At 68.6% G+C, this 115,343-nt stretch carries 91 protein-coding genes and 1 tRNA gene (1 of these 92 running past the window's edge); 36 read left to right on the top strand and 56 right to left on the bottom strand.

The window, feature by feature from the left end; translation table 11 throughout:
- The 3 genes from DXK32_RS02465 to DXK32_RS31975 form a co-directional block, all read right to left on the bottom strand.
- A protein-coding gene (locus DXK32_RS02465; protein ID WP_114857063.1) for an RNA polymerase sigma factor crosses the window boundary here: on the bottom strand, positions 1–51 show its 5' end (the start). Its footprint begins 696 nt before the window's first position; only the first 51 of its 747 coding nucleotides appear in the window; it begins with the start codon at positions 49–51; the stop codon falls past the left edge of the window.
- A 481-nt stretch (positions 52–532) separates the two neighbouring features.
- Positions 533–608: transfer RNA gene (locus DXK32_RS02460), tRNA-Trp, on the bottom strand.
- Positions 609–785: 177 nt separating this feature from the next.
- The gene (locus DXK32_RS31975; RefSeq protein WP_162801040.1) at positions 786–1,010 is read right to left on the bottom strand and encodes a hypothetical protein; all 225 of its coding nucleotides are present in this window, start codon (positions 1,008–1,010) and stop codon (positions 786–788) included.
- Between the two features lie 71 nt (positions 1,011–1,081).
- Here DXK32_RS31975 and DXK32_RS02455 point away from each other — a divergent pair, with 71 nt between their 5' ends.
- Positions 1,082–1,738 carry a nitrogen fixation protein NifQ gene (locus tag DXK32_RS02455; RefSeq protein ID WP_162801039.1) on the top strand — a complete coding sequence of 219 codons (657 nt, stop codon included), beginning with the start codon at positions 1,082–1,084 and terminating at the stop codon, positions 1,736–1,738.
- A 57-nt stretch (positions 1,739–1,795) separates the two neighbouring features.
- Here the strand turns inward: DXK32_RS02455 and DXK32_RS02450 are convergent, their stop codons facing one another.
- Genes DXK32_RS02450 through hypA form a run of 3 tightly spaced genes read right to left on the bottom strand, consistent with a single transcriptional unit; the run spans position 1,796 to position 3,052 of the window.
- Positions 1,796–2,362 carry a HupE/UreJ family protein gene (locus tag DXK32_RS02450; RefSeq protein WP_114857061.1) on the bottom strand — a complete coding sequence of 189 codons (567 nt, stop codon included), beginning with the start codon at positions 2,360–2,362 and terminating at the stop codon, positions 1,796–1,798.
- 43 nt (positions 2,363–2,405) lie between these two features.
- On the bottom strand, positions 2,406–2,687 hold the full coding sequence (locus DXK32_RS02445; protein ID WP_114857060.1) for a HypC/HybG/HupF family hydrogenase formation chaperone: 282 nt from the start codon (positions 2,685–2,687) through the stop codon (positions 2,406–2,408).
- Between the two features lie 23 nt (positions 2,688–2,710).
- Positions 2,711–3,052 (bottom strand): hydrogenase maturation nickel metallochaperone HypA, encoded by a 342-nt coding sequence (gene hypA, locus DXK32_RS02440; RefSeq protein WP_040137113.1) that lies wholly within the window; start codon positions 3,050–3,052, stop codon positions 2,711–2,713.
- A 406-nt stretch (positions 3,053–3,458) separates the two neighbouring features.
- On the opposite strand from hypA, the gene fdhD reads away from it, so the two are divergent.
- Complete coding sequence (fdhD, locus tag DXK32_RS02435) at positions 3,459–4,325, top strand: formate dehydrogenase accessory sulfurtransferase FdhD (protein ID WP_114857106.1); 867 nt, start codon at positions 3,459–3,461, stop codon at positions 4,323–4,325.
- Between the two features lie 61 nt (positions 4,326–4,386).
- Here fdhD and DXK32_RS02430 read toward each other — a convergent pair whose 3' ends face one another.
- Genes DXK32_RS02430 through DXK32_RS02375 form a run of 12 tightly spaced genes read right to left on the bottom strand, consistent with a single transcriptional unit; the run spans position 4,387 to position 16,750 of the window.
- Entirely contained in the window at positions 4,387–5,295 is a 909-nt protein-coding gene (locus DXK32_RS02430; protein ID WP_114857059.1) for a formate/nitrite transporter family protein, read from the bottom strand.
- Positions 5,296–5,338: 43 nt separating this feature from the next.
- Positions 5,339–5,797 carry a hydrogenase maturation peptidase HycI gene (gene hycI / locus DXK32_RS02425; protein WP_114857058.1) on the bottom strand — a complete coding sequence of 153 codons (459 nt, stop codon included), beginning with the start codon at positions 5,795–5,797 and terminating at the stop codon, positions 5,339–5,341.
- Positions 5,794–6,261, bottom strand: a complete 468-nt coding sequence (locus DXK32_RS02420) for a formate hydrogenlyase maturation HycH family protein (protein WP_114857057.1) — start codon at positions 6,259–6,261, stop codon at positions 5,794–5,796. Before DXK32_RS02420 ends, hycI begins: the two co-directional genes overlap by 4 nt.
- Positions 6,258–7,061: an NADH-quinone oxidoreductase subunit B family protein gene (locus DXK32_RS02415; protein ID WP_114857056.1), complete on the bottom strand. Its 804-nt coding sequence runs from the start codon at positions 7,059–7,061 to the stop codon at positions 6,258–6,260. The genes DXK32_RS02420 and DXK32_RS02415 overlap by 4 nt, the downstream gene beginning before the upstream one ends.
- Positions 7,058–7,663 carry a formate hydrogenlyase complex iron-sulfur subunit gene (locus DXK32_RS02410; protein WP_114857055.1) on the bottom strand — a complete coding sequence of 202 codons (606 nt, stop codon included), beginning with the start codon at positions 7,661–7,663 and terminating at the stop codon, positions 7,058–7,060. The genes DXK32_RS02415 and DXK32_RS02410 overlap by 4 nt, the downstream gene beginning before the upstream one ends.
- A gap of 12 nt (positions 7,664–7,675) precedes the next feature.
- Entirely contained in the window at positions 7,676–9,391 is a 1,716-nt protein-coding gene (locus DXK32_RS02405) for an NADH-quinone oxidoreductase subunit C (protein WP_114857054.1), read from the bottom strand.
- The gene (locus tag DXK32_RS02400) at positions 9,388–11,013 is read right to left on the bottom strand and encodes a hydrogenase 4 subunit F (RefSeq protein ID WP_247876935.1); all 1,626 of its coding nucleotides are present in this window, start codon (positions 11,011–11,013) and stop codon (positions 9,388–9,390) included. Before DXK32_RS02400 ends, DXK32_RS02405 begins: the two co-directional genes overlap by 4 nt.
- Before the next feature lie 5 nt (positions 11,014–11,018).
- The gene (gene hyfE, locus DXK32_RS02395) at positions 11,019–11,672 is read right to left on the bottom strand and encodes a hydrogenase 4 membrane subunit (protein ID WP_114857052.1); all 654 of its coding nucleotides are present in this window, start codon (positions 11,670–11,672) and stop codon (positions 11,019–11,021) included.
- A gap of 14 nt (positions 11,673–11,686) precedes the next feature.
- Entirely contained in the window at positions 11,687–13,150 is a 1,464-nt protein-coding gene (locus DXK32_RS02390; RefSeq protein WP_114857051.1) for a hydrogenase 4 subunit D, read from the bottom strand.
- A gap of 19 nt (positions 13,151–13,169) precedes the next feature.
- Entirely contained in the window at positions 13,170–14,108 is a 939-nt protein-coding gene (locus tag DXK32_RS02385; protein WP_114857050.1) for a respiratory chain complex I subunit 1 family protein, read from the bottom strand.
- 12 nt (positions 14,109–14,120) lie between these two features.
- Positions 14,121–16,148 carry a hydrogenase 4 subunit B gene (hyfB, locus tag DXK32_RS02380; RefSeq protein WP_114857049.1) on the bottom strand — a complete coding sequence of 676 codons (2,028 nt, stop codon included), beginning with the start codon at positions 16,146–16,148 and terminating at the stop codon, positions 14,121–14,123.
- Positions 16,145–16,750: a 4Fe-4S dicluster domain-containing protein gene (locus DXK32_RS02375; RefSeq protein WP_114857048.1), complete on the bottom strand. Its 606-nt coding sequence runs from the start codon at positions 16,748–16,750 to the stop codon at positions 16,145–16,147. The genes hyfB and DXK32_RS02375 overlap by 4 nt, the downstream gene beginning before the upstream one ends.
- A gap of 550 nt (positions 16,751–17,300) precedes the next feature.
- Between DXK32_RS02375 and DXK32_RS02370 the strand changes: the two genes are divergently transcribed.
- From DXK32_RS02370 to DXK32_RS02340, 7 genes are all read left to right on the top strand, one after another.
- Entirely contained in the window at positions 17,301–17,843 is a 543-nt protein-coding gene (locus tag DXK32_RS02370) for a 4Fe-4S dicluster domain-containing protein (protein WP_114857047.1), read from the top strand.
- A 70-nt stretch (positions 17,844–17,913) separates the two neighbouring features.
- Positions 17,914–20,085, top strand: coding sequence for a formate dehydrogenase subunit alpha (gene fdhF / locus DXK32_RS02365; RefSeq protein ID WP_114857046.1), 2,172 nt, complete (start codon positions 17,914–17,916; stop codon positions 20,083–20,085).
- 76 nt (positions 20,086–20,161) lie between these two features.
- Entirely contained in the window at positions 20,162–20,404 is a 243-nt protein-coding gene (locus tag DXK32_RS02360; RefSeq protein WP_114857045.1) for a hydrogenase maturation nickel metallochaperone HypA, read from the top strand.
- A 198-nt stretch (positions 20,405–20,602) separates the two neighbouring features.
- On the top strand, positions 20,603–21,502 hold the full coding sequence (locus DXK32_RS02355) for a LysR family transcriptional regulator (protein ID WP_114857044.1): 900 nt from the start codon (positions 20,603–20,605) through the stop codon (positions 21,500–21,502).
- Positions 21,503–22,098: 596 nt separating this feature from the next.
- Positions 22,099–23,658: a ShlB/FhaC/HecB family hemolysin secretion/activation protein gene (locus tag DXK32_RS02350; protein WP_247876934.1), complete on the top strand. Its 1,560-nt coding sequence runs from the start codon at positions 22,099–22,101 to the stop codon at positions 23,656–23,658.
- Positions 23,659–23,679: 21 nt separating this feature from the next.
- Positions 23,680–41,598: a filamentous hemagglutinin N-terminal domain-containing protein gene (locus DXK32_RS02345; RefSeq protein WP_114857042.1), complete on the top strand. Its 17,919-nt coding sequence runs from the start codon at positions 23,680–23,682 to the stop codon at positions 41,596–41,598.
- 44 nt (positions 41,599–41,642) lie between these two features.
- Complete coding sequence (locus DXK32_RS02340; protein WP_114857041.1) at positions 41,643–42,368, top strand: SapC family protein; 726 nt, start codon at positions 41,643–41,645, stop codon at positions 42,366–42,368.
- 83 nt (positions 42,369–42,451) lie between these two features.
- On the opposite strand, the gene DXK32_RS02335 is transcribed toward DXK32_RS02340, so the two are convergent.
- Positions 42,452–43,168 (bottom strand): hypothetical protein, encoded by a 717-nt coding sequence (locus DXK32_RS02335; RefSeq protein WP_114857040.1) that lies wholly within the window; start codon positions 43,166–43,168, stop codon positions 42,452–42,454.
- Between the two features lie 171 nt (positions 43,169–43,339).
- Complete coding sequence (locus DXK32_RS02330; RefSeq protein WP_114857039.1) at positions 43,340–43,711, bottom strand: hypothetical protein; 372 nt, start codon at positions 43,709–43,711, stop codon at positions 43,340–43,342.
- A 332-nt stretch (positions 43,712–44,043) separates the two neighbouring features.
- Here DXK32_RS02330 and DXK32_RS02325 point away from each other — a divergent pair, with 332 nt between their 5' ends.
- Positions 44,044–45,498: a TrkH family potassium uptake protein gene (locus DXK32_RS02325; protein WP_114857038.1), complete on the top strand. Its 1,455-nt coding sequence runs from the start codon at positions 44,044–44,046 to the stop codon at positions 45,496–45,498.
- Here DXK32_RS02325 and DXK32_RS02320 read toward each other — a convergent pair.
- Positions 45,473–47,110 (bottom strand): lysylphosphatidylglycerol synthase domain-containing protein, encoded by a 1,638-nt coding sequence (locus DXK32_RS02320; protein WP_114857037.1) that lies wholly within the window; start codon positions 47,108–47,110, stop codon positions 45,473–45,475. The two genes, DXK32_RS02325 and DXK32_RS02320, sit on opposite strands and share 26 nt — an antisense overlap.
- 107 nt (positions 47,111–47,217) lie before the next feature.
- Between DXK32_RS02320 and DXK32_RS02315 the strand changes: the two genes are divergently transcribed.
- The 6 genes from DXK32_RS02315 to DXK32_RS02290 all read left to right on the top strand — a co-directional run bounded on the left by DXK32_RS02315 (position 47,218) and on the right by DXK32_RS02290 (position 53,673).
- Positions 47,218–47,457 (top strand): hypothetical protein, encoded by a 240-nt coding sequence (locus tag DXK32_RS02315; RefSeq protein ID WP_114857036.1) that lies wholly within the window; start codon positions 47,218–47,220, stop codon positions 47,455–47,457.
- Positions 47,458–47,589: 132 nt separating this feature from the next.
- Positions 47,590–49,578 (top strand): BCCT family transporter, encoded by a 1,989-nt coding sequence (locus DXK32_RS02310; RefSeq protein ID WP_114857035.1) that lies wholly within the window; start codon positions 47,590–47,592, stop codon positions 49,576–49,578.
- Positions 49,579–49,777: 199 nt separating this feature from the next.
- A complete protein-coding gene (locus DXK32_RS02305) occupies positions 49,778–51,418 on the top strand; it encodes a sensor domain-containing diguanylate cyclase (RefSeq protein WP_247876933.1) in 1,641 nt (546 codons plus the stop codon).
- A gap of 84 nt (positions 51,419–51,502) precedes the next feature.
- A complete protein-coding gene (locus DXK32_RS02300) occupies positions 51,503–51,892 on the top strand; it encodes a hypothetical protein (RefSeq protein WP_114857033.1) in 390 nt (129 codons plus the stop codon).
- A gap of 83 nt (positions 51,893–51,975) precedes the next feature.
- Positions 51,976–52,740 (top strand): histidine phosphatase family protein, encoded by a 765-nt coding sequence (locus tag DXK32_RS02295; RefSeq protein ID WP_114857032.1) that lies wholly within the window; start codon positions 51,976–51,978, stop codon positions 52,738–52,740.
- Between the two features lie 24 nt (positions 52,741–52,764).
- The gene (locus tag DXK32_RS02290; protein WP_205215622.1) at positions 52,765–53,673 is read left to right on the top strand and encodes an NAD(P)H-hydrate dehydratase; all 909 of its coding nucleotides are present in this window, start codon (positions 52,765–52,767) and stop codon (positions 53,671–53,673) included.
- Positions 53,674–53,698: 25 nt separating this feature from the next.
- Here the strand turns inward: DXK32_RS02290 and DXK32_RS32535 are convergent, their stop codons facing one another.
- Positions 53,699–53,866, bottom strand: a complete 168-nt coding sequence (locus DXK32_RS32535) for a hypothetical protein (protein ID WP_205215621.1) — start codon at positions 53,864–53,866, stop codon at positions 53,699–53,701.
- Positions 53,867–54,107: 241 nt separating this feature from the next.
- On the opposite strand from DXK32_RS32535, the gene DXK32_RS02285 reads away from it, so the two are divergent.
- A complete protein-coding gene (locus tag DXK32_RS02285) occupies positions 54,108–54,359 on the top strand; it encodes a type II toxin-antitoxin system ParD family antitoxin (RefSeq protein WP_114857031.1) in 252 nt (83 codons plus the stop codon).
- A 3-nt stretch (positions 54,360–54,362) separates the two neighbouring features.
- Entirely contained in the window at positions 54,363–54,710 is a 348-nt protein-coding gene (locus tag DXK32_RS02280) for a type II toxin-antitoxin system RelE/ParE family toxin (protein ID WP_114857030.1), read from the top strand.
- A 30-nt stretch (positions 54,711–54,740) separates the two neighbouring features.
- Here DXK32_RS02280 and DXK32_RS02275 read toward each other — a convergent pair whose 3' ends face one another.
- Positions 54,741–56,048, bottom strand: coding sequence for an MFS transporter (locus tag DXK32_RS02275; protein ID WP_114857029.1), 1,308 nt, complete (start codon positions 56,046–56,048; stop codon positions 54,741–54,743).
- Between the two features lie 210 nt (positions 56,049–56,258).
- On the opposite strand from DXK32_RS02275, the gene cyoA reads away from it, so the two are divergent.
- From cyoA to DXK32_RS02215, 11 genes are all read left to right on the top strand, one after another.
- A complete protein-coding gene (cyoA, locus tag DXK32_RS02270; RefSeq protein ID WP_114857028.1) occupies positions 56,259–57,434 on the top strand; it encodes a ubiquinol oxidase subunit II in 1,176 nt (391 codons plus the stop codon).
- 13 nt (positions 57,435–57,447) lie between these two features.
- Positions 57,448–59,454, top strand: coding sequence for a cytochrome o ubiquinol oxidase subunit I (gene cyoB / locus DXK32_RS02265; RefSeq protein WP_114857027.1), 2,007 nt, complete (start codon positions 57,448–57,450; stop codon positions 59,452–59,454).
- Positions 59,455–59,457: 3 nt separating this feature from the next.
- Positions 59,458–60,093, top strand: coding sequence for a cytochrome o ubiquinol oxidase subunit III (gene cyoC / locus DXK32_RS02260; RefSeq protein ID WP_114857026.1), 636 nt, complete (start codon positions 59,458–59,460; stop codon positions 60,091–60,093).
- Positions 60,090–60,506 (top strand): cytochrome o ubiquinol oxidase subunit IV, encoded by a 417-nt coding sequence (cyoD, locus tag DXK32_RS02255; RefSeq protein ID WP_114857025.1) that lies wholly within the window; start codon positions 60,090–60,092, stop codon positions 60,504–60,506. The genes cyoC and cyoD overlap by 4 nt, the downstream gene beginning before the upstream one ends.
- Positions 60,503–61,237, top strand: a complete 735-nt coding sequence (locus DXK32_RS02250) for an SURF1 family protein (RefSeq protein WP_205215620.1) — start codon at positions 60,503–60,505, stop codon at positions 61,235–61,237. The genes cyoD and DXK32_RS02250 overlap by 4 nt, the downstream gene beginning before the upstream one ends.
- Positions 61,238–61,421: 184 nt before the next feature.
- Positions 61,422–62,696: an ATP-binding protein gene (locus tag DXK32_RS02245; protein WP_114857024.1), complete on the top strand. Its 1,275-nt coding sequence runs from the start codon at positions 61,422–61,424 to the stop codon at positions 62,694–62,696.
- Positions 62,686–63,219, top strand: a complete 534-nt coding sequence (locus DXK32_RS02240) for a response regulator transcription factor (protein WP_114857023.1) — start codon at positions 62,686–62,688, stop codon at positions 63,217–63,219. Before DXK32_RS02245 ends, DXK32_RS02240 begins: the two co-directional genes overlap by 11 nt.
- Before the next feature lie 138 nt (positions 63,220–63,357).
- Positions 63,358–63,711: a hypothetical protein gene (locus tag DXK32_RS02235; protein WP_094307207.1), complete on the top strand. Its 354-nt coding sequence runs from the start codon at positions 63,358–63,360 to the stop codon at positions 63,709–63,711.
- A gap of 218 nt (positions 63,712–63,929) precedes the next feature.
- Entirely contained in the window at positions 63,930–64,214 is a 285-nt protein-coding gene (locus DXK32_RS02230) for an HU family DNA-binding protein (protein WP_014241890.1), read from the top strand.
- Between the two features lie 987 nt (positions 64,215–65,201).
- On the top strand, positions 65,202–66,530 hold the full coding sequence (oxlT, locus tag DXK32_RS02220; RefSeq protein ID WP_114857022.1) for an oxalate/formate MFS antiporter: 1,329 nt from the start codon (positions 65,202–65,204) through the stop codon (positions 66,528–66,530).
- Positions 66,531–66,671: 141 nt separating this feature from the next.
- Positions 66,672–67,148 (top strand): hypothetical protein, encoded by a 477-nt coding sequence (locus DXK32_RS02215; protein ID WP_114857021.1) that lies wholly within the window; start codon positions 66,672–66,674, stop codon positions 67,146–67,148.
- Positions 67,149–67,219: 71 nt separating this feature from the next.
- Here DXK32_RS02215 and DXK32_RS02210 read toward each other — a convergent pair whose 3' ends face one another.
- From DXK32_RS02210 to DXK32_RS02200, 3 genes are read right to left on the bottom strand one after another with little or no spacing between them, the layout of a single operon-like run.
- Entirely contained in the window at positions 67,220–67,942 is a 723-nt protein-coding gene (locus DXK32_RS02210) for a Bax inhibitor-1/YccA family protein (protein WP_040136137.1), read from the bottom strand.
- A 60-nt stretch (positions 67,943–68,002) separates the two neighbouring features.
- A complete protein-coding gene (locus tag DXK32_RS02205) occupies positions 68,003–68,884 on the bottom strand; it encodes an anti-sigma factor family protein (RefSeq protein WP_114857020.1) in 882 nt (293 codons plus the stop codon).
- Positions 68,885–68,886: 2 nt separating this feature from the next.
- Positions 68,887–69,435, bottom strand: a complete 549-nt coding sequence (locus tag DXK32_RS02200; protein WP_035683374.1) for a sigma-70 family RNA polymerase sigma factor — start codon at positions 69,433–69,435, stop codon at positions 68,887–68,889.
- 177 nt (positions 69,436–69,612) lie between these two features.
- Between DXK32_RS02200 and DXK32_RS02195 the strand changes: the two genes are divergently transcribed.
- Positions 69,613–69,897 carry an HU family DNA-binding protein gene (locus DXK32_RS02195; protein WP_014241890.1) on the top strand — a complete coding sequence of 95 codons (285 nt, stop codon included), beginning with the start codon at positions 69,613–69,615 and terminating at the stop codon, positions 69,895–69,897.
- A gap of 85 nt (positions 69,898–69,982) precedes the next feature.
- Entirely contained in the window at positions 69,983–70,171 is a 189-nt protein-coding gene (locus DXK32_RS02190; protein ID WP_114857019.1) for a hypothetical protein, read from the top strand.
- 15 nt (positions 70,172–70,186) lie between these two features.
- On the opposite strand, the gene DXK32_RS02185 is transcribed toward DXK32_RS02190, so the two are convergent.
- The 7 genes from DXK32_RS02185 to DXK32_RS02155 all read right to left on the bottom strand — a co-directional run bounded on the left by DXK32_RS02185 (position 70,187) and on the right by DXK32_RS02155 (position 77,745).
- The gene (locus DXK32_RS02185) at positions 70,187–70,561 is read right to left on the bottom strand and encodes a response regulator (RefSeq protein WP_114857018.1); all 375 of its coding nucleotides are present in this window, start codon (positions 70,559–70,561) and stop codon (positions 70,187–70,189) included.
- Positions 70,562–70,660: 99 nt separating this feature from the next.
- Positions 70,661–71,392 carry a helix-turn-helix domain-containing protein gene (locus DXK32_RS02180; protein ID WP_114857017.1) on the bottom strand — a complete coding sequence of 244 codons (732 nt, stop codon included), beginning with the start codon at positions 71,390–71,392 and terminating at the stop codon, positions 70,661–70,663.
- A 180-nt stretch (positions 71,393–71,572) separates the two neighbouring features.
- Positions 71,573–72,889: a four-carbon acid sugar kinase family protein gene (locus DXK32_RS02175; protein ID WP_114857016.1), complete on the bottom strand. Its 1,317-nt coding sequence runs from the start codon at positions 72,887–72,889 to the stop codon at positions 71,573–71,575.
- On the bottom strand, positions 72,886–74,157 hold the full coding sequence (locus DXK32_RS02170) for a ribulose-bisphosphate carboxylase large subunit family protein (protein WP_114857015.1): 1,272 nt from the start codon (positions 74,155–74,157) through the stop codon (positions 72,886–72,888). The genes DXK32_RS02175 and DXK32_RS02170 overlap by 4 nt, the downstream gene beginning before the upstream one ends.
- A gap of 8 nt (positions 74,158–74,165) precedes the next feature.
- Positions 74,166–74,705, bottom strand: a complete 540-nt coding sequence (locus DXK32_RS02165; protein ID WP_114857014.1) for a VOC family protein — start codon at positions 74,703–74,705, stop codon at positions 74,166–74,168.
- 44 nt (positions 74,706–74,749) lie between these two features.
- Positions 74,750–76,639: a TRAP transporter large permease subunit gene (locus DXK32_RS02160; RefSeq protein WP_247876932.1), complete on the bottom strand. Its 1,890-nt coding sequence runs from the start codon at positions 76,637–76,639 to the stop codon at positions 74,750–74,752.
- A gap of 50 nt (positions 76,640–76,689) precedes the next feature.
- Positions 76,690–77,745: a TRAP transporter substrate-binding protein gene (locus DXK32_RS02155; protein WP_114857013.1), complete on the bottom strand. Its 1,056-nt coding sequence runs from the start codon at positions 77,743–77,745 to the stop codon at positions 76,690–76,692.
- Between the two features lie 134 nt (positions 77,746–77,879).
- On the opposite strand from DXK32_RS02155, the gene DXK32_RS02150 reads away from it, so the two are divergent.
- Positions 77,880–78,977 carry a LacI family DNA-binding transcriptional regulator gene (locus tag DXK32_RS02150; protein ID WP_205215628.1) on the top strand — a complete coding sequence of 366 codons (1,098 nt, stop codon included), beginning with the start codon at positions 77,880–77,882 and terminating at the stop codon, positions 78,975–78,977.
- Here DXK32_RS02150 and DXK32_RS02145 read toward each other — a convergent pair.
- The 11 genes from DXK32_RS02145 to DXK32_RS02085 all read right to left on the bottom strand — a co-directional run bounded on the left by DXK32_RS02145 (position 78,943) and on the right by DXK32_RS02085 (position 92,759).
- Entirely contained in the window at positions 78,943–79,881 is a 939-nt protein-coding gene (locus tag DXK32_RS02145; RefSeq protein ID WP_114857012.1) for a DMT family transporter, read from the bottom strand. The genes DXK32_RS02150 and DXK32_RS02145 overlap by 35 nt on opposite strands.
- Positions 79,882–80,120: 239 nt before the next feature.
- The gene (locus DXK32_RS02135) at positions 80,121–81,065 is read right to left on the bottom strand and encodes a 3-keto-5-aminohexanoate cleavage protein (protein ID WP_114857011.1); all 945 of its coding nucleotides are present in this window, start codon (positions 81,063–81,065) and stop codon (positions 80,121–80,123) included.
- A gap of 60 nt (positions 81,066–81,125) precedes the next feature.
- The gene (locus DXK32_RS02130; RefSeq protein ID WP_114857010.1) at positions 81,126–82,688 is read right to left on the bottom strand and encodes an acetolactate synthase large subunit; all 1,563 of its coding nucleotides are present in this window, start codon (positions 82,686–82,688) and stop codon (positions 81,126–81,128) included.
- On the bottom strand, positions 82,685–83,746 hold the full coding sequence (locus DXK32_RS02125) for a histone deacetylase family protein (RefSeq protein ID WP_114857009.1): 1,062 nt from the start codon (positions 83,744–83,746) through the stop codon (positions 82,685–82,687). The genes DXK32_RS02130 and DXK32_RS02125 overlap by 4 nt, the downstream gene beginning before the upstream one ends.
- 204 nt (positions 83,747–83,950) lie before the next feature.
- Positions 83,951–85,180, bottom strand: a complete 1,230-nt coding sequence (locus DXK32_RS02115; RefSeq protein ID WP_114857008.1) for a Zn-dependent hydrolase — start codon at positions 85,178–85,180, stop codon at positions 83,951–83,953.
- A gap of 27 nt (positions 85,181–85,207) precedes the next feature.
- Positions 85,208–86,158 carry a ketopantoate reductase family protein gene (locus tag DXK32_RS02110; RefSeq protein ID WP_114857007.1) on the bottom strand — a complete coding sequence of 317 codons (951 nt, stop codon included), beginning with the start codon at positions 86,156–86,158 and terminating at the stop codon, positions 85,208–85,210.
- A gap of 10 nt (positions 86,159–86,168) precedes the next feature.
- Positions 86,169–87,833 carry an ABC transporter ATP-binding protein gene (locus tag DXK32_RS02105; RefSeq protein WP_114857006.1) on the bottom strand — a complete coding sequence of 555 codons (1,665 nt, stop codon included), beginning with the start codon at positions 87,831–87,833 and terminating at the stop codon, positions 86,169–86,171.
- A complete protein-coding gene (locus DXK32_RS02100) occupies positions 87,833–88,705 on the bottom strand; it encodes an ABC transporter permease (RefSeq protein WP_114857005.1) in 873 nt (290 codons plus the stop codon). The genes DXK32_RS02105 and DXK32_RS02100 overlap by 1 nt, the downstream gene beginning before the upstream one ends.
- Positions 88,702–89,682: an ABC transporter permease gene (locus DXK32_RS02095; protein WP_114857004.1), complete on the bottom strand. Its 981-nt coding sequence runs from the start codon at positions 89,680–89,682 to the stop codon at positions 88,702–88,704. The genes DXK32_RS02100 and DXK32_RS02095 overlap by 4 nt, the downstream gene beginning before the upstream one ends.
- Before the next feature lie 150 nt (positions 89,683–89,832).
- The gene (locus tag DXK32_RS02090; RefSeq protein WP_114857003.1) at positions 89,833–91,443 is read right to left on the bottom strand and encodes an ABC transporter substrate-binding protein; all 1,611 of its coding nucleotides are present in this window, start codon (positions 91,441–91,443) and stop codon (positions 89,833–89,835) included.
- 41 nt (positions 91,444–91,484) lie between these two features.
- Complete coding sequence (locus DXK32_RS02085; protein ID WP_114857002.1) at positions 91,485–92,759, bottom strand: M20 family metallopeptidase; 1,275 nt, start codon at positions 92,757–92,759, stop codon at positions 91,485–91,487.
- A gap of 275 nt (positions 92,760–93,034) precedes the next feature.
- On the opposite strand from DXK32_RS02085, the gene DXK32_RS02080 reads away from it, so the two are divergent.
- Complete coding sequence (locus DXK32_RS02080; RefSeq protein ID WP_114857001.1) at positions 93,035–94,033, top strand: LysR family transcriptional regulator; 999 nt, start codon at positions 93,035–93,037, stop codon at positions 94,031–94,033.
- Between the two features lie 315 nt (positions 94,034–94,348).
- Entirely contained in the window at positions 94,349–97,183 is a 2,835-nt protein-coding gene (locus tag DXK32_RS02075) for a carbohydrate-binding domain-containing protein (RefSeq protein WP_114857000.1), read from the top strand.
- A 166-nt stretch (positions 97,184–97,349) separates the two neighbouring features.
- Here DXK32_RS02075 and DXK32_RS02070 read toward each other — a convergent pair whose 3' ends face one another.
- A complete protein-coding gene (locus DXK32_RS02070) occupies positions 97,350–98,378 on the bottom strand; it encodes an AbrB family transcriptional regulator (RefSeq protein WP_114856999.1) in 1,029 nt (342 codons plus the stop codon).
- 213 nt (positions 98,379–98,591) lie between these two features.
- Between DXK32_RS02070 and otnI the strand changes: the two genes are divergently transcribed.
- Together otnI and DXK32_RS02060 are read left to right on the top strand one after the other, a co-directional pair.
- A complete protein-coding gene (gene otnI / locus DXK32_RS02065) occupies positions 98,592–99,380 on the top strand; it encodes a 2-oxo-tetronate isomerase (RefSeq protein ID WP_114856998.1) in 789 nt (262 codons plus the stop codon).
- 2 nt (positions 99,381–99,382) lie between these two features.
- A complete protein-coding gene (locus tag DXK32_RS02060) occupies positions 99,383–100,273 on the top strand; it encodes an AEC family transporter (protein WP_114856997.1) in 891 nt (296 codons plus the stop codon).
- Positions 100,274–100,404: 131 nt separating this feature from the next.
- On the opposite strand, the gene DXK32_RS02055 is transcribed toward DXK32_RS02060, so the two are convergent.
- From DXK32_RS02055 to DXK32_RS02000, 11 genes are all read right to left on the bottom strand, one after another.
- The gene (locus DXK32_RS02055) at positions 100,405–101,376 is read right to left on the bottom strand and encodes a glycosyltransferase family 2 protein (RefSeq protein WP_114856996.1); all 972 of its coding nucleotides are present in this window, start codon (positions 101,374–101,376) and stop codon (positions 100,405–100,407) included.
- A complete protein-coding gene (locus DXK32_RS02050; RefSeq protein WP_114856995.1) occupies positions 101,373–102,296 on the bottom strand; it encodes a glycosyltransferase family 2 protein in 924 nt (307 codons plus the stop codon). Before DXK32_RS02050 ends, DXK32_RS02055 begins: the two co-directional genes overlap by 4 nt.
- A gap of 35 nt (positions 102,297–102,331) precedes the next feature.
- Positions 102,332–103,765, bottom strand: a complete 1,434-nt coding sequence (locus DXK32_RS02045) for a lipopolysaccharide biosynthesis protein (protein WP_114856994.1) — start codon at positions 103,763–103,765, stop codon at positions 102,332–102,334.
- On the bottom strand, positions 103,762–105,192 hold the full coding sequence (locus DXK32_RS02040) for an O-antigen ligase family protein (protein WP_114856993.1): 1,431 nt from the start codon (positions 105,190–105,192) through the stop codon (positions 103,762–103,764). Before DXK32_RS02040 ends, DXK32_RS02045 begins: the two co-directional genes overlap by 4 nt.
- Before the next feature lie 228 nt (positions 105,193–105,420).
- On the bottom strand, positions 105,421–107,673 hold the full coding sequence (locus tag DXK32_RS02030) for a GumC family protein (protein ID WP_114856992.1): 2,253 nt from the start codon (positions 107,671–107,673) through the stop codon (positions 105,421–105,423).
- 43 nt (positions 107,674–107,716) lie between these two features.
- Positions 107,717–109,111, bottom strand: a complete 1,395-nt coding sequence (locus DXK32_RS02025; protein WP_114856991.1) for a nucleotide sugar dehydrogenase — start codon at positions 109,109–109,111, stop codon at positions 107,717–107,719.
- 404 nt (positions 109,112–109,515) lie between these two features.
- On the bottom strand, positions 109,516–110,694 hold the full coding sequence (locus DXK32_RS02020) for a GNAT family N-acetyltransferase (RefSeq protein WP_114856990.1): 1,179 nt from the start codon (positions 110,692–110,694) through the stop codon (positions 109,516–109,518).
- Between the two features lie 71 nt (positions 110,695–110,765).
- On the bottom strand, positions 110,766–111,977 hold the full coding sequence (locus DXK32_RS02015; RefSeq protein ID WP_114856989.1) for a right-handed parallel beta-helix repeat-containing protein: 1,212 nt from the start codon (positions 111,975–111,977) through the stop codon (positions 110,766–110,768).
- 19 nt (positions 111,978–111,996) lie between these two features.
- Positions 111,997–112,200 (bottom strand): hypothetical protein, encoded by a 204-nt coding sequence (locus DXK32_RS02010; protein WP_114857102.1) that lies wholly within the window; start codon positions 112,198–112,200, stop codon positions 111,997–111,999.
- Positions 112,201–112,479: 279 nt separating this feature from the next.
- Positions 112,480–113,520: a polysaccharide deacetylase family protein gene (locus DXK32_RS02005; protein WP_114856988.1), complete on the bottom strand. Its 1,041-nt coding sequence runs from the start codon at positions 113,518–113,520 to the stop codon at positions 112,480–112,482.
- A 42-nt stretch (positions 113,521–113,562) separates the two neighbouring features.
- Positions 113,563–114,444 (bottom strand): glycosyltransferase, encoded by an 882-nt coding sequence (locus DXK32_RS02000; protein ID WP_114856987.1) that lies wholly within the window; start codon positions 114,442–114,444, stop codon positions 113,563–113,565.
- Positions 114,445–115,343 lie beyond the last annotated feature (899 nt).

Here is a 115,343-nt window from a genome sequence, read left to right as displayed (position 1 = left end):
CTCGTGGAGATTTTCCCCCGTATGGGAGTGAAGCCGGGGTGATCCAGCCATGGACAGGGAAGGCCAGGAGCGTTTCGGTTCCCGCCGCCGGTCCAACGCCGATCCGGTGGGGGCGCCCCCCAGAGGTTGCATTCTTTGCTGCATATGACGTCCCTTGCGCGTTTAGCTCAAGGGACGCTCGCCAAGTTCTATGCGTGAACGAAATGGATATACTTTTTTTCGAAATACCTATGTATTTCGTACGATCTTATCTAAAAAATGGCCGATCAAAACGCAACCGCACTATGTCTTGATAATCAAGCCATGGCTATACGCGCGCATACAGGCGCGTCGGTTCTATCGGTTGGTGTCGAAGGATGGCGAAGCGGCTAGTAACGCCGTGCGGCAGCGGGCCGTTTAGAAGAGTGAGGATGAAGATTTATTAACCAAAAGAACACAATCCTCGGCTCCGATGCCGATGAGTGTTTCGAAAATTCCACATTTCAGGAAATTGGCGCTGCCACGCGCGGGGCCATTCGAATTCTGTGTCGAATGGCAGGAGTGGAGGGGCTCGAACCCCCAACCCCCGGTTTTGGAGACCGGTGCTCTACCAATTGAGCTACACTCCTGTCGCCGCCTTGCAGCGGGAAGCCGCTTGTAGGCGATTTCCGGGCCGTGCACCAGAGGAAAATTGCGACGATCGTGTTTGGAGCGCGCTCTCACCGCAGCGACAAGGGGCTTGGCGGTGAAGCGCGCCAGCATGGCCGCCGCCGGCGTGTAACACGGGCGACGGGGAAAGAAAAAATTTACCAAGGAACGTTGCGTTCTGACACAAAACGAATAACGTCCGCGTCCCGGCGGCAGAATTCGTCTTCTTTTGAAAATATAGATTTCAATTTTAAAATATAATGCGGCGGCAATGTCAGGATCTCCGGAGCCGCTTGGCCGAGTGCGACCGGATGCGGCGTGCGGACAAGCTCGGGAACTTCTCCCCTCCCGGTCTTGCCGGCGTCGATCGAGGTCCGGGCCATCCGGTGTCTGAAGGCCGCGGACACGTGCTACCATGGGGCCTTCCGCCGGAGGAGTTCGGGACGCCGTGCAGATGGACAGAAAAAGCGCTCAGGATGGGCTGATGGCATGGTCGCGGACCCCGCATGCTCCCGACACCCGGGACCTTGCCCGCATCCTGCTCCATCGCTGCAGCGGCCGGCCGGTTTCCTACGTCCATGGGCTCGGGCTGGAGGCGGGCGCGCTGGCCGCGCTGATCGATGCGCACTTCCCGGCCGCCGCCGCGGGTTGGACGCCCGGCACCTGCTTTTCCGATCACGTCAAGCGTTTGGGCGGAGTCCGATGCGGCTGTGCCGGGGTGACGTCGGCCGTATCGCGTGAGGGCAACAGCGCGGACAATTGGCTCCTGCGCGAGGAACGGGACTTTCGCGATTTGTTGATGCGCCATCGCCTGGAGAACGACGCATCGGCGCTGCCGCTTGCCGATGTCATCGCCCGGGCCTGTCTTGAGAACGACCATCTTTGGCGCAGCCTGGGTCTGGCGGATCGTCCCCATTTGGCGGCACTCCTTGCCCGCCATTTCCCGTCCCTGGCCGAGGCCAACACGCGGAAGCTCCGCTGGAAACGCTTCTTCTATGAATGCCTGTGGGCTGAAGGGCGTCCGGTCGCAAGGCCGACGGTCTGCGACGCATGCCTGCATCAGGCCGAATGCTATGATGGCACCGCTTCATACCATCAGCGTGGAACCTGACACATCAGGCTCCACGCTTGCCTTCGAACGGCGGGCGCGGCCGTCCGGAGGTGTGATTTACCGTGCTCTCGACTCCGGCCGCCGCAGCGCGCGGGTTGCGAGCAGCCGGCGTGGGAGGCGGCGGGCGAGGCCGATGGCGATGCCGGTGGCGTGCAGCATCGCGGTGGAAAGCACGAAGCCCAGGCCGTAGAGGAAGGGGTCTGCGGTTTGCGGCATCTCGGTGCCATGGGCATGGCCGTGCAGCACGGCGAAGGCTCCGACCAGGACCGCGGCGGCGGCGGCCGGCACCCGCTTGTTCAGCAGCACCAGCAGCCCGAGCACCGCCACCGAGGCGGCGATTCCGGCTTCGACCGCCGGGAGCGCGATCCCGGCCATGCCGAGCACGGCGCCGCCGGACAGCATGGCGATGAAGGCCGTCGGCAGCAGCCAGATCGCGCGCCCGCCGTTCTGCGCCGCCCAGACGCCGACCGCCAGCATGGTCAGCAGATGGTCGATGCCGGTCAGCGGGTGGAGAAGCCCCTGAACGAACATCGCGCCGCCGGCTTGTCCGGTGTGGGCGGCCGCCGGCAGGGCGAGCGTCGCCACGAGAAGGCCGGCGGTGCCGGCGGAAAGCAACCTGTTCATCGGAACGATCTCCTATGGGGTTCGACCGGCCGCTTCGCCCCGGTCAGGCGAGCAGGGAGGCCTTCAGATGCCCTCGTCCGGCTTCCGCCTCGTCGACTTGGCGAAGCAGGTCGAGGGTGATCCGTGCGTCGGCTTCCTCGACGCGGGAAAGAGCGAAACCCAGATGGACCAGGACCCACTGCCCGACCTGATCGGACAGGGCTTCCCCCGGTTCGACGATGCAGGAAAGATTGACCTCCCGCCGTTCGCCCAGGATGTCGGCGACGGCGAGCATCCGCACGGCGTCGGCGATAGCGATGATCCTGGCCGGAACTCCAAGACACATGGCAGGGCTCCTTGTCGCGGTGGTCACGCCACTTCCAGTTCGACCAGCGTCAGGTCGTCGCCGCCGCGCGGGGTCAGGCGCAGGCCGCCGCAGGCCGGGCAGGGGGCGATCCGCGTCGGGACCTCCCTCTCGCGGGCGCAGTCCTCGCACCACACCAGGCCGGGCGGCTGGTGGATGTCGACCGTCGCGCCGTCGGCCAGTGTGTCGCGTCGGATCACGTCGAAGGCGAAGCGGAGAGCGTCCGGATCGACGCAGGCGAACTGGCCCACCGCCAGTTTGATCCGCGTGACCCGGTGAAAGGCGTGGCGCCGCGACTGCTCCTCCAGCAACTCCAGCAACCGTTCGCACAATGACAGCTCATGCATCGTCCTTCTCCGCTGTGAGAGCCGGTGGCTGCGGGACCTGGTTGGGAAACGCCGTGGCGGACCGACCATGCCCTGGCGCGTCATCGCTCGAAAAACGGAGATGGCGGGTCGATGGCAGGCCGCCCAACAGGCGGCTTGTTGAGATTATTCTCAAAAATTACCACTGAATGATCAATGTTGTAAATGTCAAAACGAAGAAATGGCGAAATTTTTTGCCAATAAAAGAGCCTTGATAAGCCATTTCTATGGCGCAATAAGTGGGTCTTATTCTGAATTCATCGGTGATTATTTATGGTGAGCCGGAATGTCGCATGTCGCTGCGTGACGGTTGGGTGCAGAGTTGGACAGCGGATGCCGGACCCTCACCGCCCGCACCTGTCGCCACAGCTTGGGTTTCGGCCCCATCATGGAACACGCAACCGCCTGCGCGGCCCCGCTCCCCGCTCCGCAGTCGCCGGCTTCCCCGCTGTCCCGTCACGGATTCCGGCTGGTGCCGGCGACCGTCTGCACCGGATCGGGCATCGACCGGCGGGAGGAGAAGATCGTCGACGAGGTGCCGATCGGGCTGCTCTATGCCGACGATCTCTTCGCCGTCATGCTGGCGACGCCCACCGACCTGGAGGATTTCGCCACCGGCTTTTCCCTCAGCGAAGGGATCGTCGGCAGCGCCGATGAACTGGCCGTCACCGCCATCGACGAGCTGACGGACGGAGTCCGCATCCGCATGCAGCTGCCGGTGGAGCGGCTTGCCGCCCTGCTGCGCCGCAAGCGCAATCTGATGGGCGGGTCCGGCTGCGGCCGTTGCGGCACCGACAGTTTCGCGGACACCCTGAGGCCGCTCGATCCGCTCCGCTCCACAGCCTGTTTCGCGCCGGAGGCGATCCACCGTGCCATGGCGGCTTTGCCGTCGGGACAGAGCCTGAACCGGGAAACCGGGGCGGTCCATGCCGCCGGGTTCGCCCGGCCCGATGGCGCGCTGGTGGCGGTGCGCGAGGATGTCGGCCGGCACAACGCGCTCGACAAGCTGATCGGGGCGCTGGCCCGCGCCCGCATCGACCCCACCGGCGGCTTCGTCGTGGTGTCGAGCCGCTGCTCCTTCGAGTTGGTCCACAAGACGGCCGCCGCCGGCATCCCGCTGATCGCGGCCATCTCCGCCCCGACCTCGCTGTGTGTGGGTTTCGCCGCGACGGTGGGGGTCGGGGTCGTCGCCTTCGTGCGCGAAAGCCGCCTCACGGTCTACGCCGTCCCGTCGCGGGTCGCGATGTCCGTATAAACCGTGCCTGGGTCAAAAGCACCGCGGGCCGGTTCATCGCCAGCCCGCGGTTTTTTTACGGTCAATGGGTCGCCGCCGGTTGTCCGATCGACGGCAGCGGCTTGCGCGGCGGCAGCGGGGTCAGGCCGCCCAGGCCCTTGCGGTAGATCAGCCAATAGATGCCGCCGACGAACACCGAACCGCCGACGATGTTGCCCAGCGTGGCGAACAGCAGGTTGTGCAGGATGCCGCCCGCCGTGATCATCGACACGTCCAGCCCGGCCGGGACATGGCCCGTCACCTTGAGCAGATAGGCCAGCGGCAGGAAATACAGGTTGGCGATGCAGTGCTCGAAGCCGGCGGCGACGAAGGCGGCGACCGGCAGGGTCAGGGCGACGATCTTGTCGGTCACCGTGCGGCCGGCGTAGGCGAGCCACACCGCCAAGCAGACCAGCAGGTTGCACAGGATGCCCTTGAAGAAGATCGTCACGGCGTCCGGGGCGATCTTGCCGATGGCGAGCTTCAGGACGGCGGCGCCGACGGCACCGTTGTTCATCTCGGTGTGATGCGACAGGTAGATCAGGACGACGAGGCCGATGGCCCCGACGGCGTTGCCGATCCAGATCGTCGCCCAGTTGCGCAGGACCTGGGCCGTGCTGATCTGGCCGTTGGCCCGCGCCATCACGATCAGGCAGTTGCCGGTGAACAGCTCCGCCCCGCCGACCATGACCAGCGACAGGCCGAGCGAGAAGACCAGCCCGCCGAGCAGCCGCTGGACCGCAAAGCTGAGGGCGGGGTCGGCCAGCACGATGACGAAGAACATGCCGCCCAACCCGATGCCGCCTCCGGCGACCACCGCCAGCATGAAGCTGGGCAGGAACGGCATCGTCGCCTTCTTCACCCCCAGCTTTTCGACCTTGTCCTGGATCTCGGCGGGCGCGTAGGCGTCCATGCCGAGAACCGGCGTGTCTTTCGACGCAGAGTCCCCCATGGCGAAACTCCTTCACATGTCTTGAATTGCCCCGAACACCGGATCAGCCCACCGTCTCGTAGGCCTCGAATCCTTCGCCGCGCACCAGCCGGTCGTGCACGGCCTCCACCGCGCCGCGGACGGTGCTGGTGACCGGCGCGAAGAAGCTGGTGTCCTCCGGCTGGATGCCCAGGAACAGGATCTCCGGCACGGTCTCGCGCAGGCTGTCGATCAGGAAGTTGAGCGGGATGGCGTGGGTGGTGACCATGAACTGCTCGGCGACGCTGTCCTGCTCGATCAGCCGGACCGCGCCCGGCGGCAGTTGCATATCCGCGGCATCGACGATCAGCACCCGGCGCGGCGCCAGCGAGCGGACGTGGTGGGTGTGGTTTTCCGGGACATCCTCCCCGTCCACCACGGTCCAGCCGGGGGCGGGCTCCTCGTCAAGAAGCTGGGCCAGCAGCGAACCGGCGCCGTCGTCGCCGCGCAGGACGTTCCCAACCGTGAACACGACATCGGTCATGACAGCCGTCTCCCCATCAGATAAATCGCCGGTTCGCGCCGGATGGCCTCCAGCGCCGCGCCCAGCCCGTCCAGCCACGCCGCCACGTCGGGCGGGGTGGTCGGCCGCGCCGCCGCGATGGCCGCCAGCAGCGGCCGGGTGTGGGTGCCGTCCACCGTGATCTCGCCGAAGCGGAGCAGGCCGGACAGCTTGCGGTGGGCCTCCTCGTGGTCCTTCAGCGCGTCCAGGACGCGGTCGAACACCGCGGCGGTGCAGCGGAAGGCCGGCGTGAAGCAGTCGAAGACCCCGACGTGATGCCCGATGGCCAGCGAATAATAGACCACCTGTTTGGCGTCCTCCGGGATGTCCTCCTTGCGCTCCAGCACCTTGGCGTTCAGTTGGTAGAACACCACCTCGGGCTCCCGGCCGCGACCGTTGCGCAGGCCGGGGATGGAGCCGGGATCGGCGTGCGCGAGGGTGCTCATGACGCCTCTCCCCGAATGGTCCGCTGCACGACCTCCGCCAGCCGGCCGATGATCTCGGCGCGGCGCGGGTCGCGCTCCGCGGCGATGGCCGCCGTCATGCGGTCGGGGAGGGTGAGGGCGCCGGGGGCGCGCGCATGCCCTTCCAGCAGGGCCATGAACTCCTCCACGATGGTGCGGCCCTGGCGGTAGCCGGCCATGCGCCGCGCCTCCCGCTCCAGCCGGACCCGCAGCGCGTAGGGGATGTCGGGGTGGGCCAGCGCGGCGGCCTCGCCCGCGGCCTCGACGTGGGTTTCGGCCTTCAGCTTCTGCTCCAGCAGGCCCAGCGCCACGGCGAAGCCGTGGATGGTCGCGGCCGGCGTCGGCGGGCAGCCGGGAATGTAGACGTCCACCGGCACGATGTTGTCGGTGCCGCCCCAGACGCAGTAGAGGTCGTGGAAGATGCCGCCGGTGCAGCCGCAGGCGCCGTAGGAGACGACGATCTTCGGGTCGGGTGCCGCCTCGTAGGCGCGCAGCGCCGGCATCCGCATGGAGCGGGTCACCGCCCCGGTGAACAGCAGGATGTCGGCGTGGCGGGGCGAGGCCACCACCTTGATGCCGAAGCGTTCCGCGTCGAACACCGGGGTGATGGAGGAGAAGATCTCGATCTCGCAGCCGTTGCAGCCGCCGCAATCGACGCGATAGACGTAGGCGGAGCGCTGGATGTTCTTCAGCAGCGCCGTCTTCATCGTGGCGATCTGCTCGCTGGTGGAGACCGGCGACATCTCCGCCACCAGGGCGTTGGGGGCGAGTGGTGCGTTCATGGCGTGGTCTCCCGTTCCTTGACCGCGTGTTCGGTTTCCGAATGGCCGGCGTCCATTTGCCCGGCGTCCATCTGTCGGGCGATCCCCATGCCGGCGATCTGGTGGACGTCCTGGGCGCGCTTGCAGGCCGGGCAGGTCGCGGCGGTCAGGCGCAGCCGCTCCGCCTCCTCGGCGCTGCGGGCGCTTTGGCCCAACAGGCGGGCGACGTAGTCGACCTCCTTGGCCGGGGCGAAGGGCTTGCCGCAGCAGGCGCAGCCGGCCAGCGTGAAGACGGCCTTGCGCGTCAGGTCCGCCTTGCTGCCCACCGCCAGCTCGAAATCGGCGGACAGGCGGATGGCGCCGGTCGGGCAGGATTCCTCGCAGCGGCCGCAGAAGACGCAGCGCCCGTAGTTGATCGACCAGGTGCGGCTGCCGGCGGCGGTGTCGGTCTCCATCTGGATGGCGTTGGCCGGGCAGGCGACGGTGCAGGCAGCACACGCGATGCAGTCCGCCGCCCGGTGTTCCGGCTTGCCGCGGAAGTCCTTGCAGACCTCCATCGGGGCGAAGGGGTACTTGACCGTCGCCTCGCCCGTGCGGAGGATTTCCTTGAGTAGCTTGAGCATTGGTCGCCCCCGTCACTTCAGCGGTGAGTCCGTGCGTTCGCGGCAGTAGCGCTCCATCTCCTTGTAGGCGATGGTCTTGGAGCGCTTCTTGCGGACGTCCACCACGGTCACACGGTCGGTGCAGGAATAGCAGGGGTCGATGCTGCCCACGATCAGCGGGGCGTCCGACACCGTATTGCCGCGCAGCATGTAGCGCAGCACCGGCCAGTTGTTGTAGGTAGAGGCGCGGCAGCGCCAGCGGTAGAGCTTCTGGTTGTCGCCGGTCATCGACCAGTGGATGTCCTCGCCGCGCGGCGCCTCGGTGAAGCCGAGAGCGAACTTGTGCGGGACATAGGTGAAGTCCTCGTTCAGCACCGGGCCGGCCGGGGCCTTGTCGAGCAGCTGTTCGATGATCCACAGGCTGTCGAAGAACTCCGACACCCGCACCAGCGTGCGGGCCAGCACGTCGCAGCCCTGCTCCACATGGACCGGCATGTCGAGCAGCGTGTAGCCGGCGAAGGCGTGGTCGGCGCGGGTGTCGCGGCGGTGGCCGCTGCCGCGCACCACCGGCCCGACCGGGCTGTAGTCGCGGGCGATCTGCGGGTCGAGCCGGCCGACGCCCTTGACGCGGCCGCTGACGTTGGCGGTGGACAGCAGCACCTCGACCAGCCGGGTCACGTCGTCGCGCAGCTCGGCGACCAACTCGCGGGTCTTCGCCTGCTGGTCGCCCAGGATGTCGCGGCGCACGCCGCCGATCAGGTTCAGCGCGTAGGTCTTGCGCGCGCCGGTCAGCAGCTCCGCCAGCGTCATCGCCTTCTCGCGCACGCGGAAGAACTGCATGAAGCCGGTGTCGAAGCCGATGAAATGGCAGACGAGGCCGAGGTTCAGCAGATGGCTGTGCATCCGCTCCGTCTCCAGCAGGATGGCGCGGATGGCCTGCGCCCGCGGCGGCACCACGATGCCCAGCGCGTTCTCCACCGAGCTGGCGTAGGCGACGCTGTGGGCGTAGCCGCAGATGCCGCAGACGCGGTCGGCGAGGAAGGTCACGTCGTTGTAGCCCATCCGCGTCTCGGCCACCTTCTCCATGCCGCGGTGGACGTAGAACATGCGGTAGTCGGCGTCGATGATGTCCTCGCCGTCGACGAACAGGCGGAAATGGCCGGGCTCGTCGGAAGTGATGTGCAGCGGCCCCAGCGGGACGACGCGGGTCTCCTGCTTGGCCTCGTTGATGAATTGGTAGGTCTCGTCGTCGCTGGTCGGCGCCGGCCGCAGCCGGTAGTCCATCGAATCCTTGCGCAGCGGATAGAGTTCGTCCGGCCAGTCGTCGGGCAGGACGAGGCGGCGTTCGTCCGGCAGCCCGACCGGGCGCAGGCCGAACATGTCGCGCACCTCGCGCTCGCCCCACACGCAGGCGGGCACCCGCGGGGTGACGGAGGGGAATTCCAGCGTGTCGGCGGGCACCTCGCAGCGCACCACGACGTGGCAGCGGTCGGCGCCCTCCATGGACAGCACATAGTAGACGGCGTAGGCGCCGTTCAGCGGCCGCTCGTCGTTTCCGACGACCACCGAGAGCCAGCCGTTGTGGTCGTAATAGAGGCTGGCGACCACGTCGGGCAGCGACACCGGCTTGACCGTGATGGTCACCTGGGCGCCGGTCTGCCAGGACTCGTCGAGGATGGCGTGGGGCAGGCTCTCGCGCAGGGAGGCGATATAGCCGCTCCCGACCCGTTCCGGAGTGATGAGGTTCATTTGGAGATCTCCGTCTGCGAGAGGCTGCCGGTCACCAGGGGACCACCGGCGCGCACCGTGTCGTACTGTTGCCAGGGGGCGGCGACCACCGGGCGGCTGTCGCCGTTCATCACCACCGCGGTCGCCTGCTGGACCAGATCGGACAGCGGCTGCGGCACCGCGAAGCCCAGCATCAGCACCAGCACCGCCAGGACGCCCAGCGGGGCCAGCGCCCTCCAGCCGACGTCACCCTTGGCCATCGTCTCCGGGCTCTTGCCCAGCACGCTGTCGGCGACGATCTTCACCAGCCCGGCGATGGTGATGCACAGGAAGAGCGCGACCAGCGCCATGATCCAGCCGTAGCCTTCGTTCAGCCCGGCCATGAAGACCATGAATTCGCTGACGAAGATGTTGAAGGGCGGGAAGCCGGCCAGCGCCAGGGCGCAGGCCATCATCAGCAGGCCGGTGGCCGGGGCCGCGCGCAGCACGCCCTTCACCGCCCGCAGGTCGCGGGTGCCGTATTTCATCAGCACGTTGCCGGCGGTGCAGAAGAACAGGGCCTTGGTGACGCTGTGGTTGATGGCGTGCAGCAGCGCCGCGGCGATGCCGAGCGGCCCGCCGACGCCGAGCGCCACGACGATCAGCCCGACATTCTCGATGCTGGAATAGGCCAGCTTGCGCTTCAGGTCCTGCTGCACGAAGAACAGCAGCGACGACACGCCGACCGACAGCACGCCCAGAGTCAGCAGCAGCGTCTGCGGGAAGCCGACGCCCACCGTGCCGACGGTGATGACGTAGAAGCGGATGACGATCAGCAGGGCGCATTTCAGAAGCACGCCCGACAGCAGGCCGGACACCGGGCTCGGCGCCTCGGAATGGGCGTCGGGCAGCCAGGCGTGCATCGGGAAGATGCCGGCCTTGGTGCCGAAGCCGATCAGGGCGAAGACGAAGGCCAGCTTGACCAGCATCGGGTCCAGCTCGGCGGCGTGGCCGACCAGCGCCGTCCACAGCACCGCCTGATGCGGGTCGGCCAGAACGTCGGCGGCGTTGGAGAAGACCAGCACCGTGCCGTAGAGGCCGAAGGCGACGCCGACCGTGCAGATGACGACGTATTTCCAGGCGGCCTCCAGCGAGGACTTCTGCCCGTACAGCCCGACCAGGAAGGCGGAGCCGAGAGTCGTCGCCTCGATCGCCGCCCACATCATGATGATGTTGTTGGCGGTCACCGCCAGCAGCATGGTGAACAGGAACAGGCTGAAGAAGCCGTAATAGATCCGGACCTTGCCGGCGTCGATCAGGCCGGCCTCCAGGTCGTGGCGGATGTAGGCGATCGAATAGAGGCCGGTCAGCAGCCCGACTACGCCGATCAGCATCATGAAGACGGCGCCGAGCGCGTCGACGAACAGCCAGTCGCCGAAGGCGGCGATGGCGCCGTTCGACAGCACCTGGACCAGCGCCGCGGCGCTCAGCAGGAAGACGTAGCCGATGGAGCCCAGATGGATGCGCTCCAGCAGCGCCACGCTGCCCTGGTCGGTCGCCAGGGTCTCGGGCAGCGACTCCCGGAACCAGGGCAGGGTCAGCAGGAACACCGCCACCGCCAGCGGACCGATCAGGAGGAGGGGGGGAAGGATCGAGGGTACCATGGCGGTCATCCCTTCAGGCTCGTGAGCTGGCGCGCGTCGAGCGTGTGCAGCGTGTCGAAGATCCGCGATCCCAGCGCCGCCATCACCACCACCGCGAAAATCGCGTCGGTGGCGATTCCGATCTCCACCAGCTCCGGCGCGTTGGGGGCCAGCAGGGCCAGGGTCAGGTGCGACCCGTTCTCCATCAGGCAATAGCCGAACACCTGCTTCAGGATGTTCCGCTGCGCCACGATGCAGCCGAGCCCGATGAAGAAGAGGGCGAGCGACACCGCCAGCGCCGGCTTGATGGCGTCGGCCGCCGGCAGCGTCACCTTGGACGCGACGCCGAAGCACAGGATGACGGCGACCGCCGCGCCGACGATGGACAACGCCGTCGGCATCACCGCTCCCGACCCGATGGCCGGATCGCTGAGCCGGCGGAAGGTCCGGTACATGATTGCCGGGACCAGGATCACCTTGGTCAGCAGCGCGGTGAAGGACCAGAGATACAGCTCGCCCGACCCGGTGGCCCCGGCCAGCGCCACGAACAGCATCACCAGGATGAAGCTTTGCAGCGCGTAGAAGCGGGCGGAGTTGGCCGGGTTGCCGGCGAGCGTGACCAGAAGGGAGCTGACGATCAGCAGGCCCGACAGGCCGTTGACGATGAGAAATCCGTTCATGACCGTTCCCTCCCTCAACCGAGCCACGAGGCGGCGATGGAGCTTGAGACCACCGTCATCACCACCAGGGCGACCAGCACGAACTTCATGCCGGCCGGCAGCGGGGCCGCCGCTGCCATGGTGGTGGACGGCTTGCCGGGCACCGAATGGCCCAGCCATTTCAGGAACCAGGCGAAGGACCCGACCGATTCCGCCAGCGCGATGACCACCAGCAGAAGCAGCGCCCAGTGCTGCGCCCCGACCTCGAACCCGCCGGCGAAGATGGCGAACTTGCTGAAGAAGCCGTTGAAGGGCGGCACGCCGGTGATCGCCAGGGCGGCGCAGACGAAGGCGACGCCGAGCAGCGGCGACTTGGTGACGATGCCGCGCAGCGACGGCAGCAGGCGCGTGCCGGCGGTGTAGCTCAGCGCGCCGGCGACCAGGAAGAACAGCGTCTTGGCGAAGGCGTGGTTGAAGATGTGCGCGATGGCGCCCTTGAAGGCGAGGTCGGAACCGAAGACCGACAGCGACAGCGCCAGCAGAATGTAGGCGAGCTGCGTGATGGTCGAATAGGCGAGCAGGCGCTTGAGGTCGACCTGCGGCAGATACATGAAGAAGCCGTAGACCAGCGTCAGCACCGCCATGGTCGAGCCGACCCAGCCGACGATCTCCGGCGCGCCGCCGGACGACATCAGCCCGCGGGCGAAGATGTAGACGCCGACCTTCACCATCGAGGCCGCGTGCAGATAGGCGCTGACCGGGGTCGGGGCCTCCATGGCGTCGGGCAGCCACATGTGGAAGGGAAGCTGGGCCGACTTGCCCCAGGCGGCGACCAGGATCGCCAGCAGCACCACCGCCTTCATCCCCGGCGCCAGATCGGCGATGGCGGAGAGCGCGAAGGTGCCGGTCGACAGGAACAGCAGCGCCGCCGCGACGTAGAGGCCGAGCGAGGCGACGTGGGTGACCAGCAGCGCCTTGGCCGCCGAGCGCAGCGCCTTGGGCGACTCGTAGTAGCCGATCAGGGCCCAGGAGCAGGCGCCCGTCAGCTCGAAGAAGGCGAGCTGGCCGACGACGGTGGAGCTGAAGACCAGCCCGGTCATCGCGCCGATGAACACCAGCAGGAAGGCGTAGAAGCGCCGCCGCCCGATGTCGGGATGCTCGCGGTTGCCGGCGTTCAGGTAGGCGGCGGAATAGACCGCCACCAGCAGGCCGATGGCGATCACCGCCAGCGCGATCAGCACGCTGACGCTGTCCACCACCAGCCCGAGGATCGAGACCGATCCGAAGGAGATCAGCTCGTAGGTGCCGCCGATCCTGCCGTCGCCGAGCAGCGACAGGGCGAGGATGGCGATCACCGCGACGGTGGCGGCGGCGAAGCCCTGGCACAGCCATTTGGTCGAGGCCCGGTCCGATGCCGCGATCACCGCCGCACCGCCGAAGGGGACGAGGATGGCGGCCAGCGCCAACAGCCTGAGCGGTTCCGTGGGGAGTGTTATCATGATGCTGCCCCTCGCCGGCTCACAGGCCGACCAGATAGAAGACGAAGGCGAGCGAGGCGGCGCCGACCCCGACCCAGCTGTGCTGGGGGGTCAGGCGGAAGCGGACGCGCGCGACGCTGTTCTCGACCACGCCGACCGCGGCGAAGATCAGGACCAGCTTGATGGCGAAGGCGACCAGCCCGAACAGCAGCCCGAAGAAAGACATCCCGGACGCGCTGCCGAAGGGCAGGAAGACGCCGATGAACCAGGCGACGACCACCGTCTGCTTCAGCGCCATCGCCCACTTGATCAGCGCCAGCGACGGGCCGGAATATTCGGTCAGCGGGCCTTCCTGAAGCTCCTGTTCGGCTTCCGCCATGTCGTAGGGCAGCTTGCCCAGCTCGATGTAGATGGCGTAGGCGAAGGACAGGGCGGCGATCACCGTCGCGGTGGCCGACCGCACATGGCCGTCGGCGATGGCGGTGCCGATGGCGCCGAGGTTGGTCGAGCCGGCCAGCAGGGCCGCCACGAACAGCGACAGCAGCATCACCGGCTCCACCAGCACGCCCATGGTCAGCTCGCGGCTGCCGCCGATGCCGGAGAAGGAGCTGCCGCTGTCGATGCCGGACAGCGAGAAGAAGAAGCGGGCCAGCGCGAACAGATAGATGACCGTGATCAGATCGCCGATGGGCGCCACCGGCGTGAAGCGGGTCAGCATCGGGATGCCCATGGCGATGACCAGCACCGTCGTCAGCATCACCGCCGGCATCGCGCGGAAGGCGAAGCCGCTGTTCGGCGGGGTCAGGTCCTGGCGGGTCAGCAGCTTGGCGATGTCGCGATAGTCCTGCAGCGGGCCCGGCCCGTGGCGGGTGTGCAGCTTCGCCCGGACCATGCGCGACAGGCCGGAGACCAGCGGCGCCGCAGCGAGCAGGAGGAGCGCCTGGAACAGCCCTAGGATGAAGTGTGAGAAGGTCAGCATGGCGTCCTCCCGTCAGACGGCCAGCGCCAGCAGCGCGATCAGCGCCGCGACGATGTAAAGGCAGTAGATCCGGAAATCGCCGCCCTGGATGGCCTGCAGCCGCTTGCCGCCCGCGTCGACCACGCCGACGATCGGGGCGATGACGCTCCGGTCGGCCAGCGGTTCGGTGCGGCGCGCCAGCGTGACCACCCGCTCGAAGCCGAGCGCGATGCCGGTCCAGCGCCCCGCGATCGAGCGGCGCAGGGTGTAGAGCGGCGCGAAGAACATGCGGATCGGCTGGGCGAAGCTGCCGGCGGTGGCGGGCATGTGATGGTCCGGCAGATAGCCGGCCGCCCAGGGGGCCGCCACCTTGCGGTCGCCGCCGCGCTTGGCCGCGAAGGCCGCCTTCAGACCGATCGGCAGGAAAGCCATGGCGATCAGCAGGATGGCGATCAGCGGCGTGGAGAGCGTGGCCTGCTGGGCGTCGCCCGGCAGCAGGGTGGCGCCGACCGCCAGCGTGACCGGAGCCGCGCCGATGGTCGCCGCCGCGATGCGGCCCATCACCGGCGCCACCAGCGGGGCGAGCAGGCCGAGCGCGACGCAGGCGACGGCCAGCACCGCCATGCCGGCGACCATCGCGGCCGGCGCTTCGCGCGCCTCCTCCGCGTGATGGCTGCGCGGCGCGCCGGCGAACATGATGCCGTAGGCCTTGACGAAGCACATCACCGCCAGCGCGCCGGTCAGCGCCAGCATGACGGCGGCGATCGGGGCGGCGAACGCCACCAGCGGGGTGCCCTCCAGCGCCGCGGCGAACAGAGCCTGATAGGTGTACCATTCCGACACGAAGCCGTTCAGCGGCGGGATCGCCGAGATGGCCAGCGCGCCGACCAGGAAGGACAGGGCGGTCCAGGGCATGGTACGGGCCAGCCCGCCCATCTCCTCCATGTCCTTGCTGTGCATGCGGAAGATGACCGAGCCGGCGCCGAGGAACAGCAGGCCCTTGAACACCGCGTGGTTCAGCAGGTGGTAGAGGCCTGCCATCAGGCCGAGCACCGCCAGCACCGGCTGGTGCAGCGCCATGCCGATCATGCCGGTGCCGATGCCCAGCAGGATAATCCCGATGTTCTCGACCGAGTGGTAGGCGAGCAGCTTCTTGATGTCGTGTTCGGCCAGGGCGTAGACGACGCCCAGCACCGACGACACCGCGCCGAAGGCCAGCACCAGCAGGCCCCAGCCGAGCATCGCCGGTCCGGCGCTGGCGGCCAGCAGGTCGATGCCGACCTTGACGATGCCGAAGACGCCGATCTTGATCATCACGCCCGACATCAGCGCCGAGGCGTGCGAGGGTGCGGCCGGATGGGCGCGCGGCAGCCAGATGTGCAGCGGGATCATGCCGGCCTTGGCGCCGAAGCCGACGAAGGCCAGCAGGAAGGCGACGCTGTCCAGCGGGGCCGGCAGCGGGTGGGCGCGGAAGGCGGCGAAATCGAAGCCGCCGGCCCGGTTCGCCATCAGGAAGAAGGCGGCCATGATCAGCACCGAGCCGCCATGGGCGACCAGGAAGTAGAGGAAGCCGGCGCCCACCGCCTCGTCGTCCTGGTCGAAGATGACCAGGAAGTAGGAGGCCAGCGACATCATCTCGAAGAAGATGAGGAACCAGAAAGCGTTGTCGGCCGCCACCACCAGCATCATCGAGGCGATGAAGGCGTTCATGAAGAAGCCCATCGCCCCGACGCCGCGCCCGGCGTATTCGCGCACATAGGCGAAGCCGTAAATCCAGGCGACCAGCGACAGCAGCGAGATGACCGCGATCATCAGGCCGGCCAGCGGGTCGAGCCGCAGGACGAAATGGGCGAAGGGGTAGGGGCCGGCGGCGTCGAGCACGGCCGGCTGGCCGGCGCCGATGGCCGTCAGCCCGGCGCCGAGCCCGGCGAGCGCCGCGGCGATGCCGACGCCGCTGCCGCCAAGACGGATGTCCCCCTCCCGACGCTTCAGGAGGAGGCAGAGGATGCCGCCGCCGCAGGACAGCAGCAGCGACATGATGAGCAGGGAGAGTGGAATCATGGGTCCAGCCCCTCCAGCGAGGCGAGCGGCGTTTCAAGACCGACCGGTGCCGAGCTGACGGCTATGGCGGCCAGCGTGCGCTTGACGGCGGCCGCCTGGCGGGTGGCATCGGCGTCGGCCGCGTAAAGGGCGGCGGTCGGGCACACGCGCACGCAGGCCGGCCCGTCGCCGGAAAAGGCGCAGAGATCGCATTTCACCGCCACGCTGCGGACGCCGATCTCCCAGGCCAGCAGCGGATCGAGCGCCGCCGAATGGCTGGGCGTCGCGACGGCGATGCCGGCGACCCCGGCGATGCCGGTGCCGCTGGGCGTGATGGCGCCGAAGGGACAGGCCAGCGCGCACATCTTGCAGCCGATGCAGGCCTGCTCATCCAGCAGGATGGCGTCGGCGCCATGGGTGATGGCGTTGACCGGACAGACGCGGGCGCAGGGCGCGTCCTCGCACTGGTGGCATAGGACGGGCCCGGTGTCGTCGCCGGTGCGCATGACGGCCAGCCGGGGATGCGCCTGCAGCCCCTGCTTTTTATGGGACTCGGTGCAGGCCGCCATGCAGGTGTTGCACCCGATGCACTTTTTCGGTTCCGCGATAACGAAGCGATTCATGTCCAGACCTCCGGCTTCCCGGGCGGGTGCGTCGAATCGGCCAATCAGGATCTGTTTTGAAAGTCCTGATAAGAAAACCTGATCGACCAATAAGAAGACAGTATTGGCTCGCGCACGCCCCAGCAGCCGCCTGTTGTCACGGACGGTGTGGCAGAAGGAGAGCCATCTGTTGCGAATCTTTGTCAGAGCAACGGTGATTCGTAATCGCCATCGTTGACTTCAGTACGCTATTCCCCTGGGTGGCACGATGTCAACTGGACACACAAAAAAAGTGGGTATAAGGTGTGCGACACAAAGACGGGACGTTATAAGGCGTCTTGATTGTCGAATAGCCTCCCGTTCATTCCGATAAACAAGAAAAGATACTCGATAGGATCGACTTATCGGCGTCGATTACTTTTAAAGATCGGGCGATAAGCGATTTCAATCGGTCGCGAAGCCACCGGCACCGGAATCGGCCAACCGGCGCGCAACGTCAGGGACCAGTGAAGCGACGCCGGGGCGGGGCCGTTCGACGGCCCCCGTCCGGCTGCCAACAAGGACGACGGGAATGAACAGATTTGTCACTGCCAACCCGAGCAAGTGCATCGGTTGCCGCACATGCGAGGTCGCCTGTGCGCTTGCCCATTCCGATGGTGCCGGCGTCGAAGGACTGGCGCCGGACACCTTCAAGCCGCGCATCCGCATGGTGAGGACGGCCGACGTCAGCACCGCGGTGATGTGCCACCATTGCGAGGACGCGCCCTGCGTCAACGCCTGCCCGAACAACGCCATCGTCTACCGCCAGAACAGCGTGCAGGTGGAGCAGGAGCGCTGCCTGGGCTGCAAGAACTGCGTGCTGGCCTGCCCGTTCGGCGTCATGGACGTGGTGACGGTGCCGGCGGTCCGGCAGTTCGCCGGCATGACGATGAGCCTGGGCGTCAAGGCGCAGGCGCACAAATGCGACCTGTGCGTCGGCCGCGACGCCGGCCCGGCCTGCGTGTCGGTCTGCCCGACCAATGCCCTGACCCTGATGGACCGGGAGGCGATGGACGAGACCCTGCGCCGCCGGCGCGAGCGCGCCGCCCTGGAAGCCGCCGAAGTCGCGGCCTGATCCACCACGTCACCAACCATCACCGCGGCCGGATCACAGCCGGCACAATCGAGCGAACACCGAGGTCGAGATGGAAAAGCATATGGCGGTCTGCCCCTACTGCGGTACGGGCTGCAAACTGAATCTGCTGGTCGAGGGCGGGAAGGTCGTCGGTGCCGAACCCCTCAACGGCGTCACCAACGAAGGAGAACTCTGTCTCAAGGGCTATTTCGGCTACGACTTCATCAACGACACCAAGATCCTGACGCCGCGCCTGCGCAACCCGATGCTGCGCCGCAGCCGCGACGCGGCCTTCGAGGCGGTGTCGTGGGACGAGGCGATCCAATACGCCGCGACGAAGCTCAGCGCGATCAAGGCCAAATACGGCCCCGACTCGATCATGACCACCGGCTCGTCGCGCGGCACCGGCAACGAGACCAACTATGTGATGCAGAAATTCACCCGCGCGGTCCTCGGCACCAACAACGTCGACAACTGCGCGCGCGTCTGCCACGGCCCGTCGGTCGCCGGGTTGCAGGTGACGCTGGGCAACGGCGCCATGAGCAACTCGATCCCCGAGATCGAGCACACCAAATGCGTCCTGGTCTTCGGCTACAACGTCGCCGACAGCCATCCGGTGATCGCCAAGCGCATCATCAAGGCCAAGGAGCGTGGCGCCAAGATCATCGTCTGCGACCCGCGCAAGATCGAGACGGCGCGTCTGGCCGATCTGTGGCTGCCGCTGAACAACGGTTCCAACATGGCGCTGGTCAACGCCTTCGCCAACGTCCTGATCAACGAGGGGCTCTACGACAAGGAGTATGTCGCCAACCACACCGAGGGCTTCGACGAGTACAAGGCGATCGTCGACAAATACACCCCCGAATACGCCGAGGCGATCACCGGCCTGCCGGCCGAGGACATCCGCGAGGCGATGCGCATCTACGCCGCCGCCCCCTCCGCCACCATCCTGTGGGGCATGGGCGTCACCCAGTGGGGCCAGGGCGTCGATGTGGTGAAGGGGCTGTCGGGTCTGGCTCTGCTGACCGGCAACCTCGGCCGGCCGAACGTCGGCGTCGGCCCGGTGCGCGGCCAGAACAACGTGCAGGGCAGCTGCGACATGGGTGTGCTGCCGACCGAATTCCCCGGCTACCAGAAGGTCACCGACCCGGAGGTGCGGGCGAAGTTCGCCAAGGCCTGGGGCGTCGAGTCGCTGCCCGACCAGATCGGCTTCCGCCTGACCGACGTCCCGCATCTGGCGGAGACCGGCAAGCTGAAGGCCATGTACGTGATGGGCGAGGACCCGGCCCAGACGGAGCCGGACCTAGCGCTGGTGCGCAAGGGCTTCGAGGCGATGGAGTTCGTCATCGTCCAGGACATCTTCATGACGAAGACGGCGATGTTCGCCGACCTGATCCTGCCGGCGACCTCCTGGGGCGAGCATGAGGGCGTGTTCAGCGCCGCCGACCGCAGCTTCCAGCGCTTCACCAAGGCGGTGGACGCCAAGGGCGACGTCAAGCATGACTGGGAGATCATCAGCCTGCTCGCCACGGCGATGGGCTATCCCATGCACTACGACAACACCAAGCAGATCTGGGACGAGCTGCGCGAGCTGTGCCCGATCTTCTACGGCGTGACCTACGAGAAGATGGAGGGGCTGGGCGCCGTGCCGTGGCCGTGCCGCGACCTCGACTCGGCCGGTTCCAAGTATCTCTACGAGGGCAACGTCTTCCAGCGGCCGGGCGGCAAGGGCCTGCTCTTCGCCACCGAGTGGCGTCCGCCGCGGGACCAGCTGACCGAGGAGTTCCCGCTGATCCTCTGCACGGTGCGCGAGGTCGGCCATTACTCCTGCCGCTCGATGACCGGCAACTGCGCCGCCCTGCAGACGCTGGCCGACGAGCCGGGCTACGTCACCATCAACCCGAAGGACGCAAAGGCGCTCGGCATCCGCGACCAGGAGCTGGTCTGGGTGTCGTCGCGCCGCGGCAAGGTGATCAGCCGGGCCAGCGTCACCGACCGCACCAACAAGGGGGCCGTCTACATGACCTACCAGTGGTGGATCGGCGCCTGCAACGAGCTGACCATCCACGCCGTCGATCCCATCGCCAAGACGCCGGAGTACAAATACGCCGCCGTCCGGGTGGAGGCCATCGCCGATCAGGTCTGGGCCGAGAACCACGTCCAGCAGGAATACGCGAAGCTGAAGGGCGGCCTCAGCAACGCGGTGGCCCGTGCGACGAAGAAGGCCCCGGCCTACGCCTGACCGTGGGGGACCGATCGCCCCGCCTTTCCCTTCGGGGACGGGCGGGGTGTTCCCCGGCTTTTACGGGAGCCAGCCCATGCATGAGATCGCCCTTTGCCAATCCCTGCTCGAACAGGCGATGAAGGCGCGGGAGGCCACGCCCTTCGGCCGGGTGGTCCGCGTCAGCCTGTCGGTCGGTCGGCAAAGCCGGGTGCAGCCCGACGCCCTGCGCCACGCCTTCGACCTGCTCAGCCGCGACACCTTCCTGGAGGGCGCCGATCTGCGGATCGACCGGCCGCCGGGTGAGGCGTTCCGGCTCGTCGAGATGGAGGTGTCTTGAGGGTGGACGGCCCTGAAAGACGATACGTGCGCCAACGATGCGTCCCTTTGCCGCTGCGGCAGGCGGCGCCGCGACGGCAACGGCTGACTCGGATCAATGATCGTGCCCGGGTTGTGAACGATAACGTCCCACGCGCGATGCGCCCCACGGCGGTCACCGGTTGTGCGCTGCGCAGGACGTGGTGAGAGGAACCCCGGCATGCAGGAAAAGCTGGAATTTCTGATCGCGCTGGCCACGGAGAAGCATTTCGGCCGTGCGGCGCAGGTCTGCGGGGTGTCGCAGCCGAATCTGTCCGCGGCGATCAAGCAGTTGGAAACGACCCTGGGGGTGCCGCTGGTCGATCGCGGCGCCCGCTTCATCGGCTTCACCGCCGAAGGGGAGCGGGTGCTGGACTGGGCGCGGCGCATCGTCGGCGACTACAAGGCGATGCGCGCCGATGTCGAGACGATGAAGCGGGGACTGACCGGCACGCTGCGGCTGGTGGTGGTGCCGACGGCGCTGCCGATGGTCCAGCGGCTGACCGCCACCGTCTGGTCGCTGCATCCCGGCATCAAGATCACCATCGCCTCCCACAGCTCCACCGAGATCCTGTCCAAGCTGGAGAATCTGGAGGCCGAGGCCGGGATCACCTATCTCGACAACGAGCCGCTCGGCAATGTGGACGAGGTGCCGCTCTACCATGAGCGCTACCACCTCATCACGGCGGTCGGCGGCCCGCTCGGCGCGCGTGACAGCGTCACCTGGGAAGAGGCGGCGACCGTGCCGCTCTGCCTGCTGAACACCACCATGCAGAACCGGCGGATCATCGACCGCGCCTTCGCCGAAGCGGGGGTGCACGCCGAACCGATGCTCGAATCCAACTCCATCGTCGTGCTGACCAACCACCTCCGCACCGGCATGTGGTCGACGATCATGCCGCGGATCATGGCGGACTCGCTTCTGCTTCCCCCGACCATCCGCGCCATTCCCATCGTGGCCCCGGAATTGTCGACCCTGATCGGTCTCGTGGTGTCCCGGCGCGACCCGCAGCCGCCCCTGACCGCGGCGCTGATCGCCGACGCGCGCCGCCTCGCTCCCGATCTGGCGACGGCCGCCTGAGGGCGGCGCGGCGGTCGTCCGCCGCAAGCCTTCTTCCTGCGCAAAGAGCAATCCAAGGATGTGGAGAGCGCCGGGGCGATTGCCGTGACGCTCCGCCAGTCCATACCCTGCTTTTCAAAAGCTGCGCTTCTTCCCGCCTTTCGTGCAGCCCACGGCAGACCGGTCTGCGATGCGCCTCAAGGCGCAGCTTCGCGCGAAAAGTCCGTGTCCATGCGGCATCGAAGGCGGCCCAAAGTCCCCTCATTGGTCATGAAAGGATGCGAATGTTACAAATTCCGACAAACTAGGACTAGCACCCACCCCGAAATCGTAAGATAGAAATAGCTACCTCAGATGGAGATCCGACGGGGTCTTCGTTAATCAAAGGTTAGCAACGACCATCGCGCGAAGGTATCGGTCCCATGAATTCGTCCGCCAAAGCCGCCTCCTCCATCCCCGTCCCTAAAGAAGATGTGGAAAAGAGAAAGGCGTCACGGTGGACTTGTCTCGCGGCCGGCGCCATTCTTGCGGGTGTGGCGGTTCCTGCACTCGCGCAACAGCTGCCGGCCCAACTCCCCTCGGGCGCGGAACCGCGTCCGGAGGCGCCGCGTCCGGTGATGCCGCTGCCCTCCGTGTCCGGCGGGGCGGTGACGGTGCCGAAGGCGCCCGCAGCGGAGGCCCCGGCGGGGGCCGAGAACTACCGCCTGACGTTGCGGGATGTCACCATCGAGGGCGCCACCGCCTACAGCCAGGACAGCCTCAAGGCCGCCTACCAGGACATGCTGGGCCGTGAGGTCTCGGTGGCGGACCTGTTCAAGATCGCCAACGACATCGAGTTCCGCTACCGCAACGACGGCTTCATCACCAGCCGGGTCATCGTCCCCGCCCAGACGATCGAGGACGGCACCTTCCGCCTCCAGGTGGTTGAAGGCTTCGTCTCCGACATCACCTATCCCGACGACATCGGTCCGGCGCTGTCCGCGGTGAAGCGGCTGGTGGAGCCGCTGCGCGGCGTCAAGCCGATCAACGTCGCCGAGGTCGAGCGCCGCCTTCTCCTGGCGAACGACCTCGCCGGCCTGACCGTGCGCGCCAGCCTGGAGCCGGCGCCGGACACGCTTGGCGCCTCGGTGGTGGTGGTGAAGACGGACCGCAAGGCGGTGGACGCCCTGGTGTCGTTCGGCAACCGCAACACCCCCTATCTCGGCACCGCCCAGACGACCGCGACGGCGGCGTTGAACTCCTTCGGGCCGAACGCCGACACGGTGAACATCAGCGGGCGCGTGTCCTCGCCGGCATCGCGGGCCTGGTCGGTCGGCGCCGGCTATCAGGCGCTGGTGACCGGCGACGGGCTGACCTTCTCGGCCACCGGCTCCTACTCCAAGTCGCGCCCCGGCCTGACGCTGGACCCGCTCGACGTGGAAAGCTGGGTGGCCGCGGGCGTGGGCACGCTCAGCTATCCGGTGATCCGCTCGCGCCTGGAGAACCTCCGCGCCGTGGGCGAGTTCGAATACCGCGACGTGAACACCGACATTTCCGGTGACCGCTTCAACCGCGACCGCCTGCGCATCCTGCGCGGCGGCTTCAGCTATGACCGGACCGACAACTGGGACGGCATCACCGCGGTGCGCGGCCTCGTGCACCAGGGTCTGGACATGCTCGACGCGACGAAGCTCGGCTCGGCCTACGCGTCGCGCGAGCGCGGGCGCAGCGACTTCACCAAGTTCACCGCCGACATCACCCGCGTGCAGCAGTTGCCGGCCCACTTCAGCATCCTGGCGACGGCCACCATGCAGGCCGCGGGCACGCCGCTGCTGGCCAGCGAGCAGATCGCCCTGGGCGGCCCAAGCTACGGACGCGCCTTCGACGAGGGCGAGATCTCCGGCGACAACGGCTGGGCCGGGTCGCTGGAGCTGCGCTACACGCCGGTGCTGCCGGACAACAGCTTCGCGCAGGCCGTCCAGCTCTACGGCTTCGTCGACGGCGGCGAGGTGTGGAACCGCTCCAGCCTGGAGCAGAACAGCCGGAACTCGCTGGTCTCCGTGGGCGGCGGCGTGCGCGCCAGCCTCGTGGAACGGCTGTTCGCGACGCTTGAGATCGACAAGCCGCTGACCCGCCGCGTCGCGACCGAGGGCGACAAGGACATGCGGGTCTTCTTCAACATCACTGCGCAATACTGATAGGGCCGGGGGAAACAGGACATGGGCAAGGGCAACGTCACCACCACTCCCGGCATCACCGAGATTCCCGGCGCGCGCCGCCACCGCCAGACGCTGCGCCAGCGGCTGCTGCTGTCGTCCGCGACGGAGGCGCCCCAGAGGGGAAGCGGCACCCGGCGCCAGCGCCGCGCGGCGAAGGCCAAGGGGGGCATCGACTTCGCGCGGCTGGCGCTGCGCAGCGTGATCGGCGTGGCGCTGTCCACCCTCTTCGCGGGTGCGGCCTACGCCAACCCGCTGGAAGGCACCGTCACCGCGGGTGCTGCGACCATCCAGTCGTCGACCCCGAAGTCGATGGAGATCCTGCAGTCCACCGACAAGGCCATCATCAACTGGAAGTCCTTCAGCATCGACGCCGGTGAGAAGGTCACCTTCCAGCAGCCGTCGGCGTCCAGCGTCACGCTGAACCGGGTCACCGGCGCCGACCCGTCCAAGATCATGGGCAGCCTGTCGGCCAACGGCACGGTCATGCTGGTCAACCCCAACGGCGTGGTGATCGGCGCCGGGGCGAAGGTGGACGTCGGCGGGCTGGTGGCGACCACCGCCAACATCTCCGACGCCAACTTCATGGCGGGCAAGTACCAGTTCGACCAGGCGTCCGCCAAGCCGAACGCCATGGTGGTGAACGAGGGCGACATCACCGTCAAGGACAGCGGTCTGGCCGCCCTGGTGGCCCCGCACGTCCGCAACTCCGGCGTGATCCGCGCGAAGCTGGGCAAGGTCGCGCTGGGCGGTGCGGAGACCTTTACGCTCGACTTCCACGGCGACGGGCTGATCAGCTTCGACGCCAGCTCCGCCGTGAAGACGGTGGCGAAGGACGCGGACGGCAAGCCGGTCGCGGCGCTGGTCGTCAATTCCGGCGAGATCGCCGCCGAGGGCGGCAGCGTCACCCTGTCGGCGCGCGCCGTGAAGGGCGTGATCGACAACGTCATCAACACCAACGGCGTCATCAAGGCCACCTCGGTCGGCAGCGCCAACGGCAAGATCGTCCTGTCCGGCGGCGACAACGGCAAGGTCACCATCGGCGGCACCGTCGACGCCAGCGGGCGCGGGGCGGGGCAGACCGGCGGCACCGTCGTCGCCACCGGCGCCGAGATCGTCGTCAAGAAGAACACCCGCGTCGACGCCTCCGGCAGCAAGGGCGGCGGCGAGGTCGCCATCGGCAGTCAGACGGGCCGCTCCGGCACCTGGTCGGACAAGGTGACGGTCGAGGCCGGGGCCACCCTGTCCGCCGACGCCGTGACGTCCGGCAAGGGCGGCAGCGTGACGGTGCTGTCGCAGAAAAGCACAAAGCACGCCGGTAAAATCTCCGCCCGCGGCGGTGCGGAGGGCGGCGACGGCGGCTTCGCCGAGGTGTCCAGCCACAAGGACATCACGCTGACCGGCAGCGTCGACCTGACCGCACCCAAGGGCGCGGCGGGCACCTTCCTGCTCGACCCGGAAAGCCTGCGCATCGTCAGCTCCGCCGGGGGCAGCCAAGACGGCGCCGCGGCGGACGGCACGATCGGCGTCAACGACCCCAACCTGGGCAGCGGCGACGCCGTCAACACGGTGTCGAAGCAGGTGCTGGAGAGCATCGCCGGCAACGCGAACATCGTGCTGGAGGCGTCGGGCCTCATCACGGTGGAGACCAGCCTCGATCTTCAGACCACGACGGGCCACAGCTTCACCCTGCGGTCGCTGACCAGCAGCGGCATCGCCTTCACCGACGCCAGCTACGAGATCCGCACCAACGGCGGCGACATCGTGCTGGAGGCCAACGGCATGGCCAGCAGCCTGACCAACATCGGCAAGCTGACGACCCGTGGCGGCGCGGTGCGGTTGACGGCCACCAGCAACGTCCAACTCGCCAACCTGATCGACACCACGCCGGCCTCGGGCAGCGCCGGGACGGTCTCCGTCAAGGCCGAGAGCGGTTCCCTGACGTCGCTGGCCGCCGGCCGGATCGTCGGCGGTCCGGTCACCCTGACCGCCGGCGGCGACATCGGCGCCAGCGGCGCCGCGGTGTCGACCAGCAGCGCCCAACTCTCCCTGGTCACCGGTGGCAACCTTTTCGTCGCCAACGACCGGACGCTGACCGACCTCTCGGTCACCAGCACGCACCGGACGGTCGGCGCCGACAGCCAGCTTTCCGTCGCCTCCACCGGCCTGACCTTCGCCGTCACCGATTCGTCCGGCGGCACCGCGCTCGACACGATCAGCCAGGTCGGTGGCCTGAACAGCCTCGCCTTCACCAGCGACCGCAACATCCAGGTCGGCACGGTCAGCGCCGGGACGGGGGCCGTCGCGCTGACCAGCACCGCCGGCAACATCACCGGCACGGGCGCGAGCCTGCTGACCGGCGGCGCCCTGACTCTGACCGCCAAAGGTTCGTCGGGCAGCAACGGCGCCATCGGGTCGGCGGTGCAGGCGCTGAACACCGCCGGCGCCAGCCTGACCGCCACGGCCGGCAGCGGCGGCCTGCATCTGTCGAACGCCAGGGCACTGGCGCTGACCAGCGTGACCACCGGCGGCGGCACCTTCGTGACCGCCTCCGGCGACCTGACGGTCGGCGCGGTGTCCGTCGGCAGCAACATGCTGAACCTGACCAGCAGCGGCGGCAGCATCCTGAACGATGCCGACACCTCGACCACCATCAGCTCCTACAGCCTGGTCCTGAACGCCGCCGGCAGCGTCGGCACCAGCGGCACGGCCCTGACCGCCAGCTCCTACAACATCGACGCCACCTCCGGCGCGGGCGGCGTCTTCCTGACGACGTCGGGTTCGGCGGTGCTGGGCTCCATCGTCTCGACCAACGGCGACGTCGCCATCACCACCGGCGGCACCGCCACCATCGGGACGATCACCAGCGCCAACGGAACCAGCAACATCGCCGTCACGGCGAACGGCGCGGTGTCGGACATCACCGCGACCACGGTCAATGCCGGGGCCAACGGCAACGTCACGCTCACGACCGCCAACGGCAGCATCTCCGCCCTGTCCGGCACGATCACCGGCGACAACGTCACCCTCACCGCCGGGGGCAACACCTCCACCGTTATGGTGAACACCGCGGCGAAGCGGCTGACGGTCACCAACAACGCGGGCAACGTCACGGTCATGCAGACCGGCGCCGTGACGGTGGACGACATCACCTCCACCGGCACGTCGGTCTCGCTCACCGTCACCGGCGGCGCTGCCACTCTGGGAACGATCAAGGCGTCGAACTCCGGCGGGATCGCCGTGACGGCGACCGGCGGCGCGATCCTGGGCAAGGACGCCAGCAACCAGCTGTCCGCCGGCATCATCAGCCTGAGCACGGACGGCGCCATCGGCAGCGTCGCCACCCATCTGCGCACCTCGACGGGGTCGCTGACGCTGACCAACGTCGGGGATCTGTATCTCGACAACAGCGGCGTGATCCTGACCGGCCTGTCGATCACCAACCGCCATGTCGGCGGGGCCGCCAACGCGCTGGAACTGACCTCCGAATACTTCAACTTCGTGGTCGGCGACAACGGCACCGCGACCATCCTGGAGGCGGTCGGCAGCCCGAAGCTGTCCACCCTCAGCTTCAACAGCGACATCGACCTGATCGTCGGCGATCTGGCCACGGTCGGGGTGGGCGGCAAAGTCACGCTGACCTCGACCACCGGCAGCATCCGCGACGACGGCAGCCTGAACACGCGGATCAACGCCGACACCGTGACGTTGAGCGCCGCGTCGGGCAGCCTGGGCGACGTCTCCGCTCCGCTGGCGCTCAACGCCACGAAGCTGACGCTGACCACCGGCGGCGACCTGCACATCACCAACCTGTCCGACATGGCGGAGCTGAGCATCACCAGCACCCATGCCGACACGACGGTGGTGAACGGCTACACGATCACCGCGCCGAACTTCGTTTTCGACCTGACCGACGACGCCACCAACGGCTATCTGCTGCGCACGCTGGTCGACACCACCGGCCAGATCTTCACCTTCAAGGGTGACCGCGACATCCGGCTGGGCCGGGTTGATCTGACGTCCAAGAACGGCGTCCTGCCCGACAACGGCACGCCGTCGCCCAGCGAGATCTACAGCATCTTCAACGCCGAGACGACGAACGGCTCCATCCTGGACGACGGGTCGAAGACCACGGTGGTGCTGGCCGGCTCGGTCAATCTGGTTGCCAGCAAGGCCATCGGCAGCGCCACGGGCACCGAGTATCTGGACGTGGTCACCCCCGTCCTGAACGCCCGGGCGTCGGACGGCGGCATTTACGTCACCCTGCCGACCTCGACGGGTGTCAGCAACCAGTCCAATCTCATCACGCTGGGCAGCCGCTTCTTCAGCGCCGCCAACAACCCCATCGTGGTGACGGCGACCTGGGGCGACATCGCCTTCGGTTCCAGCTTCTCGTCCAGCGCCAGCAGCGACATCACGGTGACGGCGACCCACGGGTCGATCCTGAACCCGAACAGCGGCGGCCTGCGCGCCAGCGACACCGGAACGGTGACCCTCACCGCCGGGAAGGACATCGGTTCGGCGGACAAGGCGGTGAACGCGCAGGCCGGCACGGTCGTCGCCAACGCCGGCGGGTCGATCTGGCTCGGCCTGGGCACCGGCGCGACGAGCCTGGACAGCCTGACGGCCGGCGGCGACATCACCGTCACGAAGTCCAACGGCGTGATGACCGTCGGGTCGGTCAACGCCAACAGCGGCGCCGGAACGGTCACGCTGACGAACACCAGCGGCAGCATCCAGGACGATTCCAACAGCGCGACGCTCATCGCCGCCGGCAAGGTCATCCTGAGCGCCAACGGAGGTGTCGGCAGCACCAGCGCGCTGAATCTGGCGACGGCGAACCTGTCGATCGCGACGGGCGGGTCCATCGGCGTCACCAACACGACGGCGCTGACCGATCTCACCCTGACGCGCGGCTCCTACTCCGGCGGCACCATCGGGATCACCACGGTCAACGGACAGGTCTTCACCCTGTCGGACAGCGGGTCGCTGTCCACGATCCAGACCGTCACCAGCAGCACGGCGCTGAACTTCGCCTTCAATTCGTCGCGCGCGATCACGGTCGGCACCGTTGACGTTGGAACGGGCGGCAGCGTCGCCATCGTCTCGTCCGGCGACATCACCAACACCGGCAACGGCGGCAAGATCACGGCGGGCAAGGTATCGCTGGAGGCGGGGACGACCAGCTCCGTCGGCCGTTCGGGCAGCGGGGCCATCAGCCTCGACACCGGCGACCTGTCGCTGACCGCCGGGCGCAACCTCTACGTCGACAACAACGGCCGCGCCTTCTCCAAACTGGCGATCGCCAGCACGAACACCACCACCGGCACCGACACCGCCAGCCTCTTCTCGATCACCGGCACCGGCGCCCAGGCCTATGCGCTGACCGACGAGGGCACCACGCACAAAATCGACATCACGGGCGCGGCCAACAGCAGCTTCAGCTTCTCCGGCAAGAAGAACATCACCGTTGATGAAATCGCCGCCGCTGGCGGCTCGGTCAGCCTGACCACGGCGGGCGGCGGGGCAAACTCGACGATCTCCATGTGGCGCAGCGGCAGCAGCATCCTGGCGTCCTCCGTCACCCTGTCGGCCAATGGCACGGGCACCAACGGCGGTTCCATCGGCGCCAGCGACCGTGCCATGAAGCTGGCCGCCGCGTCGCTGACCGTGGTGAGCAACGGCGACATTTACATCAACAACAGCAACACCGCACTGACCGCGCTGGACGTCACCGTCACGCATAAGTCGTCCACCGGCACCGGGACCTACCAGTTCAACGCCCTCGGTTCCAACCGCAGCTTCACGGTGACGGAAGCCAACGGCATCCACACGCTGGCCCTGACCACGCCGAGCAGCGGCGGCAACGCTTACATGGATCTGCGTTACAGCGTGGATCGCGGCATCGTGGCCGGCACCATCGACGCCGGCACCAGCTCCACCGGGTCGGTGGCGCTGATCTCCACCGGGACGGCCACGAGCGCCTCCGGCGGGCCGTCGATCAACGGGTCGGGCACGATCACGGCGGGCTCGGTCTCCCTGACCGCAACTGGCAGCAACGGCAACATCGGCGGCACCAACCAGGTGCAGACCAGCACGCAGAAGCTGTCCATCGCGTCGGGCGGCAACGTGACGGTCAGCAACAACACCACCCTGACCGATCTGACGCTGGACTTCCGGCACAACAAGTCCGGCGGGGGCGCCAACACCTACTCCATCAGCTCGACCGGCCTGACCGCCACTTTCAGCGACTCCTCGTTGCAGGAAGGCCTGACGGTGACCAACATCACCCAGAGCGGGTTGAAGCTGACCGTCAGCAACGACAAGGCCCTGCGGGTCGCCAAGATCGATGTCGGAAGCACCGGCACCGTCGACCTGACCGCCAATTCCGGCACGTCCTCCATCAGCGCCACGAACGGCAGCGGCACGACCGTCACCGCGGGCAGCCTGACGCTGAAGGCGACCAGCGTCGAACACACCAGCAGCGGTTCCTACTTCACCACCCAGATCGGCACCCTGTCGGCCAACCTGACGGGATCGCTGAAGCTCAGCAACTCCGGCACCCTGACGCTGAAGGATGTGAAGGCCGGCTCCTCGGCGGACATCAAGGTGACCAACAGCGGGTCGCTGCTGCAATCCGGAACCAAGCCGCTGCGCGCGGACAAGGTGACGCTGACGGTCGAAGGGGGCTCCATCGGGGCGTCCGGCACACCGCTGCTGACCGAGACGCGGACCCTGGAGGTGACCGCCGGTCGCAACGTCTACCTGACGAACAGCGCCGACCTGCACGCCCTCAGCCTGGACGTCCGGCACGCGTCCACCGGCACGCAGAATGTCTATGACATCCGCTCGGAGGCGCTGACCTTCGCGCTGACCGACACCAACACCGGCAGCCAGTACACGCTCGGCAACGTCGTGGACGCGAGCGGCCTCGACTTCTCGTTCAAGAGCGACAACAGCGTCGCCCTGGGGACGATCAACGGCGGCCTGTCCCGCAAGGTGGCCATCGAGACCACCGGCACCGGCAAGGACATCCTCAGCAACGGCAGCTCGATGGTGACGGCCGGCACGGTGGCCCTCACCGCGACCGGCGGCATCGGTCAGGCGGGGTCGTCCGCCAACCACATCGCGACGATGGCCGACACGCTGGCGCTGATCACGGCGACCGACGCGTTCGTGGACAACGGCCGGGACCTGACCGCGCTGTCGCTGACCAGCTCGCGGACCACCGGTGCGGGCACCTACCAGATCACCGCGCCGCAGCTCGTCTTCACCATGACGGACGACGGCACCACCACGACGCTGAGCGAACTGACCGATACCACCGGTCTCGCCTTCACGCTGGACACCCAGCACGCTCTGTCCATCGGCACGCTCAACGTGCAGAACTGGGGCACCGTCGATCTGACCAGCGCAACCGCCATCACGGGCGCCGCCTCGGCGACCGCGGGCAACCCGGCCAACCGCATCACCGCCGGCACCGCGACCCTGAGCAGCGGCGGCGGCATCGGCTCCTCCACCAACAAGATCCATCTCTCGGCCTCGTCGGCGACCTTCAACGTGAAGGGCGATCTCTACGTCGAATCCGACACCCGCATCGGCACGCTGAAGATCAAGAGCGCCTTGTCGACCATCAACGACCGCACCTACAGCCTGACCTCGGTCAACCGGGCGGGTGCGGCCGTCGCGCTCAGCGGCGTGGAGAGCAGCACGCAGGCGGTGCTGGTCTCGCTGAACGACGCCGACGGCGTGCGCTTCTCCTTCGACAGCCATCGCAAGTTGGCCATCGGCGGGCTGGATGTCGGCAAGACCGGGACGCTCACCCTGAACGCGGCGCCCGGGATCGTGGGGATCGGTCATTCCACGCTGAAGATCAACGCCGGCATCGCAAGCCTGACCGCCTCCTCCGGTGCGGTGGGCAAGACCGGGGGCGAGTTCATCGCGGTCACCGCCGGCAACCTGACGGTGAAGGCCAACGACGGCGCGGTGATCAACCTGCACGGCTCGACGTACGTTGACGAGATGGTCATGGGCGGGGCGTTGACCCTGAACAACACCACCGGCGACATCGCGCTCGGCTCCATCTCGATGAACGGCGCAAACGCCTACATCAACAACCAGGGCGGCTCGATCCTCAGCGGCACGATCAGCGGCAGCAACATTGTGAACCTGACGGCGACCGGCTCCATCGGCAACGTCAGCGCCGTCTCGACACAGGCCAATTCCACCAGCACCACGCTGACCGCGAGCGCCGCGGGCAGCATCGCCGTGTCCGAAAGCCGGGGCCTGATCGCCCAATCGGTGGTGAGCACCGGCGGCGGCGCCATCAAGCTGAGCACCGGCTCCAGCGGGGCCGGCCTGCTGACCGCCGGCACCATCAGCACGACCGGGGCGGTGTCGCTGACCAGCAGCGACGGCAGCATCGACGCCAGCAACGGCAATCTGGTGTCCGGCGGCAGCGTCGAGCTGTCCGCGATCAAGGGTGGCATCGCCGCCACGGGCTCCACGCTCAACGTCGCGACGACCGATCTGACGATCAAGACGGCCGGCACCTTCGCCGTCGCCGACACGCTCGACCTCGCCAAGCTGACCATCGACCGCACGCCCTACACCGGAACCGCCACCTCCGGCACGATGAGCCTGACGGCGACCAACCTGAGCTGGAACGTCACGGGCAGCGGCGGAGTCACCACCTTCACCACGCTGACCGACAGCACCGGCCTGGATTTCACCTTCAAGGCGCCGGGGGCCATCGCCATCGGCACGGTGGACACAGGCGCCTCCAGCACGGTTAGCCTGACGGCGACGGGCAATAGCTCGACCGCCGGCAGCATCACGGCGGTGAACAACAGCTCCACCATCACCGCCGGCTCCCTGACGCTGGACGCCCAGAAGAAGACCAACGAGCAGACCAACAGCAGTTCCATCGGCACCAGCGCCACGGCGCTGGGCATGAACGTGTCCAGCCTGACCGCCAGCAGCGGCACCGGCGGCCTGTTCGTGAAGAACGCGGCGGGGCTGAACCTCAGCTCGATCACCACCGGCGGCGCCCTGACGGTGATCGCGGCGACCGGCGACCTGACCGTCTCCAACCTCTCCTACGACAGCAGCAAGGCGCTGACCCTGACGGCGACGGCCGGCCGGATCCTCAACGGCGGCTCCAGCCTGAGCCTCGGCAGCGGCAGCGCCACGCTGACGGCGGGGGTCGGCATCGGCACGGCGGACGCGGCGTTCAAGGTCTCGACGTCCAGCACCGGGGCGCTGACCACCAACGTCACGGGCGCCGGCGGCGTCTACCTCGACATCGCCGGGTCCCTGACCGGCGGGCTGACGGCCGCGGTCAACAACGGTCCGGTGGTGGTGACGGGCAGCGGCAACATCACCCTGACCAACGTCGCCATCGCCACCGACGCGGCCGGCAACAGCATCGCCGTGACCTCGACCGGCGGCTCGATCACCGCCGGGACGGTGACGGCGGGTGCCAACAACGGCTCGGTCACGCTGAGCGCCACCGGCAACGGCGGCAAGATCCTTGCGGCCAACGGCGGTTCCGCGGTCACCGGCAAGACCGTGGTGCTCAACGCCACGGCCGGCATCGGCACCTCCTCGGCCCGCGTCGGCGTGGGCGGCGCCCAGGTGCAGGCCAACGGCGGGTCGGGCGACATCTATCTGAGCACCACCGGCGCCACCGCGCTAGCCTACGCCGCGACGACCGGCGGCAAGATCGACGTGCAGGCCGGCGACCGCCTCCAGGTGGTCAGCGCCAGCACCGGTGGCGGGGCGATCACCATCTCCTCCTCCGCCGTGGACGCCGACATCGTCGCCGGCAGCATCAACGCCGGCAGCGGGGCGGTCACCCTCAGCACCACCGGGGGCTGGGTGTATGACGACGGCCTTGCCGAGACGCGGATCGTCGGCGGCTCGGTCTCGCTGACCGGCAGCAAGGGAGTCGGCACCTCCAGCCGGTCCGTCCAGACCACCACCGGCAGCCTGACCCTGGCGAGCGCCACCGGCAGCGTTTACGTAACCGACGACACCGCCGCCGGCGTCACCGTCACCTCGGCCACCGCCTCCAGCGGCTCGGTCACCATCGCGTCGGCCGGCACGATGACCGTCCAGTCGGTGTCGGCCAACACCACCAGCGGCGCGGTCGCGCTGACCGCCGCCGGGTCCATCCTGGGCAGCGGCAACGGCACCCATGTGACCGGCCACTCGGCCAGCCTGACCGCCACCGACGGCAGCATCGGCGTGGTCACCGACGCCGCCACCGGCGCCGGTACGCCGATCAAGATGAACGTGGCCAGCCTGACCGGCCTGACCGCCACCGGCTCCACGCCGGTCATCTCGGTCGACAACATCAACAGCGCCGCCCTGACGCTGGGCAACAACCTCGTCACCCTGGGGACGGGCGGGTCCGCCTACATCCGCACGGCCGGCAACCTGGACGCCAGCGCCGGCCTGTCGATGACCAGCGGCAACCTGCTGCTGCAGTCCGGCGGGGTGCTGACGCTGCCGACCGCGGCGATCAACCTCGGCACGGGCGCCCTGACGCTGAAGGGCACCACCGACGTGGTGGCCGCGGGCGGTTCGCCGCGCTCGCTGTCGATCACCGCGGGCTCGCTGACCTTCGCCAGCGGCTCCAGCGGCGGCAACACCACCCTCAACACCACGGTCGGCACCATCGACGCCAGCCTGACCGGCTCCGGCAAGAACCTGACCGTCAACAACACCGGCACCCTGACCGCGGCGACCCTCGGCGCCAACGGCACCGTCACCGCCACCAGCAGCACCGGCATGACCGCGACCTCGGTGAGCGGCGTCGGCACGGTCAGCCTGACCGCGACGACGGGCGACCTGACGGTCGGCACGATCAACGCGGGTCCGACCGGCACCATCACCCTGTCGGCGGCGGGCGGCAGCCTGCTGACCGGCAACGGCACCAGCCTGACCGGCGGCGCGCTGAACCTGACCTCCAACACCGGGATCGGGACCAGTTCCGCCGCCTTCACCAGCTCCATCGCCAACATCTCGGCGACGGTGACCGGGACGGGCGGAATTTATCTGGCCGGCACCAGCTTCACCCTGGGCAACCTTTCCACCAACGACGGGGACATCGCCGTCACCGCCAGCGGCGCCATCAGCGACGGCAACGCCACCACCGGCATCACCGCCGGGGGCAGCGGCTCCATCTCCCTGGTCTCCACCGGCGGCGCGGTCAGCCTGACCAAGGCGGTGACCAGCACCGGTCCGGACGACACCCGGGCGAGCGTGACGGTGCAGGGCACCAGCATCGCCTTGGGCAACGTCACCAGCACGGGCGCGCAGACCTACACCGGCAACACCACGCTGGGCGGCGCGCTGTCCGGCAAGTCGGTGACCGTCACCGGGAACCTGACCCTGTCGGGCGCCAACCGCACGGTGACCGCGACCGGCGGCGACCTGTCGGTGACCGGCACGCTGACCGGCGGCGGCTACGGGGCGACCCTGAACGCGGCGCAGGGCGGCGTGACTCTGGGCGGGGCGGCCAGCAACCTGGCCTCCCTGTCGGTCACGGCCGGCACCATCGGCCTGCGCGCCGTGACGACCACGGGGGCGCAGACCTACACCGGCGCGACCAGCCTCCAGGGCGCCTACGCCACCGGAAACGGCGCCTTCACGGTGACCGGCGCGACGACGCTGGCGGGCGGCACCACGGTGAACGCGGGCAGCGGAAACGTGCTGTTCAGCGGCACGGTGAACGGGGCCAACTCCCTCGTGATCACCAGCAGCGGCGCCACCCAGTTCACCGGCACGGTGGGCGGCACGACGGCGCTGACGACCCTGACCATCGACGCCGGCGGCACCAGCAGCCTGAAGTCGGTGACGACCACCGGCGCCCAGACCTACAGCGGGATGGTGACGCTTGACGGCACCTACACCACCGGCGCGGTCTTCTCGGCCATCGGCGCGGTGACGCTGGCCGGCAACACGACGGTGGACGGCACGTCGAGCGTCGTGTTCATGAGCACCGTCGATGGCGCCTATGCCCTGGCGGTCAACAACAAGGGCATGGCGCAGTTCAACGGCACGGTGGGCGGCACGACGGCGCTTGCCAGCCTGACCACCGACGCCGCCGGCACCAGCAGCGTGAAATCGGTGACGACCACCGGCGCGCAGACCTACAACGACGCGGTGACGCTCGACGGCACCTACAACACCGGCAGCGGCGCCTTCACCGCCAACGCGGCGACCACGCTGGCCGGGGCGACGACGGTCAACGGCGGGTCGGTTCTGTTCGCCGGCACGGTGGACGGCGCCCAGGCCCTGGTCATCAACAGCAAGGCCGCCACCCAGTTCACCGGTGCGGTGGGCGGTACGACGGCTCTGGCCAGCCTGACGACGGATGCCGCCGGCACCAGCAGCCTGCGCAACGTCACCACCACGGGCGCGCAGACCTACAACGACGCGGTCACCCTGAACGGCACCTACACCGGCGGCGGCACCTTCACCGCCAACGGTGCGGCGACGCTGGCCGGCGACACCACGGTCAACGGCGGGTCGGCGGTTCTGTTCGCCGGCACGGTGGACGGCGCCTACGCGCTGGCGGTCAACAACAAGAGCACGACGACGTTCAGCGGCGCGGTGGGCGGCACGACGGCTCTGGCCAGCCTGACCACCGACGCCGCCGGCACCAGCAGCGTGAAGTCGGTGACGACGACGGGGGCGCAGACCTACAACGACGCGGTGACCCTGGACGGCACCTACACCGGCAGCACGGTCACGGCCAACGCGGCGGCGACGCTGGTCGGGGCGACGACGGTGAACGCCGGGACGGCGACCTTCAACGGCACGGTGAACGGCGCCCAGGCGCTGACCGTCGCCGGGACGGGCACGGCGCAGTTCAACGCGGCGGTGGGCGGCACGACGGCCCTGGCGAGCCTGACCACCGCCGCGGGCGGCACGGCCAGCTTCCTGAACGTCACCACCTCCGGCGCCCAGACCCACAACGCCGCCACGACGCTGAACGGCACCTACACGACCACCACCGGCGCCTTCACCGCCAACGGCGCGGCGACGCTGGCCGGCGACACCACGGTCAACGGCGGATCGGCGGTTCTGTTCGCCGGCGCGGTGGACGGTGCCTACGCGCTGGCGGTCAACAACAAGAGCACGACGACCTTCACCGGCGCGGTGGGCGGCACGACCGCCCTGGCCAGCCTGACGACGGATGCCGGCGGCACCAGCAGCCTGCGCAACGTCACCACCACGGGCGCGCAGACCTACAACGACGCGGTCACCCTGAACGGCACCTACACGACCACCACCGGCGCCTTCAGCGCCAACGGCGCGGCGACGCTGGCCGGTGCGACGACGGTGAATGGCGGGTCGGTTCTGTTCGCCGGCACGGTGGACGGCGCCCAGGCGCTGGTCATCAACAGCAAGGGCGCCACGCAGTTCACCGGCACGGTGGGCGGCACGACGGCTCTGGCGAGCCTGACCACCGACGCCGGCGGCACCAGCAGCCTGCGCAACGTCACCACCACGGGGGCGCAGACCTACAACGACGCGGTCACCCTGAACGGCACCTACACCAGCGGCGGCACCTTCACCGCCAACGGTGCGGCGACGCTGGCCGGCGACACCACGGTCAACGGCGGGTCGGTTCTGTTCGCCGGCACGGTGGACGGAGCCCAGGCGCTGGTCATCAACAGCAAGGGCGCCACGCAGTTCACCGGCACGGTGGGCGGCACGACGGCTCTGGCGAGCCTGACCACCGACGCCGGCGGCACCAGCAGCCTGCGCAACGTGGTTACCACGGGTGCCCAGACCTACAACGACGCGGTCACCCTCAACGGCCTCTACAGCGCCGGCAACGCCTTCACCGTCAACGGTGCGGCGACGCTGGCCGGGACGACCACGGTGTATGGCGGTGCGGGCGTCCTCTTCGCCGGCACGGTGGACGGCGCCTACGCCCTGGCGGTCAACAACAAGGGTGCGACGGCGTTCACCGGCGCGGTGGGCGGCACAACGGCTCTGGCGAGCCTGACCACAGACAGCGGCAGCACCAACCTGAAGTCGGTGACGACGACGGGGGCCCAGACCTACAACAACGCGGTGACGCTGGACGGCACCTACACGGGCGGCACCTTCACCACGAACGCGGCGGTGACGCTGGGCGGGGCGACGACGGTGAACGCCGGGACGGCGACCTTCAACGGCACGGTGAACGGCGCCCAGGCGCTGACCATCGCCGGGACGGGGACGACGACCTTCAACGCGGCGGTGGGTGGCACGACGGCCCTGGCCAGCCTGACCACCAACGCGGGCGCCACGGCCAGCTTCCTGAGCGTCACCACCACCGGCGCACAGACCCACGGCGCCGCCACGACGCTCAACGGAGCCTACAGCTCGCTCAACAGCCCGATCACCTTCAACGGTGAGACGACGCTGGCCGGGACGACGCTGGTGGACGCGGGCTACGGCACGATCACCTTCAACGGGACGGTTAACGGCGCCCAGGACCTGACGGCGATCTCGACCGGAGCGATGGTGTTCAACGCGGCGGTGGGCGGCACGACGGCTCTGGCCAGCCTGACCACCGGCACGGGCTACACCAGCCTCGTCAACGTGACCACGACGGGCGCGCAGAGCTACGGCGGCGAAACCAGCCTGATGGGCACCTACGCCACCGGCAACGGCGCCTTCACCGTCGAAGGCCCGGTGACTCTGGCGGGGGCCGCCACGGTCAACGCCGGCAGCGGTGCGGTGACCTTCAACGGCACGGTGAACGGCGCCCAGGCGCTGGTCGTCAACGGCAGCGGCGCCACGCAGTTCAATGCGGCGGTGGGCGGCACGACGGCGCTCGCCAGCCTGACCACCGACGCCGACGGCACCACCAGCCTGCGGTCGGTGACGACCAGCGGCGCCCAGACCTACAACGACGCCACCACGCTCAACGGCGCCTACAACTCGACCGACAGCGCGATCACCTTCAACGGCGCGACGACGCTGGCCGGGACCACGGTGGTGGATGCCGGCTACGGCACGATCACTTTCAACGGGACGGTCAATGGGACGGTGGACGGCGCCCAGGCGCTGACGGCGACCTCGACCGGGGCGATGGTGTTCAACGCGGCGGTGGGCGGCACGACGGCGCTCGCCAGCCTGACCACCGGCACGGGCTACACCAGCCTCGTCAACGTGACCACGGCGGGTGACCAGAGCTACGGCGGGGAAACCAGCCTGATGGGCAGCTACGCCACCGGCAACGGCGCCTTCGCCGTCGCCGGCCCGGTGACGCTGGCGGGGACCACCACGATCAACGCCGGCAGCGGCGCGGTGACCTTCAACGGCACGGTGAACGGCGCCCAGGCGCTGACCGTCAACAGCGGCGGCGCCACCCGGTTCAACGCGGCGGTGGGCGACACGACGGCGCTCGCCAGCCTGACCACCGACGCCGACGGCACCACCAGCCTGCGGTCGGTGACGACCAGCGGTGCCCAGACCTACAACAACGCGGTGACCCTGGACGGCGCCTATCAGGCCGGCACGGTCTTCACGGCGGCGAAGGCGGTGACGCTGGGCGGCGACAGCCGGATCACCGGCACCGAGGGGATCCTCCTCCTCTCGACCCTCGACGGTGGGCAGGCGCTGACGCTGACCAGCGGCAGCGGCGACATCCTGCTCGGCGGCGCCGTCGGCGGCGGCAGCCGTCTGGGGGCGCTGGCGATCAACGGCGGCGGCATCACCACCATCGCCGACACGATCAAGGCGGCCTCGCTGGCGACCGACGCCACCGGGATCACCGTCCTGAACGGCGGCAGCGTCGACACCACCGGTGCGCAGAGCTACGCCGACGCGGTGATGCTGGGGGCCGACACGGTCCTGACCGGCACCCAGGTGGCGCTGTCGGGCGGCATCGACGCGGCGGAGGCGGGCCGTCAAGGCCTGACCATCGCCGGCAACGCGGCGCTCTCCGGCACCCTCGGCACCCGGCAGGCGCTGGCCGCGCTGACGGTCGGCGGCGAGACGCTGCTGACCGGCGCCACGGCGGTCACCAGCGGGGCGCAGACCTACGGCGGCGCGGTCCGTCTGGCCGGCTCCCCGTCGGTCCTGGCCGGCACCGGCGTCACCTTCGCCGGGGCGCTGGACGGCGGGCAGGCCCTGACCGTCACCAGCGGCACCGGCGACGCCGTCTTCGCCGGCACGGTCGGCGGGACGGAGCGGCTGGGCGATCTGACGGTGAACAGCGCCGGGCAGACCCGCTTCGCACAGTCGGTCCGCGCCGCCTCGGTCGTCACCGACGCGGCGGGCACGCTGGCCCTGAACGGCGGCAGCGTCGACACCACCGGGACCCAGACCTACGGGGAACGGGCGGTGCTGGGGACCGACACCCGACTGACCGGCCGCACCATCGTTCTGGCCGGCGGGCTGGACGCCGCCACACGCGGCGGCCAGGGGCTGACCATCGCCGGCGACGCCGTCCTCAACGGCGCGGTCGGCGGCACGCAGGCGCTGAGCCGCCTGTCGGTGACCGGCGCCGCCGCCCTGAACGGCGGCGCGGTGACCACCATGGCGGAGCAGAACTTCGGCGGCGCGGTGACGCTGGGGGCCGACACCGTCCTGACGGGCGGAACCGTCTCCCTGCTGAACGGCGTCAGCGCCGCCAACGCCGGGGTGCAGGGTCTGACGGTCGACGGTGACGCCGTCCTGGCCGGGGTCTTCGGCGAAACCGGCGCCCTGCGGCAGATCGCCGTCAGCGGCGGCACCCGCCTGGACGGCGCGTCCGTCACCACCACCGGGGCGCAGCGCTTCGGCGGAGCCCTGACGGTGGCCGGCGCCAGCGCGCTGACCAGCACCGGCGGCGACCTCGTGTTCGGCGGGGCCGTCGACAGCGCCAACCGTTCCGCGCTGTCGCTGAACGGCGCGTCCATCCGCGCGGCGGGCGACATCGGCGCGTCGGGCCTGATGGGCGACGTCACAGTCCGGACCTCGGGCGGCGTCTTCTACGACGGCGCGGTGACCGTGCGCTCGCTGACCCAGACGGCGGGCGGCGAGAGCCGCTTCGCCAAGGCGCTGACCGCGACCGGGACGGACGGCCTCCGCCTGACCGGCGCCGGCTTCACCTTCGGCGCGGCGGTGAACAGCGCCGGCTCGCTGGCCCTGGTCACGACGGATGGGGCCGGCACGGTGACCTTTGGTCGCGATGCCACGGTTGTCACGGAGGGAGGCTTTACCCAATCCGGTGGATCGGGCATTGTTCTGCCCGCCAGCATTACGGCCAAGACCGGCCCGATCACGCTGGGTGCCGTGGCGTCCTTGCCGGACGGCCATGCGTCCATCGCGGCGGGCGGCCCCATCACCATGGCGGGGCTCCAGGGCAAGGCCACCATGCTGACCATGGCGTCCGATGGCGGGGCGCTGCTGATCGGACAGGAGACCGGGACCGCCTTGCAGAAGATCGACGTGCTGAGCCTGACCGTCCCCAAGGCCGGGTCCGCCCGGATGTTCGGCACCGTGGCCGGCAAGACGGACGCGTTGGCCGCCAGCGCGATCGACAGCCCGCTGCGGGCCGCCCCGTACTTCATCAACAACACCCCCTGGGGTCCGACGCAGCAGGTCAGCCGGGTCGCCGCCACCGTGGTGGTGGTGGTTCCGGTTCCCAGCACCCCCGGCGTCGCCAGCCTGTTCACCGGCACGGTGACCCGCGCCGGCCTTACGCCGAACGCTCTGGCCGCCTACGCCGCGCCGCAGGTTCTCACCCTGGTCGGCGCCGGGACCCAGCCGGAGGTTCTGTCCACCGGTTCGGGAATGGGCGCTTCCGCCGGCGCCGGAACCACCCCGGGCACCAACCGCGCCGGCGCGCAGCCGGAGGTCCTGACCACCGGCCCCGCGGCGTCGGCCGGCGGCAACCAGCAGACGGAGAAGGAGGAGGCGCGCTGAGGCGCGCCGTCCCCGGCAGACCTTTACCCTTTGGATAGCGAACAATGACCAACCCGACCCTGCCCCTGTTCTACAAGAGCCCCCGCCCGCTGGTGGCCGCCCGTGACGCCGATCTGTCGCTGCGGACCGAGCCGAACTTCGCCTTCGCGGCCGCCACCAACTCGGTGCCGCTGATGGCGGCGGAGTTTCCCGCGGCCTGCAAGCAGTTCCCGATCCTGTTCTCGGAAGGCCCGACAGCCCAGCCGGTGGCGCTTCTCGGCCTGCGCTCGGGCGAGAACCTGTTCGTCGACGCGAACGGCGCTTGGGAGGAGGGGGCCTATATCCCCGCCTACGTCCGCCGCTATCCGTTCATCTTCCTGGAGAGCGAGGACAAGTCCCAGCTCACCCTGTGCATCGACGAGGCTGCGGACTCCGTCGTTCCGGGCCGGGACAACCCGTTCTTCGTCGACGGGCAGCCTTCCGACCTGACCAACAACGCCCTGGAGTTCGTCAAGGAAGTCCAGGCCCAGAACGCCTTCACCACCCAGTTCGTCGAGGCGGTGACCGCCGCCGGCCTGATGTCGGAGAAGCGCGCCGACATCACCCTGAACAACGGCGAGCGGCTGAGCCTTGCCGGCTTCAACGTGATCGACGAGGCGGCCTTCAACCAGCTTCCCGTCGAGACGCTGGTGGAGTGGCGTGACCGCGGCTGGCTGGGGCTGGTCTACGCCCACCTGATTTCGGTCAGCAGCTGGTCGGGGCTGGTCGACCGCCTCGCCCTGCGCGGCTGATCCGGTCCGGTCTGCCGGAAACGGAAAGGGCGGCGCCACGATGGCGCCGCCCTTTTTCGTTGCGGACCGGCGAGGAACGGCGATCAGAAGCCCTTTTCGATCTTGAAGACGTCCGGTTCGTTGGGCTTCTCGATGTAGGAGAGCTGGAGCGACGGCGGCAGGGCGGGGGTGTCGTCCGAAGGCTTCGGCGGGACCGCGAGGGTCAGCAGGCTCATGCGGCCCTGGCCGTCGGTGCCGCGGAAGACCACGACCTGCGACCCGTCGCCGACCGGCGCGTTGAGCAGCATGCCCTCCTGCCGGTACCCCTGACCCACGAAATAGTTGCGCAGCGCGTTGGCCGCGCCGACCAGGGCGTTGGGATCGACCTTCGGATTCACCGCGCCGCCCCACAGGATGTTCACCTGAAACAGCTTCTGCGTCGAATGGCCGAGGATGTAGGCGACGACGGCCGGGCCGGCGCCGGTCTGCAGGTCGTCGACCTTCACGATCAGGCTGGTGGTCCGCTCCGTCGCGTTGGTCTCCCGGCGGATGTCCTTGCCCTCGATCTTGAAATCCTTGGTGATGGCCTTCGTGACCTCGTCGCCGGTCATGCCGAAGCGGGCGGAGCGGAAACCCGTGACCTTTGCGGCGGGGGCCGCCTCCGCCGGCTCGGCCGCGCCGGCGGGCGCAGGGGCCGGAGCGGTCTGGGCGGTGGGAGCGGGTTTGCGATCGGTGGTTGCGGCCTGGGCCGCGCCCGTCAGGATTCCGGCCAGGGCGAGGGCGGCAAGGGACAGCCCCAAGGCCGGTCGGTGAAACGGCATGATGGAAACTCCACAGGACATCGAAGCCAATCGGTCGAAAGCGCGAGGCAGTGGCGGCCGTCCCGGCCCTTCGTTCGGACGGGCGAGGGGCAACGCGCCCAATGCGGTTACTTCGAACGATAGTTTAGCAAAATTCGACGCTGTTCCGTGGGTGAATTTATGATCGGCCCCTCATGTCCTTTTTCCGACGCGGAACGCGCCGGCGAAGTTCTGGACCTTGTCCGACGCCACGGAGAGCAGCGCCGTCGTGACCGCCGCCGGGCGCCGGGCCTGCGCGGAGGCGATTTCCGCCACGAGGCGCTCCAGCGCCGGGGTCGCGCTCCGGTAGCGGATGCGATGCTCCCCATCCGTATCGATCAACCCAGCCTGCTGAAGATTCTTCAAGACTTCCTGGAGGATGAGCGTGCTGCTGCGCGATTCGCGAATGAGTTCGTCCGAATTCCATGCCTGACCCAGATCACGCCGTAAAATCAGCAGGATCTCCAGCGTCCACACCGTCTTGATCGAATGCTGAAGAAAGATCAGGGCATCGTCCGAAAGCACGCCGCCAGTCCATTGTCTGTTCCAGTTTCCTGCGGGTCCCGGTGATCCAGGAAGGCTCGACGATTTGAGCCGTACGTCGGGGTGGAGTGTGCACAGGATGTCCCCCGCCGTCCAGCCCCGCGCCCCTCTTTGCGGGGGCGCATCCGGCCCGATTCCAGACATCTTTCGGAGTATTGCCGCACTCACTGGGTGAACTGACGGCCCGCGCCTGGCTTGAACCGACCTTTTGGGGCAATCCGAAGGAAAAATCGCCGCGCTTCGCGCTTCGGCAATGCCGAGCCGGCGCAATCATGACAATTTAGGCCGCAATTCCGATTGGCTATGGCCCGTGCATGACTGGTTTCGACACCCGCCCCGTCTTCTTCATCATCGGCGCGCTTCTCAGCGTCCTGGCCGTTGCGATGCTGCTGCCGATGTCCGTCGATCTGGCGGCCGGCAACCCGGACTGGATGGTCTTCGCCATCGCCTGCGCCCTGACGCTGTTCTTCGGCGTCCAGTTCATGCTGGCCAACCGCATGGACCGGGTCGCGCTGAACGTCCGCCAGGCTTTTCTGCTGACCGCCCTGTCCTGGGTGGTCATCTGCGCCTTCGCCGCCGTGCCCTTCATGGTGTCGCAGATCGACCTGACGGCGGCCGATGCCTATTTCGAGGCGATGTCGTCGCTGACCGCCACCGGGGCCACGGTGATCTCCGGGTTGGATGGGCTGGCGCCGGGGCTGCTGCTGTGGCGGTCCCTGCTGCAATGGCTGGGCGGCATCGGCATCATCGGCATGGCCATCGCCATCCTGCCCTTCCTCCAGGTCGGCGGCATGCAGCTCTTCCGCTCGGAGTCCTCCGACCGGTCGGACAAGGTGACGCCGCGGGCCAGCGACCTCGCCATCGCGGTGGGCTGGATCTACCTGTGCCTGACCGCGGTCTGCACGGCGATGCTCGCCTATGCCGGGATGTCCTGGTTCGACGCCGTCAACCACGCGATGACCGCCGTGTCCACCGGCGGCTTCTCCACCCGCGACGCGTCCATCGCCAGCTGGAACAGCCCGGCCATCGAATGGGTGCTGGTGATCTTCATGGTGCTGGGCGGCATGCCCTTCGTCCGCTTCATCAGCCTCGCCCAGGGGCGGGCGGCCAGCTTCTGGGCGGACACGCAGATCCGTTGGTACCTCGGCTTCCTCGCCGCGGTGTCCTTCGGCCTGTCGGTCTGGCTGACGCTGACGCGGGACATGCCGTGGGACGACGCCATCCGCGTGACCACCTTCAACGTCGTCTCGGTGGTCACCACCACCGGTTACGCCTCCATCGATTATGAACGGTGGGGGCCGTTGGCGTCGGTGGTCTTCTTCATCCTGACCTTTGTCGGCGGCTGCACCGGATCGACCTCGGGCGGGCTGAAAATCTTCCGGTTCGAGATCCTGTTCATCGTGCTGCGCGCGCTGCAGCGCCGCCTCTACAGCCCCAATCTGGTGATTCCGCTGAACTACAACGGTAAGCCGGTGAGCGCCGACGTGATGATCTCGGTGATGGGTTTCGGCTTCGTCTATCTGATGTCGGTGTTCGTGCTGGCCTTCGTCCTGGCCTTCCTCGGGGTGGACGTGGTGTCCGCCCTGTCGGGGGCGGCGACGGCGGTCAGCAACGTCGGCCCCGGTCTCGGCCCGACCATCGGACCGTCCGGGAATTTCGCCACGCTGCCGGACGGGGCGAAATGGGCGCTGGCCGCCGGCATGCTGCTGGGGCGGCTGGAGTTCTTCACCGTCCTGGTCGTGCTCAGTCCGTCCTTCTGGCGGCGCTGAGCGGGCCGGGCGGCTTCTCCTCCCGTTCCCGTTCCTGCGGGTCGCGGCTGGCCGCCGACACCAGATGGACCAGCGCGGCGCCGAGCGCGATCACCCCGACCGCCACCGACGCCCGCAGGAAGCGGGAGGCGTCGCCGTGCAGGGTGAAGTGCCACCACAGCTCGTCGCTGAAGGCGATGTGCTTGTAGGAGAACAGGCCGAGCCAGAAGGCGCTGGCCAGCGCCACGCCGGTCGCGATGAACCAGCTCGGCGTCAGGGGGTTGCGCAGGATGTTGCCGCGGCGGTGGAACTCCTTGCGGGCGGGCAGCAGGGCCAGGAAGATCAGCCCCGGCACGATGGCCTCCGGCCAGTCGCCGCCCTTCAGCAGGGCCGAGGCGCAGCCGGTCGCCAGCAGCACCAGCGACAGCACCCAGGCGGCGTGCAGCCGCCGCTGCACCGCGTGGGCGAGCAGGATCAGCAGCACCCCGGCGACGCTGCCGGTGAAGTGGGACATCTCCACCAGCGGCAGCGCCGTGGCGTCGAAGGGGGCGGGCAGCGTCTCCTCCGGTGTGGCGCGCGAGAACAGCAGGAAGGCCCCGGTGATGAAGATGCAGGCGGCCAGCACCAGCGGCACCGCCGGGCTGACGGCGGCGGAGATGCCCCGCGACAGGCCGCCGATGCGGCGCCGGGCCTGGAAGGCCTCCACCCCGCCGAACATCAGCCCGGCGATCACCAGCGGCGCCAGATAGTAGATCAGCCGGAAGACCAGAAGCCCCGCCATCACGTCGTTGCCGGGCATCGCCGGGGTCAGGCTGACCAGGACGATGGCGTCGAACACGCCCAATCCCCCCGGCACGTGGCTGATGATGCCGGCGACCAGCGCCAGCCCGAAGGCGACCAGGACATCGGCGTAGCTCACCGCGTCGCTCGGCGGCAGGCAGAGATAGAGGACCAGCGCCGCCAGCGACAGGTCGCACAGCCCGAGCAGAAGCTGCCGAACCGCGATGGACGGGCGGGGGAAGGCGATGGCGTGCCCGAACAGCCGCAGCGGCCGGCGCAGCCAGAACCCGCCCACCGCGTAGGCCACCAGGACCGCCAGCGCCGCCAGTCCCAGCAGAACGGCGCTTCCCGGCGGGACGTGCAGCGCCTTCAGCGCCGTGGGGTCGATCAGCATGACCACCGGCATCACCGTCGCCAGCCCGAGCATGAAGGTGGTGACGACGAACAGCGTCACCTGCGCCACCTCCACCCCGCCCAGCCCGTGCGGCGCGTAGAGGCGGTAGCGGACGGTCGCCCCGATGATGCTGGCGAAGCCCAGGCTGTGGCTGAAGGCGTAGCTGGTGAAGGCGGTGAAGGCCACCCAGCGGTAGGGCAGGGGCCGCCGCAGGTGGCGCAGGGCCAGCAGGTCGTAGAGCGTCAGCAGCCAGTAGCTGACCGCCGCCGCCGCCGAGGCGGCGAGAAGCTGCGCGCCCGTGATGCGGTTCAGCGCCTGCCGGATGTCGGCGACGCTGTACTGCTCCAGCCAGCGGTTCAGGATGACCAGCGCCCCGGCCAGCAGGGCCAGGATCAGCACCCCCGTGCCGTAGCGCAGGAGCCGCTGGGTCCAGGTCGGGGGGCTTTCGGTGTGGGCCATGGCTGACAGGATCGCTCCGGGCGCCTAGGATGACGGGGCTTCGGACAAGAACAACACCGCGCAACGAAAAAGCGCATGGCCGGACAGGGCTCTTCGGGAGGCAACGGATGCATCTTGTGCTTTATCTCGCCACCGGCCTGTCGGGGACCAACACGCTGATCCTGCTGCTTGCCTATCTCTGGGACAGTTCGGTGACGCTGTTCGGCGCCACCACGGGCTACGACCTGCGGCCGGATGGCGTGTCCTTCACCCTGTCGCTGTTCACGACGGTCCTGCTGGCTTGGTACGCGCTGGTCCTGCGGCGCCGCCGCCGGTCGGAACGCAAAGGCGGCGCGCGCCCGGACTAGCCGGACGCCGCGCCTCGGGCCGGAAGCATGAGCGCGGCATTTTTTTGGAAACTCCGGCCGGGTTGATCCGTTGTCTGGGCCAAGACGCCGCGCCTCGGATTCGGGTGCGCTGCCCGGACCCGGAGAAAAACCATGCATGGGATCAACAAAGCCGTCTCCTTCACCGCAGGGGGGCTGATTCTCCTGTTCGTCCTTCTCGCCAGCGTCTTCACCGAACCTTTCGGGGAGCGGATTTCCGCTCTTCAGTCCGCCATCGTCGGCAACTTCGGCTGGTTCTACATTCTGTCCGTCGCAGGGTTCCTCTTGTTCGCCTTTTGGTTGTTCTTCAGCCCCTACGGGTCGATCAAGCTCGGTAAGGACGACGACGAGCCGGAATTCAGCTATCTGAGCTGGTTCGCCATGCTGTTCAGCGCCGGCATGGGCATCGGCCTGCTCTTCTACGGCGTGGCGGAGCCGGTGCTGCATTTCGCCAACCCGCGGGTCGGCGAGGCGGGAACCCCCGACGCGGCGCGCGAGGCGATGAATCTGGCCTTCCTGCATTGGGGACTGCACGCCTGGGGCATCTACATCACGGTCGGCCTGTCGCTGGGCTACTTCGCCTACCGGCACGACCTGCCCCTGACCATCCGGTCGGCTCTCTATCCCTTGCTGGGCGACCGGTTGCGCGGCTGGCCCGGCCATGTGGTCGACATCGTGGCGATCGTCGGCACGCTGTTCGGCATCGCCACCTCGCTGGGGCTGGGGGTCATGCAGATCAACGCCGGGCTCGATTATCTCGGGCTGCTCAGCGTCGGGACGGTGCAGCAGATGGTGCTGATCGCCGTCATCACCGCGGTCGCCACCGTCTCGGCCGTCAGCGGCGTCGGCAAGGGCATCCGCCGGCTCAGCGAGTTGAACATGCTGGCGGGGTTGCTGCTCCTGCTGTTCGTCTTCCTGCTCGGCCCGTCGGTGTTCCTGCTGTCCACGCTGGTGGAGAGCATCGGGCGCTATCTGTGGACGCTGCCCTACACCAGCTTCCGCACGCTGCCCTACACCGGAGCGGAGTGGCAGGCGAGCTGGACGATGTTCTACTGGGGCTGGTGGATCTCCTGGGCGCCCTTCGTCGGCATGTTCATCGCGCGGGTGTCGCGCGGCCGCACCATCCGCGAGTTCATCGGCGGCGTGCTGTTCGCCCCGGTGGCCCTGACCTTCGTCTGGTTCACCGTGTTCGGCGAGACGGCGATCCACATCGACATGTTCGAAGGCGGCGGCATGGCGGCGGCGGTGCAGGAGAGCGTGCCGACGGCCCTGTTCGTCATGCTCGACCGCCTGCCGCTCAGCGTGATCACCTCGGCGCTCGCGACGCTGATGGTCATCACCTTCTTCGTCACCTCGGCCGACTCCGGCGCCCTGGTGATCGACATCATCGGGTCCGGCGGCAACCAGGACCCGCCGATCGCCACGCGCATCTTCTGGGCGGTGCTGTGCGGCGTGGCGGCGGCGGTGCTGCTTCTGGTCGGCGGGTTGCAGGCGCTTCAGACGGCGGCGGTGACGACGGCGCTGCCCTTCGCGGTGGTCATGGTGCTGATGTGCGTCGGGCTGGTGACCAGCCTGCGGGCGGAGCGCCGGGCGGGGCCGGACCGGCGGGTGGCGCGGGTGCCCACCGCGTCGGAGGGCGGCGCCCCGGTGCAGCCGGTGGGCGACGGCGACTGGCGCCAGCAGCTGGCCGCGGTGATCGGGCGCAAGGCGGCCATCGCGGCGACGGCCCCGCCCGGCGCCGCCAGCGCGCGGCGCGAGGTCGCCCGCTTCATCGCCGACACGGTCGAACCGGCCTTCCGCGACATCGCGGCGGAGCTGGAGCGGCTCGGCCGCCGGGCGGTCATCGAGGTCGGCCCCTTCAACGCCGGTCTGGCCGTGCTGCGCGACGGGGAGGAGGAGTTCAGCTACGACATCCGCGCGCGGGCCTATCATCCGTTGACCTTCGCCTTGCCCGATCTCAAGGAGGCGGACGAGCGGTGGCAGATGCGCGTCGAGGTGATCCTGCGAGGCGGCCTGCACAAACAATTGTTGCCGGCGCTCGCCGGACGGGAAGCAATCGTCCGCGACTTCGTGCAGGAGTATGGAAAGTGGAGGGGCTGGTGAAAGAGCGCGGCCTCTTGCGGTAGCAGGAGAAGATTGCCTCGAATTATGCTAGAAAGCCGTCCGGTGCTTTCTTCGTGCCGAGGCGGCGGCGACCACCATGGGTCATCAGGCGGATCAGAACCAGTCCGGGGTGGGCGCCCCCGGCGGGGAGGCGTGCGCGTCGGCGGGCCGCCCGATGACGGCTCCAACGACGGCTTCAATGACCGTTGCCGATCTTCCCTTGCTCGACGGGCTGTGGGCGCCGGTCTGGTTGCAGGACGGCGGCCGGATGCTCTGGGGCAACCGCGCCGCCCTGGAGCTGTGGAACGCCGCGTCGCTCGCCGATTTCCAGGCCCGCGACTTCGGCAGCCAGCCCGAGGGGGCGCCGCAGGCCGAAGGGGAACCGGTGGCGGGCCGCTGGACCTTCTACCCCAAGGGGCGCCCGGTCACCGCCTGGGTGCGGCGCAGCGGCATGGCGCTGCCGGACGGGCGCCTGGGCATCCTGCACGAGGCGCAGCTCGCCGCTCCCCCGGCCGATCCGGACCATGGCCGGACCGACACCGAGGCGCTCGACCGTGAGCGCGCCATGCTGCAAAGCCTGATCGACTCGATGCCGGACATCGTCTTCTTCAAGGACGTGAGCGGCACCTACCTCAAGGTCAACCGGGCGATGCTCGACTATGCGGGGCGCCCGCCGCTGGGGCTGACCGACCACCGGCTGTTCGACGCGGAAACGGCGGTGCGGCGGCGGCGGACCGACCAGATCGCCATGCAGAAGGGCTTCTCGCGCAGCGAGGAGTGGTTCGTCCACCCGGACGGGCGCTGCGTGCTGATGGAGACCGCCAAGGCCGTCTGCCTCGACCGCAGCGGCAAGATGCTGGGCGTCGTCGGCATCGCCCGCGACATCACCGAGCGGCGGCAGACGGAAAAGCAACTCCTGCGGCAGCACGCCCTGTTGCAGGGGATCATCGACACCATCCCCGACGCCGTCTTCTTCAAGGACCGCGACGGCGTGCTGCGCAAGGCCAACCGGGCCTTCGCCTCCTGGACCGGGCGCCCCCTGGAGCAGCTGATCGGGCTGGACAGCCACGAGATATGGCCACCCGGAATGGCCGAGGGCATCCGCGCGGGCGACGCCCTGGTCTATGCCGAGGACCAGCCGCGGAGCAACGAGGAGCGCATCCCGCTGCCCGACGGTGGGCAAATCTGGGTCGAGATCCTGAAGGCGCCGATTCGCGACGCCGGCAACGAGCTTCTCGGGCTGGTCGGCGTCGGGCGCGACATCACCCTGCGCAAGGCCGCCGAGGAGGATCTGCGGCGGAGCGAGGCGGAGAAGGACCACCTCGCCAACCACGACGCCCTGACCGGCCTGCCCAACCGCCGCCTTCTCTTCGACCGGCTGGACGTGGCGCTGGCCCGCTCGCGGCGCTCCGGGCGTCTGCTCGCCCTGCTGTTCATCGACCTCGACGGGTTCAAGGCGGTCAACGACCGGATGGGCCACGACTGCGGGGACGAGGTGCTGCGCATCGCCGCGGCGCGAATCGCCGGTTGTCTGCGCCGCAGCGACACGGTGGCCCGCGTCGGCGGCGACGAGTTCACCATCGTCCTGGAGGATGTGGCCTCCGCCGCGGACGCTGGAGGGGTGGCCGCCAAGATCGTGGAAGCGGTGGCGCGGCCCATTCCGGTGCGAGGCGAGACCGCCGTGATCGGCGCCAGCGTCGGCATCGCCCTGTCACCGGCCGACGGATCGGACGCCCGCAGTCTGCTGGTGGCCGCGGACGGCGCGATGTACCGGGCCAAGCAGGCGGGCCGCGGCACCCACATCTTTTACAGGGATATCCCCCACGGGAATCCGGACTGACCGGGTGCGGAATCCGCTTGCGCGATAGGAACAAAAGAAGAACAATACCCGCCTGACCGGTTCTTGACGGGAGAGGATGGGATCATGTTCGTCTGCATCGATGGTGACCGCACCACCCGCCTGCGCCAGTGGGCCTGGCTCGATATCGGTGCCGGTATGGGCGGTGGCGGTATGGGCTCCGGCGAACGCCGCCTCGTCGGCTGGAGCGTCACGGACGAGGCGTGGCTCGTCTCCGAGCCGATCGGCGTGGTCGCCACCAGCCCGCTTGGCCGTCCGCCGGGCTGGGCGGTGACCGACAATCAGCGCCGGTATCTGCTCGAACAGCCCGGCCTGCCCCATGGGGACGAGCCGCTGGCCGCCATCGACTGCCTGCGGGCGAACGGCAGCCTCGACCCGGCGGCTCCCATCAGCATCGTGCCCTGGCGCCCCGGCAAGTCCACCGCCGAACGCATCTTCGATCGCCGGACGGCCTGATCGCGGAAACAGGCGCCGCTGCGTGACGGAACGGCCTTTTTCCCGTTGAAAGCCTTGGTTGAGGCGGGAAGGGGTCGTTCACCATGCAGCAGCGCTGGCCGCAGAGATTGTGGATCGTCCGTCACGGGGAAAGCGCCGGCAACGTCGCGCGCGATGCCGCCTACGCCGCCGGGGTGGGGCGGATCGACATCGCCGAGCGCGACGTCGATGTGCCGCTCAGCCGCCAGGGAGAGCAGCAGTCCGAGGCGCTGGCGCGCTGGTTCGCCGCGCTGCCGCCCGGCGAGCGGCCCGACGTGGTGCTGACCTCCCCCTATCTGCGGGCCCGGAGGACGGCGGAGATCATCCACGCCGGGGGCGGCCTGCCGGTCGAACCCACGGAGTTCGTGGTGGACGAGCGGCTGCGCGAGAAGGAGTTCGGCATCCTCGACCGGCTGACCGCGCTCGGCATCGCGCAGGAGCATCCAGAGCAGGCGGAGTTCCGCCGCATCCTCGGCAAGTTCTACTTCCGTCCGCCGGCCGGGGAGAGCTGGTGCGACGTGATTCTGCGGCTGCGCAGCGCGCTCGACACCATCAGCCTGCACCATGGCGGGCAGCGGGTTCTGGTGGTCAGCCATCAGGTCGTCGTGCTGTGCCTGCGCTATTTGCTGGAGGGCATGACGGAAGAGCAGATCCTCGCCATCGACCGCGAGGGCGACGTGGCGAATTGCGGGGTCACCGAATACGCTTTCGACCCCGACCAGGGGCACAGCGGGCGGATGCAGCTTCGCCGTTACAACTTCGTCGCCCCGCTGGAGGTGGCCGGGGCACCGCTGACCGCCGAACCCGACGCCAATGCGGCTGTCCAATGAGTGTTTTCCGATGAGCGCCGTCCGATGAACGATTCTCCGATGAACGACTCGGTCCCGGTCACCCGCGACCTGCTGCGGTCCATGCCGCTGCCCCACCCCGGCGACGGCGCCGACAAGGACGGGCGGGGCCGCGTGCTGGTCATCGGCGGCAGTGTGGAGGTGCCGGGGGCCCTGCTGCTGGCCGGCACCGCGGCGCTGCGCGCCGGGGCGGGCAAGCTTCAGATGGCGACCTGCCGCAGCGTGGCCCCGCATCTCGGGCTCTCCGTGCCGGAGGCGCTGGTGCTCGGCCTGCACGAAACGGGGGAGGGCGGGATCGCCGCCGACTGCGTGGACACGCTGTGCGAGCGGGCGGCCCGCTGCACCGCGGTGCTGATCGGTCCCGGCATGATGGACAAACGGGCGGTCGCGGACCTGACCGGCTCGCTGATCGCCGGGCTGGACGGGGAGGGCGGCCCGGTTCTGGTCATCGACGCGGAGGCGCTGATGGGTCTGGACGATGCGAACGCGGCGCTGTGCCGTCGCAACGGGAGGACGATCATCACACCGCACGCCGGCGAGATGGCCGGGCTGTCGGGAGTCAGCCGGGATGAGGTGGAGGCCGATCCGCCCGCCGCCGCCCGCCGCGTTGCCGACCGTCACAAGGTGATCGTCGTGCTGAAGGGGGCCTGCACCCACATCGCCACACCGGACGGGCGGCTGTGGTCCTATGACGGCGGCAATGTCGGGCTTGCCACCTCGGGCTCGGGGGACACGCTGGCCGGAGTCATCGCAGGGCTGGCGGCGCGGGGCGCCGACCCGGCCCAGGCGGCGATCTGGGGTGTCCATCTGCATGGCGAGGCCGGCAACCGTCTGGCCCGCCGCGGCCCGCTGGGCTTCCTGGCCCGCGAGCTGCTGGCCCAGGTGCCGGAGATCATGGCCGAACTGTCGGCCTGAGACCGCCGGCCTCGAAACGCCAGTCTCAGAACACCAGCTTGGCGGCCTGATAAAGGATGACCCAGGGTGCGGCGATCAGCCCGCCCCACAGGGCGACCAGCGGCAGGCCGCGCAGCTTCTTGGCCGGGGCGGCGAGGGGGAGCGGGAAGGAAACGGTCTCGGTGGTGCCGACAGCGGGATTGTACTGGGACATGATGACCTGCCGATCTGTGTGTGAGGGCAGGATGCACGCCGATCTCTTAACGACGATTAAAGTCGGGGGTAGTCGCCGCGCGGGATTCCGGTGTACCGCCGCCGGGTAGCGAAGCGCGTTCGAGTGGGCAATTTCGGAGGCTGCGCCGGAGGTTCGCCTGCAGAACCGCTTGAAGCGTCCAGCTGGCTTGACAAAGATTGCCAATCGTCCCGAAATGTCCTTCGGAAGAAGGAGGTGGTCCATGCCGACCATGAACATCAGCCTGCCCGAAGCGCTGGCCACATTCGTCGAGAAGGAGGTGGCAAGCGGCGGCTACGCGTCTCAGAGCGAAGTCGTGCGCGAGGCGCTTCGCCTGCTCCATCGCGAAAAGGCCGTCGAGCTTGAGAAGCAGGAGATGCTCCGGCGCGCCATTCTGGTGGGCGTTGACGATTGGAAGGCCGGCCGTCTGGACGACCGGCCCATTGCCGACATCCTGAACGACATTGAGGATTGACCCGTGGTCGCCTACCGCGTCACCGATGCGGCGAAGCGGGACTTTGGAATGGTCTTGCGGGAAACCAGGGAACGGTTCGGCGCGCAACAGAGGGATATTTACAAGGCCTTGATCGCCAGGGCGGTCGAGATGGTTGCCGCAGACCCTGCCAGGGGCGGTTCCTGGGACCGTGGGCGCATTGTGCCGGGCCTGCGCGCCTTCCACCTGGACCATGCCGCCGGCCGGCGCGGTGCTGCGGCCCACACGCTCTATTACGCCATGGACCAGCAGGCCGGCGAGCCGCCGGCGGTTGTGGTTCTTCGCCTTTTGCACGAAAAAATGGAACCGGACCGCCGCATCCCGCAAGGATGAAGCCGGTCCGGTTCCCGACGCTCGTTCAGGTCACTTGGCCAGCGTTTTGTTGAGCCACAGGGCCAGCAACGTGCAGACCGCGCCCGACAGGAGGTAGGCGCCGGCCGAGAACAGGCCGTAGTTGGCGGACAGCACCAGCGCGACCAGCGGCGCGAAGCCCGCCCCGAACAGCCAGGCGAGGTCCGAGGTGATCGCCGCGCCGGTGTAGCGGTAGCGCTGGGTGAAGCCCGACGCGACCACGCCCGACGACTGGCCGAAGGACAGGCCCAGGATCACGAAGCCGACGATCATGAAGACCAGCTCGCCCAGCGGCCCGCCGTTCAGCAGCAGGGGCGCCACGCCGCTGAACACCGCGATGGCGGCGGCGCAGCTTCCCAGCAGGGTGCGGCGGCCGATGCGGTCGGCGATCCAGCCGGAGGCGATGATGGCCCCCAGCCCGAAGACGGCCCCGACCACTTCGATTATCAGGAAGTCCGCCGGCGTGTCCTGCGTGTAGAGGAAGATCCAGGACAGCGGGAAGACGGTGACCATGTGGAACAGGGCGAAGCTGGCCAGCGGGGCGAAGGCGCCCAGAACGACGCGCATGCCCTCGTTGCGCAGCATCTCGGTCACCGGGACCGGCTGAAGCTCGCGGCTTTCGAACAGGTGAGTGTATTCCGGCGTGACCACGATGCGCAGCCGGGCGAACAGCGCCACCACGTTGATGGCGAAGGCCACGAAGAACGGATAGCGCCAGCCCCAGCTGAAGAAATCCTCCGCCGACAGGGTGCCGGCGAAATAGGCGAAGAGGGCGCTGGCCACGATCAACCCGATGGGCGCGCCGAGCTGCGGAATCATCGCGTACCAGCCGCGGCGGTTCTCCGGCGCGTTCAGCGCCAGCAGCGAGGCGAGGCCGTCCCAGGCGCCGCCCAGCGCCAGACCCTGGCCGATGCGGGCGGCCGCCAGCAGCCAGATCGCCGCCGCGCCGATCTGCTCATAGCTCGGCAGGAAGGCGATGGCGACCGTCGAGGTTCCCAGCAGGAACAGGGAGAGGGTCAGCTTGGCGCCGCGCCCATGGGCGCGGTCGATGGCCATGAACAGCATGCTGCCCACCGGGCGGGCGACGAAGGCCAGCGCGAAGATCGCGAAGGACCACAGCGTTCCGGTCAGCGGGTCAAGATAGGGAAAGACCAGCTTCGGGAAGACGATCACCGAAGCGATGGCATAAACGAAAAAATCGAAGAATTCGGACGTCCGTCCGATGATGACGCCAATCGCGATTTCACCGGGATTTACCCGGTGGTCGCGGGCATTGACCAGTCTTGCATCCCGTTCGGTCGCCGTGGTCGATGATCCCATGGTCCCCCCACCGTCTGGCAATTGCGTCAGAGGGAATTAAATAGGCACCGCAACGGCATTCTGCCACGTCCATGTACGCATTGCCTTGATGTGCGTCAATGGCTGCGCGGAATCGCGGCGCATTGGACAAATTGTCCAATGTCCTACCCGGCCCGTGGGGGTTAGCTCTTCGCCCAAATCCAAAGCGAACCCCTGCTGACAGGTCCTGCCTTGACCCGTTTCCGCGCCTTGGCCCTCCTGCCGCTGATGGCGGTATTGAGTGGCTGCAACCTTGTGGTGATGAGCCCGTCCGGCGACGTGGCGAGCCAACAGGCCAACCTCATCACCATCTCCACTCTCCTGATGCTTCTCATCATCATTCCGGTGATGGTGCTGACGGTGCTGTTCGCGTGGCGCTACCGCCAGTCGAATAACACGGCCCAGTACGACCCGGATTGGGACCATTCGACGCAGCTCGAGCTGGTGATCTGGGCGGCCCCGCTGCTCATCATCATCTGCCTGGGGGCCATCACCTGGATGGCGACCCACCTGCTCGACCCCTACCGCCCGCTGGACCGCATCGCCGCCGGCCGCCCGGTCCCCGCCGATACGAAGATGCTCGACGTCAACGTCGTGGCGCTCGACTGGAAGTGGCTGTTCATCTACCCGGAATACGGCATCGCCACGGTGAACGAGGTGGCCGCCCCGGTGGACCGCCCGATCCGCTTCAACATCACCTCCTCGACGGTGATGAACTCCTTCTACATCCCCGCGCTGGCCGGGCAGATCTACGCCATGGCCGGCATGGAGACGAAGCTGCACGCCGTCATCAACGAGCCGGGCAGCTACAAGGGCTTCTCCGCCAACTACAGCGGCGCCGGCTTCTCGCACATGCGCTTCACCTTCCACGGTCTGGCCGCCGACGGCTTCGACAAGTGGGTGGCGGACATCAAGGCGGGCGGCGGCAAGCTCGACCGCGACGGCTATCTCCAGCTTGAGCGCCCCAGCGAGAACGAGCCGGTGCGCCGCTACGGCGCCGTCGATTCGGGCCTGTTCAAGGCCATCGTCGGGATGTGCGTCGAGCCGGGCAAGATGTGCATGCACGACATGATGGCCATCGACGCCAAGGGCGGCCTCGGGCTGGCCGGCATCGACAACGTGATGCCGCTGATGCACGACAAGCTGTCCCGCCGCGGCACCGCCGTTCTCGGCCCGGTTCCGGTCTATGTGGCGGGCATCTGCTCGACCGAGGAGCTGACCGGCCGCGCCGTCGAGTCGTCGCTGGGCGTGCTGAACGCTCCCGCGGACGCATCACCGATTTCTGGCGCGGGTCTGCCGCGCTCCTCCATCACGCCGATCTCCGCGCCCGCCTCTGCGTTCGGGCCGCGGCTGACGGCCAATCCTTGAGCGGCCCACCGCCATGATCGACACATCGACCGTCGCCACCCACCCGCTCTTCGGGCGTTTGACCCTGGAGTCCTTCCCCTATCACGAGCCCATCGTGGTCGCGACTTTCGTCGCGGTCGTGCTGGGCGGCCTCGCGCTCGTCGCGGCGCTGAGCTATTTCCGGCTGTGGGGCTATCTCTGGAAGGAGTGGTTCACCACCGTCGACCACAAGCGCATCGGCATCATGTACATGGTGCTGGGCCTGATCATGCTGCTGCGCGGCTTCGCCGACGCCATCATGATGCGCCTCCAGCAGGCCATGGCCTTCGGCGGCAGCGAGGGCTACCTCAACGCGCACCATTACGACCAGATCTTCACCGCCCACGGCGTCATCATGATCTTCTTCGTGGCGATGCCCTTCGTCACGGGTCTGATGAACTACGTGGTGCCGCTGCAGATCGGCGCCCGCGACGTGTCCTTCCCGTTCCTGAACAACTTCAGCTTCTGGATGACGGTGGGCGGTGCTGTGCTGATCATGGTCTCGCTGTTCGTCGGCGAGTTCGCGCGCACCGGCTGGCTGGCCTATCCGCCGCTGTCCAACATCGCCTACAGCCCTGAGACGGGTGTCGACTACTACATCTGGGCGTTGCAGATCGCCGGTGTCGGAACAACATTGTCCGGCATCAACCTGATCTGCACGATCGTCAAGATGCGCGCCCCCGGCATGACCATGATGAAGATGCCGGTCTTCACCTGGACGTCGCTCTGCACCAACGTGCTGATCGTCGCCTCCTTCCCGATCCTGACCGCCACGTTGGTCCTGCTCTCTCTGGACCGCTACGTCGGCACGAACTTCTTCACGAACGATCTCGGCGGCAGCCCGATGATGTACGTGAACCTGATCTGGATCTGGGGCCACCCGGAAGTCTACATCCTGATCCTGCCGGTCTTCGGCATCTTCTCCGAGGTCACCTCGACCTTCTCGGGCAAGAAGCTGTTCGGCTACACCTCCATGGTCTACGCGACGGTGGTCATCACGATCCTGTCCTACCTGGTGTGGCTGCACCACTTCTTCACCATGGGGTCGGGCGCCAGCGTGAACTCGTTCTTCGGCATCACGACGATGATCATCTCGATCCCGACGGGTGCGAAGATCTTCAACTGGCTGTTCACCATGTACCGCGGCCGCATCCGGTTCGAGCTGCCGATGATGTGGACCGTCGCCTTCATGCTGACCTTCGTGGTCGGCGGCATGACGGGCGTGCTGCTGGCCGTTCCGCCGGCCGACTTCGTCCTGCACAACAGCCTGTTCCTGATCGCCCACTTCCACAACGTCATCATCGGCGGCGTGCTGTTCGGCCTGTTCGCCGGCATCTACTACTGGTGGCCCAAGGCCTTCGGCTTCCGCCTCGATCCCTTCTGGGGCAAGGTCTCCTTCTGGTGCTGGGTGATCGGCTTCTGGGTCGCCTTCATGCCGCTCTACGTGCTCGGCCTGATGGGCGTCACCCGCCGCCTGCGCGTGTTCGAGGACCCGTCGCTGCAGATCTGGTTCCAGATCGCCGCCGTGGGCGCCGTCCTGATCGCCGCGGGCATCGGTGCCTTCCTCCTCCAGATCGCCGTCAGCGTCTGGAAGCGCCGTGAACTGGTCGACCGCACGGGCGACCCGTGGGACGGCCGCACCCTGGAATGGGCGACCTCCTCGCCGCCGCCGGACTACAACTTCGCCTTCACGCCGATGATCCACGACAACGACGCGTGGTGGGACATGAAGAAGCGCGGCTACAAGCGCCCGCTCGGCGGCTACAAGGCGATCCACATGCCCAGCAACAGCGGCACCGGCGTGATCCTGGCCGGGATCAGCGTGGTCCTCGGCTTCGCCCTGGTCTGGTACATCTGGTGGCTGGCGGCGGTGAGCTTCGTCGCCCTGCTGGCGGCGGCCATCCACCACACCTTCAACTATCACCGCGACTTCCACATCCCGGCGGACGTGGTGGTGCGGACCGAGAACGAGCGGACCCGACTCCTCTCCGGGCAGGTGTAAAGCATGAGCACGACCCTGACAGCCGAGCGGCCCCGCGGCCAGGCTCCGGTGTTCCACGTGGTGGACGAGCACGCGCACCCCGAAGGCTCCAGCACCATGCTGGGCTTCTGGATCTACCTGATGAGCGACTGCCTCATCTTCGCGGTGCTGTTCGCGACCTACGGCGTTCTCGGCGCCAACTACGCCGCCGGGCCCGCGCCCAAGGACCTGTTCGACCTGCCGCTGGTGGCGCTGAACACCGCCATGCTGCTGTTCTCCTCCATCACCTATGGCTTCGCCATGCTGGCGATGGAGAAGGGGCGGGTGTCGCAGACCCAGCTGTGGCTGGCGGTGACCGGCCTGTTCGGCGCCGCCTTCCTGGCGATCGAACTCTACGAGTTCGCCCACCTGATCCACATCGGGGCGACCCCGCAGCGCAGCGCCTTCCTGTCGTCCTTCTTCACGCTGGTCGGCACCCACGGCCTGCACGTCACCTTCGGCCTCGTCTGGCTGGTGACGCTGATGGTGCAGGTCAACAAGCGCGGCCTGATCCCGGCCAACCGCCGACGCCTGATGTGCCTCAGCCTGTTCTGGCACTTCCTGGACGTCATCTGGATCGGCGTCTTCACCTTCGTCTATCTGATGGGAATGCTGCGATGAGTTCTCATGCCGAACATCATTCCGGTCATCATGGGGCCGGCCATCATGGGGCCGGCCATCACGACCACGGCCACGGGGACGACGGGCACGCCCACGGGACGCTCGGCAGCTACGTGATCGGCTTCGTCCTGTCGGTGATCCTGACGGTCATTCCCTTCTGGCTGGTCATGGACGGGACGATCCTGGATAAGAACATGACCGCGATGGCGATCATGGCTCTGGCCGCCGTCCAGGTCGTCGTCCACATGATCTTCTTCCTGCACATGAACGGGCGGGCGGAAGGCGGGTGGACCATGCTGTCGCTGATCTTCACGCTCATCGTCGTGGTTATCATGCTGGCCGGTTCGCTGTGGGTGATGTACCACCTGAACACCAACATGATGCCGATCCACGACCCGAGTCAGCTGCCGTGAACGGCACGGCGACCCACCGCCCGCGCCGGGGGCTGATCCTTCTCGGCGTCCTGGCGCTGGCGGGGGTCGCCGTCTTCACGTCGCTCGGCGTCTGGCAGGTCGAGCGGTTGTTCTGGAAGCTGGACCTGATCCAGCGGGTGGAGGAGCGGGCGCAGGCCGCGCCCGTTCCCGCCCCCGGCCCGGAGGACTGGCCCGCCGTCACGGCGGCCAGCCAGGAATACCGCCGGGTCGGCGTCACCGGACGTTTCCTGAACGACAAGGAGACGCTGGTCCAGGCGGTGACCGAGCGGGGCGGCGGCTTCTGGGTGCTCGCCCCGTTCCACACTGACCGGGGCTTCACCGTCCTGGTCAACCGGGGCTTCGTGCCGCCCGAGCGGCGCAGCACCGACAGCCGCCCCGACGGGCTGATCGACGCGGACACCACGGTCACCGGCCTGCTGCGGGTGACCGAGCCGGGGGGCGGTTTCCTGCGCTCCAACGATCCCGCGCAGAACCGCTGGTACTCGCGCGACGTGGCGGCCATTGCCGCCGCCCGCGGCGTGACGGACGCGGCCCCCTATTTCATGGATGCCGAGGCCAGCCCGCCGGGCGGCTACCCGGTCGGCGGGCTGACCGTCCTGACGTTCCCGAACAACCACCTCGTGTATGCGCTGACTTGGTTTGCCCTGGATCTCATGGTGATCGCTGCGGCGCTCTATGTCGCGCGCAGTGAATGGCGCCGCCGAGGTTGAAGAAATAAGCTTTTTTTCTTTATGGTTTTTCTGTCGGGCGGGACGTGGCTCCTCGCGGACTCTTTCGCTCGGCTTTTTTGTGCTATCAAATCCCCCCGAAGTCCGGGGCAAGGCTGCCAAGCCGAGGCATCGTGCCCATATGAATGGGGACCGAAGGAAGCCGGCGAAGGGCCAGACGTTTTCCGTGCGCGACACCACCGACAAGAAGAACCTGTTTCTGCTGGTGCAGTTGCGCTGGCTCGCCGTTGCCGGGCAGGTGGTGACGATTCTGATCGTGCACTACCAGATGGGCATCACCCTGCCGCTCGACCAGATGGGCGCGGTGATCCTGTTCCTGGTCGCGCTGAACATCGCCAGCGTCCTTCATCTGCGGCGCCAGACCTCGGTGTCGAACACCCAGCTCTTCCTGGAACTGCTGATCGACGTGTCGGCGCTCACGGTCCAGCTCTACCTCAGCGGCGGCGCGTCCAACCCGTTCATCTCGCTCTACCTTCTGCAGATCACGCTGGGGGCGGTGCTGCTGGAGGCGTGGTCGGCCTGGGCGCTGGTGCTGGTCGCCACGGCCTGCTTCACGCTGCTGATCGGCGCCTACCGCCCGCTGGCCCTGCCGCCGGGGTTGGAGGGGCTTCTGCTGGGGCTGCACATCCAGGGCATGTTCCTGTGCTTCGTGCTGACGGCCAGCCTGATCGTCCCCTTCATCACCCAGATCACCCGCAACCTGCGCGCCCGCGACGCCCATCTGGCCGACCTGCGCCAGCGCTCCATGGAGGAGGACCACATCGTGCGCCTCGGCCTGCTCGCTTCCGGCGCCGCGCACGAACTGGGGACGCCGCTCGCCACCCTGTCGGTGATCGTGAACGACTGGCGGCGGATGCCGGTGGTCAAGGGCGATCCCGACATGGCCGAGGACATCGCCGAGATGCAGAACCAGATCGACCGCTGCAAGGCCATCGTGTCGGGCATTTTGCTGTCCTCCGGCGAGGCGCGGGGGGAGGGGACGCTGCGCACCACCGTGACCGCCTTCCTCGACGATCTGGTGGCGGAGTGGAAGGACAGCCGCTCCCCGGCCTGCGTCGATTACGACAACAGCGTCCGCTCGCGGGAGGGGATCATCTCCGACCTCGCTCTGAAGCAGGTGATCTTCAACGTCCTGGACAACGCGCTGGAGGTGTCGCCCGGCTGGGTCGGCATCGCCGCCGGGCGGCAGGGCGACAGCCTCGTCCTGACCGTCAACGACGCCGGTCCCGGCTTCGAGGAGCGGATGCTGGCGGAATTCGGCAAGCCCTACCGGTCGAGCAAGGGGCGGCCCGGCGGCGGGCTGGGTCTCTTCCTGGTGGTCAACGTGGTGCGCAAGCTGGGCGGCTCGGTCGCCGCGCGCAACCGCCCCGGCGGCGGCGCCTCCGTGACCATGACCCTGCCGCTTGCCGCCCTGTCCGCGGGAGAGAGCCATGGAGACTGACCGTTCCCTCGTCCTGGTGGAGGACGATGCCGCTTTCGCCAAGGTCCTGCGCCGCTCCTTCGAGCGCCGGGGCTACCGGGTCTACTGGTGCGACAGCCTGGACGGGCTGCGGGCGCTGCTGGACACCGTGCCCTTCGCCTATGCGGTGGTGGACCTGAAGCTGGGCAACGGCTCCGGCCTGGAGTGCGTGCGGGAACTGCACGCCAACGACCCGGAGACGCGGATCGTCGTCCTGACCGGCTTCGCCAGCATCGCCACGGCGGTCGAGGCGATCAAGCTGGGCGCCTGCCATTACCTCGCCAAGCCGTCCAACACCGACGACATCGAGGCGGCCTTCGAGCGGACGGAGGGCGACCCCTCCATCGCGCTGGGGGCGCGGGCGACCTCGCTGAAGACGCTGGAATGGGAGCGCATCCACGAAACCCTGGCGGAAACCGGCTTCAACATTTCCGAAACCGCCCGCCGCCTGGGGATGCATCGGCGCACCCTGGCCCGCAAGCTGGAGAAGAAGCAGGTGCCCTGAAAGGTGCCCTCAATCCGCTTTCTCCTGTCCAGTCGGTCAAAGAACGCGTATGGCCGCTGGACAATGGCGGCCGGTCCGCCCATTTTTCACGGCCTGTTACAGTCGTGTGTCATACGCAGCAGCAAGGAGCAGTGTGAAGTGTCTCTTTCCACGTCGAGCAGCAGCCCCGCCGATCCCCGGACCGAGGCCCGCCGTCTTCTGACGGACGCCATCTCCACGTACCTGCAGTCGTGCAAGGATCTGGCTGCTGCGACCGAACGCGCGACCGAGACGAGCGGCAGCATCGATACCCAGGCCCGCCGCAAGGCTTACCAGACGCTGACCGAACTGGGCGATCAGGTCCGTCTCGCGCAGCGCCGCCTCGTCACCGCGGCCAAGCAGGCCCGCCGGGTCATGCCGGTGGCCGAGATCGAGGAGGTCGCCAAGAAGCTGGACAAGCGCGACACCACGGAAAGCGCCGCCGTTCTGGTCAAGGCCGCCCTGGTCAATTGACCCGGTCAACGGACGCCGGTCGGGGGAGGGCTCGCCTGTTCGGCATAGTCAAATCCGCCGGATTGGCCGGAAACGCCGATTTTTTGCGGGTCACAGCGTCGCGCCCGGTCGATTCCGGGCCGGAGCATCTTGCGCGCCGCCGCCCGGCAGGGTAGGTCAGAGGCGCCTGGAGCCCCGGAACATGCTGGGGTTCCGCCACGAACAAGGGGAATTTGGGAATGACGAAGGCCGATCTCATCGACGCGATCGCCGGCAAGCTGGGCGGCACGAAGGCCGACGCCGGCAAGGCGCTGGACGCGGTTCTGGAGAGCCTGCAGGACGCGCTGGTCAAGGGGGAGACGGTCAAGCTGCCGGGCTTCGGCCAGTTCGAGATCGCCGAGCGCGGCGAGCGCACGGGCCGCAACCCGCAGACCGGTGCGGAGATCAAGATCGCCGCCTCCAAGGCGCCGAAGTTCTCCGCCGGCAAGGCCCTCAAGGACGCCGTCAACGGCAAGGCCGAGTAAGGCGGCAAGGCCGAGCAACGGCACCGGTTCGCCCCTCTCCCTCCCCGGGAGAGGGGATTTCTTCACCCGCTCAATGCGGGTTCGCCGGCCCCGCTGTGGCGTCGGCCAGCCAGCGGCCCGGCGGGTCGCTGTTTTTTTGTCCGCATCGTTGCCCCCATCGTTCGTCGCCTCGCTCCAGCCCGGCGGGATGCCGTCCATGTTCGGCCGGCAATGGGCGAGGCCCTTGTGGCAATCGACGCAGGCCCGCGTCCCCCCCCTCTTCGGTGATGTCCATCGAGTCCGCGCCATGGCGTTTGCGGCGCTCCAGGAACGTTTGGACGGTCAGCCGCCTCCAGTCTGCCCCCGGGGATGGCCGCGTGAGTGGCGTTTTCGGCGGATAATTCGCTCAACGAACATTTTTTTGAGGGGGGCCGGGATTAAGCGGCGCGCCGAGCCGTAAACTGAGTGAAGAGGGGATAAGGAGGTCGGACAGCCTTGGTGTGATTTGGCTCTCCGGATTGTTTATTTCCGACTCGTACAGGGCATACAGATTGGATCGACGACGAGGTTGCTGATGATCTGAAGTTCTGTAAGATTGGAACAGCCGTTCTTGGTGTAACGGCTTCTCCACTGTTGTGATCGTAAGTGAAGCGAACTCATTCAGAGGCCGCGCCTGCTTTGGCGCGGCCTTTTTTTTGTCATTTCGAAGTCATAGTACGAAAGTCTGGCGTCGCCAATGCTGACTTTGCATGAGGCATACCTTCAACGATAGTTGCGACGGCAGGGATTATTTGTGCTGTGGTTCCTGAAACGGATGTTGTGTTCCGCTGATTGTGTGGTATACCAAGTACGAAATGCGGAACACCAAGCCTCCCCCAACGGTGGCGGTGGTGCTTCTGCCAAGACGTGAAGGGCACGCAAGCCCCCAAAAAAAGGCAATGCGACAACAACCATTGGCCCCGCCCGGCTGAGTTGAGTGTTCGATCACCGCATTGGGGAGGAAGAGTAATGAGTCAGTCCATCGCTGCACCGCCTGGCGGCTCGCAGGCGCCCATTTCCGAAGGCGCGCGCTGGATGCAGATCGTCGTCGGCATCGTCTGCATGGTCGCCGCGGCCAACATCCAGTACGCCTGGACGCTCTTCGTGCCGGAAATCCAAGCCACCCATGGCTGGACCCGCGCCTCGATCCAGACCGCCTTCACCGTCTTCGTCGTCGTCCAGACCTGGCTGACCCCCATCGAAGGCTACTTCATCGACCGTTACGGCCCCCGCGTCATCGTCGCCTTCGGCGGCGTGATGACCGGCCTCTCCTGGATCGTCGACAGCTACGCCGGCTCGCTCGGCATGCTCTATGTCGGTTCGGCCATCGGCGGCATCGGCGTCGGTTGCGTCTACGCCACCTGCGTCAACAGCGCGATCAAGTGGTTCCCGGACAAGCGCGGCCTCGCCGTCGGTCTGACCGCGGGCGGCTACGGCGCCGGCTCGGCCCTGACCATCCTGCCGATCGCCAACATGATCCACTCCTCCGGCTATCAGGCGACCTTCTTCTGGTTCGGCCTGCTGCAGGGTGCGATCATCATCGCCGCCGCCTTCTTCCTGCGCGCCCCGCAGAAGGATCAGGTGAAGGCCTCGACCAAGGTCCTGCAGTCCCGCCGCGACTACACGCTGAAGGAAGCGCTGCAGACGCCGGTCTTCTGGGTCATGATGGTCATGTTCATCTGCACCGTCTCGGGCGGTCTGATGGCGGTGGCCCAGCTCGGCGTGATCGCCCACGATCTGGGCGTGAAGGAAGCCCCGATCAGCCTGTTCGGCATCACCATGGCGGCTCTGCCCTTCGCGCTGATGCTCGACCGCGTGATGAACGGCATCTCCCGTCCGCTGTTCGGCTTCATCTCCGACCACATCGGCCGTGAAGCGACGATGTTCATCGCCTTCACCTTCGAAGGCATCGGCATCCTGATGCTCAGCCGCTTCGGCCACGATCCGATCATGTTCCTGATCCTGTCGGGCATGGTGTTCCTGGCCTGGGGCGAAGTGTACAGCCTGTTCAGCGCCACCTCGGCGGACACCTTCGGCACCAAGCATGCGGCGAAGATCTACGGTGTGCTCTACTGCGCCAAGGGCGTCGCGGCCCTGCTGGTCCCGCTGGGCAACCTGCTGATGGAAGCCACCGGCACCTGGGCGACCGTGCTCTACATCTGCGCCACCATGGACCTCATCGCGGCCTTCTGCGCCATCGCGGTCCTGCGGCCCATGCTGCGCCGGCACCACGCCCGAAACGCCGAACTCGCCGCCCGGCAGGGCACGGGTCCGGTTACCGCGGCGGCCAGCCCGTAACCTCCGCTCCGGCGGACCGACCGAAAGGGGGCCACGTCTGTGGCCCCCTTTTCGGCGTTCCGGGCCGGCCTTGCGAAGCGGATGGGGATGTGGGACCTGTCGGGGGAGGGGGGCATGGACAATCGACGGCGGAGGTGGGGCGTGGGAAAGGACGACGGCAGTTTCCGGCTGGTGGTCGCCTGCTCGCTGGGCGGGGTGGCGGTCAGCGTGGCCCTCGGCTCGCTGCTGCTGTCGCGATGGACGCCCCGGACGGAGAACACGGTGGTCGAACGGGCGATCCACAACATGGACCGGGAGACCTGCGAGCGGGTGCTGCATTCCTTCACGCAGCCGCAGCCGGTGGGCACCCGCGTGCTGTGGCTGTGGGCGGAGGAATCGACGCCGGGCGTCTTTACCGGAGCGCCCTGGACGTCGCGCGTGACCGGGCCGGGCGTGCAGGCGGCGGCCGCCGGCGGGTCGGGATCGGCGGCGGGCCGTTCTCCCCGTCCCTACGCCTTCGACCCGGCGTCCCAGGTGGCGCCGGACGCGGCCTGCTCCTTCCCGAACAACTCCCTGCACATCGTGTCGGTGGAGTATCCGCCCAAGCCGGACGCCGCGTCGGCAACGGGCAAGCCGTAAAAGGAAAAGGGCCGGCCGCGGGAAGCGGCCGGCCCTTTCTGGCAGGCGGTGCGCCGGATGGAAGCGCCGCCTTACTCCTCGCGGTTGCCCATGAGCTGCAGGAGCATCTGGAAGAGGTTGATGAAGTTGAGGTAGAGCGAGAGGGCGCCCATGACGGCGAGCTTGGTGTTGCCCTCGTGCCCGTGGCCCTCGGCGTACTCCTCCTTGATGCGCTGGGTGTCGTAGGCGGTCAGGCCGGTGAAGATGACCACGCCGATCACCGAGATGGCGAACTGCAGCGCGCTGGAGCCGACGAAGATGTTGACCAGGCTGGCGATGACGATGCCGATCAGGCCCATCATCAGGAACGAGCCCATCTTCGACAGGTCGGCCTTGGTGGTGTAGCCCCACAGGCTCATCGCCGCGAACATCGCCGCGGTGATGAAGAACACCCGCGCCACGCTGGCCCCGGTGAAGACCAGGAAGATCGACGCCATCGACACGCCCATCACCGCGCAGAAGGCCCAGAACAGCCCCTGCAGCGCGGCCGCCGACATCGCGTGGAAGCGGAAGGACAGCACCATGATGAAGGCCAGCGGCGCCAGCATCACCACCCACTTCAGCGGGGTCGTGAAGATCGGAACGTACAGCGCCGGCGTGCTCGCCACGAACAGCGCCACCAGCCCCGTCACGCCAAGGCCGAGCATCATGAAGTTGTAGACCCGCAGCATGTGCTTGCGCAGGCCCTCGTCGAACGCCGCGCCGTAGGCCGGCGCCGCGCTGCCGAATTGGTTGCCGTAGAAGGGTCCGCTCATCGTCTCACCATGTCCTTCGGATGCTTATCGTTCGGATGCTTGTCGTTCAGTGCGTCGGCGTCAGAACCACGCCATGCGGGCGTCGCGGGCGTGGGCCAGGATTTCCTTTTCCGGCTGTTCGCCGCACAGCGCGTAGACCGTCGTCCCGACCTGCCAGTAGGCGACCGAGACGTTGCCGATGCGCTCCGCCTGGGGTTCGGTGACGGCGAAGCGGTCGACCTCGCTGGCGAACAGCGTGATCAACTGCGACCCGCCGTGGCGGTAGGCCGCCTGCACCGCGACCCCGCCGTCCCAGGCCACCGTGCGCAGCCCGTCCGGGGCCTGCCCGATGTCGAGCTGCGGGATCGGCACCGCGACCTCCGGGGTGGCGGGGGCCAGACGGTTGACCAGGGACTGGGCGGCGTCAGCGAAGGGCTTGAAGTCGATCCCGCTGTGCAGCGCCTGCTGGTGGGTCTGGGCCGCGATGGTGATGTAGTGGGTGGCCGCGTGGGCCGTGGCCACCGGGTTGACCGACAGGGACGACACGGCGCTGTGCGCCGTCCAGCCGAGCCCGACGAGGCACAGAGCCGCCACGGCGCGCCGCCCGCGGCCCGAGCCGCTGGCGGCCCGCGCCCGCGCCCGGTTCATCAGTTCCGCCGCCGGGCGGCGCCACAGGGCGCCCCACTGCTTGCGCCGCGGCAGCGGCGCACTGGCGCCGACCGCCGGCTGGGCAGGGGCGGGGGCTGCGGCCGGTTCGGGCGCGGCGAGGTCCGGCTCCGCCTTCTCGACGGCCGGACCGGCTATGAACAGGCGGATCTCGTCGCGCACCCGCATGTCGTGCATGACGCGGGCGGCCTCGTCCGGATTGGCCTCCAGGTAGGCTTCCACCTCGATGCGGCGCTGCGCGTCGAGTTCGCCGTCCACATAGGCGTTCAGGTCGATGTCGCTGATCGGTTCGTTCATCGTCATTTCACCACGCGCAACGGAGGGCGCTGGACCCGGTCTGATGGGGTTCGGTCGGACTGGTCTGACGCCGGCTGGCGCCCGCCGCCCGTTTTGGCCCGCAGCGCGTCGCGCGCACGGCCCAGGCGGGACATCAGGGTGCCCACGGGGATGCCCAGACACTCCGCGGCGTCCCGGTAGGACATGCCGTCGAGCGCCACGAGCACCAGGGCCTCCCGCTGTTCGACCGGCAGGGTCATCAGGGCCGCAATGGTCTGGCCGAGATGGACGTGGCTCAACTGCGCGGGCGGGGAGCCTTCCTCCGCCATCGAGCTGAGCTCGCCGGTCGCCTGGCGTTCGGCCTGCTGGCGCCGCCAGCGGTCCACGAACGTGTTGTGGACGATGGCGAGCAGCCACTTGCGCAGGTCGCGCCCGTCCGTGAAGGACGACGCCCCCTCGATGGCCTTGACGAGGGCCTCCTGGACGAGGTCCTCGGCCTGATCGGGGTCGCGCATCAGGACCAGGGCGTAGCGCCGCAGAACGTCCAGATGCTGTCCCAGCTCGTCTTTCATCACCGTCCCGGATTGGTTCTTCACACACGGCATACGGATCATGCCGTGGCTTAATCCGCTCCGGGGGAAAAAATCGCCACGGGATTGGCTTGCGCGCGGACGCGGGGCGGAGTAGGTCAGAAGCGCCTGGAGCCCTGGAGAATGCTGGGGTTCCTCCATGAACAAGGGGAGTAGGGAATGACGAAGGCCGATCTCATCGACGCGATCGCCGGCAAGCTGGGCGGCACCAAGGCCGACGCCGGCAAGGCGCTGGACGCGGTTCTGGAGAGCCTGCAGGACGCGCTGGTCAAGGGGGAGACGGTCAAGCTGCCGGGCTTCGGCCAGTTCGAGATCGCCGAGCGCGGCGAGCGCACGGGCCGCAACCCGCAGACCGGTGCGGAGATCAAGATCGCCGCCTCCAAGGCGCCGAAGTTCTCCGCCGGCAAGGCCCTCAAGGACGCCGTCAACGGCAAGGCCGAATAAGCCTTCCGCAAAGATGATCCTTGTATCGGATGAAGGGGCGGCGGCAACGCCGCCCCTTTCGTCTTTCCAATTTCATGGTGACGACATGAGCAGCAACAGCATTTACCGCTGGATCAAGGTCGAAGGACGGTGGGAGCCGGCGCAGCAACTGGCCGATGGCTCCTACATGCCGATCGGTGACATCGTGCCGCTGTCCGCCCGCAGCGTGAAGGTCGGCCCGGTGATCGAGCCGCCGGCGCGCAACGCCGCCCCCAAGGACGACGTTGGCGAATAGGGCTGGCGCACCGCTCTATCCGATCGGCCCGACCCGATCGAGCATGGCGTGGACGGCACCGATCGCCGCCTGGAAGCTGAAGGGCTTGTGCAGGACACGCAGGCGGTCGGACTCCGGGTGCCAGAGGGCGCCGCTGTCGGCGGTCATGACGATCACCGGCAGGGCGGGCCGCTGCGCCCGCGTCCGGCGAATCAGCTCGTTGCCATCCATCACCGGCATGCGCAGGTCGGTCATCAGCAGCGACGCCGGGCCGCTTTCCAGGGCGGCGATGGCTTCCAACCCGTTGTGGGTCAACGTGACGCGCAGCCCCTGGCCTTCCAGCGTGTCGGCAAGGGCCAGGGCTTCGAGGCGTTCATCCTCGGCGACGAGGATGTGGGGAGCGGGCTCCATGGTTCGGCCTGACAGTGCAACGCAAAGGGAGTAAGGGGTACGTTGCGGGCGGCCGAATGGATTTCCCTTGAATGCGCAGGGTGATCAGGGTGCTTGGTTTCAAGCGCACTCGGCCAGATCGGCCAGGGCTTCGGCGTCCAGCAGCTCGACCCGGCCGCCGTCCAGGATGCGGATCAGGCGCGAGGTCTTCAGCTTGGTGAAGCCGCGCGACACCGTCTCCGTGGTCAGGCCGAGATGGTCGGCGATGTCACAACGGCTCATCGGCAGGGCGATGGCCCGGCCGGCACCGGCCCGGCGGCTCAGCGCCAGCAGGAAGCTGGCCAGCTTCTCCAGCGCCGACTTGCGGCCGAGCAGCAGCATCTGGTCCTGAGCCGCCACCAGCTCGGAGGTGGTGACCGACAGCAGCCGGCGGGCCAGGGCGGGCTGGGAGTCCAGCAGGGCGTCGAGCTGGCAGCGCGGGATGCGCTGGACGGTGGAGGCGGTGATCGCCTCGGCGGAGTAGAGGTAGCGGTCGGCGAAGGCCAGCCCGACCATGTCGCCGGCCTGGAGGAAGCCGATGATCTGGCGGCGCCCGTCCGGCAGCAGCTTGTAGAGGCGGATCATGCCGTCGACCACCCGGAAGACGGCGTCGGCGGCCTCGCCTTCGGCGAAGATGGACTGCTCGCGGTCGAAAACCCGGAATTGGGCGATGGCGGCCAGTGGGTCGATGTCGTTGGCGGCGAAGCCGGCGGCGGGACGGGAGGGGGCGACACGCGGCATCGCCATGACGGCGGCCTGATGGCCGTGCGGAACGCGCGTCGGCTGGGCGGCGATGGCGGTGTGAGCGTGCATGTCGGGCCCCTCGGCGTTCGTGGAAGCGGCCCGTCCCCGTGGGGCAACCGCTCGATGACCCGAAATTACGCGCCGCGGGGTACCCTGTGCAGTTCGGTCTTGTACCTAAGGGGCTTTGCGTACGTAAGACTACCTAGGGGGCATGGCTGACACGTGGGGGCGGAAGGGGAGCGAGGACGCTCACCCTCCCTGCACCAGCCGTTCGAACAGGTCTTCCGGCCCCATCTGGCCGCCCTTGAGCATCAGTTCCATGCCGTTGCTTTGCGGGTGCGCGCTGTGGGTCAGGCTGACCGTCACGCCGGGGCTGAGCGCCGTCCGGTAGGACAGGCCCCACAGGCCCAGCGCCTTCACCGCCTTGCTGGAGGTGTCGCCCCCGGCGATGCCCATGCGGCGCAGCGGTGCCGTGCGAGCGACCGAGGCCACGAAGTCCGCGGTGGCGTCGGCGATGGCGGCGGACTTGGTGGTGTCGGGCGCCTCGCCCTCTACCGGGGCGGTCCACACCAGCACGTTCCGCCCCTGGCCCAGCAGGCCGGCGATCTCGCTCCGCAGCCGCTCGCGGTAGGCGGCGTCGCGGCACAGGGCGCCCGCGTCCGCCGGCATCCGGTGGAAGGAGGAAGCCACGGCAATCTGCCGGCGCGTGACCGGCGACAGGCTGCCGGCCAGCACGAAGACCGGCCCCTCGGCCGAGGCCAGGGGCGCGTCGCCGACCGTCTCGTCGCGCTCCCACTGGGTGGCCAGCGCCTGGACCACGCCGCTCGGCCCGACCGCCAGAAGGGGGGAGCGCCGCGCCCCCTCCCAGATCAGCCGGCCGGCGGGCGCCAGATCCTCCGTCCGGGCGATGTCCAGCAGGACGGCGGGTGCGCCGCCCGCCACCATCCGGTCCAGCTTCTCGTCGAGAGCCCCGGCGTCCAGCCCATAATCCGGATAGTGCAGGGCGCCCATCCCCGCCAGCCCCTGCGCGGCGAGATGGAGGCGCAGGTCGGCCTCCGTCATCGGCGTCACCGGGTGGGCCTTCATGGTCGGGTGTCGGTCGATGCGGTGGACCATCCCGCCGGTGCCCGCCGCGGCGAACAGCGTGCTGAACAGGCAATAGCGCCCGATGTTGGGCTGGCCGCCGACCACCGGCAGGAAGCGGTTGGGGAAGAAGGACCGCAGGGCCGCCACCGCCGCTCCGATGCTGCCGACCCGCGGCGCGCTGTCGAAGGTCGAGCAGCACTTGTAGTGCATCACCGGCACGCCGAGCCCGGCGAAGAAGCGCCCCACCGGTTCCAGCTCGGCCCGCAGGGCTTCCGGGTCCATGGTGCGCGATGCCCCGGCGATCCCCAGCGCGTCCAGCGGGCCGAGCCCGGCCAGCCGCTCCGCGTCGGGAATCTCCAGCAGCAGCAGCGCCCGCTGCCCGGCTTTCGCCAGCGTGGCCAGCGTGTCGGTGGCCCCGGTGAAGTCGTCCCCGTACCAGCCCAGACGGGGGCCGGGCCGGGGCGGCGGATGGCTCGTCACTTGGAGGCTCCGAAGAACTCCAGGGCGCGCTTCAGCTCCGGCCGGGTCGCGGCGGCGTCCGGCAGGGCGACGCCTTCCCGCACCGCGGCCCAGGCCTGACGGATGCTCGTCACGCCGGCGGCGGGGCCGTCCGGGTGGGCCATGATGCCGCCGCCGGACATGAACAGCAGGTCGTCCGTCCCCACCGCGTCCCAGGTGACTGGAACGGTCCCCGCCCACTGGCCGGAGGAGAAGGCCGGCATCACCGCGTCGTCGCAGCCCTCGGCCAGCGGCGCGAGGCAGGACGTGGCGCCGTCGATCACCTCGGCGTCGGGCTGGGCGAACTTGCCCTGGAGGCCGTGGACGTGCATGTGGTCCACCCCGGCCAGCCGCCACAGCGTCTGGTAGGCGTCGAAGCCGATGCCCAGGCTGGGGTGGCGCGACAGGGCGCCGAAGCCGTTGCGATGCCCGTGCAGGACCAGCCCGCTGTGCCGGCGCAGCGTCTGCACGGCGGAGAAGCCGCACCAGTTCAGGCTGACCATCACGCAGCTTCCGCCCTCGCGCTCCACCAGATCGGCGTGGCGGCGCATGGCGTCCGTCTCGTCGCTGATGTTGAAGGCGACCATGACGTGCTTGCCGGTGCGGTCCTGGTGGCGGCGCACCCGGTCCATCACCGCCGGCACGCGCTGGGCCAGCGGGGCGTGGACCGGATCGGCGCAGATCTCGTCGTCCTTGATGAAGTCCAGCCCGGCGGCGCAGAGCGTGCCGACCAGCTCGCCGGTCTCCTCCGCCGACAGGCCGAGGTTCGGCTTGATGATGGAGCCGACCAGCGCCCCGCGCTCCACCCCGGTCAGCCGCCGGGTGCCGGCAACGCCGTGACGCGGCGCGTCGAACTGCTTGCGGTAGGCGGCGGGCAGGCGGACGGAGTCGAGCCGCAGGCCGGTCACCTCGCCCAGGTCGAACAGGTTGCCGGCCACCGTCGCGGCCAGCGTCGGCAGGTTGGCGCCGACGTTGCCGGTGGGGAAGCTGATGGCGACGCGGGCGCGCCGCCACGGTCCGGGTCGCCTCTGCCGCTCCAACCAGGAATTCGGCAGGCTGGGGGACGCGGCGGGTTCCAACTCCTCCACCCGCTCCACCACGGCGCGGGCGCGGGCGCGCAGGTCGTCCGTCTCGCCGTGGACGCGGGTGAAGGTGCCGCAGGACTGCTCCCCGGCCATGACCTCCGCCACCTTGGCGGGGTCGAGCGGGGTCTCGATCAGATAGGTCGCCTCGAAGCGGTCGGAGCGCATGGCGAGACTCACAGGCGGCTGAGGTCGGGGAAGGGCCGGACCGGATCGCGGCCGTCCCAGTCGAGGGAGGCGTTGCGGATCAGGTCGAACATCTTGCCCTTCGGCCCGGCGACCTCCGACAGCTCGATCACCGTGCCGGGGTGGTACTCGGTGTCGAAATAGACGAAGCGGCCCTTCTCGCCGACCTCGCCGCTCATCACCGGCTTGAAGCCCTGGGCGGTCAACCGCTCCAGGTCGGCGTCGTAGTTCTCGGTCCAATAGGCGACGTGCTGGAGGCCGGTGCGGCCCGCCTTCAGGAAGTCGCGGTACATGGACGGCGCGTCGTTGCGGGTCTGGATCAGCTCCATCTGGAGCGGGCCGGAGTTGGCGAGCGCCACCGAGTTGTGAACTTCGTACCGCTCCCCGCGGTAGGTGTAGTTCTTGATCGGAACCCGCTCGTTGTAGAACCACGGGCCGATGCCCAGGGTGCGGCTCCAGTAATCCATGGCGGCCTCGATGTCGTCGACGACGTAGCCAGCCTGCCGGATCTGGCCGAAGAATCGGCTCATGAAGGAACTCCTGATTTTATCGTTATGGGGGGACCGGCAAGACTTCAGTAGGGAAGGAAGCCGGTGGAAATCCACGGAATGGCGGCGACCACGATCAGGCCCACGAGAAGGGCGGCGACGTAGCCCCAGATGTGCTTCAGGCCTTCGTCCGGGCTGACCTTGCTGATGGCGCAGGCGCCGTAGTAGCCGACGCCGAAGGGCGGGGCGAACAGGCCGATTCCCATGGCGAAGATCACGACCATCGCGTAATGCACCTCGTGCACCCCGGCGTCGCGGGCGATGGGGAACAGCAGCGGGCCGAACAGGACGATGGCGGGGATGCCCTCCAGAACGCTGCCCAGGATGATGAAGGCGACGATGGAGATGGCGAGGAAGCCGTAGCCGCCGCCGGGGATGTCGGCCATCCACAGGGCCAGCGCGCGGGAGAAGCCGGACTGCGTCAGGCCCCAGGCCATGGCGGTGGCGCAGCCGACGATGAAGATGATCGCCCCGGTCAGCGACGCCGTCTCGATCAGCATCGGCTTCAGCCGCGCCCAGTCGAACTGGCGGTAGACCAGCAGGCCCATCAGGGTGGAGTAGGCGATGCCGATGGTCGACACCTCGGTCGCCGTCGCCACACCTTCCACCACCGCAGCGCGGATGACGAAGGGCAACAGGATGGCCGGCAGGGCGGCCACGGCCAGACGGGCGATCTCCGACGCCGGCGGGCGGCGGATGTGGCTGAGGTCCTCATGGCGGTAGCGCCACCAGACGACGGCGCAGAGCGCCGCACCCAGCACCACCGCCGGCAGCAGGCCGCCCGCGAACAGCGCCGCGATCGACACGCCGGTGACCGAGCCGATGGTGATGAGGACGATGGAGGGCGGGATGGTCTCGGTCTGCGCGCCGGTCGCCGACAGCAGGGCCACGAGGTCGCCCGGAGGGGCGCCGCGCTTCTTCATCTCCGGGAACAGCACCGGGGCGATGGCCGCCATGTCGGCGATCTTCGAGCCGGAAATGCCCGACACCAGATACATCGCCCCGATCAGCACGTAGGACAGCCCGCCGCGCACATGGCCGAGCAGGCTGGCGAGGAACTGGATCATGGCCCGCGCCATGCCGGTCATCTCGATCAGCAGGCCGAGGAAGACGAACAGCGGCACCGCCAGCAGGATCAGGTGTGACATGCCCTCGTCCAGCCGCCCGACCATGACGAGCAGCGGGGTCGAGGTGGTCAGCGCCAGATAGCCGAAGGTGGCCAGCGCGAAGGAGAAGGCGATGGGAACGCCGCCGAACACACAGGCCGCGACCACGCCGACGAAGAAGATGACGAGGTTGGCCTGCCCCAGCGGCTTCAGCACCGGGCCGGCCAGCCAGAAGGCCACGGTCACCGCCGCGGTCAGGGCGACCGCTGCCAGGGTGATCCGGAGGTTGCGCATCCGCATCAGCCGGATCAGCGCCACCACGGCCATCAGCCCCAGTCCGGTCGGCAGGGCCGCCGCGCGCCAGGCGTTGCTGATCTCCAGCGCCGGGGTGACGATGAACTGCTCCTCCATGGCGTAGTCCAGGGCGGGGTGCAGGATCATCGCCAGGAAGGCGATGGGGGCGGTGATCGCCAGCGTTTCCAGCAGGGCGCGCGGCGTCGGGCCGACGCGGCTGACCAGACCGGTCATCCGCATGTGCTCGCCGCGGCGCAGCGCCACCACGGCGCCCAGCATGGACAGCCACAGGAAGAGGATGGAGGCCAGCTCGTCCGACCACACCAGCGGCGCGTGGAAGACGTAGCGCGCCGTCACCCCGGCCAGCAGGATGGCGATCTCGGCCAGAACGATGAGGGCGGCCACACCCTCCACCGTCGCGGCGAGGCCGCGGTCCAGCCGATCGGTCCAGGAACCGCCGGACGCGGCCCCTGGCATGGCGCCGCCCTCGTCGAGCGCCGTCGCGTGGTGAGCCAAAGCCGCACCCTCCCTTCCCGTGTTGTCCACAGCCGTTCTTCAGGCCGGCGTCAGGCGAGCTTGCCGACGGCGCCTTCCAGCAGCGCCCAGGCCTCGTCGCCGAAGCGGCCCTTCCATTCGCCGTAGAAGCCGCTGTCGCGGAGCTTGGCGCGGAAGCTGTCGGGGGATGGCTGGTTGAAGGCCAAGCCCTTGGACTGGAGGTCGGCCTGCACCGACTGGTTCAGCGCCTTGATGTCCTCGCGCTGCTGGACACCGGCGTCGTTGATCGCGGTGGAGACGATCTTCTGCAGGTCCGGGGGCAGACCGCGCCACGCGCGCCCGTTGGCGATGAACCAGAAGCCGTCCCAGATGTGGTTGGACAGGGCGCAGTACTTCTGCACCTCGTACAGCTTGGCGACCTGGATGATCGGCAGCGGGTTCTCCTGCGCGTCGACGATGCGCGTCTGCAGCGAGGAATAGACCTCCGAGAACTGGAGGCTGGCCGGGGCGGCGGACAGCGACTTGAACATGGCGATGCTGAGCGGGCTGACCGGGACGCGGATCTTCAGCCCGTCCATGTCGGCGGCGGTCTGGATCGGCTTGGCCCCGCTGGTCATCTGGCGGAAGCCGTTGTCCCACATCTTTTCGAAGGCGTGCAGGCCGACCTTGGAGATGGCGCCGCGCACATGCTCGCCCAGCTTGCCGTCCATGGCGGACCAGACCTGCCCGTAGTCGGCGAAGGCGAAGCCGACGGCGTTGATGGCGGCGACCGGGACCAGCGTGGCGATGACCAGCGCCGACGGCGTGAAGAAGGTGATGCCGCCGCTGCGCACCTGCGACAGCATGTCGGTGTCGCCGCCGAGCTGGTTGTTCGGGAAGATCTGGATGTCGACGCGGCCGTTCGTCTCGCGGCGGATGCGCTCGGCCGCCTCGTGCGAGCGGACGTTCAGCGGATGGGTCAGCGGCAGGTTGTTGCCGTACTTGAAATCGAACTCGGCGGCGCGGGCGATGCGCGGCGCGCCGATCAGGGTGGCGGTGCCGGCTCCCGCGGCCAACCCGGCAGCCATTCCGACCGCCGGAGTGGCGGCCAACCCCTTGAGCATCGTGCGGCGCGAGAGCGGGTTCATGCTTTCCTCCCAGGAAACGTTGATGTAGTTTGATGTTCGACGGTGATTGTTGGTTGGACGGTATGTGCGCGAATGGCCGGTGTCAAACGCGAATGATGATGTGATTTGATGGGATCGGAGGGTTTTGAGCCGTGATGCAGGATGATGCGGACGCCGTCGCCGCACCCTTCGAGACGAGGCCCGAAAGCACCCGTGGACTGCCGCGGATCGCCGACATCGCGCGGCTGTCCGGCGTCTCGACGGCCACCGTGGACCGTGTGCTGAACCACCGCCCCGGCGTGCGCCCGGCGACCGTGCAGCGCGTGATGAAGGCGGCGGCGGAGCTGGATTACATCCCGGAATCGGACCTCGGCGCGGCGCTGGGGCCGAAGCCGGTGCGGCTGGCCTTCCTGCTGCCCGACGGGACGAACCGCTACCTGACGCGGCTCGGCCAGCTCATCCGGCAGTCGGAAGCGACGCTGGCTCCGCTGGGCATCCGCGCGCAGGTGGAGTTCATCAAGAGCTTCAACCCCGACCTGCTGGCGCGCAGCCTGCTCCAGCACTGGCGCAAGGTCGACGGGGTCGCCTTCATGGCGCTGGAGCATCCGGCGGTGCGCGAGGCGGTGAACGAACTGGCGGCGCGCAACGTGCCGACCGTGACGCTGATCTCCGACGTGCAGAACTGCCGGCGGGCGGCCTATGTCGGACTCGACAACCGGGCGGCGGGGCGGACAGCGGGCTATCTGTTCGCGCGCTTCCTCGGCGGGCGGGCGGGCAAGGTCGCGATGATCGCCGGCAGCTTGAGCTACCGCGCGCACGAGGACCGCGAGCTGGGATTCCTCAACGTCCTGAAGGAGATGGCCCCGGCCATCGAGGTGGTGGGGCTGCGCGAGGCCCACGACGACGAGGCCAAGAGCTACCGGCAGACGCGGACGCTGCTCAGCCACCACCCCGACCTTGCCGGCATCTACACCATCGGCGGCGGGGCGGAGGGCGTGGCCCGCGCGCTGAAGGAGGCGCGGCGGGAGCGCGAGGTCGTCTTCATCGGCCACGGCTTCACGCCGGAGACGCGCGCGCTGCTGATCGACGGCACGATGGAGGCGGTGATCACCCAGGACCCGCGCAGCGCCCTGATGAGCTGCGCCGCCGTCTTCGCCAACCTGCGCGCCGGCCGGGAGGCGATGCACGGCGTGGAGCCGCCGCGCATTGAGGTCATCTTCAGGGAGAACCTGCCCCCCGCGGCTCCGCCGTGACCGGCGCCGGGGCGGGCACGGGCCGCTTGTCGCGCACCATGACGACCAGCAGGACGGCACACAGGATCAGCGCCAGCGCGGCGTAGGTGCGCAGCGGCGGTGTCTCCCCCAGCACGACGATGGCGCCGGTGACGCCGATCACCGGCACGATCAGCGAGCTGACCGAGGCCTGCGCGACGCTCAGCCGCCGCACGATGGCGAACCACAGCAGATAGCCGCCGACCATCGCCACCAGGATGTGGAAGACCAGCGCGATCAGCACGCGGGGCTCCAGCGCCAGTGTCGGGACGGGATCCATCGCCAGCGCGAAAGGCAGCACCACCGGCAGGGAGATGGCGAACTGCCAGCCGGTGATGGCGTTCGGTCCCATGGTCCAGGCCGTCCGCTTGATCAGGACATTGCCCAGCGCCCAGCTCAGCGCGCCGGTCAGCATGAAGGCGGGGCCGAGCGGCAGGGCGCCCAGCCGCAGCAGATCGGGGCCGAGCAGAACGGCCAAGCCCGTCAGCCCGCAGGCCAGCCCCATCCATTGGCGCGGTCCCGGACGCTCACCCAGGATCGGAATGGCCAGCAGCGTCGCCCAGGCCGGCATGGTGTAGGCGATGATGGCGGCGCCCGAGGTCGCCATGTTCATCTGCCCGAAGGCGGAGCAGATGTTGAAGCCCGCCATGTTCAGCAAGGCGACGGCGACCAGCGGCCAGCGCTGCCCGCGTGGAACGGCCAGCGATTCCCCGCGCGACCGCGCGTAGGCGAACAGCACCGCCGCTCCGACGGCGAAGCCCAGGCTGCGCAGCGTCCAGGGCTGGATCTGGGTGAGGATGATCTTGACGGCGGGCCAGTTCAGGCCCCAGCAGACGCTGATGAGACCCACCAGCGACAGATCCAGCGCCCGAGCGCGGCTTATCATGGCATGGGATTCCGGGTGTGGGGTGGATGGACTTTGTATCCCCTCTCCTCTCCGCTCACGCGCAAACGAAGTTTGCGCTGACGCGACAGGCGGACCATTGGTCCGCCGAAAGCGGGGAGAGGGTTAGGGTGAGGGGGTTGCGCGTGGCGGGACGTCCGGCAAAAGCGCACCCCCCTCACCGGCCCTGCGGGCCACCCTCTCCCCGGAGGGGAGAGGGTTCATTCGAGCGGAAATCCCGGTCAGAACCTCACCGCGTCGCCACCCTTCAGCGACAGCATGGCGCGGGCCTCGTCCGGCGTGGCGACCTCCAGGGCCAGCCCCTCGATCAGCTTGCGGACCATGGCGACCTGCTCGGCGTTGGAGGTGGCGAGGCGGCCCGGACCGGCCCACAGATTGTCCTCCAGCCCGACGCGCACGTTGCCGCCCAGGGCCAGCGACTGGGTGGCGATGGGCATCTGGTTGCGCCCGGCGCCCAGCACCGACCACACATACTGGTCGCCGAACAGCCGGTCGGCGGTGCGCTTCATGTGCATCACGTCCTCCGGATGCGGGCCGATGCCACCCAGGATGCCGAACACCGACTGCACGAACAGCGGCGGCGTCACCAGCTTGCGGTCCAGGAAATGGGCCAGCGTGTAGAGGTGGGATATGTCGTAGCACTCGAACTCGAAGCGCGTCCCGTTGCCGGAGCAGGTCTTCAGGATGTGCTCGATGTCCTTGAAGGTGTTCTTGAAGACGAGGTCGCGGCTGTTCTCCAGATAGGTGCGCTCCCAGTCGTGCTGGAACTCGGTGAAGCGGTTCAGCATGGGGAACAGGCCGAAATTCATCGAGCCCATGTTGAGCGACGCGACTTCCGGCTGGAACTGCGCGGCGGGGCGCAGCCGGTCCTCCACCGTCATGGCGGCGCTGCCGCCGGTGGTGATGTTCACAACGGCCTTCGTCGCCTGCTTGATGCGCGGCAGGAAGCGCTGGAACAGCTCCGGGTCCTGGGTCGGGCGGCCGGTCTCCGGGTCGCGGGCGTGCAGGTGGACGATGGCCGCCCCGGCCTCCACCGCGGCGATGGCTTCCGCCGCGATCTGGTCCGGCGTCACCGGCAGGTGGGGCGACATGCTGGGCGTGTGGATGGAGCCGGTGACCGCGCAGGTGATGATGACTTTGCGCGCGCTCTTCTTGGGCGTCGTCATGCTGTCCTCCCTTGTCTCCTCCCCCGCCCCGTGAGGGGGCGAGGGGGATGGTGTTGTCCGTCAGATCACCGCTTCGATCAGGAAGGGGCCCTTGCGGGCGAAGGCGGCCGACAGCAGGCGGTTGAAGCTCTCCGCGTCCGTGGCCTGTCCGCCCTCCACCCCCATGCCGCGGGCGAGCGCCACCCAGTCGAGGTCCGGGCGGCCCAGCTCCGTGCAGTTGCGGGCGTTCGGCCCCATGTCGCGGAAGCCCAGATTGCCCAGCTCCCACTGCAGGATGCCGTAGCGGCGGTTGGCGAAGATGATCGTCACCACGTCGGCCTGCTCGCGCGCCTGGCTCCACAGGGCCTGGAGCGTGTACATGCCGCTGCCGTCCGCCTGCACGGTCACCACCTTGCGGTCGGGGCAGGCGATGGCCGCACCCAGCGCCAGCGGCATGCCGATGCCGATGGCCCCGCCGGTGATGGTCAGCCAGTCGTGCGGGCGCGCCCCGGCGCAGGCCGTGTAGACCATCGGGCTGGAGGAAATCCCCTCGTCCACCACGATGGCGCCTTCCGGCAGCAGGGCGGCCAGGGACTGCCCGACGCTGTCGGCGGTGAGAGCGCCGGTCGCCGGGTCTGGCAGGGCGAGCGGCTGCACCGGAGCCGGCGTGCCGGCGGCGCCCACCGCCTCGACCAGCCAGCGCAGGGCGGCCAGCGCGTCGCTTCCCGGCGGGGCGACGCTGTGGATGCGGCAATCCTCCGGGGCCAGACGGCTGGGCTTGTCGGGGTAGCCGAAGAAGCCGACCGGCTCCCCCGAACCGATCAGGACGACGTGCTTGGCCCCGGCCAGCGCGGCGATGCCGAGGTCGATGGGGTAGGGAAAGCGCTCCACCGTCACGCGGCCCGCCCCGCGCTCGATGCGGGTGGCGCCGGTGTGGGCGTAGAGTTTGGCGCCGGTCGCGGCGGCGATTTGCCCGGCCAGGGCCAGCCCCTCCGCGCGCGTGGCGCGGCCGTTCAGCAGGACGACCACCCGCTCGCCGCTCCGCAGGGCATCGGCGGCGGCGCGCAGCGCCTCGGCGTCCGGGGCGGCGGGGGCCAGCGGTTCGACGACGATCGGCTCCACCGAAGCCGTGTCGTCCCAGGAGGAGTCCGACGGCAGAATCAGGGTGGACACGCCGCAGGGCGGGGTCAGCGCGGCGCGGATGGCCTCCGCCGTGTCGGCGGCGACCGAGGCGGCGTCCGGCACCGTGCGCACCCAGGCCGACATGGGCTTCGCCAGCCCCTCCACGTCGGAGGTCAGCGGCGCGTCGACGCCGCGGTGCCACGTCGCGTGGTCGCCGACGATATTGACCATCGGCACGCGGGCGCGCCGGGCGTTGTGCAGGTTGGCGAGACCGTTCGCCAGCCCCGGCCCGAGATGCAGCAGCGTCGCCGCCGGACGGTCGGTCATGCGGGCGTAGCCGTCCGCGGCACCCGTCGCCACCCCTTCGAACAGCGTCGGCACGCAGCGCGCGCCGGGCATGCTGTCGAAGGCGGCCAGCGCGTGCAGTTCCGACGTGCCGGGGTTGGCGAAGCAGGTGTCGACGCCGTTCGCCACCAGCGTCCGGACCAGGATTTCCGCGCCCGGGATTTTCCCACCAGTCATCGTGCCGCCTCCGTAAGCCCGCCCTCGAAACCGTCCAGGAAGCTGGCGAGATTCACCGCCAGCGCGTCGCAATCGTAACCGCCCTCCTGCACGACCACGGTCGGCAGGCCGGCGCCGGCGATCTTGCGGCCCAGCGCGGCGAAGCCCGGCGTCGTCACCTTGAAGAAGGCCAGCGGGTCGCCGACGTAGGTGTCGAAGCCCAGCGACAGCACCAGCGCCTCCGGCCCGAAGGCGGCGATGTGGGTCAGCGCCCCGTCCACCGCGTCGAGGAAGGTGGACTCCTCGGTGCCCATGGGCAGGGGGATGTTCAGGTTGCTGCCCAGCCCGCGGCCCTTGCCGCGCTCGTGCGCGTAGCCGGCGAACCAGGGGTAGAAGTTGTTGGGATCGCCGTGGATCGACACCACCAGCACGTCGTCGCGCTCGTAGAAGATGGCCTGCGTGCCGTTGCCGTGATGGACGTCCACGTCGAAGACGGCGACGCGCGGCGCGCGGCCCTGCTGGGCCAGCACCGGCAGCATCGCCTGGGCGGCGACGGCGGCGTTGTTGATGTAGCAGAATCCCCCCGCCATGTCGCGGGACGCGTGGTGCCCCGGCGGGCGGCACAGGGCGTAGGCCGCGCGCTCCCGACCGCTCGCCACCATCAGCGCCGCGTGGACCGCCGTGTCGGCGCCGCCGCAGACGGCCTCCCAGGTGCCGGCGCCGATCGGGCAGGCGGTGTCCGCCATGTGCCAGCCCGCCTGGCCGACGATGCCCGTCGGGTACTCGGCCATGTCGGTGTTGCGGTGGACGTTGGGGACGATGACCTCCGACGCGTCCGGCAGGGCCGACCAACGGGCGTGGGCGGTTTCCAGGAAGCGCAGGTAATCGGCGGAATGGACCGCCGCGCGCGGGCCGGCGCCGTAGGACGGCGGCTCCTCCACCGTCGCGCCGCGCGCCCGCAGGGAGCCGACAAGCGCCTCCGCCCGTTCCGCCTTCTCCGGCGAGGGCTTCGGCTGGCCGCGCACCAGGAAGGTCGGCGGACGATGGCGCAACTGGGCCTCGGCAAAGACGTAGCGCATGGACAGGCTCCCGGAGTGATGTGTTTCCCTCTCCCCTCCGGGGAGAGGGTTAGGGTGAGGGGGTTGCGCGTGTCGGACCGTTCGGCAAAAGCGCAACCCCCTCACCCCGGCCCTCTCCCCGCTTTCGGCGGACCGAAGGTCCGCCTGTCGCGTCAGCGCAAACTTCGTTTGCGCGTGAGCGGAGGGGAGAGGGGGAATTTTGCTTTACCCAGCCGCGGCCAGAACCGCGTCCGCCAAGACCGCGCAGCCGGACGCGGCGTGTTCGGGCTTGATGTTCTCCGCCTCGTTGTGGCTGAGGCCGTTCTCGCAGGGGATGAAGATCATCGCCGTCGGCACCTTGCGCGCGACATAAACCGCGTCATGGCCCGCCCCGGACACGATGTCGCGGTGGCTGAGGCCGCGCCGCTCCACCGAGCGGCGGACGTGGCTGACCAGCTCCGGCGCGAAGGGCGTGGTCGGGAAGGCCCAGAAGTCGGTCAGCTCCAGCGTCAGGCCGCGCTTGTCCGCGATGGCGGCCAGCCGCTCGCGCAGCATCGCGTCCATGCGGGCCAGCGCATCGGGGTCCGGGTTGCGCAGGTCGATGGTGAACCAGACGCGGCCGGGAATGACGTTGCGGGAGTCCGGGTGGACCTGGACGCGCCCGATGGTCGAGCAGGCGTCGCCGCCGACCTCCAGCGCGATGGCCTCCACCGCCTCCATCATCACGGCCGCACCGGCCAGGGCGTCACGGCGCAGGCGCATGGGCGTCGGCCCGGCGTGGGATTCGCGGCCCGTCACCGTCGCCTCGTACCAGCGCTGGCCCTGCGCGCCGGTCACCACGCCGATCTCGACGTCCTCGGCCTCCAGCACTGGGCCCTGCTCGATGTGCGCCTCGAAATAGGCGCCCATGGCGTGGCCGGTGACCGGGACCTCGCCCTTGTAGCCGATGCGCGCCAGCTCGTCGCCGAGCCGGACGCCGTCGGTGTCGCGGATGTCCAGCACATGGTCGAGCGTGAAGACGCCCATCGCCACGCCGGAGCCCAGCATCGGCGGGGAGAAGCGTGCGCCCTCCTCGTTGGTCCAGACGATCAGGTCGATGGGGGCGTCCGTCTCGATGCCCTGGTCGTTGAAGCTGCGGATGACCTCCAGCCCGGCCAGCACGCCGTAGATGCCGTCGAAGCGGCCGCCGGTCGGCTGGGTGTCCAGATGGCTGCCCATGCAGACGGCGGGACGGTCGGGGCTGCGGCCCGGGCGGCGGGCGAAGATGTTGCCCACCTCGTCCACGGTCACGGTGCAGCCGGCTTCCTCGCACCAGCGCACGAAGAGGTCGCGGCCCTCCCGGTCGAGGTCGGTCAGCGCCAGCCGGCACAGGCCGCCCTTCGGCGTCGCGCCGATCGTCGCGAGGTCCATCAGGGTCCGCCACAGGCGGTCGCCGTCGATGCGCAGGTCAGACATGGTCCCTATCCCGATCCCAATTCCGAATTATTGTCGAGTGTCGGCGCGAACCGCGGTCAGCAGTCCGGTCACCGTGGGCAGGCTCAGACCCGCCCGTTTTGCCAATTCCAGCGGCGCGTCCAGCACCGCCTCGATCTCCGCCCGCCGGCCCGCCGCTACGTCGGCGCGCAGCGCCGGACGGATGCGGCCCGGATGCTGGGCCATCGTCCACACATCCTCGACCTTGGCCGTCGCCGGATGGCCGAGCGCCGCCGACAGGGCCAGCACCTCCTCCACCACCGCGGCGAAGGTCGGCTGCAGCGCGTCGTCGTGGGCGATCTCCTGCGCCGTCTTGCCGGTGGTGAGGCCGAGCAGGCCGAAGGCCAAGGGCGCCAGCAGCGCCGTCCACACCTCCGCCCGGATGTCCGGCACGGCCAGCGCGTTGAAGCCGCCTGCCCCGAACAGGGCCGCCAAGTCCTTGACGTTTTCCTGCCCCGCCACCGGGCCGAGGGCGAGCCGCAGCCCGCCGAGATGCCGCAGATAGCCGGGGGTCCGCCGCTCCACCGCCACGCGGGCGACGGCGCCGACGATGCGGTCCGCCGGGATGGCGTCCGACAGCAGCCCCTTGGGGTCGACCGCCTTCAGGGGTCCGCCAAGAGACCCGTCCGCCGGGTACCACCAGGGGACGCCGCCGACCACCGGCACCAGCCGCGTTTTCGGCCCCAGCAGGGGAAGCAGCAGGTCCAGCACGTCGGTCAGCAGGGGGGAGGGCACCGCCAGCACCACCACGTCCTGCGGGCCGAGGGCCAGCGTGTCGTCGGTCACCTGGGGCCGCACCGTCACCGGACGGCCCGAGGGGCCTTCGACCGTCAGCCCGTCGCGCCGCAGCGTGTCGAGCGTCCGCCGCCTAGCGACCAGCGCGGCCGGCAGCCCGGCGGCGGTCAGCCGCGCGGCGATCAAGCCGCCGACCGCCCCGGCCCCGATGACGGCGACCTTCATGACCGTCCCGTCAGGCGCTGCTGCGCAGGGCGGCCGACCGCCGCGTCACCGGAACCACGTCCTCCGGGATGGTCCAGCCCTTGCCGGGGATGGCGTCCAGGAGAGTGCGGGTGTAGGCGTGCTGCGGGTTGCCGAACACCTCCTTGGCCGGGCCGATCTCGACGATGCGGCCCTTCTGCATGACCGCGATGGTGTCGCAGATCTGGGCGGCGATGCGCAGGTCGTGGGTGATGAACAGCATCGACAGGTTCAGCCGGTGCCGCAGGTCCTCCAGCAGGTCGAGCACCTGCGCCTGCACCGACACGTCGAGCGCCGACACCGGCTCGTCGGCGATCAGCAGCTTCGGCTCCAGCGCCAGGGCGCGGGCGATCGAGATGCGCTGGCGCTGCCCGCCGGAGAACTCGTGCGGGAAGCGCTCCGCCGCCGAGGCGTCGAGCCCGACGAGCTTGAGCAACGCCTTCGCCTTCTCCAGCGCCTTGTGGCGGTCCTCGCCGAAGGCCACCGGCCCCTGGGTGATGATGTCGCCCACCGTGTGGCGCGGGTTCAGCGAGGCGTAGGGGTCCTGGAAGACCATCTGCACGTGCCGCCGGTAGGGCCGGAAGGCCGGGCGCGACAGCGACAGCAGATCGACGCCCTCGAACAAAATCCTGCCCGAATCCGGTTTGATCAGCCCGACGATGGAACGGCCGAGCGTGGACTTGCCGGAGCCGGATTCGCCGACCAGCCCGACCGTCTCGCCCTGGTGGATGGTCAGCGACAGGTCGTCGCCCGCCACCACCTTGCGCCCCGGCGTGAGGAAGCCGCCGCCGATGTGGAAGGTCTTGCACACCTTCTCCGCCGTCAGCACCGGCTGGCGCGCACGGGTGAAGTCCTCGCGATGCTCGATCAGGTGCGGGACGGCGGCGATGAGCTGGCGGGTGTAGGGGTGCTTCGGGTGGTTCAGGACCTCCTCGGCGGTGCCGATCTCGACGATCTGGCCGCGCTGCATCACCGCCACGCGGTGGGCGATCTCCGCCACCACGCCGAAGTCGTGGGTGATGAACATCACGCCCATGCGGCGCTTGGCCTGGATGTCCTGGATCAGCTCCAGGATCTGCTTCTGGGTGGTGACGTCGAGCGCGGTCGTCGGCTCGTCGGCGATCAGGATGTCCGGCTCCACCGCCAGCGCCATGGCGATCATCACGCGCTGGCGCTGGCCGCCCGACAGGCGGAACGGGTAGCTGCGGCGCAGATGGTCCGGCTCCGGCAGGCCGACCGAGCCGAGAAGCTCCACCACGCGGGCCCGGCGGGCGGCGCGGTCGAGCGTGGTGTGGTAGCGCAGGACCTCGTCGATCTGGTCGCCGACCCGCATCAGCGGGTTCAGCGCCGTCATCGGCTCCTGGAAGATCATGGCGATGCGGCCGCCGCGAAGCGCGCGCTGGTCGCGCTCCGGCAGGCTGAACACGTTGGTGCCCTGGTGGCGGATCTCGCCGGAGGAGACTTTCACCGCCTTGGGCAGCAGGCCCAGCACGGCGTGCGCGGTCATCGACTTGCCCGACCCGGACTCGCCGACCACGCAGAGGATTTCGCCGGGCTCCAGCGTGAAGGTCAGGTCCTGGACCGCGTGCGGTCGGTCGGCGCCGCGCGGCAGGTCGATGGTCAGGTTGCGGACGTCGAGGAGAGGCGTCTCGGTCATCAGGAACGGCCCTTTCGCGCCAGCTTGGGATTCAGCGCGTCGTTCAGCCCTTCACCCACGAGGTTGAGGGCGAGCACGGTCAGAAGGATCGCGATGCCGGGGAAGAAGCTCATCCACCAGGCCTGACGGATCACCGTGCGGGCCGCACCCACCATGTAGCCCCAGCTCATCAGGTTCGGATCGCCGAGCCCGAGGAAGGAGAGGGAGCTTTCCAGCAGGATCGCCGTCGCAACCATCAGCGAGGCCGACACGATGATCGGGGACAGGCTGTTGGGCAGGATCTGGCGCCAGATGATCGTCATGTTCGACTGGCCGGTGGTCACCGCGGCGTGCACGAACTCGCGCGAGCGCAGGCTCATGAACTCGCCGCGCGCCAGCCGGGCCAGCGGCGGCCAGGAGACGATGGCGATGGCCAGCACGATGGAGGTCAGCGACGGTGTGAAGATCGCCACCAGCACCACGGCCAGAACGAAGTTCGGAATGGTCTGGAACAGCTCGGTGAAGCGCATCACCAGATCGTCGACGCGTCCGCCGTAGAAGCCGGAGACGGCTCCCAGGAACACGCCGATCAGCACGGCGACGGCGGTCGAGGTCAGCCCGATCAGCAGCGACACCCGCGCCCCGTGTGCGATGCCCGCCGCGATGTCGCGGCCCAGCGTGTCGGAGCCGAGCAGCGCGTCGTCGGACAGCGGCGGCTGGAAGGGCATCGCGGTCATGTCCCACGGGCTGTCCGGGTACAGCACGTCGGCGAAGGCCGCCATGAGGACGATCAGGGTCAGGAAGGCCAGCCCGATCACTGCGCCCTTGTTGCGGGCGAAGGCGCCCCAGAAGCCGGCCCCCTTGCGGGACGGCGTGATGGCCGCGGCGGTCATGGCGCCACCTCGATGCGCGGATCGACGAGGGAATAGATCAGGTCGGTCAGCAGGTTGAACACCACCACCACCACCGAGGTCAGAAGGAAGATGCCGAGAAGGACCTGATAGTCGCGCTGCAACACGGCCTCGAAGGCGAGGCGCCCGATGCCGGGGAGCGCGAAGACGGTCTCGATCAGGATGGAGCCGCCGATCAGGTGACCGGCCTGGAACCCCGCCACCGTGATGACGGGCAGGATGGCGTTGCGCAGGATGTGCACCGACACGATGCGCCATTCCGGCAGGCCCTTGGCCCGCGCCGTCTTGACGAAGTCCATGTCGCGCACCTCCAGGATCGAGGCGCGGGTCAGCCGGGTGTAGACGGCCATGTAGAAGAGGCCGAGCGTGGTCACCGGCAGCACGAGGTGCCGGGCCCGGTCGAGGAATGCCTCCCAGCCGGTGTAGCCGGCGCCGATGCTCTCCGTGCCGAAGGCGGGCAGCCAGCCGAGATTGACCGAGAAGAGAAGGATCAGCATCAGGCCGATCCAGAAGATCGGCGTCGCGTAGGCGGTCAGGCCGACCACGGTGATGGCGGTGTCCGACCAGGTGCCGGCGCGCATCGCCGCCAGCGTCCCGAGCGCGATGCCGCCCAGCAGGGCCAGCACGAAGGCGGTCAGCGTCAGCGACAGGGTGACGGGCAGGCGGTCCACCAGCAGGTCGAAGACGGGCCGCTGCTGGCGGTAGGAATAGCCGAGGTCGGCCTGCACCACCTTGGACATGTAGGTGCCGAGCTGCTCGTACAGGGGGCGGTCGAGGCCGAACTGCTGGCGGAGCTGTTCGACGAACTTGGCATCGGCGGCCCCGGCCTCGCCCGCCATCACCGCGGCGGGGTCGCCGGGCGCTGCGTGGACCAGGAAGAAGTTGAACACGGCGATCGCCAGAACGACGAAGACCGCCTTCACCAGCCTCTGTGAGATGAATAGGGCGATGCGGGGCATGTTGTCACTCCCGGGTGCGTGTTGCCCCCTCCCTAACCCTCCCCCGCTGTCGCAGGGGAGGGGATTGACCTCCCTCTCCTGCGACAGCGGGGGAGGGAAGGGGCCCGCGGCGCGAGCCGCGGGAAGGGTGGGGGCAACCGCTCCCTTTTCTTACTTCTTGACCATGTAGACGCTGTCGTAGCTCTCGTTCACGCCGATGGCGGTCGTGACGGCGTTCTTGAAGCGCTTGTCCACGAAGGTCGGGAATTCCATCTCCAGCAGCCAGGCGACCGGCACGTCCTCGACCAGGATCTTCTGGGCGGCGGAGTAGAGCTGCTGACGCTCCTCGTCCTTGTTGGTCTGGGCGGCCTGGGCGAACAGCTTGTCCACCTCGGGGTTGGAATAGCCCATGGTGTTGGAGAACATCACGCCCTTGCGGATGTTGTCCGAGACGTAGGTGCGCGTCACGCCGAGCGCCGGGTCGCCGTACTGGTAGACGAAGTTGAAGGACAGGTCGTAGTCCCAGTTGGACACGCGGTTGACCCAGCCGGCGGCGTCGGTGGTCTCCAGCGTCACGTCGACGCCGACGCGCTTCATCGCCTGTTTCACATACTCGCCCAGACGGGTCCAGGTCTCGCCGTAGGGCATGACGAGCAGGCGGACCTTGGCGCGCGTGCCGTCGGCGCCCTTCTTGTAGCCGGCCTCCTCAAGCAGCGCTTCGGCCTTCTTCGGGTCGAAGTCGTACTTGCGGACGTTCGGCTCGAAGAAGCGGGTGACCGAGTTCACCGGGCCGGTGGCCGGGCGGCCGAGGCCGAACCAGATCTTGTCGCGGATGAACTTGCGGTCGATGGCGTGCATCATCGCCTGCCGGAAGCGCTTGTCGTCCAGCGGCTTGTTGCGCGTGTTGATCTCGATCCAGGACAGCGGCGCGAAGAACTCGTAACCCTTGGTCGTCATCTCGACGTTGGGCAGGCCCTTCAGGCGCGGGACGTCGAAGGTCTCGATGTCGTTGAACTGGGTCTGCTGGACGGTGCCCTGCTCCACGGCGACGGCGCGCGAGGCGGCGTCGGGGATCACCCGGAAATAGATGTCGTCCAGATAGGGCTTGCCGGCCTTCCAATACTCGTCGTTGCGGACGAGGTGGATGTAGGAGCCCTTGTTCCACTCCTTGAACTTGAAGGGGCCGGTGCCGATCGGGGTGGCGTTGGCCGGGTTGGCCTTGTAGTCGGTGCCGTCATAGATGTGCTTGGGCATCATCGGGGCCGACGACACCTCGAAGGCCTGAAGGAACGGGCCGAACGGCTCCTTCAGCGTGAACTGGACGGTGTGATCGTCCAGCGCCTCGATCTTCTCGCACTTGGAGAAGGTGGCGCGGGCGCGCGGGTGGGTCTCCATCAGCAGCTTGGAGGTGGAGAAGACCACGTCGTGGGCGGTGAAGGGCTTGCCGTCGTGCCACTTGGCGTTCTTCACCAGCTTGAAGGTGTAGACCTTGCCGTCGGGCGAGACTTCCCAGCTTTCCGCCAGTTCCGGCTGCGGCTTCAGGTCGAAGCCGAAGGTCAGCAGGCCCTGGTAGATCTTGCCGGCGACCGTCTGCGTCGGACCCTGCTGGTTGAGAGCCAGCACCAGGATCGGCGGCTCGGGCTGGACGATGATGTTCATCGTGCCGCCGCGCTCCTGCGCCACGGCGACGCCGGGCACGGTCAGCGCCAGCGGCGCCGCCAACGCAGCGGCCAGCGCCGCGGCGGTCAGGGTTTGACGAAAGTGACGCAAACGATTGCTCATGTCTGAAGCCCCCTTATTGATTGGTTCTCGTCACGCGACCGTTATGGATCGATGGATTCGAGGCCGCACCAGTCGGCCATGAACAGGGCGAGCACGGCGGTGACCTTCGCCACGCTGTCGAGCGAGACGGACTCGTCGATGCCGTGGATGCGCTCCGCCTCCGGGCCGTAGCAGGTGGCCGGCGTGTCGCCGTACAGGACGAAGTTTCGGACGTCGGTGGTGCAGGTCTGGGCCAGCTTCGGCGCCGGGCTCCCGAAGATCGACCGGTGGGCGGCGTCCAGCGCCTCCAGCATCGGGTGATCGGGGTCCAGGGTGCAGCCCTCCGCCTGGAAGCCGCGGAAGATGACGCGGGCGTCGATCCCCTTGAGGTCGGAGTCGCCGCGGCAGGCCTCGGCCACCGCGCGCTCGATCTCGGCGCTGACCTCGGCGGCGGCGCGGCCCGGCGGGAAGCCGAAGCGCAGCTCCATCCGGCAGCGGGTGGGGACGGAGGACGCCCACTCGCCGCCGTCGATGTGCCCGACGTTCAGGTTGTAGGGGTGGTGATGGTGCGCGTAGGCGGGATGCCGCCCGTCGGGGTGGTTCCAGGCCGACTCCAGCGCCTTCAGATGCTTGAGCACGCGGAAGGCCGCCTCGATGGCGTTCAGCCCGGCGCCGGTGTCCAGCACATGGGCGGGGCGGCCGGTCACCTCCAGCTCGCAGCGGATCACGCCGACCTGGGCGATCTGGAGCGTGTGGTTGAAGGGCTCCGGGATCACCGCGGCGTCGGCCTTGTAGCCGCGGGCGACGCAGGCGAGCGCGCCGTTGCCGGTGCATTCCTCCTCGACCACCGACTGCAGATAGACCGGGGCGGCGGGCTGGACGCCCAGGCTTTTCAGCGCCTTGAAGGCCATCACATAGGCGGCGATGCCCGCCTTCATGTCGCCGGCGCCGCGCCCGTAGAGGCGGCCGTCGCGGACCACCGGCTCGAAGGGCGGGGCGGACCACAGCTCCTCCGGCCCGGTCGGCACCACGTCGATGTGGCCGTTCAGGATCAGCGACTTGCCGGTCGCCCGCCGGGGCGTGTGGACGCCGACGACGTTCTCGCGGCCCTCGTAGGAGATCAGCGAGGGGGACCAGCCGGGCTGGGCCTTCAGCGCTTCCTCGTCGATGGCGAAGCGGTCCACCTCCAGGCCCATGTCCCGGAAGATCCGTTCCATCAGATCCTGCGCCGGGCCTTCCTGCCCCAGCAGGCTGGGGCTCCGGACCAGATCGGACAGCAGGCGCACTCCATCCTCGCGCAGCGCCGCGACCGCGCCCAGGATCGCATCCCGGTCCACGGCTGCAATGCTCCGCTCACCCTCGTGGGATGCGGGCATGACGACTCCGTTCTTACCACTCCGCCGCGCAGTCGTCCGTGTGGGTCGGCAAATCACCGGAAAGAAACTGTGGTGATTTCGACTTTCGGACTATGACCCTGGTTTTGCCCGGTTGGGCGTTGCCGGGGATCGACCGCTGACGACAGGCGTATTACAATTCAGCTTCTCATCCTCCGCCAAATCGATAATCCTCATTGCCGACATAAGCAGGATTTATGGCGATGGGATTTCCCCCGATGACGGCGCGCGACCTGGAACGGCTGGGCCACCAGCTGGACTGGAACCTGCTGCGCACCTTCATGGTGATCGTGCAGGAGCAGGGGCTGACCCGCGCGGCGCAGCGCCTGGGGCTGACCCAGCCGGCGGTGTCCCAGGCCCTGAAGCGGCTGGAGGACCAGATCGGCCGCAGCCTGATCGAGCGCGGGCAGGGCCGCTTCCGGGTGACCGAAGCGGGCGAGATCATCTACGCCGAGGTGCTGGAGATCTACGGCAACATTTCCCGCTTCGCCGTTCTGATGCGCGACATCCGCGAGGAGATTTCCGGCCACATCCGAATCCTGCTGGCCAGCCGGATCCAGTCGCTGCTGTTCGACGCCCTGCTTGAGCGTTTCCACGCCACCCACCCGCAGGTGACCTTCCGGCTGGACGTGATGGCGAGCGCCGACGTCCACATGGCGATCCAGCAGAAGACCGGCTCGCTCGGCCTCTGCCTGATGCGGGAGCCGCCGCCGCTGGTCGAGCACGCCCTGTTCGCCCGTCAGATCTACCGTCTCTATTGCGGGCCGCGGCATCATCTGTTCGGCCGCACCGGCCTGACGCTCAGCGACCTGCGCAGCGAGGGGTTCGTCTCCTTCACCTCCGACCAGATCGGCGGGGTGCTGTCGCCGCTGGCCGTCTTCCGCGCGCAGGAGGGGATCGAGAGCCGGATCGTCGGCGCCTCGGTCAATCTGGACGAGGTGCGGCGGATGATCTCCGTCGGGCTGGGGATCGGGCCGCTGCCCCGCCATGTGGCGGAGCGCGACGTGCGCGATGGTCTGCTGTGGCCGCTGCCGCCGGAGGAGGGGGTGGCGCCGGTGGACATCCATCTGTTGTGGAACCCCGCCGCCAAGATGAACCGGGCGGAGCGCGCCTTCATCGAGCATTGCCGCGCCGCCATCGCCGGCATTCCGCTCGACCTGCGTTTCGATCCGGTGGCGGTGGGCGAGTGGGTCGACCGCCAGTTCGGCGGCGACTGATCCCTCCGCGTTTTTGATATCCCGTTTCTGACGCCCTTGGGGGCTTGCGCCGTCGTCCAGCGGATGACGCGGCGCTTGCACGCGCACAAGAGGCCGCAAGCGAAAGTTTCCGTCCTCTTTTCGGATTCTTGATAAGCGGAAGATTCCTTTTTTGAAAACAAAGACTTCCCGGAGTCTTCGCCAAGGATACCGGGGAATCTCACAAAAATGCCTCGCCGGGCGATTCATCCAAATTGGTAGTAGTTGCCTATGCCAAAGGGCGAAAACGCCGAAGAACTCATACCAGAAGACAACATCTTAAGAGAGCATTGACACATGGCCAACCTGTACGGACCTCAGACGCTGACGGCCCCCGCTGGTGCGATCGTCATAGCACCGGGCGCCAACATCCAGTCCATCGTCAATGGCGCTCCCGCTGGCGCGACCTTCTGGTTGCAGCCGGGCGAGTATCGTCTCCAGTCGATCACCCCCAAGGACAACCAGGCCTTCATCGGGGCCGAGGGCGCCGTGCTGAACGGGTCGAAGCTGCTGACCGGCTTCACCCAGGAAAGCGCGGGGCGCTGGGTGATCGGTGGGCAGACGCAGCAGGGCGAGCGCCGTGAAACGGACAAGGCTAGCCCCGATGCGATGCGCGGCGGCTATCCGGACACCGTCTATGTCGACGACAAGCCGCTCACTCCGGTGGATGCGCTGTCGAAGCTGAAGCCGGGGACCTTCTACTTCGATTACAACGCCGACAAGATCTACATCGGCGACAACCCGGCGGGGCACAAGGTCGAGGCCGGCGTGACGGCCCATGCCTTTAGCGGCACCGCCGACAACGTGACGATCAAGAACCTCGTCATCGAGAAATACGCCCCGCCGGTGCAGCACGGCGCCATCCAGGGCGACGTGGGCTGGACCATCCAGAACAACGAGCTGCGGCTGAACTACGCGGTCGGCGCCACGGCGCAGGACGGCAGCAAGTTCATCGGCAACTATGTCCACGACAACGGCGAGATGGGCCTGGGCGGCGCCGGGGCCAAGATCCTGGTCGAGGGCAACGAGATCGCGCGCAACGGCGCCTGGTCCGGCATCGACGTGTTCTGGGAAGGCGGCGGCACCAAGTTCGCCTACACGACCGACCTTGTGGTCCGCGGCAACTACTCGCACGACAACACGGGCTTCGGTCTGTGGACCGACATCGACAACGTCGGCGCTCTCTATGAAAACAACGTCGTGGTCGGCAACAGCGGCGGCGGCATCACGCACGAGATCAGCTACGACGCCGTCATCCGCAACAACGTTCTGGTCGGGAACGGCTTCGAGCCGCAGGCCGAAGGCTGGCTGTGGGGGGGCGCGATCCAGATCCAGAACTCCCAGAAGGTCGAGGCCTACGGCAACAAGATCGACATCACCGGGGTCAAGGGCGCCAACGGCATCGTGATGATCCAGCAGGATCGCGGCGCCGGGGAATTCGGCACCTACACCACCACGAACAACAAGATCCACGACAACATCACCGTGTCCAAGGACGGCAACGGCCAGTCGGGCGGCGTGGCGGATTACAACGAGGCCGGCATGCTCAACGGCGGCAACGTGTGGGACAACAACACCTACTACATGCCGGACGGCGACCGCTGGCGCTGGGGCGACTTCCCGGAAGGCGACACCTGGTCCGCCTACATGAACGCGACCACGCAGGACGAGCATTCGACCCTGTCCCAGGCCTACCCCTCCACCGCCGGCTGGACGACCGTCACCCCCACCAGCCCGACCAACCCGCCCGCTCCGACGTCGCCGCCCGCCGCAACCGACACCACGCCGCCCACGGTCAAGGTGACCATCGCCGACACCAGCGTGACCAAGGGCGAGGCGCCGCTCGTCACCTTCGCCTTCAGCGAGGCGGTGAAGGACTTCGCGCTGGCCGACACCGCGGTGAAGGGCGGCACGCTGAGCGGCTTCAAGACGGTGGACACCTCCACCTACACCGCCGTCTTCACGCCGTCCTCCGACACGAAGATCACCGACGCCAGCGTGGCGGTGAAGGCCGGCAGCTACACCGACCTCGCCGGCAACGCGGGCAAGGCCGGGGCGTCCGCCGGCTTCGCGGTGGACACGACGACCACGCCCACCGTCCCGACGACGCCCACGGCCAGCGTCACGACGATCAAGGTCAACGCCTTCGGCTCCGCCGCGGGCGGGGTGAACGCGCATTTCAAGCTGCTGGTGGACGGCAAGGCCATCGGCGACGCCATGGTCGGCACGGCGGCGAAGGATTACAGCTTCACCACCAACCTGACGGCCGGGCAGCCGCACAAGGTGCAGATCCAGTACGACAACGACGGTTTCGTGAACGGCCAGGACCGCAACCTGTTCGTCAACAAGATCACCATCAACGGCACCGCCCACAACCCGACGGACGGCATCGTCACCTACGACAAGGGGGCGCTGGACGGCAAGGACGTGGTCAAGGGCCAGTCGTCCATGTGGTGGGGCGGCACGCTGGTGGTCGACGCCCCGGCGAAGGAGTTCCCCGCGGCCGGCACGCTGCCGCAGGGCGGTCCCAGCAGCACGACGATCACCGTCAACGCCTCCGGTGCCGCGGCCGGCGGGGTGAACGCCCACTTCAACCTGCTGGTGGACGGCCAGAAGGTCGGCGAGGGCGTCGTCGGCACCGCCGCCAAGGATTACAGCTTCATCACCAGCCTGAGCGCCGATCAGGCGCACAAGGTGCAGATCCAGTACGACAACGACGCCGTGGTGAACGGGCAGGACCGCAGCCTGTTCGTCAACAAGGTCACCATCAACGGCAAGTCCGTCCTGCCAACCGACGCCATCGTCACTTACGACAAGGGCGCGCTGGACGGCAAGGACGTGGTCAAGGGCCAGTCCGGTCTGTGGTGGAACGGCACGCTGGTGGTGGACGCCGACAAGAGCTTCTTCCCCTCGGCCACCCCGGTCGGCGAGGCCGCGCCCCTGGCGCTCGACGCCGGGATGGACAGCGTGTGGAGCCACGTCGCGGCTCAGCAGGTTGCCGCCGCTCCGGCGGCCGTGGCCGACACGTCGGTCGCCGCGAACAGCCTGTATGGCGTCGCCCTGGCCGATGCCGCCGGCTTCGACCCGCTGCTCGACCACGCCGATCCGTGGCTGCTGAGCCACGCGGCGTAAAGCGCTGACGTAAGCTTCGGCCTCGCTCATTCGCGCCGGAAAGCCCATGGCTTGAATGAGCGAAGTCGAGGCAGGCGGACCGCGCCGTGCTTCCGGAGGCCACGGGAGGAATGCTGCCGACGGTTCGAGGCGGCGAACTCGACGGCCTGCCGCACATCCGGCGCGGTCAGCCGCGCCGGGGCTGCCACCAGCGGGCCAGGAAGCCCAGCCCGGCGAAGCGCACGACATGGTGCGTGCCGACGAAGGCGGTGTCGAGGCCGAGTACGAAGGCCACGATGGTCATCGCCTCCACCCCGCCCGGCGCGTAGGCGAGCCAGAGCTGGCCGAAGGGGAGGCCGAGCAGCCAGCCTCCCGCCCAGGCGAAGATTGAGGACAGGACGAGCGCCAGCGCCACGCTCTCCAGCGAGGGGCGCAGCGCGGCCCGCAGGGACGCCAGCGTGACCCCGGCGAAGCGCGACCCGATCAGCGCCCCCGTCACCACGAACCCCGCGTTGAGCAGCCATCCCGGCAACCGGTGATCCACGAGACCGCTGCCGTGCAACAGCGCGCTCCCCAGCATGGCGCCGAGGAGCACCCCGCCGGGCACGCGCAGCGTCTGGAACAGCAGGCCGGCCAGGGCGCTGGCCCCGACCAGCAGCGCCAGCTCGGGCAGGGCGCCCGCCGGGTCGGAGAGCGCAGGGCGGGGCGGCAGGCCGGGGGTGGACGACACCAGATCGAGAAGCCAGGGCATGGCGGCGACCAGGACGAACAGCCTCAGACTCTGCGCCAGCGCCACCCGCGGCAGGTCGGCCCGGCTTTCCGCCGCCAGCACCAGAACGGCGCCCAGCGCGCCGGGAACGGCGGCGTAGCGCGCGGTCGCCGGGTCCCAGCGGTGCACCCGCTCCAGCCACGCCGAGCAGGCGTACAGGCAGGCCATCACCGATCCGGCGAGCAGCGCCATGCTGAGCGGCCAGGAGGCCATCTGGTGCAGCGTGTCCGGGGTCACACCGGCGCCCATGGAGATGCCCAGAAGAACGAAGGCGGCGCTGCCGAGCGGGGAGGGCAGGCGCAGGGTCAACCCGCCGAGCGCCCCGCCGGCCACCGCGGCCATCGCCCCCATCAGCCACGCCGCGGGAAGCCCCGCGAGGGCGAACAGCCCGCCACCCAGAGCGGCCACAAGAAGGGTCAGGGCGGTGGAGGCGAGTCGCTTCATCATCCGTCGGTTCCGGCTGCGGCAGGGGCCGTGCACTGTGCGTGTCCCCCGCAATGCCGTGCAACCGGTATGGGCGGTCACCTGACAAGCGTGTGCGGCATGGGCCGGCGATTGTCCGGACCGTCCGCCTGCTGCATTGTCGGGGCAACCAGCCGCAGCGGCGGCCCAGACGAAGCGGGAGGGGACCATGCCCACGATAGCCAGCGGACGGACGCCATGAGGTTCGCCGCCAACCTGTCCATGATGTTCACCGAGCGGCCCTTCCTGGACCGGTTCGGCGCGGCGGCGGCGGCCGGCTTCGACGCGGTGGAGTTCCTGTTCCCCTACGACGTTCCGGCGGAGCGGATCAGGGCGGCGCTGGACGCCCAAGGGCTGACCCAGGCTCTGTTCAACCTGCCCCCCGGCGACTGGGCGGCGGGGGAGCGCGGCATCGCCAGCCTGCCCGGCCGCGAGGCGGAGTTCCGCGAGGGCGTGGCGACGGCCATCGCCTACGCCAAGGCGCTGGGCAACCGGCTGCTGCATTGCATGGCCGGCATCCCGCCGGAGGGGCTGGAGCGGGACGCGGCTCTGGCGACCTACACCGGCAATCTGCGCCACGCCGCGGCGGCCTGCGCGGAGGCCGGGTTGACGCTGCTGGTGGAGCCGATCAACAACCGCGACATGCCGGGCTATCTGATGAACGGCACCGCGCGGGCCCGCCGGGTGATCGGGGAGGTCGGGGCGCCGAACCTGAAGCTCCAGCTCGATCTCTACCATTGCCAGATCAGCGAGGGCGACCTCGCCACCCGCATCCGGGCCAACGCCGACCTCACCGCTCATGTGCAGATCGCCGGCGTTCCCGACCGCCAGGAGCCCGACCGCGGCGAGGTCAACTATCCCTATCTGTTCGAGGTTCTGGCCGAGACCGGCTACCGCGGCTTCATCGGCTGCGAGTACCGGCCCCGCGCCCGGACCGAGGACGGGTTGGGCTGGTTCCACGCCGCCAGCACGCGGGCCGCGCGCTGACCATGGACCTGCTCGCCCCCCTGTCCAGCATCGCCGCCGTCGTCGTGCCGGTGTTCCTCATCGCGGCCCTCGGCTTCGGCTGGAGCCGCGCCAAGCTGCCCTACGACAGCGCCTTCATCACCACCTTCGCGATCAACGTTTCCACCCCCTGCCTGGTCTTCTCCTCGCTGGCCCGGCTGACGCTGGGCGGGGACGACCTGCTGACCATGGCGGTGGCCTCGGTCGGCAGCATGGCGCTGGCCGGGCTGATGGCGACGCCGATCCTGCTCGCCAGCCGCCTGCCGCTGCGCGTCTATCTGCCGGCGCTCAGTTTTCCCAACGGCGGCAACATGGGCATTCCCGTCTGCCTGTTCGCCTTCGGGGAAACCGGGATGGGGCTGGCGGTGCTGTTCTTCGCGACGCTGGCCGTCCTCCAGTTCACCATCGGCCCGGCCCTGGCGGCGGGACGCACGGACGCCAGGCAGGTGCTGCGCACCCCGGTGATCTACGCGGTCGCGCTGGCCGTGCTGGTCCTGATGACCGGCGTCCAGCCGCCGCAATGGGTGACCAACACGACGACTCTGCTCGGCAACTGCGCGGTGCCGCTGATGCTGTTCTCGCTGGGGGTGGCTCTGGCGGGGCTGCGGATGCAGGGGATGCTGCGGTCGCTGGCCATGTCGGCGCTGCGCCTGCTGCTCGGCTTCGCCGCCGGGCTCGCGGTGGTCGAGGTGCTGGACCTGGAGGGCACGATGCGCGGCGTCGTGCTGCTGGAAAGCACCATGCCGGTGGCGGTGTTCAACTACCTTTGGGCGCTGCGCTACAACAACGCGCCGCAGGAGGTTGCCGGAATGGTGCTGGGCTCCACGGCGCTGTCGTTCCTGACGCTGCCGCTGCTGCTGGCCGTGGTGATGTGAAGAGGGGGAGGGGAGTGGTATTGCCCCCTCCCTAACCCTCCCCCGCTAACGCAGGGGAGGGGACTGTTCTCCCTCCCCTGCGAAGCGGGGGAGGGCAGGGGAGGGGGCAAAACTTTGCCCGCCCTGGGGCCTCACGCCGTCGCGGCGTCCGAATGGGTCGCCGCACGGACCCGGCGGTGGAAGGACGGCGGAACCACGCAGGTCCCGAAGAACATCAGGTAATGCCGCATCTTCGGGTCGCCCGCCCGCGTCGCCTCGGCCAGCAGACGGCGGACGGCGTTCCAGTCGCCCTCGCGGCGGGCCATGCCGACGACCTTGGTCATCAGGAAGGCGGCGTAGGCGTTGCCGGTCATCAGCGGACGGTGCGTGCGCGCCCATTCGAAGGCTTGGCGCCAGTCGTCCACCGAATGCAGCGAGGCGCGGCCCTCGTCGATCTCCACGAAGCACAGCGGCTCATCCACGAAGACAAGTTCCGCTCCGGGTTGATCCAGCGCGCGGAACAGCCAGCCCCAATCCTCGAAATGCCGGTAGTCCGGCATCGGCACGGCGAGCGCCAGAGAGCGCGGCACCATGATCGTCGGGGTGGCGAGATAGCCGGGGCGGGACAGCGGGCTGCGGCGGTCGATCAGGTAATCGCTGATCGGTTCGCCCGGCTCCGGCCGGCGCTGCGGCCAGACGTAGCGGCGCTCGCCGATGCTGACGCTGGTGCTGCAGGACACCACCGGCAGCTTAGCGCCCGACGCCTTGGCGGCGGCGAGCTGGCGTTCCAGCTTCTCCGGCGCCCAGGAATCGTCGTCGTCCAGGAAGGCGATCCACGCGCCGAGCGCCGCCTGCACGCCGGCGTTGCGCGCCCCCGCGGGACCGAGCGACGCCGGGTTCTGCACGATGCGCAGACGGCGGTCCTCCACCGCCTCCAGCGCCGTGACGGTGGCGGGGTCCGGCCCGTCGACGACGACGACGATCTCGACGTCCTTGAGCGTCTGGGCGCGCACGCTCTCCACAGCCTTCAGCACGAGATGCGGGCGGTTGCGCGTCGGGATGACCGCGCTGACGGTGACGGGCGGGGCTTCCGCCGAACCGCCGTTCGCCGCAACGTCCTTCATCGCTTGTACTCCAGATATTGGAAGCCCATCAGGCCGTAGAGATAGCCGCTGCCGACGCAGATCTTCTGGAGACGGCGGATCGGCCAGCTCGTGTCGAAGGCCATCGCCATCGGAACCAGCGGCAGGGCGGCGAGGTTCAGCGCGATGTGCCCAAGGCCCAGCGTGGAGCGCTTCACCAGCGTGCGGCGCTGGCCGTTCAGCTTGGCCTCGGTCAGCGACACGCAGGTGCCGAGCCGGAAGGCGCGGCGCAGGATCCAGCGCGCGGTCATGCGGCTGGCCGGCACATGCTCCTCGATGGTCGCCTCGTCGCACCAGACGATGCGGTGGCCCTGGCGGCGGATCTGCTCGAAGAACAGCACGTCGCTGCCGCCGGACAGGCTCAGCTCCGGGTCGAAGCGCACGCCGCCCTTCAGGATGGAGCGGCGGAACAGCACGTTGCCGGTGGCGCAATAGGCCGGCTCGCTGCCCGTGGGCATGCGCTGCAGGTCGTGGAAGCGGCCCTTGGTCAGCCAGTCGGGCGGCCGCTTCTCGTAGATCGGCAGGACCGGGCCGGCGACCACGGCGGCGCCGGTGCGCTCCATGGCCGTCACCAGCCAGTCCAGCCAGCCGGGGCTCGCCACCTCGTCGTCGTCGATGAAGGCGATCAGGTCGGCGTCCGTGGTCTCGTCCAGGCAGCGGTTGCGGGCGGCGGGAATCCCCGGCACCGGCTCCGCCGCGTAGCGGATGGGGAAGCGCCAGTCCTGGGCCATCTCCTGGCACAGCGGTTCGGCGGAGCGTGCCGGGTCGTTGTCCACCACCAGCACCTCGACGTCCAGCGGGGCGTCGGGGTTGAAGGTCAGCCCCTCCAGCGACAGCAGGGTGCGGTGAAGATCCTTCGGCCTGCGGTAGGTGCACACGCAAACCACCAGCTTTTTCGACATGATGCCTGTTCCTTCCTCACGCCTGTTCATGGGGTTCATGCCGGGGATCGGGTGCGTTTCAGCCGGGCCAGCGCGACCCGCACCTGACCCATCAGGTTGGCGGGGTTGAGCACGGCCAGGGCCAGCAGATAGAGGCTGCCCGCCGGGGCGAGCTGGACGAGCAGCAGGTCGCTTTCCATCGCCGCGACCTTCAGCCCGGCGGCGAAGAGCAGGGCGGCGGTGGTCACCTTCAGAAGATCCTTCACCGGCACCGCCAGCACACCGGCGCGCGGCATCAGGAGGACCGCGGCCACCACCCAGCCGAGCTGGGCCGCCAGCGAGCCGTAGGCCGCCCCGATCACCCCGAAGCGCGGGATCAGGAACAGGTTGGCGCCGACGTTCAGCACCGCCGTCAGCATGGTCAGCTTCAGGATGTAGCCGGTCTTCTTGGTCAGGTGCAGCGACAGGTCGAAGTGATAGATGCGCAGGATGCTGATGAAGACCGACAGGGCGACGAGCGGCATGATCGCCGCGCCGGTCTCACGGTAGGCCTCGCCGAGCAGCAGCCCGACGATGCCCTGGGCGGAGATCACCTCCATGAGCACCAGGGGCAGGCAGACCAGCAGCAGGATCGTCAGGTTCTGCGCCATGATCGGTCGCGCGGCGCGCGGACCGGCATCGTCATAGGCGCGCGACGCCATCGGCAGCGTGACCAGCGAGGCCGCCGACGCCACCAGCATGATCGGCTGCTTGGCGAGGTCGAAGGCCATGGCGTAGGCGCCCGCCGCCGCCTCGCCGATGAACCAGTAGATCAGAAAGCGGTCGGCGAAATCGAGCGCCCAGCCGACCATCAGGCTCAGCATCAGCGGGCCGCCGAAGGTCAGCAGCAGGCCGACCCGCTCCCGCGCCGGCCAGCGCAGCGAGATGCCCTTGAGGTCGGAGCGCAGCCAGATCGCGGTGACCAGCAGGAAGCCGATGCTGGTGCCGAGCAGCAGCCCCTCCTCCTTCCAGCCGATCAGCACGAAGGCGGAGCCGAGCGCCAGCCCGAACAGCGCCTTGGCGAAGGACTTGGCCGCGAAGACCGAGCCCCGCAGCCGCGCCCGCGACATCTGGATCGACAGGTCGAACCAGGAGATCAGGATCGCGATGACCGGCAGATAGAGCACATAGTCGATGCCGTTCATGCCCGGATAGAAGGCCACCACCGCGCCCAGGATGGCGAGCACCCCGCAGGCCACCACCAGGAAGGCGGTGACCACGGTGGAGAGCCAGGCGTCCCGCTCCGCCGCGTCGCCGCCGCACTTGCGCAGGACGAACAGACCCATCCAGGAGAAGCCGCAGGCGTTGATCGCCGCCGCCGCCGCCATCACCAGCGCGTAATGGCCGTAGGCCTCCGGCGTGACGATGCGCGAGAAGACCGCGACCGCCGCGAAGCCCAGGATGCCGACGGCGATCCGGGTCGCGAAGAAGGCGAAGCCGCTCGACATCATGACCGCGGCTCCGCAACCGGGATGCCGTTGCTCAGCTTGGGCCGCCGTCCCGCCGCCGGACGCGGCGTCAGGGCGTGGGCGTGGACCGTCTTGGCAAGCCGCGTCTGGAAGGCGGTGAAGAGGAACCACAGCAGACCGTTCTGGATCAGCAGGCTGCTTTCCGCGACGTTGCCCAGCAGGAGCATCATGGCGAAGACGATGTGCCAGCGCGCCGCCCCGCTGCGGTCGACCGGGACGATCCGGGCGATGCGCGACAGGTAGATCGCATAGGCCACCAGGAAGAGGCCGAGGCCGAGCAGGCCGACGTCCAGCGTCGTCTGGATGAAGCCGTTGTGGGCATGGATGTCGAAGCGGCCCGAGGTGCGCCAGAACAGCGCGCCCGGCGCGTCAAGCCCCGACCAGAAGGCGCTGAAGCCGTAGCCCAGCACCGGCTGCTGCCCGATCATCCGCAAGGCGAAGTCCCAGATCAGCGTGCGCCCGGTCAGCGTGATGTCGCGGCCGAGCAGCCCGGTGATGCTTTCCAGGTTCAGCAGCGCGAAGATGGCGGCCAGCATGATGACCATGGTGCCGCCGTACAGCTCCAACGCCAGCGACCCGGCGTCCTGCCGGTGGGTGACCAGCATCACCAGGGTCATGCCGGCCATGGCGACGATCAGCGCCGTGGCGGAGCCCGACATGGCGAGGCAGCCGGCCATGATGGCGAAGGTGCCCAGCCGCCAGACCAGCGCCATGGTGTCGGTCACCGGGCGGGAGCGCAGGACGAACAGCCCGGCGGTCAGGCCGAAGGCCATGGCGTCGCCCAGCCCGTTCTTGTGCGAGAAGACGCCGCGCCACTGCGACCCCTGCTCCGCCGGCATCAGGCCGTAGCTCGGCAGGCCGATCGCCAGGAGCGCGCTCAGCACCGCCAGCACGAAGACCGCGCGGTGGATCAGCCGGGCCAGCGCGACCTCGCCGTAGGACAGGCCGACATAGAGGCCGAAGATGGTCGTGCCGACCAGGGCCACGCTGCGGCGGATGGTCAGCGACGGGTCATGCGACCACTGGCTGGACGCGATCGCCAGCACCACCATGAGCGCCATGGGAATGCTGAGATAGCGGAAGGCCCGGACGCCGTGGAGCATGACGATCCGCAGCAGGGCCGTGGCGTAGAGAGCGGCGAAGATGAGCTGTTTGATGGTGTCGCCGGAGGATTCCGGCGCGCCGCCCGCGCGCAGGATGAAGCGCTGCGAGGGCGCGGACATCATCACCGACAGCAGCGCGTCCCACAGCAGGATCAGACCGATCGCGCACACCACCTGATCGAACAGGCTGGGCGTGAGATCGGCCGCGCTGCGCAGGAGCGGCGTCCGTGGCCGGGCGGGCGGCGCGTCCGCAGCGGGCGCCGCCGCCAGTGCGGCTCGGTTTCGCGGAAATGGCGTTGCACTCATCCTGTTCCCCCGATGAACCCTTTAACCCCTCTCCCCTCCGGGGAGAGGGAGGGGACCCACCGCATCAGCGGTGGGGAGGGTGAGGGGGTTGCGCTTTTGCCGGACGGTCCGACACGCACACCCCCCTCACCCTAACCCTCTCCCCGCTTTCGGCGGACCAAAGGTCCGCCTGTCGCGTCAGCGCAAACTTCGTTTGCGCGTGAGCGGAGGGGAGAGGGGATTTGCCCATCAGCGCGTGTAGTAGCGGCGCGCCTCGTTCATGCCGTAGGCCTCTTCCGACGCGTCGGTGCGGGCCAGCTTCTTCAGGTCCACACGGCTCAGCACGACGCTGGTCACGTCGCGGCCCAGCTCGGTCAGCCGCTCGATGGCCCGCTGGACGACGGCGCGCGGCGTCTGCTCCCAGCGCACCACGAACAGGCATTCCGTCGCCGACCGGGTCAGCACGCCCGCGTCCGCCACGACCGCCATCGGCGGGGTGTCGAGGATGACGCAGTCGTATTCGAGCGAGGCGAACTTAATGATGCTCGCCAGCTTCTCCGACCCCAGAAGTTCCTGCGGGTGGTCGCAATGCGGGCGGCCGACGACGTAGTGCAGTCCGCTGCGGCCGTCCACCTGGACCACGTCCTGCCATTCCGCCTTGCCGACGATCAGGTCGCTCAGGTCGCCCGGCGCGTTGTCGCCCAGCACGTTCCCGATGCGCGGGCAGCGCAGGTCGCATTCCAGAAGCAGGACCCGCCGGCCGGACGCCGCCAGCATGCGCGCCAGGGTCAGGCAGACGGTGGTCTTGCCCTCGCCGGGCACCGCGGAGGTGACCATCACCACGGAGCCGGTGTTCAGGGCGCCGCGGGCGTAGAGCGACACGCCGATGGCGCGCACCGCCTCGCTGTACTCCGACCGCGGACGGTCGAGGACGTAGTCTTCCGGCTTGGCGTTCTTGTGATGCGGCAGGGACGGCACCAGCCCGATGGCCGGCACGCCGATCGTCTCCTCCACATGCTGGGTGTTGCGGAAGGTCTTGTTCAGGTGGTCGCGCAGGAAGGCCAGGAACATGCCGATCAGCAGGCCCACGGCCAGACCGCCGCCGACGAACAGCTTCTTGCCCGGAGTCGACGGCTCCAGCGGCGGCTCCGCCTTGGACACGACGCGGGCGTCGCGCTGCTGAAGGTCGTCCTGCTCGCGCGTTTCGACGAGACGCTGGAGCAGACCTTCATAGACGCGGCGGTTGGCGTCGGCCTCGCGCTGCAGTTGGGCCAGGCGGACGTTGGCGCCCAGCTCGCCGGCGGTCTCGGCGGTCAGCTTCTTCAACGCGGCCTCAAGCTCGCGCTCGCGGGCGCGGGCGATCTCGACCTCGTTGTTGATCACCGCCATGATCTTGGTGGCTTCCTCGCGCATCTTCTGGCGCAGGTTCGTCAACTGGTTGACGTAGGCCTGAACCGCCGGATGCTGGTCGCCGTAGCGGGTGCGGTACTCGGCCAGCCGCCGCGCGATGCCCGATTCCTCCTCGCCCAGCCGCTGGATCAGCGGCGAGCCGAGCACCTCGGCCGCGTTGCCCTCGGTCGGGCTGCGCGCGACGATCCGGGCGTTCTGCGCCCGCGCCTCCGCCCGGCCGCGCTCCGTCTGGGCGACGACCAGGGCGCGGTTCAGCTCGGCCAGCTGCTGCGACAGGAAGGTCTCGCCGCCGGTGCCGCCGAGCACGAGGCCCTGCTGCGCGCGGTAGTCCTGCACCGCCTTGTCCGACACTTCGACCTGGGCGCGCAGCTCACTGATGCGGTCCTCCAGCCACTTGTTGGCCTGCTGGTTGACCTCCTGCTTGGTCTGGAGCTGGTCGAGCAGATACTCGTCCACGAAGGCGTTGGCGATGCGCGCCGCCTTGTCCGCCTCCTTCGCCTTGAAGGAGACGAGGATGGTGTAGGACTGCGCGTCGCTGGTCGCCGACAGGCCGCGGCGAACGTCGGCGATGACCGCGGCGCGCTCCTTCTCCGGCGTCGTCGGCTCCTTCACGCCGATCCCGGCGGAGTTCAGATAGCCGGTGATCTGCTGTTGCAGCGGCGACAGGTCGTAGCCGATGGTGTCGTTGATCCCGGCGACGGCCCGGTCGATGGCCGAGGGCCGCTCGATGGCGCCGTTGAACTCCGGGTCATGGACCAGCCCCAGCCGGTCCACCACCTTGGCGGCGGTGGCGCTGGAGGTGATCATGTCGATTTCGGTCCGGATCGCCGCCGCCTCGCGCGGGAGGTTGGAGATCACGGCGTTGATGTCCGTGACCTCCGTCGTGCGCGGGTCGATGATGAGCACGGCCTGGCTGGTGAACCGCGGCTCATAGAGCAGGGCCCCGGTGGTGGCCAGCGCGGTGCAGCACAGGACGCTGGCGATGATCGTGCCCCGGCGCCGGCGCAGCACCTGGAGGAGGTCGCGGAGCGCGACCTCCCGGGTGCTGGCTTCGGACCCCAGGGCTCCGTCTACATGAGTGTACGCGGCCATCCCATTCTCCTGAGGATCGGTCGGTGAGGGTCCAGGCCGGCGGTCAGCCCTTCACGATCTTCTCGTCGACGATGCCCGCCTTGCCGAAGGCGTTGCGGGTGTCGACGATCAGCGGCAGCCCGTCCAGGAAGGCCTTCAGATCGAAGGAGTCGTGGTCGGTGCACAGGATCGCGGCGTCGAAGGCGCCTTCCCGGATCTCTTCCAGCGCGACCGACGGCGTGCCGGCCATGCGGGCGAGACGGCGCGTCTCCGGCAGCTCCGGCACATGCGGGTCGTAATAGAAGACCTCGCAGCCGCGGTCCTGCAGAAGGTCGATGATCTTCAGCGCCGGGCTTTCGCGCATGTCCTCGATGTTCTTCTTGTAGGCGACGCCCAGGACGAGGATGCGCGACCCGCGCAGCGCGCGGCCGAGCTTGGAGTCCATGGCCTGGGACAGCCGCTCCACCACGTAATGCGGCATGCGGGTGTTGATCTCGCCGGCCAGCTCGATGAAGCGGGTGGCGACGTCGAACTCGCGGGCCTTCCAGGTCAGGTAGAAGGGGTCGATCGGGATGCAGTGACCGCCCAGGCCGGGGCCGGGGTAGAAGGGCATGTAGCCGAAGGGCTTCGTCTTGGCGCCCTCGATCACCTCCCAGACGTCGATGCCCATCGCGTCGTAGACGACCTTCAGCTCGTTGACGAGCGCGATGTTGACGCAGCGGAAGATGTTCTCGGTCAGCTTCACCGCCTCGGCCGCTTCCAGCGACGAGACCGGGATCACGCGCTCCAGCGCGTGGCCGTACATCGAGCAGGCGATGCGCAGGGCGTTGGGGTCCTCGCCGCCGACGATCTTCGGGATGCGGGCGGTGGTGAAGGTCTCGTTGCCCGGGTCCTCGCGCTCCGGCGAGAAGGCCAGCAGGAAGTCCGTGCCGCTGACGAGGCCGGTCTTCTCCAGGATCGGGCGCACGACCTCGCGCGTCGTGCCGGGGTAGGTGGTCGATTCCAGCACGATCAGCTGGCCGGGGCGCAGCACCTGGGCGATCTGCCGGGTGGTGACCTCGATGCAGCTCATGTCCGGCTCGCGGTTGCGAGTGAGCGGCGTCGGCACGCAGATGACGATGGCGTCCATGTCGGCCAGCGACTGGAAGTTCGCCGTGGCCGTGAAGCGGCCCTCCTCGATCATCCCGCGGACCTCGTCGGTCGACACGGTGCCGATGTAGGAGGTGCCGCCGTTCAGGCTGGCGACCTTTTCCGGATCGATGTCGAAGCCCGTCACCGAGAAGCCGGCCCGCGCGAACAGCCGCGCCAGAGGCAGGCCGACGTAACCCAGGCCGATGACCCCGACGCTGGCGGTGCCCGCCGCGATCTTCGACTCCAGCGTCGCCAGAGCTTCCGGAATGCCGGACGTGCCGACCGAACCCCCGCTTACCAACAGGTCGGCAAACTCATTGCTCGACATAAGACGTCTCCTTTTCCGACTCTCTTGTTCGTAGAGGTTTCACCGTTATTCGCGCTGTATTTCTCAGATCAATTTTACCGACACAAAACCGAAGCCAAGGTCCGGTTCTGACATCGGGCCTTGGCTTTTGCTGTTCATAAGACTGATCGATCGGCGTTTCCTCTCACCGAATACATTAGGCTGCTTTGTCTAAGCACCCAGCAATCGTGATAGAAAAAGGGGGAGCCGTAAACGTCGTAAAAGGCCGAACCACCGTCAGTTGATCGGGTGACCTTTCTTGTGAGACTTTCGGGATGACCATCCCGAAAGGTTCTTTATTAATCCCTTTTGAGTAACCACGGGCAGAATAGACGAAAGGAGCCGGACCGGCGCGTCAGCGGCCGGACGGCTCCTTCGCACCGCGGTCATCCCTGGACGGCGACTCCCTCCGGTTGCAGCCCGGCGGTCTCGGGCAACGTGTTGTGCATCAGGAAGCTGGCGTCGCCGTCGCCCATGGTCAGCAGCCAGTTGCTCCGGTCGGCGAAGGCCTCCCGGTCGATGCCAGCCTCCGGCGCGGCGTGCGCCATCACCCGCACCGGGAAGCCGACGCGATCGGGCACCTTCATCATCCCCATGGCGAGGAAGGTCCGCTCCGCCCGCGTGTTCAGCGTCCGGCAGATCAGCGCGGTCGCCCGTTCCGTCGCGGCGATGCGCAGCGTGTGGCTCAGCAGGACCCACAGCCATTTCGGATCGCACAGGTAATCGACGATGGCGAGGCAGGGCTCCTTGCGCCAGGTCTCCCGCCGCAGGACGACGTAGCCGAGCGGCTCGTCCCCGCGCGTCAGGATGAAGCGGCGGTAGGCCGAGGCGCAGGGGATCGCGTCGTAGCGCCAGCGCAGATGCGTCAGGTCGCGCAACGCGATCAGCGGGTAATGCGGGGAGGCGCGCCGCCAGATGGCGTCGGCCCGCGCATCGAACCGCCCGATCTCCTCGAACCGCGCGCCGGTCGCCCGGCTCAGCAGATGCCCGCCGATCCGCGCCCCGTGCAGGGCCGGCCCGGCGATCGTCCCGATGGTCCGCATGCGGCCCTGCAGCGAGGACGCCTCCAGGCAGCGCCGCGTGTCCAACGGGAAGACGTAGGCGGGCAGGGCGCCGATGTCGATCCAGCCGGCCTTGCTGTAGGCCTTGTAGGCGGAATCGGAGATGTGGATGGCCATGGACAGCGGACGGCTGTCGAGCTGGGCCTCCGCCAGGGGCGTGAAGGCGCCGCGCATCCGCCATTCCGGCAGGACCATCAGGCTGTTGGCCCAGGAGGCCGGAATTTCCCGGTCCCGCGCCTTCAGGCGGAAGGGAATCCCGCACTGCTGGCCGACGATCTGCCCCTGCCGCTTGCACACCCAGACCTGCGGCCCGTCCGCGTCCCGGTCGGGCACCTCGTCGAAGAGCCAGCGGTTGTAGGCTTCGTCCACCTGCCAGACCCGTTCTCCGAACATCTTGCGCTGGAAGCCGCGCAACTCTCCCTTGTCGGAAGTGTCGAAGCGGAAAACGGTTTTCTTCAGCCGGTCGGTGATCGACTGACCGACGGTGCTGCTGCTGGTGCTCACATGCCCCCCCTTGTTCGAACGCGCCGTCCCTTGCCCGGCCCGCGGCTCGCCCGCGGACGTCGGGGCCAAGGTCAGCGCACGGATTCCGGCCGCATTCCGGACGCTTCCTGCACGGTTCCTCCTGGCTGTTGAATCGCGGTCGTCCCGCTCCGGGATTCGGCTCTGTTTTCGGCCTTGGCGTCGTTGCTGACCCGGTTGCCGGCGACGGTCTTGTCGATGCTGTCGGCGATGATGATGGCGGCCCGCTTGCCGTTGCGGTGGAAGACGTTGTCGCGCAACTCCAGCGTGATCGAGCCGTTGCCCTTCTGGTGCTGCAGGATGCCGCCGTTGTTGTCGTAGAACTCGTTGTCGTAGACCCGGTAGGTCACGTCGATCCCGCGGTTCTGGCCGAGCGAGAGGCCCGCGTCGGCGTTGCGGAAGATGACGTTGCGGTAGATCTCGGTGCTGGACTTCGCCAGGATGCCGGCGCCGCGCGGGTTGTCGTGGATCAGGTTGTCGTGGATCTTCAGCGCGCTGCCGGCCTGCCCCTGGTCGTGGTAGAGGCCGTGGGAGCGCCCCTCGCCGCCGTTGACGCCGTTGTTGAAGACCCGGTTGTGGGCGATCTCGCCGGTCCGGATGCGCCCGTTCCAGCCGGAATAGACGCCGCCATCCTTGCGCCAGCCGTTGTCGGCGATGGTGTTGCGCGTGATGATCTGGTCGGTGTTGTCCGCCGCGTAATGCACGATCCCGTAGGCGCCGTTGCCGGTGATGGCCGACCCGTCGATCCGCAGCCCATCCGACGTGCCTTGTACGACGATTCCGGAGCCGCCGTTGCCCGTGACCGTCACGTTCGTCACCGACACGTTGCGCGCCCGCGGGCCGAGCAGCAGGCCGGTGTCGGCCGCGCCGGTGATGGTCAGCCCGTCGAAGGCGACGTTGGACCGCCCGTTCAGACTGACCGCGACGGAGGCGCCCCGCGCGTCGATCACCGGGGCGTCGCCCTTGCCATAGGCGCCGTAGGTGATCGGCCGGTCGGTGGTGCCGGAGGAGGAGGCCAGCAGGCTGCCGCGCCAGCTCTCCCCGCGCTCGAACAGCACGCGGCTTCCCGGCGGGAAGGCCGTGGCGTTCACCTTCTCCAGCGACTTCCACGCCTCCTTCGGGCCGCGGCCCGACCGGCGGTCGTCGCCGTCCTTGGCGTCGACGTAGAAGACCGGCGCGTTCTCGGCATTCCGGCGCTCGCTGACGAGCAGCGAGGGCTGGGCGGGACGCTCGATGGCGGGGGGAGGCGGAGGCAGGTAATCCATGGTTCCGGCTCGCTCGGGCTTACACGGCGATGCGGAACAGCGCGTAGGCCAAACCCCAGGCCGCCAGCGCGCAGCCGGTGCACAGCAGGGCCCAGCCGGCCCGATGGAGATCGAGCATCGGAGGAGCGACGTCGTCCGTCGCCTTCGGGGCGGCGTCCGCCGGCAGGACGTCCGCAACCCCACCCAGCAGGTTCGGGCTGGCCGGCGTGGCGTGCTCGATCATGGCGATCTCCTCGCGGGGGGCCGAATAAGCGGAGGACCCGGCGACCAAAACCGCAGCGTGTCCCTATTGCGGTATTTTGTGTTACGTCGCGGACAAATAAAGTGAAATGAAAAGGGGTCACGCTTAAGCGATCATGGTACGATAAGGGGGCATTCCAAAGGGAGTGATAGGTCTTCTCTTTGGAATTGCCGAGTGGTAATCGCCCGTAATGCATATGAAAACGGCAAGAACTCCCTCCCCCCGCGCTGGGGGAAGGGAGCCATTCATAGACCGGACCGCTTAACCGGCGAGCGCGCGCTTGATGTTGCCGGCGCCGCCGCGCAGCAGGCGCTTGACCAGCTGCTGCTTCGCGGCGGCCGGACCATTCTCGAAGCAGATGCGCTGGATGCGCCGCTGCGGACCGCCGCGGCGCGGCCAGGAGGTGCCGAAGGTGAGGTCGACGCCGCCACCGTACAGGTCCGTGAACAGCGAGTCGTGCAGCCCCTCGTCCGAATAGGGGAAGGCGAAGGAGCCGCAGCCGGGGCCGAACAGCTCCCGGATGCCGGCGACGCTGCCCGTTACCTCCTCCCTCCGCTGCTCCGGCGTCAGCAGGCGGTGGTTGGGATGGTCGAAGCCGTGGGCGCCGATCGACACGCCCTCCGCCATCAGGTTGGTGATCTCGTCGCGGGTCAGGTAAGGCCGCTGCGTCGCCAGGAAGCCGGCCGTGTCGAACTCCAGCACGGTGGCGATCTCGTCCAGCACGGCGCGCTGGTGCCAGCTCACTTTCATGACGCCCGTGGCGGGGTTGGCGGCGACGGCGCCCGCCCGCGCCAGGGTGGCGGCGCAGACGGCGCGGCGGGGATCGGCCTCGGCCAGCCGGCTCAGCCGCTCCGCCAGAAGGCTCGCCTTGTGCCGGTAGAACAGCGTCCCGTTGTCGAGAAAATTCAGGTTGAGATACAGCGCCGGCCGGATGCCCTTGCGGCGCAGGATGGGCATGGCGACCTCCGCCACCTCGCGCATGCCGTCGTCGAAGGTGACCAGCAGCGAGGGGCGGCGGATCTCCGGCCCGCCCATCGCCGATCCGGTGACCGTGGGCAGGTCCGTCGGCTCGAAGTGCTTCAGGAGGAAATCGAGATCCTCCGTGAACTCCTTCGGCGTGCGGGGGCGGTAGATGTGCTTCAGATGGTCCGGCACCGTGTCGCAGACGGCGTGGTAGACGACGGCCAGCACCGGGCTGCCGTAGGCGTGATGGCAGGCGGTCCCCAGCGGGTTGCGCAGCGCGTCCATCCACCGGAGCCGCCGGCCCAGCCCGCCACCGGAAATCACGTCGGCAACGCTCATTCATGTCCTCCCGCAGAGGGTCAAAAGGCGAGGGTCAGATGGTCAGAGGGCGTCCGCGCCGTCGGGGGCGAGGCGCTTGGGCTGGATCATGGCGCTGTGGATCCGGGCCATGGCCTGCGCCTCGGTCGGCGTGCGGACCAGGCGGTACAGCATCCTCTTCAGACCCGGCGGCGTCAGCCGGAAGCCGATCTGAAGCGAGGCCGTCGCCAGGAATTCCGAGTTGGTCAGGAAGCCCGACCGCCAGCACCACACCCGGAAGGCCCATTCGTTGACGGCGTAGCGCAGCCCGCCGCGGCGCACGCGCTGGGCCATGCTGGTGCGGAAGAGGAGAAGCGCCTCCTGCACCGTCTCCATGCGCGCCCCGGCCTGGAGGAGGCGGACATAGAGGTCGTAGTCCTCCAGATTGCCGAAGCAGGAGCGGTAGCCGCCGATGGCCGTCAGCGCCCGCCGCCGCACCATCATGGTGGGGTGCGAGAGGACGCAGTGCCACTTCATGCCCTGGCTGATCTCTTCGTGCGTCTCCGGGCTGCGCTTCACGCAGGTGATGGCGCCGGGGTCCTGTTCGAACTCCGCGTGCCAGGAGAAGGACGCGTCCAGCGACCCCTGCTCGGCGAAGGCGCGCGCCTGCGTCTCGAAGCGGTGGGGCAGGCAGATGTCGTCGCTGTCCATGCGGGCCACCAGATAGCCCGTGCAATATTGCAGCCCGTCGTTCAGCGCGCGGGCCAAGCCCCCCTGGTTGCGCCGCCGCACCACCACGAGCCGGCAGGCGTTGGACGCCTGATAGCGGGCGATGACCTTTTCCTGTTCCTCCCCGATCCGTCCGTCCACCACCAGCACGCACTCGCGCGGAAGAAGCGTCTGCGTATAGACGCTCTCCAGCGCGGCCTGAAGGTTGTCCGCCTTCTCGCCGGCGTAGGTGGCCATAAGCACGCTGATCGATTGAGTGTCCCGACCGTCCCTCGGTCCGCTCACGTGATTCATACCTGGTCTCCACCCCTCTTGTCGTGGCGACGCGGACGGCGTCCGGTGGTCCGGTCATCGCGCGCCGCCCCGCGAAGAGCGACGCCCGATGACCATGACCACGGACACCGCGGCCCTGGGAATGGAGGCGTGTGCGTGCCGCCCACAGCCCGGCATCCGCGGCACGCGCGCGGATGCGGTTTCGGCGTTCCTTCCCGGTGGCCGTCGGTCCGGCGCCTTCACGGCGTCGGCCGTCCCGTCCTTGTCGTCGTTTCCAGTGCCGTTGTTGCCCTGTTTCGTCCCTTTCCCTGTCGGTTCTGTGGGGGCCTCCCTCCGGTCCGCATCCCGGATTAGGACACCCCTGGCCGTCGTCTCGGCCGGTGCCGATGCACGCATAGGCACGGAATAGGTCTGTGGACGCTATCAAAGGGCGGATGGCGGGTAAACCTACATAAAGTGCAAGATAAATATCCCCTTCGCAGCGTCCCAAAGGGAAAGCCGTCTGCCACTTTGGTTGATTGGGGAGAAAGTGGGGGATGCCGCGCGTCTATTGAAGAAATAACGGCTGAGTGCCATGAAACGCCGGAAAGCGCGGATGAATTCCCGCATTCATCATTGTGCACCTCGGCCGCCTGTTGTGCAATGCACAAGAAATTCGGGCAGCCTCGGGGCGTTCAAAGGGTCTTCGCGGCCGGTCTTCGGGGTGCTGTGTCGGGTCCGTCGGGCGAAAACGCCAACGCCCGGCCACAAGGGGCCGGGCGCGGACGTTGCCGTAGGGGCGGAACCGCCGATCGTCAGATGATCGGGTTGGCCTTGGCGGCCGACGAGATGGTGTTGTTGGTCACCGTCTGCTTGATGCTGTC

This window comes from Azospirillum brasilense, from assembly GCF_003349955.1.
Lineage (GTDB): Bacteria > Pseudomonadota > Alphaproteobacteria > Azospirillales > Azospirillaceae > Azospirillum > Azospirillum brasilense_B.
This window is presented reverse-complemented; position numbering and strand designations above follow the sequence as displayed.

Excerpts from the sequence above, each read along its gene's own strand:
- DXK32_RS31975 (WP_162801040.1), bottom strand. The coding sequence starts at position 1,010 with ATGGCCCGGACCTCGATCGACGCCGGCAAGACCGGGAGGGGAGAAGTT.
- DXK32_RS02455 (WP_162801039.1), top strand. The coding sequence starts at position 1,082 with ATGGACAGAAAAAGCGCTCAGGATGGGCTGATGGCATGGTCGCGGACC.
- DXK32_RS02450 (WP_114857061.1), bottom strand. The coding sequence starts at position 2,362 with ATGAACAGGTTGCTTTCCGCCGGCACCGCCGGCCTTCTCGTGGCGACG.
- DXK32_RS02445 (WP_114857060.1), bottom strand. The coding sequence starts at position 2,687 with ATGTGTCTTGGAGTTCCGGCCAGGATCATCGCTATCGCCGACGCCGTG.
- hypA (WP_040137113.1), bottom strand. The coding sequence starts at position 3,052 with ATGCATGAGCTGTCATTGTGCGAACGGTTGCTGGAGTTGCTGGAGGAG.
- fdhD (WP_114857106.1), top strand. The coding sequence starts at position 3,459 with ATGGAACACGCAACCGCCTGCGCGGCCCCGCTCCCCGCTCCGCAGTCG.
- DXK32_RS02430 (WP_114857059.1), bottom strand. The coding sequence starts at position 5,295 with ATGGGGGACTCTGCGTCGAAAGACACGCCGGTTCTCGGCATGGACGCC.
- hycI (WP_114857058.1), bottom strand. The coding sequence starts at position 5,797 with ATGACCGATGTCGTGTTCACGGTTGGGAACGTCCTGCGCGGCGACGAC.
- DXK32_RS02420 (WP_114857057.1), bottom strand. The coding sequence starts at position 6,261 with ATGAGCACCCTCGCGCACGCCGATCCCGGCTCCATCCCCGGCCTGCGC.
- DXK32_RS02415 (WP_114857056.1), bottom strand. The coding sequence starts at position 7,061 with ATGAACGCACCACTCGCCCCCAACGCCCTGGTGGCGGAGATGTCGCCG.
- DXK32_RS02410 (WP_114857055.1), bottom strand. The coding sequence starts at position 7,663 with ATGCTCAAGCTACTCAAGGAAATCCTCCGCACGGGCGAGGCGACGGTC.
- DXK32_RS02405 (WP_114857054.1), bottom strand. The coding sequence starts at position 9,391 with ATGAACCTCATCACTCCGGAACGGGTCGGGAGCGGCTATATCGCCTCC.
- DXK32_RS02400 (WP_247876935.1), bottom strand. The coding sequence starts at position 11,013 with ATGGTACCCTCGATCCTTCCCCCCCTCCTCCTGATCGGTCCGCTGGCG.
- hyfE (WP_114857052.1), bottom strand. The coding sequence starts at position 11,672 with ATGAACGGATTTCTCATCGTCAACGGCCTGTCGGGCCTGCTGATCGTC.
- DXK32_RS02390 (WP_114857051.1), bottom strand. The coding sequence starts at position 13,150 with ATGATAACACTCCCCACGGAACCGCTCAGGCTGTTGGCGCTGGCCGCC.
- DXK32_RS02385 (WP_114857050.1), bottom strand. The coding sequence starts at position 14,108 with ATGCTGACCTTCTCACACTTCATCCTAGGGCTGTTCCAGGCGCTCCTC.
- hyfB (WP_114857049.1), bottom strand. The coding sequence starts at position 16,148 with ATGATTCCACTCTCCCTGCTCATCATGTCGCTGCTGCTGTCCTGCGGC.
- DXK32_RS02375 (WP_114857048.1), bottom strand. The coding sequence starts at position 16,750 with ATGAATCGCTTCGTTATCGCGGAACCGAAAAAGTGCATCGGGTGCAAC.
- DXK32_RS02370 (WP_114857047.1), top strand. The coding sequence starts at position 17,301 with ATGAACAGATTTGTCACTGCCAACCCGAGCAAGTGCATCGGTTGCCGC.
- fdhF (WP_114857046.1), top strand. The coding sequence starts at position 17,914 with ATGGAAAAGCATATGGCGGTCTGCCCCTACTGCGGTACGGGCTGCAAA.
- DXK32_RS02360 (WP_114857045.1), top strand. The coding sequence starts at position 20,162 with ATGCATGAGATCGCCCTTTGCCAATCCCTGCTCGAACAGGCGATGAAG.
- DXK32_RS02355 (WP_114857044.1), top strand. The coding sequence starts at position 20,603 with ATGCAGGAAAAGCTGGAATTTCTGATCGCGCTGGCCACGGAGAAGCAT.
- DXK32_RS02350 (WP_247876934.1), top strand. The coding sequence starts at position 22,099 with ATGCCGCTGCCCTCCGTGTCCGGCGGGGCGGTGACGGTGCCGAAGGCG.
- DXK32_RS02345 (WP_114857042.1), top strand. The coding sequence starts at position 23,680 with ATGGGCAAGGGCAACGTCACCACCACTCCCGGCATCACCGAGATTCCC.
- DXK32_RS02340 (WP_114857041.1), top strand. The coding sequence starts at position 41,643 with ATGACCAACCCGACCCTGCCCCTGTTCTACAAGAGCCCCCGCCCGCTG.
- DXK32_RS02335 (WP_114857040.1), bottom strand. The coding sequence starts at position 43,168 with ATGCCGTTTCACCGACCGGCCTTGGGGCTGTCCCTTGCCGCCCTCGCC.
- DXK32_RS02325 (WP_114857038.1), top strand. The coding sequence starts at position 44,044 with ATGACTGGTTTCGACACCCGCCCCGTCTTCTTCATCATCGGCGCGCTT.
- DXK32_RS02320 (WP_114857037.1), bottom strand. The coding sequence starts at position 47,110 with ATGGCCCACACCGAAAGCCCCCCGACCTGGACCCAGCGGCTCCTGCGC.
- DXK32_RS02315 (WP_114857036.1), top strand. The coding sequence starts at position 47,218 with ATGCATCTTGTGCTTTATCTCGCCACCGGCCTGTCGGGGACCAACACG.
- DXK32_RS02310 (WP_114857035.1), top strand. The coding sequence starts at position 47,590 with ATGCATGGGATCAACAAAGCCGTCTCCTTCACCGCAGGGGGGCTGATT.
- DXK32_RS02305 (WP_247876933.1), top strand. The coding sequence starts at position 49,778 with ATGACCGTTGCCGATCTTCCCTTGCTCGACGGGCTGTGGGCGCCGGTC.
- DXK32_RS02300 (WP_114857033.1), top strand. The coding sequence starts at position 51,503 with ATGTTCGTCTGCATCGATGGTGACCGCACCACCCGCCTGCGCCAGTGG.
- DXK32_RS02295 (WP_114857032.1), top strand. The coding sequence starts at position 51,976 with ATGCAGCAGCGCTGGCCGCAGAGATTGTGGATCGTCCGTCACGGGGAA.
- DXK32_RS02290 (WP_205215622.1), top strand. The coding sequence starts at position 52,765 with ATGAACGATTCTCCGATGAACGACTCGGTCCCGGTCACCCGCGACCTG.
- DXK32_RS32535 (WP_205215621.1), bottom strand. The coding sequence starts at position 53,866 with ATGTCCCAGTACAATCCCGCTGTCGGCACCACCGAGACCGTTTCCTTC.
- DXK32_RS02285 (WP_114857031.1), top strand. The coding sequence starts at position 54,108 with ATGCCGACCATGAACATCAGCCTGCCCGAAGCGCTGGCCACATTCGTC.
- DXK32_RS02275 (WP_114857029.1), bottom strand. The coding sequence starts at position 56,048 with ATGGGATCATCGACCACGGCGACCGAACGGGATGCAAGACTGGTCAAT.
- cyoB (WP_114857027.1), top strand. The coding sequence starts at position 57,448 with ATGATCGACACATCGACCGTCGCCACCCACCCGCTCTTCGGGCGTTTG.
- cyoC (WP_114857026.1), top strand. The coding sequence starts at position 59,458 with ATGAGCACGACCCTGACAGCCGAGCGGCCCCGCGGCCAGGCTCCGGTG.
- cyoD (WP_114857025.1), top strand. The coding sequence starts at position 60,090 with ATGAGTTCTCATGCCGAACATCATTCCGGTCATCATGGGGCCGGCCAT.
- DXK32_RS02240 (WP_114857023.1), top strand. The coding sequence starts at position 62,686 with ATGGAGACTGACCGTTCCCTCGTCCTGGTGGAGGACGATGCCGCTTTC.
- DXK32_RS02230 (WP_014241890.1), top strand. The coding sequence starts at position 63,930 with ATGACGAAGGCCGATCTCATCGACGCGATCGCCGGCAAGCTGGGCGGC.
- oxlT (WP_114857022.1), top strand. The coding sequence starts at position 65,202 with ATGAGTCAGTCCATCGCTGCACCGCCTGGCGGCTCGCAGGCGCCCATT.
- DXK32_RS02210 (WP_040136137.1), bottom strand. The coding sequence starts at position 67,942 with ATGAGCGGACCCTTCTACGGCAACCAATTCGGCAGCGCGGCGCCGGCC.
- DXK32_RS02205 (WP_114857020.1), bottom strand. The coding sequence starts at position 68,884 with ATGAACGAACCGATCAGCGACATCGACCTGAACGCCTATGTGGACGGC.
- DXK32_RS02200 (WP_035683374.1), bottom strand. The coding sequence starts at position 69,435 with ATGAAAGACGAGCTGGGACAGCATCTGGACGTTCTGCGGCGCTACGCC.
- DXK32_RS02195 (WP_014241890.1), top strand. The coding sequence starts at position 69,613 with ATGACGAAGGCCGATCTCATCGACGCGATCGCCGGCAAGCTGGGCGGC.
- DXK32_RS02190 (WP_114857019.1), top strand. The coding sequence starts at position 69,983 with ATGAGCAGCAACAGCATTTACCGCTGGATCAAGGTCGAAGGACGGTGG.
- DXK32_RS02185 (WP_114857018.1), bottom strand. The coding sequence starts at position 70,561 with ATGGAGCCCGCTCCCCACATCCTCGTCGCCGAGGATGAACGCCTCGAA.
- DXK32_RS02180 (WP_114857017.1), bottom strand. The coding sequence starts at position 71,392 with ATGCACGCTCACACCGCCATCGCCGCCCAGCCGACGCGCGTTCCGCAC.
- DXK32_RS02170 (WP_114857015.1), bottom strand. The coding sequence starts at position 74,157 with ATGCGCTCCGACCGCTTCGAGGCGACCTATCTGATCGAGACCCCGCTC.
- DXK32_RS02165 (WP_114857014.1), bottom strand. The coding sequence starts at position 74,705 with ATGAGCCGATTCTTCGGCCAGATCCGGCAGGCTGGCTACGTCGTCGAC.
- DXK32_RS02155 (WP_114857013.1), bottom strand. The coding sequence starts at position 77,745 with ATGAACCCGCTCTCGCGCCGCACGATGCTCAAGGGGTTGGCCGCCACT.
- DXK32_RS02150 (WP_205215628.1), top strand. The coding sequence starts at position 77,880 with ATGCAGGATGATGCGGACGCCGTCGCCGCACCCTTCGAGACGAGGCCC.
- DXK32_RS02145 (WP_114857012.1), bottom strand. The coding sequence starts at position 79,881 with ATGATAAGCCGCGCTCGGGCGCTGGATCTGTCGCTGGTGGGTCTCATC.
- DXK32_RS02135 (WP_114857011.1), bottom strand. The coding sequence starts at position 81,065 with ATGACGACGCCCAAGAAGAGCGCGCGCAAAGTCATCATCACCTGCGCG.
- DXK32_RS02130 (WP_114857010.1), bottom strand. The coding sequence starts at position 82,688 with ATGACTGGTGGGAAAATCCCGGGCGCGGAAATCCTGGTCCGGACGCTG.
- DXK32_RS02125 (WP_114857009.1), bottom strand. The coding sequence starts at position 83,746 with ATGCGCTACGTCTTTGCCGAGGCCCAGTTGCGCCATCGTCCGCCGACC.
- DXK32_RS02115 (WP_114857008.1), bottom strand. The coding sequence starts at position 85,180 with ATGTCTGACCTGCGCATCGACGGCGACCGCCTGTGGCGGACCCTGATG.
- DXK32_RS02110 (WP_114857007.1), bottom strand. The coding sequence starts at position 86,158 with ATGAAGGTCGCCGTCATCGGGGCCGGGGCGGTCGGCGGCTTGATCGCC.
- DXK32_RS02105 (WP_114857006.1), bottom strand. The coding sequence starts at position 87,833 with ATGACCGAGACGCCTCTCCTCGACGTCCGCAACCTGACCATCGACCTG.
- DXK32_RS02100 (WP_114857005.1), bottom strand. The coding sequence starts at position 88,705 with ATGACCGCCGCGGCCATCACGCCGTCCCGCAAGGGGGCCGGCTTCTGG.
- DXK32_RS02095 (WP_114857004.1), bottom strand. The coding sequence starts at position 89,682 with ATGCCCCGCATCGCCCTATTCATCTCACAGAGGCTGGTGAAGGCGGTC.
- DXK32_RS02090 (WP_114857003.1), bottom strand. The coding sequence starts at position 91,443 with ATGAGCAATCGTTTGCGTCACTTTCGTCAAACCCTGACCGCCGCGGCG.
- DXK32_RS02080 (WP_114857001.1), top strand. The coding sequence starts at position 93,035 with ATGACGGCGCGCGACCTGGAACGGCTGGGCCACCAGCTGGACTGGAAC.
- DXK32_RS02075 (WP_114857000.1), top strand. The coding sequence starts at position 94,349 with ATGGCCAACCTGTACGGACCTCAGACGCTGACGGCCCCCGCTGGTGCG.
- DXK32_RS02070 (WP_114856999.1), bottom strand. The coding sequence starts at position 98,378 with ATGATGAAGCGACTCGCCTCCACCGCCCTGACCCTTCTTGTGGCCGCT.
- otnI (WP_114856998.1), top strand. The coding sequence starts at position 98,592 with ATGAGGTTCGCCGCCAACCTGTCCATGATGTTCACCGAGCGGCCCTTC.
- DXK32_RS02060 (WP_114856997.1), top strand. The coding sequence starts at position 99,383 with ATGGACCTGCTCGCCCCCCTGTCCAGCATCGCCGCCGTCGTCGTGCCG.
- DXK32_RS02055 (WP_114856996.1), bottom strand. The coding sequence starts at position 101,376 with ATGAAGGACGTTGCGGCGAACGGCGGTTCGGCGGAAGCCCCGCCCGTC.
- DXK32_RS02050 (WP_114856995.1), bottom strand. The coding sequence starts at position 102,296 with ATGTCGAAAAAGCTGGTGGTTTGCGTGTGCACCTACCGCAGGCCGAAG.
- DXK32_RS02045 (WP_114856994.1), bottom strand. The coding sequence starts at position 103,765 with ATGATGTCGAGCGGCTTCGCCTTCTTCGCGACCCGGATCGCCGTCGGC.
- DXK32_RS02040 (WP_114856993.1), bottom strand. The coding sequence starts at position 105,192 with ATGAGTGCAACGCCATTTCCGCGAAACCGAGCCGCACTGGCGGCGGCG.
- DXK32_RS02030 (WP_114856992.1), bottom strand. The coding sequence starts at position 107,673 with ATGGCCGCGTACACTCATGTAGACGGAGCCCTGGGGTCCGAAGCCAGC.
- DXK32_RS02025 (WP_114856991.1), bottom strand. The coding sequence starts at position 109,111 with ATGTCGAGCAATGAGTTTGCCGACCTGTTGGTAAGCGGGGGTTCGGTC.
- DXK32_RS02015 (WP_114856989.1), bottom strand. The coding sequence starts at position 111,977 with ATGGATTACCTGCCTCCGCCTCCCCCCGCCATCGAGCGTCCCGCCCAG.
- DXK32_RS02010 (WP_114857102.1), bottom strand. The coding sequence starts at position 112,200 with ATGATCGAGCACGCCACGCCGGCCAGCCCGAACCTGCTGGGTGGGGTT.
- DXK32_RS02005 (WP_114856988.1), bottom strand. The coding sequence starts at position 113,520 with ATGAGCGTTGCCGACGTGATTTCCGGTGGCGGGCTGGGCCGGCGGCTC.
- DXK32_RS02000 (WP_114856987.1), bottom strand. The coding sequence starts at position 114,444 with ATGGCCACCTACGCCGGCGAGAAGGCGGACAACCTTCAGGCCGCGCTG.